General features: G+C 44.8%; 127 protein-coding genes and 1 pseudogene (2 of these 128 only partly in view). 11 read left to right on the top strand and 117 right to left on the bottom strand.

Going from position 1 to position 115,343, the window contains the following annotated elements:
• The 58 genes from nusA to AC58UX_RS19080 all read right to left on the bottom strand — a co-directional run.
• On the bottom strand, positions 1 to 125 hold the beginning of the coding sequence (gene nusA, locus AC58UX_RS19365) for a transcription termination factor NusA (protein WP_497255625.1). 973 nt of this gene lie to the left of the window's left edge; only the first 125 of its 1,098 coding nucleotides appear in the window; the start codon lies at positions 123 to 125; the stop codon falls past the left edge of the window.
• Between the two features lie 36 nt (positions 126 to 161).
• The gene (gene rimP, locus AC58UX_RS19360; protein ID WP_497255623.1) at positions 162 to 626 is read right to left on the bottom strand and encodes a ribosome maturation factor RimP; all 465 of its coding nucleotides are present in this window, start codon (positions 624 to 626) and stop codon (positions 162 to 164) included.
• Between the two features lie 194 nt (positions 627 to 820).
• The gene (locus tag AC58UX_RS19355) at positions 821 to 5,131 is read right to left on the bottom strand and encodes a PolC-type DNA polymerase III (protein WP_497255621.1); all 4,311 of its coding nucleotides are present in this window, start codon (positions 5,129 to 5,131) and stop codon (positions 821 to 823) included.
• Positions 5,132 to 5,196: 65 nt separating this feature from the next.
• Positions 5,197 to 6,645 carry a proline--tRNA ligase gene (gene proS / locus AC58UX_RS19350; RefSeq protein ID WP_497255619.1) on the bottom strand — a complete coding sequence of 483 codons (1,449 nt, stop codon included), beginning with the start codon at positions 6,643 to 6,645 and terminating at the stop codon, positions 5,197 to 5,199.
• Positions 6,646 to 6,666: 21 nt separating this feature from the next.
• Positions 6,667 to 7,926 carry an RIP metalloprotease RseP gene (gene rseP, locus AC58UX_RS19345; protein ID WP_497255617.1) on the bottom strand — a complete coding sequence of 420 codons (1,260 nt, stop codon included), beginning with the start codon at positions 7,924 to 7,926 and terminating at the stop codon, positions 6,667 to 6,669.
• A 273-nt stretch (positions 7,927 to 8,199) separates the two neighbouring features.
• Positions 8,200 to 9,345 (bottom strand): 1-deoxy-D-xylulose-5-phosphate reductoisomerase, encoded by a 1,146-nt coding sequence (locus tag AC58UX_RS19340; RefSeq protein ID WP_497255615.1) that lies wholly within the window; start codon positions 9,343 to 9,345, stop codon positions 8,200 to 8,202.
• A 24-nt stretch (positions 9,346 to 9,369) separates the two neighbouring features.
• Positions 9,370 to 10,164, bottom strand: coding sequence for a phosphatidate cytidylyltransferase (locus tag AC58UX_RS19335; protein WP_497255613.1), 795 nt, complete (start codon positions 10,162 to 10,164; stop codon positions 9,370 to 9,372).
• A 76-nt stretch (positions 10,165 to 10,240) separates the two neighbouring features.
• On the bottom strand, positions 10,241 to 11,014 hold the full coding sequence (gene uppS, locus AC58UX_RS19330; protein WP_497255611.1) for an undecaprenyl pyrophosphate synthase: 774 nt from the start codon (positions 11,012 to 11,014) through the stop codon (positions 10,241 to 10,243).
• A 68-nt stretch (positions 11,015 to 11,082) separates the two neighbouring features.
• Entirely contained in the window at positions 11,083 to 11,637 is a 555-nt protein-coding gene (gene frr / locus AC58UX_RS19325) for a ribosome recycling factor (protein ID WP_056625017.1), read from the bottom strand.
• Between the two features lie 3 nt (positions 11,638 to 11,640).
• Entirely contained in the window at positions 11,641 to 12,366 is a 726-nt protein-coding gene (pyrH, locus tag AC58UX_RS19320; protein ID WP_065853842.1) for a UMP kinase, read from the bottom strand.
• Positions 12,367 to 12,458: 92 nt separating this feature from the next.
• Positions 12,459 to 13,109, bottom strand: a complete 651-nt coding sequence (gene tsf / locus AC58UX_RS19315) for a translation elongation factor Ts (RefSeq protein ID WP_497255608.1) — start codon at positions 13,107 to 13,109, stop codon at positions 12,459 to 12,461.
• Between the two features lie 116 nt (positions 13,110 to 13,225).
• Positions 13,226 to 13,924 carry a 30S ribosomal protein S2 gene (rpsB, locus tag AC58UX_RS19310; protein WP_497255606.1) on the bottom strand — a complete coding sequence of 233 codons (699 nt, stop codon included), beginning with the start codon at positions 13,922 to 13,924 and terminating at the stop codon, positions 13,226 to 13,228.
• A gap of 245 nt (positions 13,925 to 14,169) precedes the next feature.
• A complete protein-coding gene (locus AC58UX_RS19305; RefSeq protein WP_497255604.1) occupies positions 14,170 to 14,688 on the bottom strand; it encodes a hypothetical protein in 519 nt (172 codons plus the stop codon).
• Positions 14,681 to 15,259 (bottom strand): hypothetical protein, encoded by a 579-nt coding sequence (locus tag AC58UX_RS19300; protein ID WP_497255602.1) that lies wholly within the window; start codon positions 15,257 to 15,259, stop codon positions 14,681 to 14,683. The genes AC58UX_RS19305 and AC58UX_RS19300 overlap by 8 nt, the downstream gene beginning before the upstream one ends.
• Before the next feature lie 31 nt (positions 15,260 to 15,290).
• Positions 15,291 to 15,611 carry a hypothetical protein gene (locus tag AC58UX_RS19295; protein ID WP_497255600.1) on the bottom strand — a complete coding sequence of 107 codons (321 nt, stop codon included), beginning with the start codon at positions 15,609 to 15,611 and terminating at the stop codon, positions 15,291 to 15,293.
• An 18-nt stretch (positions 15,612 to 15,629) separates the two neighbouring features.
• Positions 15,630 to 17,039: a flagellar assembly protein A gene (locus AC58UX_RS19290; RefSeq protein WP_497255598.1), complete on the bottom strand. Its 1,410-nt coding sequence runs from the start codon at positions 17,037 to 17,039 to the stop codon at positions 15,630 to 15,632.
• A gap of 35 nt (positions 17,040 to 17,074) precedes the next feature.
• The gene (locus tag AC58UX_RS19285) at positions 17,075 to 17,863 is read right to left on the bottom strand and encodes a FliA/WhiG family RNA polymerase sigma factor (RefSeq protein ID WP_497255596.1); all 789 of its coding nucleotides are present in this window, start codon (positions 17,861 to 17,863) and stop codon (positions 17,075 to 17,077) included.
• Between the two features lie 19 nt (positions 17,864 to 17,882).
• Positions 17,883 to 18,314, bottom strand: a complete 432-nt coding sequence (locus AC58UX_RS19280) for a hypothetical protein (protein WP_497255594.1) — start codon at positions 18,312 to 18,314, stop codon at positions 17,883 to 17,885.
• A complete protein-coding gene (locus AC58UX_RS19275) occupies positions 18,314 to 18,808 on the bottom strand; it encodes a chemotaxis protein CheD (RefSeq protein WP_497255592.1) in 495 nt (164 codons plus the stop codon). Before AC58UX_RS19275 ends, AC58UX_RS19280 begins: the two co-directional genes overlap by 1 nt.
• A complete protein-coding gene (locus AC58UX_RS19270) occupies positions 18,805 to 19,425 on the bottom strand; it encodes a chemotaxis protein CheC (RefSeq protein ID WP_497255590.1) in 621 nt (206 codons plus the stop codon). Before AC58UX_RS19270 ends, AC58UX_RS19275 begins: the two co-directional genes overlap by 4 nt.
• A gap of 3 nt (positions 19,426 to 19,428) precedes the next feature.
• Positions 19,429 to 19,890, bottom strand: a complete 462-nt coding sequence (locus tag AC58UX_RS19265) for a chemotaxis protein CheW (protein WP_497255588.1) — start codon at positions 19,888 to 19,890, stop codon at positions 19,429 to 19,431.
• 28 nt (positions 19,891 to 19,918) lie between these two features.
• Positions 19,919 to 21,988 (bottom strand): chemotaxis protein CheW, encoded by a 2,070-nt coding sequence (locus AC58UX_RS19260; RefSeq protein ID WP_497255586.1) that lies wholly within the window; start codon positions 21,986 to 21,988, stop codon positions 19,919 to 19,921.
• A gap of 49 nt (positions 21,989 to 22,037) precedes the next feature.
• Positions 22,038 to 23,162, bottom strand: a complete 1,125-nt coding sequence (locus AC58UX_RS19255; RefSeq protein WP_497255584.1) for a protein-glutamate methylesterase/protein-glutamine glutaminase — start codon at positions 23,160 to 23,162, stop codon at positions 22,038 to 22,040.
• Positions 23,163 to 23,209: 47 nt separating this feature from the next.
• Entirely contained in the window at positions 23,210 to 24,079 is an 870-nt protein-coding gene (locus tag AC58UX_RS19250) for a MinD/ParA family protein (protein WP_497255582.1), read from the bottom strand.
• Positions 24,076 to 25,392: a flagellar biosynthesis GTPase FlhF gene (gene flhF, locus AC58UX_RS19245; RefSeq protein WP_497255580.1), complete on the bottom strand. Its 1,317-nt coding sequence runs from the start codon at positions 25,390 to 25,392 to the stop codon at positions 24,076 to 24,078. Before flhF ends, AC58UX_RS19250 begins: the two co-directional genes overlap by 4 nt.
• On the bottom strand, positions 25,389 to 27,422 hold the full coding sequence (gene flhA, locus AC58UX_RS19240) for a flagellar biosynthesis protein FlhA (protein WP_497255578.1): 2,034 nt from the start codon (positions 27,420 to 27,422) through the stop codon (positions 25,389 to 25,391). Before flhA ends, flhF begins: the two co-directional genes overlap by 4 nt.
• Before the next feature lie 21 nt (positions 27,423 to 27,443).
• The gene (flhB, locus tag AC58UX_RS19235) at positions 27,444 to 28,538 is read right to left on the bottom strand and encodes a flagellar biosynthesis protein FlhB (protein WP_497255576.1); all 1,095 of its coding nucleotides are present in this window, start codon (positions 28,536 to 28,538) and stop codon (positions 27,444 to 27,446) included.
• Positions 28,539 to 28,548: 10 nt separating this feature from the next.
• Complete coding sequence (gene fliR / locus AC58UX_RS19230; protein ID WP_497255574.1) at positions 28,549 to 29,349, bottom strand: flagellar biosynthetic protein FliR; 801 nt, start codon at positions 29,347 to 29,349, stop codon at positions 28,549 to 28,551.
• Positions 29,350 to 29,361: 12 nt separating this feature from the next.
• Entirely contained in the window at positions 29,362 to 29,631 is a 270-nt protein-coding gene (gene fliQ, locus AC58UX_RS19225) for a flagellar biosynthesis protein FliQ (protein ID WP_028558285.1), read from the bottom strand.
• A 26-nt stretch (positions 29,632 to 29,657) separates the two neighbouring features.
• Entirely contained in the window at positions 29,658 to 30,431 is a 774-nt protein-coding gene (gene fliP / locus AC58UX_RS19220; protein WP_497255572.1) for a flagellar type III secretion system pore protein FliP, read from the bottom strand.
• Entirely contained in the window at positions 30,428 to 31,060 is a 633-nt protein-coding gene (locus AC58UX_RS19215) for a flagellar biosynthetic protein FliO (protein ID WP_497255570.1), read from the bottom strand. The genes fliP and AC58UX_RS19215 overlap by 4 nt, the downstream gene beginning before the upstream one ends.
• A 48-nt stretch (positions 31,061 to 31,108) precedes the next feature.
• Complete coding sequence (locus AC58UX_RS19210) at positions 31,109 to 31,471, bottom strand: response regulator (RefSeq protein WP_028558282.1); 363 nt, start codon at positions 31,469 to 31,471, stop codon at positions 31,109 to 31,111.
• A gap of 24 nt (positions 31,472 to 31,495) precedes the next feature.
• Positions 31,496 to 32,761, bottom strand: coding sequence for a flagellar motor switch phosphatase FliY (gene fliY / locus AC58UX_RS19205; RefSeq protein ID WP_497255952.1), 1,266 nt, complete (start codon positions 32,759 to 32,761; stop codon positions 31,496 to 31,498).
• Entirely contained in the window at positions 32,754 to 33,752 is a 999-nt protein-coding gene (gene fliM / locus AC58UX_RS19200; RefSeq protein ID WP_497255568.1) for a flagellar motor switch protein FliM, read from the bottom strand. Before fliM ends, fliY begins: the two co-directional genes overlap by 8 nt.
• Positions 33,753 to 33,788: 36 nt before the next feature.
• Entirely contained in the window at positions 33,789 to 34,274 is a 486-nt protein-coding gene (locus AC58UX_RS19195) for a flagellar basal body-associated FliL family protein (protein WP_497255566.1), read from the bottom strand.
• Positions 34,275 to 34,496: a flagellar FlbD family protein gene (locus tag AC58UX_RS19190; protein WP_057315696.1), complete on the bottom strand. Its 222-nt coding sequence runs from the start codon at positions 34,494 to 34,496 to the stop codon at positions 34,275 to 34,277. It lies immediately after the preceding gene.
• 62 nt (positions 34,497 to 34,558) lie between these two features.
• A complete protein-coding gene (gene flgG / locus AC58UX_RS19185) occupies positions 34,559 to 35,383 on the bottom strand; it encodes a flagellar basal body rod protein FlgG (protein ID WP_497255563.1) in 825 nt (274 codons plus the stop codon).
• Positions 35,384 to 35,477: 94 nt separating this feature from the next.
• Positions 35,478 to 35,864, bottom strand: coding sequence for a TIGR02530 family flagellar biosynthesis protein (locus AC58UX_RS19180; RefSeq protein ID WP_497255561.1), 387 nt, complete (start codon positions 35,862 to 35,864; stop codon positions 35,478 to 35,480).
• Entirely contained in the window at positions 35,861 to 36,304 is a 444-nt protein-coding gene (locus tag AC58UX_RS19175; RefSeq protein WP_497255559.1) for a flagellar hook capping FlgD N-terminal domain-containing protein, read from the bottom strand. The genes AC58UX_RS19180 and AC58UX_RS19175 overlap by 4 nt, the downstream gene beginning before the upstream one ends.
• Before the next feature lie 35 nt (positions 36,305 to 36,339).
• Complete coding sequence (locus AC58UX_RS19170) at positions 36,340 to 37,767, bottom strand: flagellar hook-length control protein FliK (protein ID WP_497255557.1); 1,428 nt, start codon at positions 37,765 to 37,767, stop codon at positions 36,340 to 36,342.
• A gap of 26 nt (positions 37,768 to 37,793) precedes the next feature.
• Positions 37,794 to 38,711: a MotE family protein gene (locus tag AC58UX_RS19165; protein ID WP_497255555.1), complete on the bottom strand. Its 918-nt coding sequence runs from the start codon at positions 38,709 to 38,711 to the stop codon at positions 37,794 to 37,796.
• Positions 38,712 to 38,773: 62 nt separating this feature from the next.
• Positions 38,774 to 39,217, bottom strand: a complete 444-nt coding sequence (gene fliJ, locus AC58UX_RS19160; RefSeq protein ID WP_497255553.1) for a flagellar export protein FliJ — start codon at positions 39,215 to 39,217, stop codon at positions 38,774 to 38,776.
• Between the two features lie 12 nt (positions 39,218 to 39,229).
• On the bottom strand, positions 39,230 to 40,558 hold the full coding sequence (gene fliI, locus AC58UX_RS19155; RefSeq protein ID WP_497255551.1) for a flagellar protein export ATPase FliI: 1,329 nt from the start codon (positions 40,556 to 40,558) through the stop codon (positions 39,230 to 39,232).
• Positions 40,558 to 41,388 (bottom strand): FliH/SctL family protein, encoded by an 831-nt coding sequence (locus AC58UX_RS19150; protein ID WP_497255549.1) that lies wholly within the window; start codon positions 41,386 to 41,388, stop codon positions 40,558 to 40,560. The genes fliI and AC58UX_RS19150 overlap by 1 nt, the downstream gene beginning before the upstream one ends.
• Positions 41,372 to 42,388 (bottom strand): flagellar motor switch protein FliG, encoded by a 1,017-nt coding sequence (gene fliG, locus AC58UX_RS19145; protein WP_497255547.1) that lies wholly within the window; start codon positions 42,386 to 42,388, stop codon positions 41,372 to 41,374. The genes AC58UX_RS19150 and fliG overlap by 17 nt, the downstream gene beginning before the upstream one ends.
• A 12-nt stretch (positions 42,389 to 42,400) precedes the next feature.
• Positions 42,401 to 43,981: a flagellar basal-body MS-ring/collar protein FliF gene (gene fliF, locus AC58UX_RS19140; RefSeq protein WP_497255545.1), complete on the bottom strand. Its 1,581-nt coding sequence runs from the start codon at positions 43,979 to 43,981 to the stop codon at positions 42,401 to 42,403.
• 41 nt (positions 43,982 to 44,022) lie between these two features.
• A complete protein-coding gene (fliE, locus tag AC58UX_RS19135) occupies positions 44,023 to 44,295 on the bottom strand; it encodes a flagellar hook-basal body complex protein FliE (RefSeq protein ID WP_497255543.1) in 273 nt (90 codons plus the stop codon).
• 56 nt (positions 44,296 to 44,351) lie between these two features.
• Complete coding sequence (gene flgC / locus AC58UX_RS19130) at positions 44,352 to 44,804, bottom strand: flagellar basal body rod protein FlgC (RefSeq protein ID WP_497255541.1); 453 nt, start codon at positions 44,802 to 44,804, stop codon at positions 44,352 to 44,354.
• 6 nt (positions 44,805 to 44,810) lie between these two features.
• Complete coding sequence (gene flgB / locus AC58UX_RS19125; RefSeq protein ID WP_497255539.1) at positions 44,811 to 45,218, bottom strand: flagellar basal body rod protein FlgB; 408 nt, start codon at positions 45,216 to 45,218, stop codon at positions 44,811 to 44,813.
• Between the two features lie 223 nt (positions 45,219 to 45,441).
• Entirely contained in the window at positions 45,442 to 46,227 is a 786-nt protein-coding gene (gene codY / locus AC58UX_RS19120; RefSeq protein WP_497255537.1) for a GTP-sensing pleiotropic transcriptional regulator CodY, read from the bottom strand.
• Positions 46,228 to 46,262: 35 nt separating this feature from the next.
• Positions 46,263 to 47,660 (bottom strand): ATP-dependent protease ATPase subunit HslU, encoded by a 1,398-nt coding sequence (gene hslU / locus AC58UX_RS19115; RefSeq protein ID WP_497255535.1) that lies wholly within the window; start codon positions 47,658 to 47,660, stop codon positions 46,263 to 46,265.
• A 32-nt stretch (positions 47,661 to 47,692) separates the two neighbouring features.
• Entirely contained in the window at positions 47,693 to 48,247 is a 555-nt protein-coding gene (gene hslV / locus AC58UX_RS19110; protein ID WP_436242782.1) for an ATP-dependent protease subunit HslV, read from the bottom strand.
• 197 nt (positions 48,248 to 48,444) lie between these two features.
• Positions 48,445 to 49,761 carry an FADH(2)-oxidizing methylenetetrahydrofolate--tRNA-(uracil(54)-C(5))-methyltransferase TrmFO gene (trmFO, locus tag AC58UX_RS19105; RefSeq protein ID WP_497255532.1) on the bottom strand — a complete coding sequence of 439 codons (1,317 nt, stop codon included), beginning with the start codon at positions 49,759 to 49,761 and terminating at the stop codon, positions 48,445 to 48,447.
• Between the two features lie 12 nt (positions 49,762 to 49,773).
• Positions 49,774 to 51,882, bottom strand: a complete 2,109-nt coding sequence (topA, locus tag AC58UX_RS19100; protein ID WP_497255530.1) for a type I DNA topoisomerase — start codon at positions 51,880 to 51,882, stop codon at positions 49,774 to 49,776.
• Between the two features lie 70 nt (positions 51,883 to 51,952).
• Positions 51,953 to 53,044 (bottom strand): DNA-processing protein DprA, encoded by a 1,092-nt coding sequence (dprA, locus tag AC58UX_RS19095; protein ID WP_497255528.1) that lies wholly within the window; start codon positions 53,042 to 53,044, stop codon positions 51,953 to 51,955.
• Between the two features lie 114 nt (positions 53,045 to 53,158).
• Positions 53,159 to 54,091: a succinate--CoA ligase subunit alpha gene (gene sucD, locus AC58UX_RS19090; protein ID WP_497255526.1), complete on the bottom strand. Its 933-nt coding sequence runs from the start codon at positions 54,089 to 54,091 to the stop codon at positions 53,159 to 53,161.
• A 52-nt stretch (positions 54,092 to 54,143) separates the two neighbouring features.
• Positions 54,144 to 55,304, bottom strand: a complete 1,161-nt coding sequence (sucC, locus tag AC58UX_RS19085) for an ADP-forming succinate--CoA ligase subunit beta (RefSeq protein WP_497255524.1) — start codon at positions 55,302 to 55,304, stop codon at positions 54,144 to 54,146.
• A gap of 285 nt (positions 55,305 to 55,589) precedes the next feature.
• Positions 55,590 to 55,847 carry a hypothetical protein gene (locus AC58UX_RS19080; RefSeq protein WP_497255522.1) on the bottom strand — a complete coding sequence of 86 codons (258 nt, stop codon included), beginning with the start codon at positions 55,845 to 55,847 and terminating at the stop codon, positions 55,590 to 55,592.
• Positions 55,848 to 56,041: 194 nt separating this feature from the next.
• Between AC58UX_RS19080 and AC58UX_RS19075 the strand changes: the two genes are divergently transcribed.
• Complete coding sequence (locus AC58UX_RS19075) at positions 56,042 to 57,613, top strand: YifB family Mg chelatase-like AAA ATPase (RefSeq protein WP_497255520.1); 1,572 nt, start codon at positions 56,042 to 56,044, stop codon at positions 57,611 to 57,613.
• Positions 57,614 to 57,683: 70 nt separating this feature from the next.
• On the opposite strand, the gene AC58UX_RS19070 is transcribed toward AC58UX_RS19075, so the two are convergent.
• From AC58UX_RS19070 to AC58UX_RS18945, 26 genes are all read right to left on the bottom strand, one after another.
• Positions 57,684 to 58,061: a YraN family protein gene (locus tag AC58UX_RS19070; RefSeq protein WP_497255518.1), complete on the bottom strand. Its 378-nt coding sequence runs from the start codon at positions 58,059 to 58,061 to the stop codon at positions 57,684 to 57,686.
• Positions 58,062 to 58,376, bottom strand: coding sequence for an EscU/YscU/HrcU family type III secretion system export apparatus switch protein (locus AC58UX_RS19065; RefSeq protein ID WP_497255516.1), 315 nt, complete (start codon positions 58,374 to 58,376; stop codon positions 58,062 to 58,064). It abuts the gene before it with no gap.
• Positions 58,373 to 60,214 carry a TP0910 N-terminal domain-containing protein gene (locus tag AC58UX_RS19060; protein WP_497255514.1) on the bottom strand — a complete coding sequence of 614 codons (1,842 nt, stop codon included), beginning with the start codon at positions 60,212 to 60,214 and terminating at the stop codon, positions 58,373 to 58,375. Before AC58UX_RS19060 ends, AC58UX_RS19065 begins: the two co-directional genes overlap by 4 nt.
• 74 nt (positions 60,215 to 60,288) lie before the next feature.
• On the bottom strand, positions 60,289 to 61,053 hold the full coding sequence (gene rnhB / locus AC58UX_RS19055) for a ribonuclease HII (RefSeq protein WP_497255950.1): 765 nt from the start codon (positions 61,051 to 61,053) through the stop codon (positions 60,289 to 60,291).
• Between the two features lie 20 nt (positions 61,054 to 61,073).
• Positions 61,074 to 61,937, bottom strand: a complete 864-nt coding sequence (ylqF, locus tag AC58UX_RS19050; protein ID WP_497255512.1) for a ribosome biogenesis GTPase YlqF — start codon at positions 61,935 to 61,937, stop codon at positions 61,074 to 61,076.
• An 11-nt stretch (positions 61,938 to 61,948) separates the two neighbouring features.
• Positions 61,949 to 62,560 carry a signal peptidase I gene (gene lepB / locus AC58UX_RS19045; RefSeq protein WP_497255510.1) on the bottom strand — a complete coding sequence of 204 codons (612 nt, stop codon included), beginning with the start codon at positions 62,558 to 62,560 and terminating at the stop codon, positions 61,949 to 61,951.
• Between the two features lie 102 nt (positions 62,561 to 62,662).
• Positions 62,663 to 63,004 (bottom strand): 50S ribosomal protein L19, encoded by a 342-nt coding sequence (gene rplS / locus AC58UX_RS19040; protein WP_028558249.1) that lies wholly within the window; start codon positions 63,002 to 63,004, stop codon positions 62,663 to 62,665.
• 171 nt (positions 63,005 to 63,175) lie between these two features.
• Positions 63,176 to 63,943 carry a tRNA (guanosine(37)-N1)-methyltransferase TrmD gene (gene trmD / locus AC58UX_RS19035; RefSeq protein WP_497255508.1) on the bottom strand — a complete coding sequence of 256 codons (768 nt, stop codon included), beginning with the start codon at positions 63,941 to 63,943 and terminating at the stop codon, positions 63,176 to 63,178.
• The gene (rimM, locus tag AC58UX_RS19030) at positions 63,940 to 64,455 is read right to left on the bottom strand and encodes a ribosome maturation factor RimM (protein WP_497255506.1); all 516 of its coding nucleotides are present in this window, start codon (positions 64,453 to 64,455) and stop codon (positions 63,940 to 63,942) included. Before rimM ends, trmD begins: the two co-directional genes overlap by 4 nt.
• A gap of 83 nt (positions 64,456 to 64,538) precedes the next feature.
• On the bottom strand, positions 64,539 to 64,769 hold the full coding sequence (locus AC58UX_RS19025; protein ID WP_028558246.1) for a KH domain-containing protein: 231 nt from the start codon (positions 64,767 to 64,769) through the stop codon (positions 64,539 to 64,541).
• A gap of 26 nt (positions 64,770 to 64,795) precedes the next feature.
• Entirely contained in the window at positions 64,796 to 65,068 is a 273-nt protein-coding gene (gene rpsP, locus AC58UX_RS19020) for a 30S ribosomal protein S16 (protein WP_028558245.1), read from the bottom strand.
• A gap of 36 nt (positions 65,069 to 65,104) precedes the next feature.
• Entirely contained in the window at positions 65,105 to 66,463 is a 1,359-nt protein-coding gene (ffh, locus tag AC58UX_RS19015; RefSeq protein WP_497255504.1) for a signal recognition particle protein, read from the bottom strand.
• A 30-nt stretch (positions 66,464 to 66,493) separates the two neighbouring features.
• Complete coding sequence (locus tag AC58UX_RS19010) at positions 66,494 to 66,844, bottom strand: putative DNA-binding protein (RefSeq protein ID WP_497255502.1); 351 nt, start codon at positions 66,842 to 66,844, stop codon at positions 66,494 to 66,496.
• 81 nt (positions 66,845 to 66,925) lie between these two features.
• On the bottom strand, positions 66,926 to 67,915 hold the full coding sequence (ftsY, locus tag AC58UX_RS19005; protein ID WP_497255500.1) for a signal recognition particle-docking protein FtsY: 990 nt from the start codon (positions 67,913 to 67,915) through the stop codon (positions 66,926 to 66,928).
• 33 nt (positions 67,916 to 67,948) lie between these two features.
• Positions 67,949 to 71,524, bottom strand: a complete 3,576-nt coding sequence (smc, locus tag AC58UX_RS19000; RefSeq protein WP_497255498.1) for a chromosome segregation protein SMC — start codon at positions 71,522 to 71,524, stop codon at positions 67,949 to 67,951.
• Between the two features lie 94 nt (positions 71,525 to 71,618).
• The gene (gene rnc / locus AC58UX_RS18995) at positions 71,619 to 72,320 is read right to left on the bottom strand and encodes a ribonuclease III (protein WP_497255496.1); all 702 of its coding nucleotides are present in this window, start codon (positions 72,318 to 72,320) and stop codon (positions 71,619 to 71,621) included.
• Between the two features lie 59 nt (positions 72,321 to 72,379).
• Positions 72,380 to 73,615 (bottom strand): beta-ketoacyl-ACP synthase II, encoded by a 1,236-nt coding sequence (fabF, locus tag AC58UX_RS18990; RefSeq protein ID WP_497255494.1) that lies wholly within the window; start codon positions 73,613 to 73,615, stop codon positions 72,380 to 72,382.
• 99 nt (positions 73,616 to 73,714) lie between these two features.
• Positions 73,715 to 73,948, bottom strand: a complete 234-nt coding sequence (gene acpP / locus AC58UX_RS18985) for an acyl carrier protein (protein ID WP_028558238.1) — start codon at positions 73,946 to 73,948, stop codon at positions 73,715 to 73,717.
• Between the two features lie 86 nt (positions 73,949 to 74,034).
• A complete protein-coding gene (gene fabG, locus AC58UX_RS18980; RefSeq protein WP_497255492.1) occupies positions 74,035 to 74,775 on the bottom strand; it encodes a 3-oxoacyl-[acyl-carrier-protein] reductase in 741 nt (246 codons plus the stop codon).
• Positions 74,762 to 75,712, bottom strand: a complete 951-nt coding sequence (fabD, locus tag AC58UX_RS18975) for an ACP S-malonyltransferase (RefSeq protein ID WP_497255490.1) — start codon at positions 75,710 to 75,712, stop codon at positions 74,762 to 74,764. Before fabD ends, fabG begins: the two co-directional genes overlap by 14 nt.
• A gap of 81 nt (positions 75,713 to 75,793) precedes the next feature.
• Positions 75,794 to 76,780 carry a beta-ketoacyl-ACP synthase III gene (locus AC58UX_RS18970; RefSeq protein WP_497255488.1) on the bottom strand — a complete coding sequence of 329 codons (987 nt, stop codon included), beginning with the start codon at positions 76,778 to 76,780 and terminating at the stop codon, positions 75,794 to 75,796.
• On the bottom strand, positions 76,777 to 77,781 hold the full coding sequence (plsX, locus tag AC58UX_RS18965; protein WP_497255486.1) for a phosphate acyltransferase PlsX: 1,005 nt from the start codon (positions 77,779 to 77,781) through the stop codon (positions 76,777 to 76,779). The genes AC58UX_RS18970 and plsX overlap by 4 nt, the downstream gene beginning before the upstream one ends.
• The gene (gene fapR / locus AC58UX_RS18960; RefSeq protein WP_497255484.1) at positions 77,765 to 78,379 is read right to left on the bottom strand and encodes a transcription factor FapR; all 615 of its coding nucleotides are present in this window, start codon (positions 78,377 to 78,379) and stop codon (positions 77,765 to 77,767) included. Before fapR ends, plsX begins: the two co-directional genes overlap by 17 nt.
• A 118-nt stretch (positions 78,380 to 78,497) precedes the next feature.
• Positions 78,498 to 78,671, bottom strand: coding sequence for a 50S ribosomal protein L32 (gene rpmF, locus AC58UX_RS18955; RefSeq protein ID WP_056624823.1), 174 nt, complete (start codon positions 78,669 to 78,671; stop codon positions 78,498 to 78,500).
• A 36-nt stretch (positions 78,672 to 78,707) separates the two neighbouring features.
• A complete protein-coding gene (locus AC58UX_RS18950; protein ID WP_497255482.1) occupies positions 78,708 to 79,217 on the bottom strand; it encodes a YceD family protein in 510 nt (169 codons plus the stop codon).
• An 89-nt stretch (positions 79,218 to 79,306) separates the two neighbouring features.
• Positions 79,307 to 80,425: a SepM family pheromone-processing serine protease gene (locus AC58UX_RS18945; RefSeq protein WP_497255480.1), complete on the bottom strand. Its 1,119-nt coding sequence runs from the start codon at positions 80,423 to 80,425 to the stop codon at positions 79,307 to 79,309.
• A gap of 137 nt (positions 80,426 to 80,562) precedes the next feature.
• Between AC58UX_RS18945 and AC58UX_RS18940 the strand changes: the two genes are divergently transcribed.
• A complete protein-coding gene (locus tag AC58UX_RS18940; protein WP_497255478.1) occupies positions 80,563 to 81,834 on the top strand; it encodes a nucleoside recognition domain-containing protein in 1,272 nt (423 codons plus the stop codon).
• Positions 81,835 to 81,865: 31 nt separating this feature from the next.
• Here AC58UX_RS18940 and coaD read toward each other — a convergent pair whose 3' ends face one another.
• The 6 genes and pseudogenes from coaD to AC58UX_RS18910 all read right to left on the bottom strand — a co-directional run bounded on the left by coaD (position 81,866) and on the right by AC58UX_RS18910 (position 84,396).
• The gene (gene coaD, locus AC58UX_RS18935; RefSeq protein WP_497255476.1) at positions 81,866 to 82,366 is read right to left on the bottom strand and encodes a pantetheine-phosphate adenylyltransferase; all 501 of its coding nucleotides are present in this window, start codon (positions 82,364 to 82,366) and stop codon (positions 81,866 to 81,868) included.
• 28 nt (positions 82,367 to 82,394) lie between these two features.
• A pseudogene (gene rsmD / locus AC58UX_RS18930) lies at positions 82,395 to 82,967 on the bottom strand (16S rRNA (guanine(966)-N(2))-methyltransferase RsmD); the annotation flags it as partial.
• 69 nt (positions 82,968 to 83,036) lie between these two features.
• Positions 83,037 to 83,240 carry a hypothetical protein gene (locus AC58UX_RS18925; RefSeq protein ID WP_497255474.1) on the bottom strand — a complete coding sequence of 68 codons (204 nt, stop codon included), beginning with the start codon at positions 83,238 to 83,240 and terminating at the stop codon, positions 83,037 to 83,039.
• Positions 83,241 to 83,538: 298 nt separating this feature from the next.
• A complete protein-coding gene (locus AC58UX_RS18920; protein WP_497255948.1) occupies positions 83,539 to 83,760 on the bottom strand; it encodes a hypothetical protein in 222 nt (73 codons plus the stop codon).
• Positions 83,761 to 83,813: 53 nt separating this feature from the next.
• Entirely contained in the window at positions 83,814 to 84,065 is a 252-nt protein-coding gene (locus AC58UX_RS18915) for a ParB N-terminal domain-containing protein (protein WP_497255472.1), read from the bottom strand.
• Positions 84,066 to 84,114: 49 nt separating this feature from the next.
• Complete coding sequence (locus AC58UX_RS18910) at positions 84,115 to 84,396, bottom strand: hypothetical protein (RefSeq protein WP_497255470.1); 282 nt, start codon at positions 84,394 to 84,396, stop codon at positions 84,115 to 84,117.
• A 399-nt stretch (positions 84,397 to 84,795) separates the two neighbouring features.
• On the opposite strand from AC58UX_RS18910, the gene AC58UX_RS18905 reads away from it, so the two are divergent.
• The 4 genes from AC58UX_RS18905 (at position 84,796) to AC58UX_RS18890 (ending at position 86,923) form a co-directional block, all read left to right on the top strand.
• The gene (locus AC58UX_RS18905; protein ID WP_497255468.1) at positions 84,796 to 84,963 is read left to right on the top strand and encodes a hypothetical protein; all 168 of its coding nucleotides are present in this window, start codon (positions 84,796 to 84,798) and stop codon (positions 84,961 to 84,963) included.
• A gap of 82 nt (positions 84,964 to 85,045) precedes the next feature.
• Positions 85,046 to 85,522 (top strand): hypothetical protein, encoded by a 477-nt coding sequence (locus AC58UX_RS18900; protein WP_497255466.1) that lies wholly within the window; start codon positions 85,046 to 85,048, stop codon positions 85,520 to 85,522.
• A gap of 395 nt (positions 85,523 to 85,917) precedes the next feature.
• The gene (locus AC58UX_RS18895; protein WP_497255464.1) at positions 85,918 to 86,091 is read left to right on the top strand and encodes a hypothetical protein; all 174 of its coding nucleotides are present in this window, start codon (positions 85,918 to 85,920) and stop codon (positions 86,089 to 86,091) included.
• Positions 86,092 to 86,488: 397 nt separating this feature from the next.
• Positions 86,489 to 86,923: a hypothetical protein gene (locus tag AC58UX_RS18890; RefSeq protein WP_497255462.1), complete on the top strand. Its 435-nt coding sequence runs from the start codon at positions 86,489 to 86,491 to the stop codon at positions 86,921 to 86,923.
• 257 nt (positions 86,924 to 87,180) lie between these two features.
• Here the strand turns inward: AC58UX_RS18890 and AC58UX_RS18885 are convergent, their stop codons facing one another.
• Positions 87,181 to 87,618: a ribosomal-processing cysteine protease Prp gene (locus AC58UX_RS18885; RefSeq protein WP_497255460.1), complete on the bottom strand. Its 438-nt coding sequence runs from the start codon at positions 87,616 to 87,618 to the stop codon at positions 87,181 to 87,183.
• Between the two features lie 257 nt (positions 87,619 to 87,875).
• Between AC58UX_RS18885 and AC58UX_RS18880 the strand changes: the two genes are divergently transcribed.
• Positions 87,876 to 88,046: a hypothetical protein gene (locus AC58UX_RS18880; RefSeq protein WP_497255458.1), complete on the top strand. Its 171-nt coding sequence runs from the start codon at positions 87,876 to 87,878 to the stop codon at positions 88,044 to 88,046.
• Between the two features lie 85 nt (positions 88,047 to 88,131).
• On the opposite strand, the gene AC58UX_RS18875 is transcribed toward AC58UX_RS18880, so the two are convergent.
• Positions 88,132 to 88,416, bottom strand: a complete 285-nt coding sequence (locus AC58UX_RS18875; protein ID WP_497255456.1) for a hypothetical protein — start codon at positions 88,414 to 88,416, stop codon at positions 88,132 to 88,134.
• Between the two features lie 137 nt (positions 88,417 to 88,553).
• On the opposite strand from AC58UX_RS18875, the gene AC58UX_RS18870 reads away from it, so the two are divergent.
• The 3 genes from AC58UX_RS18870 (at position 88,554) to AC58UX_RS18860 (ending at position 91,675) form a co-directional block, all read left to right on the top strand.
• Positions 88,554 to 89,051, top strand: coding sequence for a GNAT family N-acetyltransferase (locus AC58UX_RS18870; RefSeq protein WP_497255454.1), 498 nt, complete (start codon positions 88,554 to 88,556; stop codon positions 89,049 to 89,051).
• Positions 89,052 to 89,166: 115 nt separating this feature from the next.
• Positions 89,167 to 90,234, top strand: coding sequence for a polysaccharide deacetylase family protein (locus AC58UX_RS18865; RefSeq protein ID WP_497255452.1), 1,068 nt, complete (start codon positions 89,167 to 89,169; stop codon positions 90,232 to 90,234).
• A gap of 80 nt (positions 90,235 to 90,314) precedes the next feature.
• Positions 90,315 to 91,675, top strand: a protein-coding gene (locus AC58UX_RS18860) for an IS3 family transposase (protein WP_497255451.1) whose coding sequence is annotated in 2 segments (ribosomal slippage) — positions 90,315 to 90,771 and positions 90,771 to 91,675 — 1,362 coding nt in all. Because the reading frame shifts where the segments join, the coding sequence is not laid out codon by codon here.
• Between the two features lie 89 nt (positions 91,676 to 91,764).
• On the opposite strand, the gene AC58UX_RS18855 is transcribed toward AC58UX_RS18860, so the two are convergent.
• From AC58UX_RS18855 to AC58UX_RS18790, 14 genes are all read right to left on the bottom strand, one after another.
• Positions 91,765 to 92,187 carry a Fur family transcriptional regulator gene (locus AC58UX_RS18855; RefSeq protein WP_497255946.1) on the bottom strand — a complete coding sequence of 141 codons (423 nt, stop codon included), beginning with the start codon at positions 92,185 to 92,187 and terminating at the stop codon, positions 91,765 to 91,767.
• Positions 92,188 to 92,330: 143 nt separating this feature from the next.
• Positions 92,331 to 93,350: a CobW family GTP-binding protein gene (locus tag AC58UX_RS18850; RefSeq protein ID WP_497255449.1), complete on the bottom strand. Its 1,020-nt coding sequence runs from the start codon at positions 93,348 to 93,350 to the stop codon at positions 92,331 to 92,333.
• 45 nt (positions 93,351 to 93,395) lie between these two features.
• On the bottom strand, positions 93,396 to 93,944 hold the full coding sequence (locus AC58UX_RS18845) for a hypothetical protein (protein WP_497255447.1): 549 nt from the start codon (positions 93,942 to 93,944) through the stop codon (positions 93,396 to 93,398).
• Between the two features lie 5 nt (positions 93,945 to 93,949).
• Positions 93,950 to 95,113, bottom strand: coding sequence for a metallophosphoesterase (locus tag AC58UX_RS18840; protein WP_497255445.1), 1,164 nt, complete (start codon positions 95,111 to 95,113; stop codon positions 93,950 to 93,952).
• 34 nt (positions 95,114 to 95,147) lie between these two features.
• Positions 95,148 to 95,828, bottom strand: a complete 681-nt coding sequence (locus AC58UX_RS18835; protein WP_497255443.1) for an SOS response-associated peptidase — start codon at positions 95,826 to 95,828, stop codon at positions 95,148 to 95,150.
• A gap of 152 nt (positions 95,829 to 95,980) precedes the next feature.
• Entirely contained in the window at positions 95,981 to 96,505 is a 525-nt protein-coding gene (locus AC58UX_RS18830; protein ID WP_497255441.1) for a YhjD family protein, read from the bottom strand.
• The gene (locus tag AC58UX_RS18825) at positions 96,502 to 97,782 is read right to left on the bottom strand and encodes a DNA polymerase IV (RefSeq protein WP_497255439.1); all 1,281 of its coding nucleotides are present in this window, start codon (positions 97,780 to 97,782) and stop codon (positions 96,502 to 96,504) included. The genes AC58UX_RS18830 and AC58UX_RS18825 overlap by 4 nt, the downstream gene beginning before the upstream one ends.
• Positions 97,779 to 98,147 (bottom strand): YhjD family protein, encoded by a 369-nt coding sequence (locus tag AC58UX_RS18820; protein WP_497255437.1) that lies wholly within the window; start codon positions 98,145 to 98,147, stop codon positions 97,779 to 97,781. The genes AC58UX_RS18825 and AC58UX_RS18820 overlap by 4 nt, the downstream gene beginning before the upstream one ends.
• 281 nt (positions 98,148 to 98,428) lie before the next feature.
• Entirely contained in the window at positions 98,429 to 98,716 is a 288-nt protein-coding gene (locus AC58UX_RS18815; RefSeq protein ID WP_497255435.1) for a stage VI sporulation protein F, read from the bottom strand.
• A gap of 438 nt (positions 98,717 to 99,154) precedes the next feature.
• On the bottom strand, positions 99,155 to 99,505 hold the full coding sequence (locus AC58UX_RS18810; protein WP_497255433.1) for a DUF1294 domain-containing protein: 351 nt from the start codon (positions 99,503 to 99,505) through the stop codon (positions 99,155 to 99,157).
• 8 nt (positions 99,506 to 99,513) lie between these two features.
• Complete coding sequence (recG, locus tag AC58UX_RS18805) at positions 99,514 to 101,559, bottom strand: ATP-dependent DNA helicase RecG (protein WP_497255431.1); 2,046 nt, start codon at positions 101,557 to 101,559, stop codon at positions 99,514 to 99,516.
• A gap of 3 nt (positions 101,560 to 101,562) precedes the next feature.
• Positions 101,563 to 102,423: a DegV family protein gene (locus AC58UX_RS18800; protein WP_497255429.1), complete on the bottom strand. Its 861-nt coding sequence runs from the start codon at positions 102,421 to 102,423 to the stop codon at positions 101,563 to 101,565.
• A gap of 45 nt (positions 102,424 to 102,468) precedes the next feature.
• Positions 102,469 to 104,211 (bottom strand): DAK2 domain-containing protein, encoded by a 1,743-nt coding sequence (locus AC58UX_RS18795; protein WP_497255427.1) that lies wholly within the window; start codon positions 104,209 to 104,211, stop codon positions 102,469 to 102,471.
• 29 nt (positions 104,212 to 104,240) lie between these two features.
• The gene (locus tag AC58UX_RS18790) at positions 104,241 to 104,600 is read right to left on the bottom strand and encodes an Asp23/Gls24 family envelope stress response protein (protein ID WP_028558212.1); all 360 of its coding nucleotides are present in this window, start codon (positions 104,598 to 104,600) and stop codon (positions 104,241 to 104,243) included.
• 253 nt (positions 104,601 to 104,853) lie between these two features.
• Between AC58UX_RS18790 and rpmB the strand changes: the two genes are divergently transcribed.
• Positions 104,854 to 105,042, top strand: a complete 189-nt coding sequence (gene rpmB / locus AC58UX_RS18785; RefSeq protein WP_028558211.1) for a 50S ribosomal protein L28 — start codon at positions 104,854 to 104,856, stop codon at positions 105,040 to 105,042.
• Positions 105,043 to 105,146: 104 nt separating this feature from the next.
• On the opposite strand, the gene spoVM is transcribed toward rpmB, so the two are convergent.
• From spoVM to priA, 11 genes are all read right to left on the bottom strand, one after another.
• The gene (gene spoVM, locus AC58UX_RS18780; RefSeq protein ID WP_036634233.1) at positions 105,147 to 105,227 is read right to left on the bottom strand and encodes a stage V sporulation protein SpoVM; all 81 of its coding nucleotides are present in this window, start codon (positions 105,225 to 105,227) and stop codon (positions 105,147 to 105,149) included.
• Positions 105,228 to 105,501: 274 nt separating this feature from the next.
• On the bottom strand, positions 105,502 to 105,747 hold the full coding sequence (locus tag AC58UX_RS18775) for a hypothetical protein (protein WP_497255425.1): 246 nt from the start codon (positions 105,745 to 105,747) through the stop codon (positions 105,502 to 105,504).
• Between the two features lie 16 nt (positions 105,748 to 105,763).
• Positions 105,764 to 106,414, bottom strand: coding sequence for a ribulose-phosphate 3-epimerase (gene rpe / locus AC58UX_RS18770; RefSeq protein ID WP_497255423.1), 651 nt, complete (start codon positions 106,412 to 106,414; stop codon positions 105,764 to 105,766).
• Between the two features lie 5 nt (positions 106,415 to 106,419).
• Complete coding sequence (rsgA, locus tag AC58UX_RS18765; protein WP_497255421.1) at positions 106,420 to 107,352, bottom strand: ribosome small subunit-dependent GTPase A; 933 nt, start codon at positions 107,350 to 107,352, stop codon at positions 106,420 to 106,422.
• Positions 107,352 to 109,469: a Stk1 family PASTA domain-containing Ser/Thr kinase gene (gene pknB, locus AC58UX_RS18760; RefSeq protein ID WP_497255420.1), complete on the bottom strand. Its 2,118-nt coding sequence runs from the start codon at positions 109,467 to 109,469 to the stop codon at positions 107,352 to 107,354. Before pknB ends, rsgA begins: the two co-directional genes overlap by 1 nt.
• Positions 109,466 to 110,230 carry a Stp1/IreP family PP2C-type Ser/Thr phosphatase gene (locus AC58UX_RS18755; RefSeq protein WP_497255418.1) on the bottom strand — a complete coding sequence of 255 codons (765 nt, stop codon included), beginning with the start codon at positions 110,228 to 110,230 and terminating at the stop codon, positions 109,466 to 109,468. The genes pknB and AC58UX_RS18755 overlap by 4 nt, the downstream gene beginning before the upstream one ends.
• Positions 110,231 to 110,242: 12 nt before the next feature.
• Positions 110,243 to 111,295 carry a dual-specificity RNA methyltransferase RlmN gene (rlmN, locus tag AC58UX_RS18750; protein WP_497255416.1) on the bottom strand — a complete coding sequence of 351 codons (1,053 nt, stop codon included), beginning with the start codon at positions 111,293 to 111,295 and terminating at the stop codon, positions 110,243 to 110,245.
• 96 nt (positions 111,296 to 111,391) lie between these two features.
• A complete protein-coding gene (gene rsmB / locus AC58UX_RS18745; RefSeq protein ID WP_497255414.1) occupies positions 111,392 to 112,852 on the bottom strand; it encodes a 16S rRNA (cytosine(967)-C(5))-methyltransferase RsmB in 1,461 nt (486 codons plus the stop codon).
• A gap of 72 nt (positions 112,853 to 112,924) precedes the next feature.
• A complete protein-coding gene (fmt, locus tag AC58UX_RS18740; protein ID WP_497255412.1) occupies positions 112,925 to 113,878 on the bottom strand; it encodes a methionyl-tRNA formyltransferase in 954 nt (317 codons plus the stop codon).
• Positions 113,875 to 114,360 (bottom strand): peptide deformylase, encoded by a 486-nt coding sequence (def, locus tag AC58UX_RS18735; protein WP_497255410.1) that lies wholly within the window; start codon positions 114,358 to 114,360, stop codon positions 113,875 to 113,877. Before def ends, fmt begins: the two co-directional genes overlap by 4 nt.
• A gap of 40 nt (positions 114,361 to 114,400) precedes the next feature.
• Positions 114,401 to 115,343, bottom strand: partial view of a primosomal protein N' gene (gene priA / locus AC58UX_RS18730; RefSeq protein WP_497255409.1) — the 3' end only. Its footprint extends 1,571 nt past the window's final position; the window shows 943 of its 2,514 coding nt (coding positions 1,572-2,514); its start codon lies beyond the right edge, outside the window; it ends in the stop codon at positions 114,401 to 114,403.

Genomic DNA, 115,343 nt, shown 5'->3' with positions numbered 1-115,343 from the left:
GCCGTGTTGAAATTACGTTTATAACTTGAAATCATCGCCGCTTCAATAGCATCAATGAGTAGCTCCTTGGAGATACCCTTCTCTCGTTCAATTTCCGACAGCGCTTCAATAAAATCCGTGTTCATTTGAACTGAGTCCCCCCTTTCAATAAGTAACGATGACTAAAATACGATAGCGAGACGAGCGCTAGCTAATTTAGCAACCGGAATGCTAATTTTCTTTTTACCAATCTCAATCACGAGAACTTCCTCATCATAAGACTGCAACAATCCTTCAAATTCCTTTGAACCGTCAATCGTCTCATACGTGGTAACAAATACGTGACTATTCACGGCTTTATAATAATCTTGAGGCTTCTTAAGCGGGCGTTCTGCCCCTGGTGAAGAAACTTCCAAGAAATAAGCATCAGAGATCGGATCTTTCTCATCCAATTGAACACTTAGGTATTCACTGATGCGGCCGCAATCATCTATATCAATTCCGCCTTCTTTGTCCGCATAGACACGAAGGAACCAATTGCTGCCCTCTTTGACATACTCAATATCAACGATTTCAAAGCCGTTTTGTTCTACAAAATCCTTCAGCATGTCCGCTATGATGGATTTGATTTGCTCTTGTGTAACCACAGATACGTGTACCTCCTAAATTGACTTCTTCTTGTCGTATCCGAAAAAGTCCTATATCAAAATGCAAAGAGTGGGTTTCCCCACTCTCTAATCACAAGATGATATCCTCATTATTACCAATAAAAATTATACCATAACCAATCTTTGCATTACAATAGCAAACTTGTTAATCATTTTCACTTGACAGCTGTTTGTTAGAACAAAGAAAGCTGATTAGACTCAGGCATACCACGGAAACAACCCATGGAAGTCAGCAGCTCTATGACGGTTTTAGAAGCCTTAGATTTATTCTGGAAATCCTCAATTGAGAGGAAATCGCCTTCTTCTTTGGCAGCAGCAATATTTTTGGCAGCATTTTCACCAATCCCAGACATAGCCGCAAATGGTGGAATTAAAGATGTGCCATCAATGATGAATTTTGTCGCATCGGAACGATAAATATCAATAGGCTTGAAGCTAAAGCCACGTGATGTCATTTCTAACGACATTTCAAGAATGGAGACCATGGCTTTCTCTTTTGGTAGCGCTTGGAAACCCTTCGCTTCAATCTCTATAAGTTGTTTGAGAATCGCATCATAGCCTTGGCAAAGCAGTTCAAGATCAAAGTCCGCTGCACGTACACTAAAATAAGTAGCGTAGTAAGCAATCGGATGATATACCTTGAAGTAAGCAGTACGAACAGCGGAGATAACGTAAGCAGCAGCATGCGCTTTTGGAAACATATATTCAATCCGTTCGCAGGATTCAATATACCAAGCGGGTACATTACAGCGCTTCATCTCCTCTTTCCATTCGTCGGTTAGACCCTTCCCTTTACGAACGCTCTCTGTAATTTTAAAAGCAAGACCTGCATCCATTCCCGCTTTATAGATCAAGAAGAGCATGATATCATCCCGACAACCAATAACCGTCTTAATGTTACAGATACCTTTTTTGATTAGTTCCTGCGCGTTCCCTAACCAAACACCCGTTCCATGGGACAACCCTGAAATTTGCAATAAATCGGCAAAAGAGGATGGTTGCGTTTCCTGAAGCATCTGTCTAACGAACTTCGTACCCATCTCGGGAACACCATACGTCGCTACTGGAGATCGAATCTGATCAGGTCTTACGCCCAAGGCTTCCGTTGAATTGAAAATACTCATCGCTTTCTCATCATTCATGGGAATCGTTGTTGGATCAATACCTGTCAAATCTTGAAGCATCCGCATCATCGTCGGATCGTCGTGTCCGAGAATATCTAGTTTTAGCAAGTTCGCATCGAAGGCATGATAGTCAAAATGGGTCGTCATCCATTCCGAGTTTTTGTCATCAGCAGGATATTGAACCGGCGTAATATCATCGACTTCAATATAATCCGGAACTACGACAATACCGCCGGGATGCTGCCCCGTACTTCTTTTAACCCCAGTACATCCTGAAGCTAATCGAGCAAGCTCTGCTCCGCGCCACTTCTGACCCTGTTCTTCTTCGTACTTCTTCACAAATCCGAAAGCTGTTTTCTCCGCAACCGTCCCGATCGTCCCTGCACGAAATACATTCTTAGGTCCAAAGATCTCCTTCGTGAAATTATGGGCAACGGGCTGATAAACACCAGAGAAGTTCAAATCGATATCGGGAACCTTGTCCCCTTTAAAGCCTAGGAACGTTTCGAAAGGAATGTCATGCCCATCCCCTTTCAAATTCCCGCCGCAGGAAGGACATACTTTATTCGGTAAGTCGAAACCACTCGGTACGCTTCCATCAAGGAACCACTCACTGTGCCTGCACGTTAGACATATATAGTGAGGAGGCAACGGATTAACCTCAGATATCCCTAACATCATCGCAACGACAGAAGATCCAACAGATCCCCGAGAACCTACGAGGTATCCGTCCGCATTTGATTTTTTCACAAGTCGTTCAGAAATCAAATAATTGGCAGAGAAACCGAATTTAATGATAGGAACAAGCTCTTTCTCTAACCGAGCAATAATAACTTCTGGCAGCTCATCACCATAAATGCTTTTCGCAGTGTCATAGCAGGTTGTCCGAATCTCTTCGTCGGCACCTTCGATAATTGGTGTAAACAGCTTGTCCGGGAAAAGCTCAATGGATTCAAATCGATCAGCAAGATCATTCGTACTGCGTACAACAACCTCAAACGCCTTCTCGGCACCCAAAAACTTAAACTCTTCCAACATCTCTTTCGTTGTACGGAAATGTGCATCCGGCTTCTTCATTGCTTTCAATGGACTAAAGCCTGTTATCCCATTGATCGTAATGTCGCGGCATACTTTTTCCCGTGGGTTAAGGTAATGGGCATTTCCCGTCGCAATGACAGGTTTCCCCGTTTTATAACCGATTTCGCATACGCGACGAACGGCATTTTCGAGATCTTGGGCAGATCCGACAAGTCCTTTTTCCACGAGATGCATGTTATAGCTAACGGGCTGAATTTCGAGGATGTCATAAAACTCAGCAACTTGCTCGGCCTCTTCGATTGATTTATTAAGAACAGCTTCGAAAAACTCGCCTTTTTCACAGCCAGAGGTAATTAAAAGGCCCTCTCTATGCTCCACTAACACGCTTTTGGGAATCGTTGCTTGTCGCTGCAGGTACGTCGTATGTGACATTGAGATCAGCTTAAAGAGATTTTTCTTCCCAACAGGGTTAAGCGCATAAATACAGGAATGAAATGGACGTTGATTGGATAAATCTTTCCCGACATAATCATTCAATTTCGCGAGACTCGTAATCTGACGATCATTAGCCTCATTAATTAAATGGTAAAGTACATAACCAAGCGCAATCGAGTCATCAATCGCTCGGTGATGGTTATCGAGACTTACTTTAAATTTATCGGACAACGTATTGAGACGATGATTCTTCATAGACGGGAAGAGAAATCTGGCAAGCTCCAGCGTATCTAACACGGAATTTGTAACTTCAGGCAAGTTCATACGCTTTAGATTCGCTTGAAGAAAGCCCATATCGAACCGAGCGTTATGCGCAACAAGCACGCAATCTCCAATGAATTCAACAAACTTCGGAAGCTCGTCCTCAATGTCCGGAGCATCCTTCACCATATCATCATTAATATTCGTTAATTGCTGAATATTGTAAGGGATCTTCTCATGTGGATTAATGAACGTGGCGAAACGATCAATTTCTTTGCCATCCTGCATTTTCACACCAGCAAGCTCGATGATGCGATTATTGGTGACCGATAGCCCCGTTGTCTCCACGTCGAAAATAACATAGGTCGCTTGTTTCAGATCCATATCTCGACCATTCATAACGATGGGAACCGAATCATTAACAACGTTCGCTTCAACACCATAAATCACTTTAATCCCATGCTTCTTAGCTGCTTTACCGGCATCAGGAAAACATTGAATATTGCTATGATCTGTAACCGCAATGGCTTTATGTCCCCATTTGGCGGCCATTTTCACGTACTGATCAATAGGCGTCAAGGCGTCCATCGTACTCATCGTTGTGTGCAAATGGAACTCTACACGCTTCTCCGCTGCATCATCCATCCGGTCCCTCGGCGCCATCACTTCGTACAGATCATTCGGAATCATCACAAGCTCAGGAATTTGCATGAACCGATCATACTCGACTTTCCCTCTAGCTCGAATCCAAGTACCGTTAGCAAGAAGACTCATGATCTTCACGTCATCTTTGGTCTTAGCAAACACCTTCATCGCAAGTGAATCGGAGAAATCTGTGATGTTAAACGTAAACAGGGTGTTCCCGTTTCTTAATTCTTTAACATCCAGTCCAAATACGGTGCCTTGTACCGTGATCTTCTTCTCTTCTTCTTGAATATCCTTCAGTGGTGTTGGAACTTCCTTTATATCAATACCCATGACCAGCTTCAATTCACCCTCTGGCAACGAGGACTCTTCTTCCTCCATGTCAATGGACATCATGATTTCTTGGGTGAATGTTTTCTCACCTTGCTCACGCTGCTTAGCAAACTTCTCATACTCTGCAACGATTTCAGTCGTATCACTCATAGCATATTTAATGGATAATTCCGTTTGAAAAAAGTTATGAAAAAAGTTTCGAATAAACATATCGATATTTTTCTTCTTCGCTAACTCAAGACCAATCGCATCCAACATAACTAGCGAAAGTGCATGCCCTTGTACCTCGAACCTGGCCTTCGACATCCAGCCATTCACAGAAGGAACTTCCCGCTGCAGCCATTCCATAAATAGACTCCAGTACTCCTCAACTAGAGCAGCTGGCTCTGCTTGCTCATACTTCCAAATAAACCGAATTTTCGCGATTTGCGCAAATTTCTCTTGAATCATTTTACAAAATGAACGATAAATGTTCAGAGGCACAAGGTCATTTTTAACCAAATAGAATGTCCAATCGCGGTTTTTTCGACTGATTTCTACTTGATCAATGTAACCTTCTGCAAAATATGACCGTACAACATCGGCTGGAATCTCGGCTTGCTGCATCAAAAGCTCAAAGCGATTCCGTTTATCAGCCAAATTACTCATGAACAGCCTCCCCATAAACATACCAAGGGCAATGGAGTAAGACCTCCATATGCCCTTGATTGCAATTAATAGCTTCTTCCAAAGACAACTGTATGCTTAGCAGCATCGCCGCAAACAAGACAAGTTGATTTCGTTTCAGATGGTGTGAACGGGATATTACGACTTGTTGCTCCTGTTTCTTCCTTCACTTGCGATTCACAAGCGTCAGATCCACACCAGCCAGCCAAGGCAAATCCGCGTTTCGTCTCCAAGAATGTTTTAAACTCATCGATCGTATCTACCGCAATATAGTGCTCGTCACGGAATTGCTTCGCTTTATCATACATCTGCTGATGAATCTCAGCAAGTAAATTTTGAACTTCTTGCACAAAATCAGCTTGTTGCACGATTTTCTTTTCACCGCTAACGCGAGAAACGAGTACAACAACGCCATTTTCCATGTCACGAGGACCAAGCTCTACACGGATTGGAACGCCGCGCATTTCATACTCGTTGAATTTCCAACCAGGACTTTGATCAGCACGATCATCCACTTTAACGCGAACGCCTGCCTTTTTCAGCTCTGCGTACAGCTCATCAACGCGTCCGATGACTTGTTCACGTGTTTTTGGAGGTCCGATTGGAATCATGATGACTTGTGTAGGTGCAACCTTTGGAGGTAGCACTAGACCACGATCATCACCGTGAACCATGATAAGAGCACCGATTAATCGAGTACTAACTCCCCATGATGTCGTGTGCGCAAATTGATGCTGATTCTCGCGATCAAGGAATTTGATATCAAAGGCAACAGCGAAATTCGTTCCTAGGTAATGAGACGTACCCGCTTGCACTGCTTTGCCATCTTTCATCATCGCTTCGATGGAGAATGTATCGATCGCACCCGCAAATTTCTCGGATGGCGTCTTCTGACCTACGATTACCGGAATTGCTAGGAAATCCTCTGCAAATTGGCGATATACATCCAGCATCTGCATCGTTTCGCGGCGAGCATCTTGTTCGTCTTCATGTGCGGTATGACCTTCTTGCCACAAAAACTCCGTTGTGCGAAGGAAAGGCAGTGTTCGCTTCTCCCAACGAACGACGTTCGCCCATTGATTGATGAGCAAAGGAAGATCGCGGTAGGAATTAATCCACTCGGCGTACATGTGACCGATCATTGTTTCCGAAGTTGGGCGAATAGCCAAACGCTCTTCTAACTTCTCTCCACCAGCTTCTGTTACCCATGGAAGTTCAGGATTAAAGCCCTCAACATGCTCTTTTTCCTTTTGGAAAAAGCTTTCCGGGATAAACAATGGGAAATACGCATTGCGGTGGCCTGTTTCTTTGAATTTGCTATCCAGCTCACGCTGAATATTTTCCCAAATCTCATAACCATCCGGTTTAAATACGATACAACCACGTACCGGAGAATAGCTCATCAAATCCGCTTTCTTAATAACATCTATGTACCAGCGAGAGAAATCTTCTCCTTGTGGTGTAATTTCTTTAACAAATTGCTTATCGTTTGACATAAACCCTCCCACAGATTAGGACTAGCCCTTAATCAATCGTAAAATATCATTGTACGTAACAGCTACCATCAGCAGCATGAGCAATGCAAAACCGACAAAATGAACCATACTCTCGCGATTCGGATCTATCGGTTTTCCTCTCAATGCTTCTAAGCCCATAAAGAGCAGACGGCTTCCGTCTAGAGCTGGAATTGGCAATAGGTTGAAAATACCAAGATATAGACTTAATGTAGCTGCCCAAGAAATTAAGTAAGTCAGTCCCATTTTAGCAAATTCAGCAGATACCTGAGCCGTTCTAACTGGACCGCCAAGATCATCAAGTTTGAATTGCAGCATGACAAGCTTTTGCAAGCCTGTTACGATGCCAATGGTTGTACCAACAACCTGATCATACGTCCCCGTGAATATTTCACCAATGCTAGCGCTTCTACGGTCGCCGCTAATCACAACACCAAGCTTGCCTGCACCGTCTTCCATTTCAGGTGTCACTTGTAGCGTAAGCGGATTGCCAGCGCGGTCAATGACCCATGTCATCGGCTTTCCAGCTGACGCTTGGATGGCAGTAACGAGTTTCTCGCGATCGTCACCGATAGGCTGCTTATCAATGGACATGATAATGTCACCTTTGTGCAAGCCAGCTTTCTCACCTGCTTTGCCTGCAATAACGGTATCCAGCTTCACATTTGTGAATACTCCCGACATTGCAACAACAATGAAGAACAAGACTATTGCCAAAATGAAATTCATAACTGGCCCCATCACGATCGCGAGGGCACGTTTCCCAACAGATTTGGATCCGAATTGACGGTCGTAAGGCGCGATTTGCGTTTCCGTCCCTTTGGTAACCATCATCGCTTGCGGATCAATCGGATAAGTCACCTTCTCACCATCGACATCAAGTGAAACGCGAAGCGCTCTCTCCAAATCAATGTGTTCCACGACACCAATGACGACATTGGAACGTCGATCTAATTGGTCCAAATATAAGAACGTTACTTGATTTTGTTTGTTTAATTTAATGGCAACCGTTTGTCCAGGATTTACTTGAACAATCTCCGGGTCTTCCCCAGCCATACGAACAAATCCACCAATCGGCAAAATTCGCAGCGTATATCGGGTCTCCCCCTTTTTATATGAAAAAATTTTAGGACCGAAACCAATTGCAAATTCACGAACTAAAATACCTGCACGTTTTGCAAAGTAAAAATGGCCCCATTCATGAATCGTAACAAGAACGAAAAACAACAAAATAACCTTTAACCCAACTTCAATGGCCGACAAGTCGTATTTCCTCCTTCGGGTTTTCTTCAGAAAACGATCCTATGTACGAATGACCAGATGCTTTCAGTTAAAAACCTACCTTCTAAGCATCAACTTAAGATCAGCTGTTCTGTTCTTAGATTACCACTATTGAACCGCTGAATACAAGCTATGCCCGCTCAGGTCAGTATACGAACTCCGAGAAATATTTAGACTTCTCTTCAACAGCCTAGACCTACGAAATTGAAAAAAGAGCTGAGCCCGCCTAAACTGACCTTTGCTCTTCCTAAATGGTTAGAAACGAATAGAAGCGGCGAATGATCTAGCCCATTGATCTTGCTCATGAATGTGCTCAATTGTCGGGTTCGCATACAACTCGTGTTTGTGCAACACAGCTTCAATAACGTCTTCAATTTGTAGAAATGAAATGTCTCCTTTAAGAAAACGAGCGACCGCAATCTCATTGGCAGCGTTATACACGGTAGGCGTAATGCCACCTTGTTTACCGCTTTCGAACGCCATTCGCAACAATGGGAAACGTGAGTAATCCATTTCTCGGAAATGCAGCTTACCAATCGCGGCAAGATCCAATCGCGTTGTTGGCGTCGGATATCGATCAGGGTACGTTAAAGCATACTGAATCGGAACCCGCATATCCGGATTGCCTAACTGTGCAATGACACTGTTATCCACGAATTCTACGTAGGAATGAATGACGCTTTCTGGATGAAGAATGACATTGATCTCCTCATAGGTCAAACCGAAAAGCCAATGCGCTTCAATCACTTCAAGCCCTTTATTCACCATCGTCGCAGAATCAATCGTAATTTTAGCTCCCATGGACCAGTTCGGATGTTTGAGTGCATCCTCCACCGTTACACCAACTAGTTGCTCCCGCGTACGATCACGAAAAGAACCACCAGATGCTGTAATCGTTATCTGTGCGACTTGAGGACGATTTTCACCATTTAAGCATTGAAAAATAGCCGAATGCTCACTGTCAATTGGAAGCAACGCAACACCTTTACGAGCCACCGCTTCCGTTACGATATGCCCAGCACTTACTAATGTCTCTTTGTTGGCAAGTCCAATGTCTTTGCCAGCTTCAATCGCTGCTAACGTAGGCTTCAAACCTTGACTACCTACAAGCGCACTCACGAGCAAATCAGCGTCGGTTGAAGCAGCAACTTCTAACAGTCCTTCTTCGCCATAAAGCACTTTGATATCTGAAGGCAGTTGACTTGCAACCTCTTCCGCCAATTCCTTTGTGGCAACCGACACAAGCTTGGGACGAAACTGTTTCGCCTGCTTGATGACGAGGTCACGGTTATATCCAGCAGATATCGCTTCTACTTGAAATTTTTCAGGCGAATGTTGAACGATATCCAAGGTTTGAGTCCCTATGGATCCTGTCGATCCCAAGATGGCAATTTTCTTCATATGTTTCAACCTCGCTCATGCATATTAGTTAGGAATCAAGTCGAGCAGATAAATGAATGGGAAAACGATTAACCAGCTATCCATCCGGTCAAGTACACCGCCGTGTCCAGGCAGCAGAGTTCCCGTGTCTTTAATTCCTTTTACTCGCTTATAAGCAGATTGAATTAAATCACCAACTTGTCCTACAACCGCAATGACAAATCCTAACAAAAGTGCTTTACCCACACTTAAAAGCTCTGGCGAGTACCATGCGAATGCTAACGCTAAAATCATCGCAATAACAACACCGCCTATGGCGCCTTCAATGGACTTCTTCGGGCTAATTTGCGGCCACAACGGCGTCTTACCTAGCTTGGAACCGACAAAATACGCGCCTGCATCAGATGCCCATATACATACGAAAACCATGATTGTCCAAAATAAGCCATTTTCCGCCAAACGCGCCTCAATCATATAGTTAAAACCAAAACCAATGTAAAGTACGCCTAGTAAAATGACAGACACTTGGTCAATTGTGATCTTGTTTTTGGAGGAAACTGTAATGAAGAGCAGTAAAAACATGAGTATCCACATGACTGCGGAAAACGAGAGTGTAAAGGTTACGCCTAACAGTCCCCATGGCATCGTTAAACATAAAAGCGCGATGAGTCCAACTGCAGCTGTTCCTTTATAAGCCATATACCCATTCATTTGTAAATACTCGCGATAACCAATAATCGAAACGAGTACAATCAAACCTGCATACCACAAATCACCGAGTACGAGAAGTGTAATAAATGCGAGACCGGCAATAACGCCTGTGATAATCCTTTGCTTCAAGTTGAATCCCCCTAGATGAACAACGTTTATCTCTAAGCCATCCATGTGTAGTGACAAAAAGATACACAATCAAATGTTAAATACCACCGTATCTTCTACCGCGGCGCTGATATTCAGCAATGGCTTGCATAAATAAGTCCTCTGTGAATTCTGGCCAATAGGCATCTGTGAACCAAAATTCCGAATAAGCTAATTGCCACAGCAGAAAATTACTTAATCGCAGCTCCCCGCTCGTTCGAATTAACAAATCGGGATCAGGCAAATCCGACGTTAACATGTAAGAAGAAAAGAGTGATTCATCCAGTTCATCCGGCTTCAAGTTACCGTTTTGCACATCTTTCATCATATCCTGAACGCCTGCAATGATTTCCTTACGACCGCCATAATTTAAGGCAAAATTCAGAATGAGACCCGTATTATCCTTCGTCCGCTCGATCGCACCTTCGATTGCTTTCAGCGTGTGCTCAGGTAAGCCTTCTTTCCAACCGGTCATGCGAATACGCACATTGTTTTGAATCAATTCTTCAATTTCCAAAGGAAAAAATTCTTGTGGAAGCTTCATTAAGAATTCCACTTCATCTTTCGGTCGCTTCCAGTTTTCCGTGGAGAAAGCATACATCGTCAAGACTTTGACACCAATATCATTGGCTGCCATCGTAATCTTCTTGACATTTTTCATGCCCGAATGATGACCGGCAACACGAGGCAAGCCTCTTTTCTTGGCCCATCGACCATTGCCATCCATAATAATCGCAACATGTGCCGGGACTTTGTCCAACTCTATCTCAGGGGTCGCAACAGACACATTCTTACTCGTTTGGGTTAACCACTTCTTAAATAGTTTGAGCACAGTTGTTCCTCCCAACTAGGGAAAGATGAAAAACCCCCAGCGAATGGTTACCCGGGGGCATATCTATCTTATACTTCCATGATTTCTTTTTCTTTAGCAGCCAAAACTTTCTCAACTTCAGCTACGAATTTATCAGTGAATTTCTGAATATCCTCTTGATGCTTACGGGATTCATCTTCAGAAATACCTGCTTTTTCAAGCTTTTTAATTTCGTCGTTCGCATCGCGGCGAATGTTACGAATGGCAATTTTGGCTTCTTCGCCAAATTTCTTCGTCATTTTCACCAAGTCACTACGACGTTCTTCTGTTAGGGCAGGGATAACAATACGGATGACGATACCGTCATTCGATGGTGTTAAGCCAAGGTCGGACTTCATAATTGCCTTCTCAATGGAAGACATAGAGCTTTTATCCCATGGTTGAATGAGAAGTGTACGTGAATCAGGTGTAGTCAAATTTGCCAATTGATTAACTGGCGTCATCGCACCATAGTATTCCACTTGAATGCGATCCAATAATGATGGAGTAGCACGTCCCGCACGAAGAGAAGTCAAATCTCTTCTTAGCGCGCCAATCGCTTTATCCATCCGATCTTCTGCGTTCTTCTTCACTGACTGCGGCATGGTTTATACACTCCCTTTAACTGTAGTCCCAATTTTCTCGCCAAGGACCACTCGTTTGATATTCCCTTTTTCCGTGATGTTGAACACAACCAACGGAATGTTGTTATCCATACAAAGGGAAGATGCAGTAGAGTCCATGACACCAAGGTTGTTGCTAATAACTTCCATATAGGTTAACGTTTCGAACTTCTTAGCTGTTGGATCTTTGAATGGATCAGCCGAGTACACGCCATCCACTTTGTTTTTAGCCATAAGAATGACTTCTGCTTCAATCTCTGCAGCTCTTAAGGCAGCTGTTGTATCTGTCGAGAAATAAGGGTTACCTGTTCCCGCGGCAAAAATAACAACTCTACCCTTTTCAAGATGACGCATAGCTCTTCTACGTATGTAAGGCTCAGCGACTTGTTGCATAGTAATGGAGGACTGGACTCTTGTGGGTACCTCAATGTTTTCCAATGCATCCTGCAAGGCCAGTGAATTCATGACAGTAGCAAGCATTCCCATGTAATCCGCTGTTGCGCGATCCATGCCCTTCTCACTACCAGCGATTCCGCGCCAAATATTCCCGCCGCCAACAACGATAGCAACCTCAACATTTAATTCTACTACATCTTTTACTTGTTGAGCAATGGAGGTGATGACTTCTGAATCAATGCCATATCCCTGCTGTCCTGCTAAAGCTTCGCCGCTCAATTTAAGCACTATTCTTTTATAAAAAGGTTGACCCAACTTGTATGACCTCCGTTTCCATGCATACCAATCTCTTTAAGGGCTAAAAAAGAAGGAACACCAAGTGTTCCAACTTTTTTAACATATTAGAATTATAGTTTAACTTGGGACATAACTTCTTCCGCAAAGTTTTCTTGTTTTTTCTCAAGACCTTCACCAAGACCGAAACGTACGAAACGACGGATGGAGATGTTCTCGCCGATAGCTGCGATTTTCTCATTCAACAATTGGTCGATTGTTTTGTCTGGATCTTTAACGAATTGTTGCTCCATCAAGCAGAACTCTTCGTAGTATTTACCAATGCGGCCTTCAACCATTTTGTCGATGATTTTCTCTGGTTTACCTTCATTCAAAGCTTGGTTGCGAAGAATTTCTTTTTCTTTTTCCAAAGCTTCTGTTGGTACTTCTTCACGACGAACATAAGTTGGGTTTGCAGCTGCAATGTGCATTGCGATGTCTTTACAGAACGTTCTGAATTGCTCTGTTTTACCAACGAAGTCTGTTTCACAGTTAATTTCAACTAGAACGCCAACTTTACCGCCAGCGTGGATGTAAGATTCTACAGCGCCTTCTGTAGCGATACGTCCAGCTTTGTTAGCTGCTGCAGAAAGACCTTTCTCACGAAGAATCTCACCAGCTTTCGTGATATCACCGTTTGCTTCTTCAAGTGCTTTCTTGCAATCTAACATTCCTGCACCTGTTTTTTCACGTAATTCTTTTACTTGTGCTGCTGTAACTGCCATGTAAGAAACCTCCTGAGAATAGTTATTGTCTATATGTAACACCAGTGTATTCTTTAAAAAAAGGGTGGTGACAGGCTGTTACACCTTCCAACCACCCTTTTCACAATGCTATAATTTTAAGCTGTTGTTTGCTCGCCTTGGTGTGCTTCGATAACTGCATCAGCAATTTTCGCTGTTAGCAATTTAACCGCGCGAATCGCGTCATCGTTACCTGGAATCACGTAATCGATTTCGTCTGGATCACAGTTTGTATCTACGATACCAACGATTGGGATACCCAATTTACGAGCTTCTGCTACAGCAATACGCTCTTTACGAGGATCGATAATGAAAAGTGCGCTTGGCAGACCTTTCATGTTCTTGATTCCGCCTAGGAATTTCTCAAGACGCTCTTTCTCTTTGCGAAGAATGATAACTTCTTTCTTAGGAAGAACTTCGAAAGTGCCATCCTCTTCCCATCTTTCAAGAGTTTTCAAGCGATCGATACGTTTTTGAATTGTTGAGAAGTTTGTAAGTGTACCACCCAACCAACGTTGGTTGATGAAGTACATGCCACAACGTTCTGCTTCTTCAGCAACTGAATCTTGAGCTTGTTTCTTAGTTCCTACGAAAAGAAGTGTACCGTTCTCTTCTGCAACAGATTTAACAAAGTTGTAAGCTTCTTCAACTTTTTTAACCGTTTTTTGAAGATCGATGATGTAAATACCGTTTCTTTCAGTAAAAATGTACTTGTCCATTTTCGGATTCCAACGACGTGTTTGGTGACCGAAATGTACGCCAGCTTCTAAAAGCTGTTTCATGGAGATAACTGCCATCCCCAATCCCTCCTCTAAGTGGTTTATTTGGTATCCGCCGCCTGTCGCATCTTTGCATAAAACCTACCGAAGTAAGCACCGTTATGCAAATTGACTGGCGTGAGTTTTTAACACCGTGAATAAATATACCACAACTGAAAACAAGGTGCAACCATTAATCATGAATGTCATTCTGCCCTTGAAATGGCATGATTATGTATATATAAACAAAAAAAGATCTCTATAAGAAGATCCTTTTGAAAGACTTATGATTGTTTGGTAATTAGATTCGTAACAATAGCTTGCACATCAAGAACACCTACAAACTCATGATAACCTACTTGAATTTTGGTGTTTCCTCCATGTTTGTCAAGCTCCGTAACAAATGCTTTACGATCAGTGATCACACCTGAATTAACTAGAAGATCCGCAACAGCAGTTGCATCAAGATTAGGCTGCACATAAATAACGACCTTTGAAGGAGCCGCGGGCGAAGTCGCTTTCGGTTGATCTTGTGGTTTTGCCGCAGCTAGCTTATCCGCTTCCTCTTTAAGCTTCTTCTGAATAGCAGCATCCAATTCCGGCTGGGTATACACTTTTACATTCTTCTCTAAAACTTGATAGTATTTAGAAGCTTCTTCTTTTAGCTTTTGTGGATCCATTTCATCTAATGCGATACCTGACTGACTTGGTGCAGTCGGCCGAATGAGCATCACTTGAAGAAGGATAGCACCTAAAATAATACCGATACCGATTCCTGACATTAAAGCTCTATTTTTAAACACGTGTCCGTTCCTCCTGTCTCGAAAGCTGAAGGATCAAACTGACCTCGCCTTTATTCATACTGAGCTTTTTAGCAATAGCCTCGACGCTTTTCCCTTGATCATGTAAAGCAAACAATTCAGCATATCGACTTTTCATGCTTAAACCTACATAAGCAGGCTCTTCCACGACAGGTTCAGGAACAGTCAGATCAACTTGAACAGTTGTATGAATCTCAGGTTGATTCGGCTTTTGCAAAGCACTAACGACCTCACTTGGGTTAGGCAATGGCTGCTGGTTAACATGAAGAGTCGTAAGTTCTTTCGAGAGCTCGTGCTTTTGTCTCTCCAAGGTTTCCAGACGCCCAGCTAATTTGGCAAGCTCCACTTCATAATCTTTCTTCGTTTTTGAGAATAGATCAAGCATTGCTTGATTTTGTTCATCCATTTCAGCGGCGAAGTGTTCAATCGTGTCTTCGATTTCTTGCACAACCGTTGCTTTTGCGGATGAAGCCGTCGCTTCCTCTTTCGGGATAAATCTTGCATAAACAATCATCACAAGACCCAGAAGGATGACGTATAGCACCGGCTGCATTACCATGGAGTTCACCTTTTTCTATAGCAAGTTAGAGAGATAAATCAATATGATGACCTTTATAGGGATGTTCGGGTTGATGTTCCGTGTCCGTTGAAGCACTCTCAACTGCTCCCTTGGTCTTCCCCTTACCCGATTGTGATTTTCTCTGATCACGACGATCCAGAATATCTGAACGTCCACTCTCTTCGAGTTTACTGGTTCGTTGTCTATCGTGTTCAGTTGTTTGTGTGGCTTGATTTTCTAAAATAATGCCATCCTGCCGCGGTTTCTGCATCAATTGATTTTGCTTAATACCCGCCTCATCGTTCTTGTGTACAGCGAATTGTAAATCGATGGCTTTAAAACTCATCGTTTACTCCCTCCCTTTTTACACGTTTGCACTCATTGAAATATCGCCATCGCTTAATCGGAAAGTCATTCGGTTCGTTGGATCCTTAATGAATTTCGTGTAACGCCCGATAACAATTTTCGTGCCACCATAAACAGTTGATATTACTTGAACTTTGGCATTCTCAGAATCCTCAAGCGATTTCTCAATCTCCAAAATACGTTCCTTGATCGAAGTTTGCTCGTCAAAGGATTGCTTTTTGGTATTATTGAGCTTAATACGCATGGCTAATTTATCAGGACTTAGCTGACCGGCTGCGGCCAATTGATCCAGTAAAGAAAGCGCTTTACTCGTCTTATCCATATTCTCAGCCAAAGATTTCAGTTGGCTCCGAAGGTGAATCATTTCATTACGAAGCTCTGGCAAGACACCAACTTCAATCACGGTTGTCGTTGACATTGAATTGCCGATCGTTCTAGCAGTAACACGTTCTCCCGCTTGAATCGTTCCGCCAACAATTAAACCTTTTGCCCCAACACAATTCACATTCTTGCCTGCTCGCACGGTTGAATGCATGATACTTTGAGAAACAGTAAGCTCACCTGCGGCTTCGATCGTTGCGTCTTGGATGAATGCACTTTTTACATTTTTACCTGCTTTGATCAATGCTTTGTTCTGACCAACAATTCCAGCTGATATTTCAATGGAACCTTCTGCTTCAAGCTCCGCGGCTTCTACACCGCCTGTTACACGAATATCTCCAGCTGCACGAATTTTGAACCCAGGAAGCACGTTGCCTCTAACGACAACCGTCCCGATAAAATCAATATTCCCTACATTATAATCAACATTCCCATTGATCTCATAAACGGGGAACACATTAATTTTATCTCGATCCGTACGTACTACCATGCCATCAATGGTTGCATAAAGTCCCATTTGCTCAGCGTCCATCACGACATTTTTACCTACTTTGAATCTTGCTTCTTTGCCCGCTTTTGTAAATAGCGTCTCTCCTGTAACTGCACGGCCTGGAGAGCCCGTCGTAGCTAAGAAACGTTGGCCGATTAATTGCCCTTTTCTTACATTATGAAGTGATACAACTTCTTTATAGTTGACCCGGCCGTCATCCAGCTCCAAAGGTTTTTTGTCATTGTCATCAAAATCAAAAGATAATTTAATATAGCCATTCTGACCTTCGATCGGCTTAGTTCCTGATGCGATTAATGTCTTTGTATGAGTATACGCTCTAGGATTTGCTGAAATTTCAGCAAGTACAACTTGGTTAACACCATGTATAATGCGGTTTTTTTGAACCAAATCCATTAATTGCCCAATAGACACTTTAAACGTATCATCTGTATTACTGATCAGCATATGCGCAAATAATTTGTCATCAGATACAGTAATACTAATGTAGTAATCCAAAGGCATGTTCCCTTCAGTCACGGACATACCACCCTTTCCATACTTTCAGAATAAGATTAATTATCTTGAAAAAGTTGATTTTTAAATCGTCCGAGTACACCTTTGAGTCTTAAAATTGCTTTAGAATGTAGCTGGGAAATACGTGATGGAGATAAACACATAACCTCAGCAATTTCACTTAAGGATAATTCTTCGAAATAAAATAGAGAAACAACCGTTCTCTCTTTCTCCGTCAATCGATCAATCGCTTTCGCCAACGATTCCTTGAGATAAAACTCGTTTACTTGAGATTCTGGGTTTTTCGCTTTCTCGTCAACAATTAGGGAAAGTCTAGTTTCCGTTTCTTCTTCACGGATGGGATCATCAATCGAACAAATCGTAGTAATGGATATATCCTGAAGCATCTGTTGAAAATCCTGTTCACTGATTTGCAGATAGGAGCTAATCTCAGTATCTGTAACAGATCGAAGATGCTGCTGCTCCAACTTTTGATACGCTTCTTCTACTTTCTTAGCTTTTTCCCTAACAGACCTTGGCACCCAATCCCCTTGACGTAGACCATCAATGATAGATCCACGAATTCTCCAAGAAGCATAGGTTTCAAATTGCAAACCTCGCGCATAATCAAACTTCTCAATGGCATCGATTAAGCCCATCACACCGAAGCTGGACAAGTCGTCTTTGGAGACACTTTTAGGAAGACCTATAGCTAATCTACCTGAAACATACTCCACTAAAGGTAAATAATTTTCAATGAGAGCTTGTCTCGCCGCAATTAAGCCATGTTCCTTCCATTGCTTCCACAATTCAATATTCGCTAGCTGAACTTGCTTTTGATCAATCATGAGTTAAGATTCACCATCCTTAATCTTCAGACATTCGCCTCAAGGCACCCGCCAGTTGTTCAGGGTCCAAATTATTCTTGGTGACTAGCTTAGGTGGATTCAATGGTGAAAATTGCGTTTCATTAGAATGTGCATCTTTGGTCGTGTTCCCATGGATCGCTTTCATCATTTCCCGAGTTTCCTCATCTTCATCAGGTGTGCTCAAATCTAGGTTTTGACCAATAGCGGCTGAAGAATCTCCATGTGTCGAATCCCCTATAGAAGAAACCGGTCCAATCAACAACCCTAACACCCATCTAAAACCAAATGTGATTACGAATAAAATAAGGAAGCTGTATCCACTTTTGATGCAGGAGGAAATAAATAAGTTATTGCCTATCGATAAGGCAAATGTAAAAATTCCTGCTAACAAGGCGACGATGAAATTTATTCGTATAGTTCCAATCATCATTAAATTTCCTTTACTCCCAATTGAACACTACGGATCAGTAAAATGCCTGTCGCACTAAAAAACTCAATCGTACGACCATAATTTGCTCCTGTATCCTCAGCTAGGATTGGAATCTTGTATCGATTCAACATTTCTTTACAAGATTCTACATTCCTCGGTCCGATTCTCATCGTATCATTATTTCCTGCAAATGCAAACATCTGAGCACCGCCAGCAAGCTTGGCTTCAAGTTTGCTAATATTGGCCCCTGCCTTTTCCATTCTAGAAATAAGTTCAGGGATTGCCGTATCCGCATACTTAGCAATGTTCACCGAGCCTTCACGTGCGATTTCAGATGAAGGCAGCATCACATGAGCCATTCCAGCTACTTTGGATCGGCTATCATAGAGGGTAAGCCCTACACATGAGCCCAATCCTGTTGTCTTCAATACACCAAGTTGTTGAGCAACATTTAAGTCAGCCATACCAACTTTAATTAAGTTATCTTGCGTCATGGAGAGACTACCCCTAATGCCGAAAAGATTTTACCAAACGATTCCGGATCAGGGATTAAGAAAAAGTGCCCTTGCACTTCATTGTCCCCTTCCAAAAATTTAGTATCAATGAGAAGAGCCTGGTCTCCCATTTGACCAAATTGCAATAAACCATAGCTTAAAATTGCACCAGCCATGTCAATCGCCAGCGCTGGAACTGTCGGCTGCATATTTAAATTCGTAAAATCAGCAAGTGACGATAAATAAGACCCGGCAAGGATATTGCCAATTTCATTCAGCGCAGATAATTCAAGTTCGGAGTATTCTTCTTGATCCTGAAGCGATAGACCAACCAAGTCTCTAAGCATATTTTTGGCAGCATCCAAGTCTAATATGAAGAACATATTGCCTGGTGCATCCCCTTCTACTCTTAGAAAGATAGCCAGAACCACCGTCTCGGCGCCGCCAACACTTTCGCAAATTTCTTCGAAAGGCAGCATTCTTACTTTAGGAACAAGCATATCAATTGGCTTATCTAAGAGGGTTGAAAGCGCAGTAGCAGCATGCCCCGCGCCTATGTTACCTACTTCTTTAAGCACATCTAATTGAAAATCCTCTAGCTGGCTTAGAACGTCCACAAGCTATTCCTCGAATCTTTCAAGTTGTTGAATTTCACTACGATTTAAGACTTGCTCAAGGTTAAGAAGCACCAATAGACGATTCTCTCCAACACGTGCAATACCATCCAAGTATTTCGCTTTAATGCCACCAACGACTTCTGGCGGTGTATTAATATTGTCGGTATCGACATCAATAACGTCATTAGCTGAATCAACAATCAGTCCTACTTCAAATTCTGCAGCAGAAACGATAATAATACGCGTTGCATCCGTAGTGGATACTTCTTCAAGTCCAAATCTAGCACGCAGATCAATAATTGGAATGACAACACCACGTAAATTAATTACACCTTTAATAAATTCCGGTGCTTTCGGCACACGTGTCATTGGTTGCATTCTTTCAATCGTTCTAACCTTTTCTACCTCAACACCATACTCTTCCGATCCAAGTGCGAAGACAATTACTTTTTTTTCTTCTCCCATTTTGAAATCCTCCTTATTGAATATGGTTCTATTTAATTAATGCATTAGGATCAATGATTAAGGCAACTTGCCCATCCCCAAGAATGGTTGCTCCTGAAATTGCGAAAATGCCAGTTAAATATTTGCCTAAAGTTTTTAACACGATCTCTTGTTGTCCGATAAATTCATCCACCATGAGGGCAACTTGTTTGTCACCTTTGCGAACAACAACGATTTCTGTTTCTTCTTCCAAATCCTCATTGAAATCTGGAACTTGGAATAAGGAGCTCAGGGATACTAATGGAATGACGGATTTACGATAATCAATCATTTTAGTTCCTTGGATATTGCGAATTTGGGACTTCTGAATAGCAGAAGTTTCTACGATAGAAGACAATGGAATCGCATATTTCTCGCTGCCCAAGCGAACTAGCATTGCGGAAATAATAGATAGCGTCAACGGCAGCTGCACAGAAAATTTGCTTCCGAAGCCAGGCTTGGAATCAACCTGAACATGTCCACCCAACATTTGAATCTTCGTCTTCACTACGTCTAAACCAACGCCGCGACCAGAAATGTCGGAAATTTTCTCAGCCGTACTAAAGCCAGACGCGAAAAGTAGGTTATACACTTCATGATCCGTTAATTTTGCTGCTTGTTCAGGAGTTACGAGACCATTTTTCAGCGCAGTTTTCAATACTTTCTCACGGTAAATCCCTTTGCCATCTTCCTCGATCTCAATAAAGACGTGATTTCCACTGTGGAAGGCGCGAAGCTGTATCGTTCCTTGCTCAGGTTTACCAGCTGCCACGCGATCACTGATCGACTCGATTCCGTGATCGACTGCATTTCGCAATAAGTGGACTAGCGGATCGCCAATCTCATCTATAACTGTACGATCTAATTCTGTATCCGCGCCTGTGATAACAAGGTCAACCTTCTTATCCAAAGATTTGGCCAAGTCTCTGATCATACGCGGGAATCTATTAAATACAGAATCTACTGGAACCATGCGAAGCTTCAAAACGATATTTTGCAAATCGCTGCTAACGCGCGACATGTGTTCTACCGTTTCCGTCAAATCATTACGTTTCACTTCGCTCGCTAATTGCTCTAGACGCACTCGGTCAATTAATAGCTCGCTGAATAAATTCATTAGTGTGTCTAAACGCTCTATATCAACACGAATCGTACGGCTTGCAACTGGCGCTCCCCCCGCAGCTGGTTTAGTAGCAGCTGTAACAGCTGGTTCGGCCGCTTTTGGTGCAGGTGCTTCAGGCGCAGGTACGGTTTCCGCAACAGCCGCAGCGATTTCTTGACGTGCTGTTTCGATCTCAGTAGCCGGTCGTGATAGTTCAGCAAGTGACTCTGTGTCTACTGTAATAATAACGGCAGACGCAATCTCAGAAACATTTAAAATCTCTTTCTCTAGCGTCGCTTGATCTACTTTTGAAATAAAGTAGAGTGAGAACGAGCGGTCAAACTTCTCTTGCTCAATTTCTTGCACAGTAGGCGTTGATTTAATAATTTCGCCCATTCTTTCCATTGCATCGAACACCATGTAAGCGCGCGCTGCTTTTAATACACAGTTTTCGTTGACACTAACTTCGATATAGAATACTAGAAATCCAGAATCGATAGACTGTTGAAGAATTGAATATTGAAACTCATCTACTTCAATGCCTTTCGCTGGTTCTTTGACAGCAACAGCAGTTGCAGGAGCTTGTGCTTTATTGTAGTCACCTGTCACGATGGATCTCAAAGAAGATACAATTGGACTTACGTCTGCTTTACCTGTACCGCCTTGAATGATATCTTCCACCATGGATTCCAAGGAATCCAAGCTTTTAAAAATACAATCGAATATGTAGGGGTCCATCTCAATTTTGCTATTACGTACAAGGTCTAGCACATTTTCCATATCATGTGTAAGTGCCGCGATGTCTTCAAATCCCATCGTTGCGGACATCCCTTTTAACGTATGAGCTGAACGAAAAATGTTATGTACAATACTTATGTCTTTTGGACTACTTTCTAGATTAAGAAGATTTTCATTCAATGATTGCAAATGCTCTTTAGATTCATCGATAAACATCGACAGATATTGACTAAGTTCCACTACCACACACCTCCAATAGAATCATTCAGTACCCTATGTTTGCATCAGTTCAGTTCATTTCATTCATTACACATCTAGATAAACGAACTGCTATATCCTGTTGAGGTAAAACATGCATTGCAGAATGGTTTTCAACAGCAGCTCTTGGCATCCCATAAACGACACAGGTTTCCTCTGCTTCAGCGATCGTTGTTGTTACACCTGATTGTCGCAGCGAAAGCATCCCTTTGGCTCCGTCACTTCCCATTCCTGTCATTAAAACGACATGTCGCTTTAATTCCTGCATGGAGAGTAAGGATTCAAACATCACATCTACAGATGGTCGGTGACCTGAAACCGGTTCATCTTTGGTTAATCGAATTTTGTACGTTCGGTTCGCATCTTTGTAGACAACCATATGCCATCCCCCAGGAGCTACGTAGGCTGTTGCGGTCTGAAGAACTTCACCATCCGACGCTTCAACAACCCGGATGTGAGAAATATCATTCAGCCGTTGGGCAAGCGATTTGGTGAAATTAGGCGGCATATGCTGAACGATTAAAATGGGAGCTGGGAACCCTGCAGGAATATTAGAAATAACCTGATGTAAAGCTCTCGGTCCCCCCGTAGATGTGCCTATGGCCACGATGTGGTTAAAATGTGTTGTAGCTGGAGTAACTGGAACATTCACTTCTGATTGCTTAAGACTCTCTTTAATCATTTTAGATCTAATTGATAATGGATTTACCTTAGTAGGCGGTGATTGCACACGAGAAGATTGAATCACGTTCATTTTGGAACGAACTGCCATTAACAATTTCTCATGCAATAATAGCTTTACTTTAAACAAATCCAGAGAGATGGATCCAGATGGCTTTCGAATAAAGTCTACTGCACCCAACTCTAAAGCTTTAATCGTCTCAGCGGCTCCCTCTTGTGTTAAGGAACTCAACATGATTGTAGGCGTCGGCTGCTCTTCCATGATGTGTTTAAGGGCATCCAAGCCATTCATCACAGGCATTTCAATATCCATCGTCACAGCATCTGGACGAAGCAGCTTAACCTGTTCAATGGCTTCTTGGCCATGTTTGGCTGTGCCTACAACCTTAAACTGTGGATTTTCAGAAATTAAATCACTAACGATCTTACGCATAAAGACGGAGTCATCTACGACAAGAATGTTATATATTGCCAAGCTGCTTCCCCCCTCTATCTGCTTATTCGACACGATTTTCAAAAATCCTATTTCAAAAGCTTCAACATTTTATTTAAAAAGCTCTTGACACCGGTAGAAGGCGCTTCAATCACTCGATATCCTTTTATATAATTATCCGTAAGAGTTTTGAGGCTTTTCGTCGCAGTTGAATTTGGGTATGCAATGGAGAAAGGAACTTGCCTCTTCACTGCTTTCGAAACAACCGGATCGTCATCAACAAAACCTAATGTCGGGATTTGAATATTCAAGAATTGTTGGGCAACTAACGAAATTTTGTCAGCAGTCTGCTTGCCTTCTTTCATATCGGATACACGGTTAATGACTAGTTTAAAAAATACATTGTGTCCCATGGAATTCACCATTTTGATAATGGCATACGCATCGGTTATCGATGTCGGTTCAGGCGTCGTAACCACAATGGCCTCTTCAGCTGCTAAAATGAATTTCAGTGTTTCCTTGGATAGGCCTGCTCCTGTATCGAAAATGATAAAATCCACATATCCGTTCAGCTGCATAACCTGCTCTGCAAAATAATCCAGCTCTTCTTCACTTAACCGCAGCAGGTCATTAAAACCAGAACCACCCGCGATAAATTCTAAATCATTGGAACCCTTTTGGATGATTTCCCAGATCGTTTTATCCTTTTTTAACAAGTGATAAAGACTGTATTTCGAGGATACCCCCATGAGAACATCGATGTTCGCAAGTCCGATATCTGCATCAAAGACAAGCACCTTATAACCCAGAGACTGCAAAGTTAAAGCGAAGTTTAGCGTAAAATTGGATTTACCTACCCCACCTTTTCCACTTGTCACGGTAATGATTCTGGTTGTTCTTGTGCCCTTATCTCCTTGTGTCTGAACCAGATTCCGCAACCCTTCTGCTTGATCCTTCATGTTCTAGGCTCCTCCAATAACAAATCAATGATTTGCCACTCGTTCATTTCCGCAATATCATCGGGTACACTTTGCCCAGTTGTCACATACGAAAGCTTGAGAGAAAACTCATGAACAACATTCACGATGGCTCCGTACGAATCGGTTTCGTCCATTTTGGTAAAGAGCACTTTATCCAGCTTGAACTTACTGAAGTTATTCGTAATTGCCCTTAAATCACGATATTTGGTCGTTAAGCTTAGCACGAGAATGGTTTCACTATTTCCTTGCGTTTTAAGCAATGAGTTCAATTCGGAAACATACATTTCGTTTCGGAAATTTCGCCCAGCTGTGTCCATAAAAATGATGTCACATTCTGCTAAGTTATGAAATGCTTTCGTCAAATCCTGCGGGGAAAACACGACTTCAAGTGGTACGTTTAAAATGGTAGCATACGTTTTTAACTGCTCAATTGCAGCGATTCTATACGTGTCAGAGGTAATAAAACCAACTTTACGGTGATATTTCAACACTTGTTCTGCAGCTAATTTGGCAATTGTCGTCGTTTTACCAACACCGGTTGGACCTACAAAATGAACGACACGAGTTTGCGGAGATATATGCTTACTATGATCAGTTTGAAAAATTTGTCCAAGTTTCGCACGAACAAGTTGCAAAGCAGATTCTTCCGTAATCGGTTCATCCGCAAGCCCAAAATCCGCCATAACTTCATCCATGATTTGTTTAACAAGGGTCGGACTCACTTCTTGATCGTACAATCTCTGTTCGAGCGTTAACAACGCATCTGGAAGCTTGCCTTCATCTGAACTTCCTTGCGTAAGCTTCTTCATCATTTCTTTCATCTGCTTCAGTTCATCCATCAATTGTTCATCTTTAACTGATGATTTAGCTGAAGTCTGAACGGACGTTGGTGAGTAAGCTTGATGCTGCACGGGATTCATGATCGGCTTCTCAGGTACGGGTACCGAACTTACCATTACTGGCTCGCTTTTCATGACCACAGGTGCTAAAACATCTGGAACATCTGGAAAATCAGATTGGTGCACATTATTTTTGAATTGAGCTACCGGATTATTTACTTTAGGCTGCTGTGCCATTTGTGGAGCTACCCTTTGTGGCGCAGGCGGCGTTGATTTTGCATTTGCTCCATCAATTGCTGCGATGACTTCAATCTTTTTCTTACCAAACATACCTAGAAAGCCGCCAGTGCGAATTTCTTTCGTATTCAAGATTACAGCATCCTTGCCCAGGTCCGTGCGAATTTTCTGCAATGCGTCAGGCATGGAATCAACAACATATCTTTTTACTCTCATAAATTGACTACCCCCATGCTTTGAATTTCAACGCTTGGCTCTAATTCACTGTAAGAAAGGACAGGTATATCTTGAAGCGTTCTCTCTAAAAGTTGTCTCACATACATCCGAATCGTAGGTGATGTTAAAATGACAGGCTGCTGTCCGGATTGGATTAACTTCGTAACTTGCTCAGTCACTCGATGATAAATGATTTGAGAAGAAGAAGGATCTAAGGCTAAATAGCTTCCTTGATCTGATTGTTGGACGGAATCCGCAATTTTCTTTTCTACAGACGGACCTACGGTTATGACTTTGAGCGAATCACCTTGAGACGTAAACTGTTGAGTGATTTGTCGAGACAAAGACTGCCTCACATATTCAGTTAAAATCTCAGGATCCTTCGTGTAGGTGCCATAATCGGCAAGTGTTTCTAAAATCGTGACCAGGTCACGGACGGAAATTTTTTCACGCAGAAGTTTCGACAGTACTTTTTGAATATCCCCAACCGCTAATACAGATGGAATCAAATCATCGACAAGTGCAGGGTAAGATTCTCTGACGTTTTCGATAAGTGCTTTCGTTTCCTGACGACCCAGCAGCTCATGAATATGTTTCTTAATAATTTCAGTTAAATGAGTAGCAACAACAGAAGGAGGGTCAACGACTGTATAGCCAGATAACTCCGCTCTCTCTTTGTTCATTTCATCGATCCAAATCGCAGGCAACCCAAAAGCAGGCTCTGTCGTTTCAATACCTGAAATGGAATCATCATCAATCCCTGGACTCATAGCTAGATAATGATTTAAAAGTAGTTCGCCGCGTGCAACTGTATTGCCTTTAATTTTGATGATATACTCGTTTGGCCTTAATTGGATATTGTCTCGAATACGAATGACTGGTACAACAACACCAAGCTCTAACGCACACTGACGACGAATTAAGATAATCCGGTCTAACAAATCTCCGCCCTGCTGTGTATCCGCAAGTGGGATCAGACCATAACCAAATTCAAATTCAATCGGATCTACTTGCAGCAATGAAATAACACTTTCAGGACTACGCACTTCCTCGATTTGTTTCTCTTCAACCAATTGCTCTTCTTTAATAGCTTCGCGGTCCAAATTCTTTTGCATTTTGAAAGCAGCATAGACTAAAAGACCAGCAATCGGATAAGTTGTAAACCAGTGAATCGGTGTAAACGTACCTAAAACAACTAAAGTACCTGCAACGATATATAAGAGCTTAGGTTGTGCCGTTAATTGTTTGGTTACATCATGACCTAAATTACCTTCTGATGAAGCCCGAGTCACGATAATACCCGCGGCAGTTGAAATTAATAAGGCAGGGATTTGGCTGACCAATCCGTCACCGATGGTTAGGATCGAGAACGTTTGAAGCGCGTCTTGAAAATCCATCCCTTTCATCGTCATCCCGATGATAAATCCACCAATGAGGTTAATGACGAGGATAATGATCCCGGCGATCGCATCACCTTTTACAAATTTACTGGCACCATCCATGGCACCATAGAAATCGGCTTCACGCTCAATCTTCTGTCTTCGTTCTCTAGCTTGAACCTCATTGATTAAGCCAGCATTCAAATCAGCGTCAATACTCATTTGCTTACCTGGCATCGCATCCAACGTAAATCTTGCTGCAACCTCGGCCACGCGCTCAGAACCTTTGGTAATAACAATAAATTGGACCAAGACAAGGATGAGAAACACGACGAATCCCACAACGATATTGCCTTGCGCAACGAATGAACCAAAAGTTCTGACCACGTCGCCTGCTTCAGCATGCGCCAAGATATTACGAGTCGTTGAAACGTTTAGAGCTAATCGAAAGAGTGTTGTAATCAATAGTAATGAAGGAAAAATAGAAAATTGCAGCGCTTCTTGCGTATTCATAGCAACCAAAATAATCATTAATGCTATGGAAATGTTGATAATTAGTAAAAAGTCCAGCAAAGGGATAGGAACAGGTACAATCATCATCAACACGATGCCAATAATACCGATTAGAACAAATAAATCCTTGATTTTCATCAGATTGCACCTCCCTCTACATTAATTCGTCTTACCCTTCATCTTATATACATACGCTAGTACTTCTGCCACAGCCTGGAATAGGTCCGCTGGTATCGCATCACCAATTTCCACCTGTGCAAAAATCGCTCGAGCAAGCGGCTTATTTTCCATTGTCATAACGCCATTTTGTTTGGCGACTTCTTTAATTTTTAAGGCAACATAATCTGCCCCTTTGGCAATTACGGTTGGAGCCTGCATATTTTTCGAATCATACTTCAGTGCTACTGCAAAGTGAGTTGGGTTAGTAATAATAACATCGGCCTTAGGAACTTCCTGCATCATTCGCTGCATGGCCATTTGACGTTGTTTCGCACGGATCTTCCCTTTAATGAGAGGGTCTCCCTCACTCTTCTTATACTCATCTTTAATGTCCTGTTTAGACATTTTAAGACTTTTCTCATGCTCATACTTTTGATAAATATAATCAAAGATAGCTAGAACAATTAAAATTGCACCGATTTTAACCCCTAAACTTAACGTAACCGAAGCAATAAAGGTAAACGTACTCTCCAAAGGCGTATGACCTAAGCCAAGGAGTCTGTCCTTTTGCCCGATCAGCGTTGTATAAACGGCATAACCGATAATCAACATTTTTAGCGTTGACTTTAAAAAGTCCATCACGGTCCGCAAGGAGAAAATCTTTTTAAAACCAGAGATCGGATTAATCTTATCAAACTTCATCATCAAGGGTTCGCCGATAAACATAAAACCAATTTGTGCATAATTCGCAACAAAGGCGATTATGACCACTAATAGAAATATAGGCGCTACAATGATAAGTCCTTGTTGGGTTAAATCCATAAACAAAACTTGCACATTACTTGCAGTAATATCCATGCTCAGCTGATTCTCATAGACATTGCGAAAAATTTGAATGAGTCTTCCTTTCATAAAGGAACCAAACATCAGAAATGCCACGAATGAAAAAAGTAAAATGGCTGCCGCGGGTAAATCCATACTTTTGGCAACTTGACCTTTTTTTCTGGCATCCTGTCTCTTCTTGGGCGTAGCAGTCTCCGTCTTTTCCCCAGCAAACCATTGTAAATCTAGCTGTATACGAAGTTGTTGGGACACGGTTCTCCTCCTACTTTGGTGATGTCTGCGTGGTTCCACCAATGATTTGAAGCATTTTCTCCATGTAGTCAAAAATGATCCCAAATAATTGCTGAAATTGTGAAATCAATTCTGGGAATACGATAACGAGTAGAAAAAATCCAAGAATCATTTTCAATGGTGCACCAATGACGAAAATATTGAATTGCGGCGCGACCCTTGTCAGTAGGCCAAGCCCTAAATCCGTTAAGAATAAAGCGGCAACAATGGGCGCTGCCAATTGAAAGGATAGATAAAACATTTTGGAAAGCGAGTGAAATAAAAAGTCTGATATTTGCCCATCATAGATGCGGCTAAATAAATCGTTATTGATCGGCACCCATTTGTAGCTTTCGATAATAGCCCTGAGCAAGTAATGATGCCCGTCGAAAGATAAAAACAGTAACACAGCAATCATATATTTCAGATTTCCCAGCATCGGCGTTGAAGCACCTGTTAAGGGATCAATCACGCTAGCCATACTAAATCCAATTTGCATATCCATAAATGCACCAGCGGTTTGCACGACTGTGAAAAACAGATAAGCCAGAAAGCCTAACAATACACCGATTAGCATCTCTCGAATGATCAAAAGCACATAAACGCTATCAATCGGCATGGTCTTATCCATCCCCATCGTTGCCAAAATGATCAATGATATAAAGACCGAAAGTCCAACCTTGAACATCATGGGAATATTTCTGGAGGAAAGGATAGGCACCACGACAAAAAATGATGTAATTCGACAAAAAATAAGCAGAAAGATAGGGATCACTTGAATAAATGTTGGCATTTCACTCACTACCTAACCAACGAATTTGTAAAGATTGTTGAGTAGATTAAAGGTAAAATCGACCAACGTATTCATAATCCATGAACCGAAAATAAGGATGGACAGAAGTACTGCTACAATTTTCGGAACAAAAGCCAAGGTTTGCTCTTGAATTTGAGTCGTTGCTTGAAAAATACTAATGGCCAGACCCACGATTAACCCGATAAGTAGCATTGGCGCACTAGCTTTAAGCACGGTGTATACAGCTTCGCCAGCAATTCGTATTACAAATTCCGAACCCATCTAGATTCCCTCCGATATCTTGATCATTAACCGTAGCTTAAGAGTAACGATCTCACCACAAGATACCAACCATCTACTAGAATAAAAAGAAGGATTTTAAATGGGAGTGAAATCATTACAGGCGGGAGCATCATCATCCCCATGGCCATCAATGTACTGGATACAACCATATCTATTACCAGAAAAGGAATAAATATCATGAATCCCATTTGGAACGCTGATTTCAATTCACTTATCGCATAAGCGGGTACTAAAGAAGTGAGTGGTATGTCTTCTACCCCTGTAGGCGCTTTAGCTTTGGAATAATCCAGAAATAACTTCAGGTCCTTTTGGCGTGTATGCTTAAACATAAACTTCTTCATGGGTAGTGACGCAGTCTGAAAAGCCTGCGTTTGATTGATTTCACCCTTCAAGTAAGGCTGAAGCGCTGTTTGATTAACTTCCCCTAAAGTTGGAGACATAATAAAAAAGGTTAAAAACAGAGCGAGTCCGATTAAAACCTGGTTAGGTGGCATTTGTTGAGTTCCTAAAGACGTTCGAACAAAACCCAGCACAATCACAATTCTTGTAAAGCTCGTCATTAAAATAAGGAATGATGGAGCTAAACTTAACACGGTTAGCAAAAGAAGGAGAGTTACGGTATTCGATGATCCTCCAGTTGCGGTACTCGTTCCGATATTGACATTCAATCCTGGAATCGGATTCGTAACATCCGTTTCAGCCGCAGAAGCCGATAAAGATACAAGGAAGATGGATATCACGACAAGCAGCAGTACACCAACAAATTTATTTCTTTTCATTCGTCATTCAACCGATCTGTTTGTTTTTGATCAGACAACCATTCTTCAACATTCTTATTGCGATTCGTTACACGGCGAATTTTATCTTGGAAAACTTGCTGAAATGAAGTTGTAAGCTCCACTTCCTCTTCTACGTCATTCTTTTTCAGAGGCAGTTTGCTGAGCCATTTGCTAAGCGAGCTAAAACCTATGCGATCGTCTTGCGACGTTTCGAGCAATTCCGAGATATACGCTACTTCATCGGCGTCAATGATTTTATCCAATAACTGAATGTTCTCACCAACGCCAACTACGAAGAGCGAATGACCAATTTCAACAATCTGGATCGATTTGTTCTGACCAAGGGGAACTCCACCTAAAGAGCGAATCGAGTTCCCAAACAGATTTCCTTTATTTTTCTTAGCCACAAACCTCATCAGTACATAAAAAAGAATGATCATGAATATAAGGACTAAAATAACCTTCGCTACCATAAACAATGAATCCGTTGATCCCATTGAACCCGGGTAATCAGAGATGGGCAGTTCTTGATTAGGTTCTGTTTCTGCATGTACACCTTGGTTTGTCCAGAGCAAAGCGATCATACTAAGTATGCTTAAGTAAACTTTATTCGATTGATGTCTTTTCATAATAACAACCCTTTCGGTTTATGTAAGACTCAACCGAATTCAGACGGTTTAACCTAGAGTCTTCTTGATTGCTTCGATAACGCGGTCAGCTTGGAATGGTTTAACAATGAAGTCTTTTGCTCCTGCTTGAATCGCGTCAATTACCATCGCTTGTTGCCCCATCGCTGAACACATAATAACTTTTGCGTTTGGTTCAATCTTTTTGATTTCTTTTAATGCTTGAATACCATCCATTTCTGGCATCGTGATATCCATCGTGATCAAATCTGGTTTAAGCTCTTTATATTTTTCGATAGCTTGTGCTCCATCATTCGCCTCGCCACAAACTTCATACCCATTTTTAGATAAAATATCACGAATCATCATTCTCATAAAAGCTGCATCATCCACAATTAGAATACGGTTAGCCATTGAAAATATCCCCCTAAAATTAAATTATTGTAATTTTTGAATTCGTTCCCATTGATTAACAATGTCAGTTACACGAACCCCAAAATTCTCATCGATGACGACGACTTCACCCTTGGCAATCAACTTATTATTCACCAAAATGTCTACGGGTTCACCAGCAAGCTTGTCCAATTCAATGATCGAACCTTGGGACAGCTCTAAGATGTCTTTAATCACCTTGTTTGTTCTGCCCAACTCTACGGTTACCTTCAGAGGTATATCGAGAAGTAAGTTCAGGTTCGTATCATCTGCTTGCGCATATGAGCCTGATTGTAAATTACCAAACTGAACAGGTTGAACATTCACATTACGATTTGGCATGCCACCAAATGCAGCTGGTGGTTGTTGATACATCGGCTGCTGCGGTGGATACATCGGTTGCTGTGGCGGATACATCGGCTGACCCATTGGAGGTTGCTGATACATCGGCTGTTCATACATCGGTTGTTGGTATACAGGTTGCTCATACACGGGTGCTGGCTGTGATTTAGGTGCTTCTTGCACAGGCGCAGAAACGACTGGCGGTGCTTGCGCAGCCGGTGCAGCTTCCATTTCTGATTGAGAATCACCACCACCCATTAGAATCGATACCATTTCTTTGGCGAAAGGAACAGGCAATAACTGCATAATATTGGAATCAATAAGATCGCCAATGGCAAGTCGGAACGATATCTTTATAAATACGTCCTCATCAGGCAGTTTTCCTTCTCCTTTCGACAAATTTAATATGTCGATTCCTGGTGGAGAGATATTGACAAATCGATTAAAGATGGTAGACATGGATGTAGCCGATGAACCCATCATTTGATTCATTGCTTCCTGCACCGCGCTGATATGTATTTCACTTAGATTTTCATCGCCGCCCGTGCCATCACCGCCCATCATCAGATCAGCGATAACTTGTGCATCACGAGTTTTAATAACTAGCAAGTTAATACCATCAAAACCATCAACATAGTTGACATGTACGGCTACATGGGGTTTTGGAAACTGTTCTTCCAATTCCTCTTTGCCAATGACGGACACCTTTGGTGTCGTAATATCAACTTTCTTGCCCAGTAACGTCGAAAGCGCTGTCGCCGCGCTACCGAACGTTATGTTACCAATTTCCCCAAGTGCATCCTGTTCAAGAGGGGATAAAAAATTTTCAACTTGCGGAGGCCCATGAAAAGAAGACACAGAGCTTTCTTCAGATGATTGTCTCAATAAAGCATCGATCTCTTCCTGCGACAAATAATCTCTGTTATTCATCATATTCTTCTTCTCCTTCATTAACGATATCTGTAATTTGTACAGCCATCTTCCCTTTTACGGTACCAGGGCTTCCGAGATATTTCAGCTTCTCGCCCACTTTGACTTGAAGCGAATCTTCGACGGATTTATGCAGCGGGATTACATCGCCTATGGTTAAACCTAAGAAATCTCGAACAGAAATTTCAGACGATCCCAGCTCTGCAATGAGAGGTAGCTTGGTTTTCTCCAAGCGCGATTGAAGTGCTTCCACTTCTTCAGGAGCTCTCGTCTTCTTCTGGGAAACAAACCAGTGATGCACAGAAAGTCGAGGCATGATTGGTTCAATAACGACGTGAGGAATACATAAGTTGATCATCCCTGTTGTATCCCCAATTTTGGTGCTCAGCGATATTAATGCAATCGTTTCATTGGGAGAAACAATTTGCATAAACTGCGGATTCGTTTCTAGTGCCTCCAAGCGAGGTTGAATATCAATAACGGTTTTCCAAGCTTCCTGTAAGCTATCGAATGCTCTACTGAAAATTCGTTCCATGACAATCGTTTCAATCTCAGTCAATGCATTAATTTTGGTTGGCGTTGTACCAGCTCCGCCTAATAATCGATCCAACATAGCAAAAGCAACATTGGGATGAACCTCAAGCACCATTCGACCCTCTAAAGGTTCTGCTTCAAAGATGTTCAAAATGGTCATTTTCGGGATGGAACGAATAAATTCATCATAAGGCAATTGTTCAACCTGGACTACACTAATTTGAACGAATGTACGCAGCTGTGCTGAGAAATATGTCGTTAAAAATCGCGCAAAATTTTCATGAATCCGGGTTAAGCTACGAATATGATCTTTAGAGAAGCGCACTGCTCTCTTAAAATCATAAGCTCTTACCTTCTTCTGAGTATCCTCCTTCTTAAGCTCATCTGCATCCATTTCGCCTGAAGATAAAGCGGCTAATAAGGCATCGATCTCATTTTGCGATAAAACATCAACCATTCGAGTCACCTCCTTTAAGCAAAATCATTAACGAGTTTATTGCAGTACTTTATCAGTTATCCAAATTTGTTTGATTTTACCTTCGTGTAGCACTGGGTTTAGTTTGTTCATAATAGTCGAAGTTAAACTGTCAGATCCCTTGCTGCCTTCAATCTGCTCTTTCGTCATATCACCTAGAATTTGAACGATCGTTCCTTTAACAGCTGAATCAAGCAAGCTATCAAACTCAGCTTTTGCTTTTGAATTTTCCATCTCAAAGGCAAAACTAATTTTAATAAAATTTTGACTGCCGGATAAATTTGTTAAGATGTCCTTGATGATCGACGTGTTTGCCTTAACAGTCTCTGCTGAAGGTGCTTTTGTTGGCTTCACACTTGCAACAGCATCCTGAGCCTTTACAGCTGGATCCGTGGATTGATTGTTTTTCTCCATAAAATTCCACAACACAAACGCTGCAGTGAGAATGAGTGTGATTGCAATAAGTATGGAAACAATAAGAATGAATATTTTGTTCTTAAACACTTACGAACCCTCCGTATCCCTGGACTGTATTGTCGCTCGAACGGATCCAATGTCTTGCATGTAGGTCCGCACTAAGCTTACCACAACCTCTGCCTTTTCGAGAACTGTGATTTTCTTGCCTGTCGTCAATGTAATCATGGTATCCGGAGTTTCTTCGATAAGCTCGATCAAAATTGCATTCAAGATAATCGGTCTACCATTCAAACGAGTGAGAGAAATCATCTTTCTCCTCCTGAATCAGGGTAAGGGGAGCTCCGCTCCCCTTCTATTCATTCATTTACTCATTATTGCTTAAGATTTACAACCTCTTGAAGGATTTGGTCAGAAGTCGTAATGATTCTGGAGTTTGCTTGGAAACCACGCTGCGCGATAATCATTTCCGTAAATTCCCCAGTTAAGTCGACATTAGACATTTCCAATTGGCCGGAGATTATCGTTCCAGTTCCTGCCTCTGGATCACCAGCGGAGCCGACTTCAATTTCTTCTCCAGCTGGAAGAGCATTGGCAGTCATTTGATACAAATTACCACCGATTTTCTCAAGACCAGCAGGGTTTGTCACTTTCACAACACCAACTCGTTGTCCAGTGTTGATCGTCTCTCCATCGGCATTGACGCCAATGATATCACCATTTTGAGCGATGGAAAAAGAAACAATATCATCTGGAATCAATATTGGACCTGCTCCCTCAGCGCCCATGACATGAAGCCCTTCGGAGTTCACAAGATTACGATTTGCGTCCACGGTGAAGTTACCTGCTCTTGTCAAATAAGGCGCATCTACTTGCTCAAGTGTTCCAACTGCGAAAAAACCATCACCGTTCACACGCAAATCGGTAACAACATTCGTAGTCATTGCACTACCTGCTGTATGAACCGTATCAATCGCAGCAATACTAACTCCCAAACCGACTTGCTGTGCATTCACACCACCGCGGTTTTCGTCTGCAGCACTCACGCCGGAAACCGTTTGACTGAGAATGTCTTTAAACATAACACGACCACCTTTAAAGCCAATCGTATTAACATTTGCTATGTTATTACCAATGACATCTAACTTCGTTTGAAAGCCACGCATACCTGAAACGCCTGAGTATAAAGATCTTAACATGAATTGGCCTCCTAAATCGGATGTAAGTAAGTTATAGAGTGAGTTGCTTCATTCGTTCCACAACTCCAGGCTTCCTTATCGGTCGAGCCTGATCTTAAGAAATTATCATTGCACTATCGATTTGTGTAAACACATGCTCATTCATAGACTGGCCATCTAGCGCTGTTACAACGGTTCGGTTAGGTACATTCACGATATACCCATTCCCAGCTAAAATCAGTAATGCATCCTTGGCACCTTTAGAAGCTGCCTTATCAATGGCTTTATTCATTTTCTCGATTTGTTCGGGTTTGAGTTGAATGCCGCGTTCTTTTAACCTGACTTCCGCATGATGACTAAACCGAACAAATTGATCTTGAAAAATTTTCTGAAACGTCGGATTTCCTGGAGACGGAATCTGCTGTTGAGATGGTGTGCGTCTTGCTGAACTAGGAGATACCGCATTAGGATAAAGTTGACCTATCGATATTCTCTCTGTCATTGTGATTCTCCAACATTCTCAATTTTCTTTAACTTATCTAGCGCAACTTCGACACCATTGACACTAGCGAATTGATTGCCATCTTTAAATGTGATGGAATCTACGACACCAGACATTTCAGAAGGAACTCCTGCGGCATCTGTCGTTGTCCACGAGATCGACTTGCCAATTAATCCTGACACGAAACCAATTGACTGCCTCATAAGCTTCATTTCACTTGCCATATTCGTTAATTGCTCAACGGATGTAAATTGGGCCATCTGCGCGATAAACTCTTTATCTTGCAAAGGTTGCGTTGGATCTTGATTTTGAAGCTGCGTAATCAGGATTTTGAGGAAATCATCCTTGCCTAAGGTTGTACTATTCTTCTCCTTGGACTTCGCGTTATTCGCTGTATTAATCAGATCAGCAACATTACCTACAATCGGGTTAGTAGCCATACGTTCACCTCCAACAACTTCTTTCATCTAACAGTTTAAGCTGTTACATCGAAGGAATTACCATTTGTATTGTTGCGTAACTGTGCCATCTGATCCATGTCTTCTTTAAAATCAAGCGCATCCATTTCAATCTCATTTGATTGATTTTTGGATTGACGATTGGATTGATTAAAGCTTTGAGGTTGACGTTGTTCCTGGAACATGTTCGATGACATCGTTTGACTTTGTGTAACCTCTAGTTTCTCAACCTGCAAGCCTTGCAATAGTAAAGCTTGACGCAATTGAGGAAGTTGACTTTCTAGCATTGTCTTTCCTGCTAACGAATCCGCCGCAAACTGTGCGAACAGTTGTCCTTCGTGCATCGAAATTTTCACATCTACGTGTCCTAAGTTTTTAGGAAACAATGAAAGTTTAGCTTCGGAGAATCCTTCAGATAGCGTAATTTTCATGTTTTTCAAAACATGTGTAGTCATTTCTTCTGTGAAATTTTCTGCTGTTATAACTGGTGTTTTCTCAGCAGGAACAGATACTTGCTGTGCCTTTTGCAAATCGCCAATAGTAACAATCGAGTTAGAAGTTACATTAGCTTCCATAGGTAGATCAACAAGCGGTCCAGGTTGTGTTTCAGTTACAATAGTAGGTTGTTCAAATACCACTGAAGGAATATGTTTAATTGCAAATTTCTCTTGCTTTGGCTGAAACGATTGTAAATTCGCAGCAAGACTGCTATCTACGGATGGTTCAGTTTCGCCATTGTTTATGTACTTGTTTGCTTGAGTTCTCCCAAGTGTCGTATGATCCTTGGCCCCAATAACAGGCACATTTGAACTAGTAGGCACAATTCCAGAAGCTGCTTTACGAGCATTACCTAATCCTTCTAAAATCTCAGGTAGAATGGGTTGGATTGTATTCGAAAGTTCTGCATTTAGATGGTTTAGAATGGGATTGTCTGGTTGCTGCTTCGTTAATGCTGACAGCGTTAACAACGTATTCTGTGCTTTAAGAGTTAGTGAATCACTTGTTGATTGTGTCCAAGCTGATTGTGCGAAGGAACTACTTGTCGTGCCGTTTATAGCAGCAAGCATAGCATCAGCATTTTCGAACCAGTTTTTCACAGTTGGATCTTGCAATAACTGCTCCGCAAGTGAAGGATTCGAATTCATCGCTTCTAAGAGTAAGTCTGGAAGTTTAGAATCTTCTGAACTCACATTAGTATCTTGATTAACTGAACTCTGAATCGGCATAATCAAGCTTTGCAACATTTGCAGCATCATGCTCATTGAAAGGTCAGTCTCAGATGGTTGACCATCAACTGTTGAAGAGTTCTCTTGAGTGTTTTGTCCTGAGAGAAGCGCTGAGAAGTTATCCGTTGACGCATTCCCTCTAGAAGTCCCTTTACCTGATGTCGTTGAATTTACGGCTCCTGTTTGTGTTACAGGTACTGAAGTCATTTGTACGTCCATTTTTTTCACCTCCCTTCATATGTAAGTTATGGACCAAGTTTCAAAGTAATGGCAGCGGCTGTTTCTTTATTGGCATCTGATAAGGCCGTCATTACCTTAGAGCGTGAAGCATTATCCATGCCACTTAAAATCGCTAAAACCTTTTGCTGATTTGTTTTATTCATCTCAAGCAAGACGTTTGCAGCGCTTTTTGGTGTCATATTCGCAAAAGTTTGACCAAGATCCGAGGATGTGACAGTACTTGTCGCCGCCTTAGTATCCTTCGTGTTATTCGTTGCTAGTCTTTCTTGCAAAGCAGCAATTTCTTTGTCTCGTACAGGGACAAGATCTTTCAAGCCCATCGAGGCAACGGCAGCTTTAGCTGCGTCCATCTTTTCAAGTATGGCTCCACGGCTATCCGCTTTCATCTTAGAAAAGACTAGAACCATTTCATTCGGCGTCAAAGCTTCAATAATAGGAGCAGCTTTACTTGGTGTCATTTTGGCATACATATTGGCAAGCTGCGTGATTTGATTCGCGTATTCTTCTTCGGATTGCGTTTTATCTTTTAACTTCTCCTCAAGCTCGGCAACCTTCGCTACCGCATCCTTCAAAGATTGATCTTTTTGTTCAGTCGTCGAGTCCGCCTTTTGCAGCGCAGTTGTTAGCTCGTTTACTCTGGCATTCAACTTTGAAATCTCATCTTCTTTCAGTTTTACACTTTGTTCGGAAGAAGTTGCTTTTCCTTCGGCTGTTACCGGAGCAGTTTCTTTTGGGGCTGGAACAATTAATCCAACGACTGGCGTATTGTGCAATGCTTTTTGAATACTACTTTTGATATCATAATCAAAAATCGAAAGCAGCACGAAGAGTAGAACCGCCGTAAACACAAAGGGGATGACAAACCATATCAAAAACCGCTCCAGTGCACTATAAGACGCACCCTCTACGTTTGTATCGGCCATCTCTTCGTCCCTCCTTTTCTACTTTATAGCCTCTATCCATTCTCACTGCCGAAAGGCAATCATTAATACGAAAGCCGTTTGAAACGATTTGTCGCCATTTCATCAAGAGCATCCTGCTCTTTTTTCGCAACCATGAGTCGGAATTGATGATGTGCTTTCTCTCTAGCCTTCGTCCAAACCTTTTCATCAATCATTTTCTCTGATAAATGCTCCTGCTTTTCACTTACGATATGTTTAGCCTGGTTCACATCTTGGTGTTTACGAGCGATTTGCTTATCCACATGATTCATATAGCTTTGCATCATCATCATGTTTGAAATCGAAACGGAGTTGCTGCTCGCTTGTGCCATTTCATGATGTAAGCTTTCCTTTTTCTCAAACAATCCGTTTAGGCTCGTTTCTTCGTTTCTCAATTGACCTATTGCCTCAGATAAAATCCATTCTGCCTGTGTCCGTTCATTGTTTTTCAAATCGACAATTTGCTGGAATGAATAACGAAAACTCATCTAGGTGGCCCCTCATCCCTTATAAAATTCTTGGATTAAACGTGCTTGAGCTTCTTCATATGTCAGTTTTTCAGTCGTCTTTTGTTTCGTAAAATCCCAAATAGCTTCAATATTATCCATCGCAATATCAATATTTGGATTCGAACCTTTTTGATACGCCCCAATATTAATAAGATCTTCCGAATCTTTATATATAGAGAGAAGACGCTTAAGTTGATCGGCAGCTTCCATATGTTCTGAAGGAACAATTTCTTTCATTACACGACTTACACTAGACAACACATCGATTGCAGGATAGTGACCTCTGTTCGCAATATTACGATTAAGAACAATATGACCATCTAAGATACCCCTAACGGCATCAGCGATAGGCTCATTCATATCATCACCGTCAACTAACACCGTGTAAAAGGCAGTAATTGAGCCTTTTGCTCCAGTACCTGAGCGTTCTAAAAGCCTTGGCAGCATGGCAAATACGGATGGCGTGTAACCACGCGTAGCTGGCGGCTCACCTACAGCTAGTCCAACCTCACGTTGTGCCATAGCAAATCGCGTGACGGAATCCATCATCATCATGACATTTAGGCCGCGATCTCGAAAATATTCAGCTATACTTGTCGCGATCATCGCACCTTTAATCCGAATTAACGCTGGCTGGTCAGATGTAGCGACAATAACTACGGATCTTGCTAAGCCCTCTGGACCCAAATCTCGCTCAATAAAATCCAGAACCTCTCTGCCCCGCTCACCAATGAGTGCAATGACGTTGACATCTGCAGAGGTATTTCTAGCAATCATACCCATTAGCGTACTTTTACCAACACCAGAACCCGCGAAAATACCAACGCGCTGTCCTTTGCCAATTGTCAACAATCCATCAATGCAACGAACGCCAACAGAGATGGGATTGAGAACACGCGGGCGTGTTAAAGGGTTACTAGGCGCATTGTTAGTTGAATACTGTGCCATCCTAGATGGTAAAAATGAGCCATCCAAGGGCTGACCTAGCCCATCAAGAACTTTGCCTAGTAACTCATGCCCCACTTGAACCGTTAACGGTTTACCGGTGCCAACAACATCACAGCCAGGGCCAATCGCGTCAAGATCACCTAAGGGCATCAAAATAACTTTGTTGCTACGGAACCCAACCACTTCAGCTTTTAACGGCTTGTTTGATTTGTGTGGATAGATGTAACAAAGATCGCCAATACTGACATCGGGGCCTTCTGACTCCACAGTAAGTCCGATAACTTGTGTTACTTTGCCATTCACCCTGATCGGATCAATCGTCTGTAAAACTTCTTTGTACTTATCCGCCTGAGGTATGGATGTCCGTTTCATTAAGATTCCTCACTTTGTAAGGCCAAGTGTAGCGCTGATTTGATTTCTTTCAGCTGTGTATCAATTCTGGCATCAATGCTACCGTATGAGGATCGAATTACGCAGCCTTGATCCTGTACAGATGAGTCAGGAATAATTTCAAGCTCAGCTTGCGAATCTATTGAAGTGATTAATTCTTCTCGCGCATCCTGGATATACGCAAATTGCGAAGGAGCCACACATAATGTGATAATTCCTTTTTCCCTTCTGCGTGCGAGAACTTTTTGAATAAGCTCAACGACCCATCCTGGTTCTAAAGATAATTGACGAACGATTATTTTTTCAGCGATGGAAGTGCTCAAATCAATAAGAAACGGTTCTGCTTCCTGAATGATTTGCTGCTTCAATTGGTACGACTGCTCAAGAATGGAACTAGCCTCGGCAAGCATATCGCTATATTCTTTTCTCAATGCTTCTTCCGCTTGGGCAACTCCTTGTTGATAGCCTTCTTCAAAGCCTGCTGACTTAGATAGGCTGACAAGCTCTTCATCTTCAGCTCGCCTGCTCTGCCACCAGTTCGCAATATCTGATTCCGTTTGTTGGCGGATTGCAGCACTTTCCTGCATCGCTTGATTGATTTGCTCACTCGCAAATGTTTCTGCATCCTCGATAATCTGATTCTTCAACAAAGTCGCATCATTGATCTCATTCTGCATTTCCTCTGTCAGACCATTATCATCGGTATGCACTTCCGCTTCTTTTTCTAAAAAAGGAGAAAACGATTCAACGACCTTCTTATCTTCTAAGGGGTAGTACGCAAATGATTTAATGACATTAGACAATAATATCATCTCCTCCGCCACGTGCGATGATGATTTCACCCGACTCTTCTAAACGACGTATTGTAGCAACGATGCGAGTTTGAGCTTCTTCTACATCTCGTAAACGAACCGGTCCCATAAATTCCATTTCTTCTTTGAACGTCTCCGCCATACGTTTGGACATATTTTTGAACAACACATCGCGGACTTCTTCACTTGCAACTTTGAGTGCCAGTTGTAAATCAGCATTTTCAATGTCACGTATAATACGTTGAATGGAACGATTATCAATATTAACAATATCCTCGAATACGAACATCCGTTTCTTGATTTCTTCGGCAAGTTCTGGATCTTGGATTTCTAATGAATCGAGAATCGTACGTTCCGTACCGCGGTCAACACCATTCAAGATCTGAACAATGGATGCGATACCACCAGCATTTGTATAATCCTGCGTAACCGTTGATGAAAGCTTTTGCTCTAGCACGCGTTCAACTTGAGAAATAACTTCAGGCGATGTACTATCCATAAGTGCAATCCGCTTCGCAACATCTGCTTGCTTCTCTTGTGGAAGCGAAGACAAGATGATCGAGGCTTGTTCTGCTTGCAAATAAGACAACACGAGCGCAATCGTCTGTGAATTCTCATTTTGAATAAAGTTGAGAATTTGTGCTGGATCTGCTTTTCTAGCAAAATCGAAAGGTCTAACTTGAAGTGTAGCGGTTAAGCGATTAATAATATCAAGTGCTTTCTGAGAACCAAGTGCCTTCTCCAATATATCTTTGGCGTAAGCAATACCACCTTGTGATATAAACTCCTGTGCCAAACAAATTTGGTGAAATTCAGCTAAAATTGAATCCTTTTCCAACGTATCAACTTTGCGCACATTCGCAATCTCAAGCGTTAATTGTTCAATTTCTTCCTCACGCAAATGTTTGAAAATTTGTGCAGAAACCTCAGGGCCTAAACTGATCAAAAGAATAGCTGCCTTCTGTCGTCCGGTCAACCCTTGTAGAGTGGCTCTGGCCATACAAGTGCACCTCTATTCATCTACTAACCAAGTACGCAGCAGGTTGACGAATTCTTCTGGCCGCTTTTTCGCAAGCGTTTCAAGCTGCTTACGTACTTGATTGTCATTCGTTACATTTTCGATATCGATAGTTGGAAGCTCAGCTTTTTGTGATGCAAGGTTCATTTCCTGATCCAGTTGTTGCTGTTGAAGTTCAGCTGCTCTCTTACGTTTACGAATTGCAAAGCCAATAAATGCTCCGATCGCTAGTGCCGCAAGAGCTAATGCGCCGTACGTCAGGTAAGTCTGTGTCTTCGCTGCATTTGCATCGGCTGTTCTAGCAAAAGAATGGGCAAAAACTGTAACCTTTTTCTGTAGTTCCTCGTCTGAATAAGTAGTCTTATTATCAGCAAGTGCAGTTCTAACGATATTAACGAGTGCTGCTTGAATCGCTGTTTTCGTTTCTGCTGTTAATGAGTTTGGATCATCTCTAACTGGTGGCTCGATGCCAACGTTAATGCTAACATCTTTCACGACGTAAGGTGTTGCAACGATGTCATTTGTAATACGATCCACTTCGTAATTGACGGTCTTACTGTTTTCCTCAGAGGTGGACTTCCCTGAAGTTGATGATCCAGGGTAGCCAGGAACATCCGTTTCGCCTGTCCCAGGCACACCGCCTGTATCCGTTCCATTATTTGTATATGACTTGCTAGCTTCTTGCAAAGAAATTTCGATCCCTTTTTGATCAGCTTGATTTGGTGCTCTGACAAGCTGTTCCTTGGTTTTCTTTTGATCAAAATTCATTGTTGTAAAAACGCTAACACTAACTTTATCGCGTCCAAACATCGTGCCCAGCATGGAGTTGATATTCTTCTGCAAATCATTACGGAACTTAGTATTGATATCGTCATTTCCCAGGCGTGCGTTTGCAGACCCGTCATTAAACTTATACGACACTAAGTTTTGATCCGAAATGGTGATATTCTCAATTGGTAGATTCTTTATACTGTGTGAAACTAAATTATAAATCGTATCGACTTTAGGTTGATCTAATGTATAACCCTGCTTAATTTGCAGAACAACGGATGCCGTAGCTTTCTCTGCCTGTTGCTGTAAGAAAGGCCCTTCCTCTGGAAGAGAAATGTTAACCTTAGAGCTTGAAATCGCTTGGTTTGAATTAATAAGCTGTTGAAGCTCCCCTTGAATGGCACTCAAGTACTTCACTTTAAACTCATTATCTGTAATCCCGAATGAACTGGTGCCGCTAAACGCTTCAAAACCCAAGGAACCGTTCTTATTCAATCCTTGTGACTCTACAGCAAGCTTTACATTAGCGACTTCAGTTGTAGGCACTTCTATACTTCTGCCGTCCGCACTTAAATGATAAGGAATTTTCGCTGTATCGAGATAGGATTTAATATTTGCAGCATCACTTGGCTGTAGTTCTGTATATGCCAACGAATAATCCGTCTTAGATAAATTAACACTAATAATTGCGGCAGTTAGAACTAATAAGAACACAGTTGATATAAAAATAATTTTCGTCGTCCGATTATAACGATTCCAGTATTGCTTCACCTTTTCCCAGTACTGGAGCAGGTTCTCGTTCACTCTGTCACCTCATTGACCCAAATTTAGCAGCATTTCTATAATTACAGCTGCATTCTCATAACTTCTTGATAAGCTTCGATCACTTTATTCCTGACTTGAACGGTAAGTTGAAGTCCAAGTGAAGCTTTCTCAGAAGCAATTGTCAATTGATGCACATCAGAAAGTTCCCCTTTAATGAAGCTTTCGTTCAAATAATCGACTTGCTTTTGCTGCGCGTTCAAATTATTCATTGCATTATTCAGAAAAGAACCGAATTGCTTGCCAAGATCATCCGCTCCCTCGCCCGAATTTTCTTTCGGCCCAATGGAACTCATTATATTTATAGGACTGTAACTAATTTTGTCAATCATTCCGTAACCTCCCCCATTAATTATCTAACACCGATCTCCAATGCTTTTGAAATCATCGATTTACTTGCATTCAAAGCCGTCACGTTCGCTTCATAAGATCTTGTCGCCGAAATCATATCTACCATTTCTTTGGTAATATCAACGTTCGGCATGTAAACGAACCCATTCGTATCCGCGTCTGGATGTGAAGGATTATATACTTGCTTTAATGGCGATTTATCTTCAAAAATTTTGTTTACGCGAACGCCTTCACCAGTTCCATCAGCCATCGCTGAGTTCAGCGATTGTGCGAAGCTCGGTTGTGACTTCGGTTCGAATGCCACTAGCTTTCTCGTGTATGGCATCCATTTTCCATCAACAAACTTTGCTCTCGTCGTATCCGCATTGGCTATATTGGAGGAAACAACATCCATACGCAACCGTTGAGCAGTTAAGGCAGAAGCACTGATGTCAAATCCATTCGTTAGTCTCATCGTTGATTACCTACCCTCTATGACAGTTCGCATTTTTTTGAAATCGCTGTTCATTTGTTGAATCATCGTATTGTATTTAAGCTGGTTCTTAGCCATTAATGACATCTCGTAGTCTATATCTACATTGTTCAAGTTATTGTTAATTGCTGTCGAATTGTCGGTTCTAACTTCTGAATTTGGCAATTTCGTAGGTTTACCAATTACAAAATGCCTCGGGTCAGTTCGAAAGCCATCTATCGAAGGTGTATTCGCATTCATTTGACCTTGTAAAAGCTCTTCAAAAGCAACATCGGAACGTTTAAAGTTAGGAGTATCCACATTGGCAATGTTATTCGCTACCACCTTCTGCCTTTGCGTCGATGCATCCAGCGATCGCTCCATTATATTCCAACTAGGCTTGTCTATTAAAGACATAAACGATTCCCCTTCACTCTAAAAAATAGTCATCTACTACTTCAACATCGCGACAATTGATTCCTTCTTGTTTCGACATTATTCTCATTTCATGCTACAAAATAGTTCTATATGTAGAATTATGTAAACCTTTGACTTATACTCTTTATCATCTAAGATATTACGATAAGTTACAATAAGAAAAAAGCCCTATCTTTTTACCAGATAGGGCTTCACTAATCATTTACAATTTTGACTTCATTTGCTCAATGCTTTGCATTAATTGTTCATTTAGAATACGGATATAAGTGCCTTTCATACCTAGTGAGCGCGTTTCAATTACGCCAGCACTTTCCAGTTTACGTAGGGCATTTACAATAACTGAACGCGTGATGCCAACGCGATCTGCAATTTTACTCGCTACCAGCAAACCTTCTTTGCCATCCAGTTCCTCAAATATATGTTCAACTGCCTCCATCTCGCTGAAAGACAATGAACCAATTGCAACTTGAACAACTGCTTTGCTGCGAGCCTCTTCCTCAATTTCTTCCGCACGTTCTCTTAAAATTTCCATGGCAATTACTGTCGAACCATACTCTGCGAGAACCAAATCATCATCGATAAAATGACCTTCACTTCGACTAAGAATCAAAGTACCCAAGCGATCCCCACCGCCAATAATTGGCACTAAGGTTGTATGTGTCGCCGGAAACATGTCTTTCATCTGATCCGTGTAATAGAAATACGGGCTGTCTGGCTCAGATGTTGAAGAAGTCTCTTCAATTTTTAACAATAAATTATTGGATTCTGCTGGGAACCTGCGTTCAATGAGAATCGTTTGGTTCATTTCAGGTGATACTGGATCATTCGTAACCGCGTAGCCTAAGATTTTACCTTTACGGCTTACGACATAAATATTCGCGATGACGACATCTCTCAGTACCTCTGCCATATCCATAAAGCTAACCGCATTCCCCGCTTCTTTTTGGAGCAATCGATTTAGCCTTCTCGTTTTGTTCAATAAACTCATGTAACTGCCTCCTACTACTGCAACCTGCATATTTCTTATAAAATGTACTGACTTAAATCTCGATTTTGAACAATGCTGCTGAGCTTCTCACGAACATAAGCCGGGTTAATCACAAAAGACTCTAACGTGATATCTGGCGCTTCGTAAGACAAATCCTCTAACAATTTTTCTAAAATTGTATGTAAACGACGCGCTCCGATATTTTCGGTCTGTTGATTGACTTCAACGGCAATACGAGCAATTTCATGAATAGCTTCCTCCGCAAACTCAACAGTTATACCTTCTGTTTGTAATAAGGCGGTGTATTGTTTCGTTAAAGCATTCTTAGGCTCTGTTAATATGGATACAAAATCCTCTAACGATAAATCGCTGAGCTCGACACGAATCGGGAACCGACCCTGCAGCTCTGGAATGAGATCCGATGGCTTGGCAATATGGAATGCCCCTGCCCCAATAAATAATACGTAGTCTGTTTTAACCGGTCCGTATTTGGTCACAACTGTCGAACCTTCCACAATCGGAAGAATATCTCTTTGGACACCTTCACGTGAGATATCAGGTCCGCTGCCGCCGCGGCTGCTGCTTGCTATTTTATCAATTTCATCAATAAAAATAATGCCGCTTTGCTCCGCACGATGAATGGATTCCTGGATCACATCATCCATATCAATAAGTTTCTGTGCTTCTTCCTGTGTCAAAACTTTTCTAGCTTCTTTCACAAGCAGCTTCCGTCTTTTCGTCTTTTTCGGCAGGAGACTTCCGAACATTTCTTGCATATTCATTCCGGCTTGTTCATTACCTTGCCCGCCAAGCATATCCAGCATAGATGGCGATGTGTCTTCTACCTCAATTTCAACGTGATCATTCTCTAATTTACCATTGGCTAATTGTTCTGCGACTTGAACTCTTCTAGAGGCCAGATTAGGATCAGGTGTAGATTCCTCTTGCTCCTCTTTGTTTTGTCCGCCAAACAACATCTCAAGCGGGTTACGCTGCGTTTTGGTACGTGTTGGACTTGGAGCCAACAAAGACACTAATCGTTCGTTAGCAAGCTTCTCAGCACGATCCTTCACCTTCTCCATGCGCTCCGCTTTTACCATACGTACGGATGTCTCAACTAAGTCGCGTACCATAGATTCTACATCACGGCCAACATATCCGACTTCTGTGAATTTGGTAGCTTCTACTTTAATAAAAGGAGCGCCAACCAGTTTCGCTAGTCTACGCGCGATTTCTGTTTTCCCAACGCCTGTAGGTCCAATCATGAGAATATTCTTCGGAACAATTTCATCTCTCATGCTTTCATCGACAAGATTTCTCCGATACCGATTTCGCAATGCGATCGCAACTGATTTCTTCGCTTTTTTCTGCCCCACAATGTATCGATCTAGTTCATGAACAATTTGTTTAGGTGTTAGAGCGCTGTTTGCCATGTGTGTTACCCTCCTTAAAATTTAGGCTAAAGTTATTCAATCTCTTCAACAATAATATTATGGTTGGTAAACACACAAATTTCAGCAGCCGTTGTCAACGACGCGTGAGCGATTTCCTTCGCACTTAGCTGTGGCGCATGTCGGTGCAAAGCTCTCCCCGCTGCTAGTGCAAAGCTTCCGCCAGAACCAATTGCTAATATGCCATCATCCGGCTCAATGACTTCGCCATTACCTGAGAGCAGCAATAGACCTGAAGCATCCATAACGATCATCATGGCTTCCAGCCTGCGGAGCACACGATCTTGGCGCCAATCCTTCGTTAGTTCAACCGCGGCACGCTGAAGATTACCATGGTGCTCTTCCAGCTTCCCTTCGAACTTCTCAAAAAGTGTAATCGCATCTGCAACGGAACCGGCGAAACCAGCAATGACTTTTCCTCTATGTAAACGCCGTACTTTTTTGGCCGTGCTTTTCATGATCATAGAATTGCCAAATGTCACTTGACCGTCGCCAGCTATAGCTCCCTTGCCTTGATGACGGATCGCAAAAATCGTTGTCGCATGAAACGTAGCTTGATTGGGTTCCATTTCGATTCACCCCTCTATAAGAATCAATTCCGTTAAGAGATCTCACCTTGCAGATGAGTCGCAAAAATGAGAGAAACCTCTAGCGAGGTCCATAAAGGTTAAGAAGACCGCATCTAGAGGTAAATGTATGATCAAACGAATGAAAAATGCAATAAAACATTAATTTATAGTAACACAGTGAAATAGCTCATGACAACTTATTCGGCAACTGTTTTCACAAAATTCTGAATACTTTCAATCGCACGGTTAGCCAGCTTTTCGTATTTTTCCTTTTTATTGCGAATACGCTCAGGCAGCGCTGGAAGAAGACCAAAATTTGCATTCATCGGTTGGAAGTGTTTGAAGTCTGCCGTTGTAATGTATTGGGCCATGCTGCCCAACGTCGTTTCTGCCGGTAACACCAAGCAATCTTGACCTTTCGCCATACGGCCTGCATTTAATCCAGCGATCAAGCCTGATGCTGCCGATTCAACGTACCCCTCAACGCCTGTCATTTGACCTGCGAAAAATAAATTCTCACGGCGTTTATATTGGTAGGTTGGCTCAAGCAATCTCGGCGAGTTGATAAACGTATTGCGGTGCATGACGCCATAACGCACAAACTCAGCTTGCTCTAGACCTGGGATCAGCTGCAGCACTCGCTTTTGCTCTCCCCATTTCAAATGGGTTTGGAAACCTACTAAGTTATACAAGGTGCCTGCGGCATTATCTTGACGAAGCTGTACGACGGCATGTGGCAATTTGCCAGTATGTGGATTAACTAAGCCAACAGGCTTCATTGGTCCGAATAACACGGTTTGTTTACCACGCTTAGCCATAACCTCTAGAGGCATACAGCCTTCGAAATAAATTTCCTTCTCAAATTCCTTCAGTTCGGCAACCTCAGCTGTAATAAGAGCCTCATAGAAAACGTTAAACTCTTCTTCTGTCATCGGACAATTCAGGTAAGCAGCCTCACCTTTATCATACCGTGAAGCCAGATATACCTTATTCATATCGATGGAATCTTTCTCTACAATCGGTGCAGCTGCATCATAGAAATACAAGTATTCCTCGCCCATCAAAGCTTTAAGCTCAGAAGCAAGATCCGGAGAAGTTAATGGACCTGTTGCAACGACAACGATTCCCTCTGGAAGCTTTTGAATTTCTTCATTACGAACCTCGATTAACGGATGATTTCGCAATGTATTCGTCACCGCTTGTGAGAATCCATCACGATCTACCGCCAATGCGCCTCCCGCAGGTACAGCATGCTCGTCGGCACATGAGAGAATAAGCGAATCCATCCGTCTCATTTCTTCTTTTAAAACACCAACTGCATTCGTGAGACCATTGGATCTCAACGAGTTGCTGCACACAAGCTCAGCGAACTGATCTGTAATGTGTGCAGGAGTTTTTCTTACATTACGCATTTCATATAAAGTAACAGGCACGCCTTGGCGGGCGATTTGCCACGCCGCTTCACTACCAGCTAATCCTGCGCCGATGACTGTTACTCTTTGATTTTCTGGCAAAATCAGACACCTCTAATCTTTCATATCATCTGAGTGATCGGAATCATCACTCGCTTCTTCTTTATGATCACATTGCGTACACTGAATCGCAACGCCAGCCTTACTGCGCTTCTCGATCATTAACGAGCTGCACACAGGACACGGCTTACTAACCGGCTTATCCCAGGATACAAAATCACACGTTGGGTATTGATCACAGCCGTAGAATATGCGTCCTTTTTTACTCCGGCGTTCAACAATTTTACCAGTATGGCATGTTGGGCAAGTTACGCCGACATCTTTAATAATTGGCTTTGTATTGCGGCAATCCGGGAAACCTGAGCAAGCAAGGAATTTACCAAATCGCCCCATTTTATACACAAGGTGCTTGCCGCATTTCTCACAGATCTCATCGGATACTTCATCCGCAATTTCGATTTCCTTCATTTCTTCCTCGGCGAACTCAAGACGTTTCTTAAATGATTTGTAGAACGTATCGAGCACTCGCACCCAATCCTCTTTGCCCTCTTCGACAAAGTCTAACTCTTCTTCCATATGCGCAGTAAACTCGATATCCAGAATTTCCGGGAAAAATTCCTGCATTAACTGAATAACGAGCTCGCCTAGCTCCGTTGGCACGAACTTCTTCTCTTCGATCGCGACATAGCCGCGCTTCTGAATCGTTTCTAGCGTAGGCGCATAAGTACTTGGACGTCCAATGCCCATTTCCTCTAAGGCACGTACTAATCGAGCTTCTGTATAGCGTGGAGGCGGTTGAGTAAAGTGCTGCTTAGGCTCTACACTCTGTTTTTGCAACGAATCGCCCTTTGACAGCGGAGGAAGTAGTTTATCCTCTTCTGTCGTACCGTCGTCATTGCTCTCCACGTACACTTTCATAAAACCTGCAAACTTCATTTTAGAACCATTCGCTCTAAAAATAGTTTCTCCAGCTGCTAAGTCAATCGTCATTGTGTCCAATACGGCAGATGCCATCTGACTAGCAATAAAGCGATCCCAAATCAGCTTGTACAAGCGGAACTGATCTTTACTCAGGAATTCCTTCATTTGATCCGGTTCACGCAGGGCAGATGTTGGTCTGATCCCTTCATGCGCATCTTGAGCATTGGCATTTTTCTTGAGATACTGACGCGGCGTCTCTGGATAGAAGGTCGGGCCGTACTTCGATATAATAAGCTCTCTGGCTTCTTCTTGGGCAATAGGAGAAATCCGTGTGGAATCTGTACGCATATACGTAATTAAACCAACGGTACCTTCTTTGCCTAAATCGATACCTTCGTATAATTGCTGCGCCACAGACATCGTTTTGGATGCACGGAAATTAAGCTTTCGCGCCGCCTCTTGTTGCAAGGAGCTTGTAATGAATGGAGGGGAAGGATTACGTTGACGCTCTTTCTCTTTCACTTCTTTTACAGTAAACGCATCTTTACCCATCGCAGCAAGAATCACATCGACATCTTCTTGAGAATGCAGTTCTTTCTTCTCACCATTGTGGCTATGATATTTAGCTTCGAAAACGGTTTTGCCTGCATCAAGAACAGCTGTAATTGACCAGTACTCTTCCGGTTCAAACGCTTTAATCTCATTCTCACGGTCTTGAATTAATTTAACTGCGACCGATTGTACACGGCCTGCTGACAGCCCTTTTTTTACTTTTTTCCAAAGCAAAGGACTAATTTTATAGCCAACAAGTCGATCCAAAATGCGGCGCGCCTGTTGTGCATTCACTAAATCTTGATTAATACGTCGAGGCGTCTTAAATGCATCCTTAACCGCTTCCTTCGTAATCTCATTAAAGACGACACGACAAAGCTCTTCAGGACCAACATCCAGATAGTGGGCTAAATGCCAAGCAATCGCTTCACCTTCGCGATCCGGATCCGCCGCCAGATATATTTTTTTTACTTTTTTGCTCGCATCTTTAAGTTCTTTTAGGATAGAACCTTTTCCACGTATCGTTATGTATTTAGGCTCAAAGTTATTATCGACTTCTACGCCAGTTTGGCTTTTCGGAAGGTCGCGAATATGACCCATCGAGGCTTTTACGATGTATTTACTGCCTAAATATTTGCCGATGGTTTTGGCTTTTGCTGGTGACTCAACAATGACTAAAGAATCTGCCATGGTTCGTCCTTCCTCCCCTCTTGGTTTCAAGGTAAAGTTTCTTGGCGAGAAGCAAAACTTCGTGATTAGCCTAAGCTCGAATGTAAGTTGAACCCGGAAGCTGTTTAATCGCCTTTTTCAATACCAAAGATAACAGAACTGCATGCAAATGTCCAAACGTAAATTGAGTCTCTTCTAATATAGTGTCTATCGAGACTGGCGTTTCTGACATCATTCGAACAATTTCGACCTCATCTGCGGTCAGTATATTTGTTAATTCTGGCTTAAATGCAAGCTGAATGTCATTCATATTTATCATGTGTTTATAATCGTCGACAATTTCTTTGACGTCAGTGACTAATTTTGCGCCATCCTTCAAAAGCTTATGAACACCGCTGCTTTGGCGAGAATGGATGGGACCGGGAACAGCGAAAACGTCACGCGAAGCATCTTCTGCAAATGCAACTGTAATTAATGATCCACTATCCTCCGCTGCTTCTACCACCATGATACCCAGCGACAAACCAGCTATGATTCGATTGCGCTGTGGAAACATGCCAGGATGCATGCCAGTGCCAATCGGATATTCCGAAATAATGACGCCTTCCTGCTCAATGTTGCGATATAACAGGGCATTCTCTCGAGGATAAATCGAATTGATCGCGCATCCAAGCACGGCCACCGTTTTCCCCTTCCCTTGCAGTGCGCCTATATGTGCTTTACTGTCTATTCCCCTTGCAAGCCCGCTAACAATCCCAAAACCCACTCTAGAAAGCGCTGCCGCCCATTCTTCGGCGATTTTCTTCCCGTAAAGGGTGGGTGTTCGTGTGCCTACAATGCCTAGTAAATGCCCCTTTAACAACATGGGATCACCTTTTACATACAAAACCCAAGGCGGCTGTGCAATTTCCTTTAGAATATCAGGATATCCCTCATCGAACCGCGTTATAATGCGGATAGCTTGACTATGATATAACTGCAGCTTCTGTTCTATAAATGTTGGCGTCAGTCTTGTTGAAACTTGCTGTGCGACAGAAGTGCGAATCCCATGAGAAGCGATTTCTGCTGCTGATAATCCTAGTAATACGCTAGGTTCAGGAAAGCGTCTCAACAACTGGTCGATCGTTTTCCAACCGATGCCCTCCAGTTCATGAAGCCCAATTAAACATTGACGATTATCCATTAGTATATACACTCCTTTCACGAATGACAAATTTATGCATCAAATGAAAATAAAAAAACCTTCCACATCCCAATAAAGGGAGATGGAAGGTTGCTTACCTTCGTTAAACGAAGCTTATTTTTTTGTGATGACTTTATCTAGCATACCTTTTTCTTCAAGCACGCTTACAAGTGTTGAACCCATTTCGGATGGTGTAGCCGCTACGCGGATACCGCATCTTTCCATTGTTGCAACTTTCTCAGCAGCTGTACCTTTACCACCGGAAATGATGGCACCAGCATGGCCCATACGTTTTCCTGGAGGCGCTGTTTTACCACCGATGAAGCCAACAACTGGTTTCGTCATGTTTGCCGCAACCCACTCTGCTGCTTCTTCTTCAGCCGTTCCACCGATTTCACCAATCATGATAACAGCGTACGTATCTGGATCTTCGTTGAAACGTTTAAGGATGTCGATGAACTCGGATCCTTTAACTGGATCTCCACCGATACCAACTGCAGAGGATTGTCCGATTCCGCGAGTTGTCAATTGGTGAACAGCCTCGTAAGTTAATGTTCCGGAACGCGAAACAACACCTACGTGACCTGGAGTATGGATGTAACCTGGCATAATACCGATTTTGCACTCGCCTGGTGTAATAACACCTGGACAGTTTGGTCCGATAAGAACGGTATTTTTACCTTCTAGGTAACGTTTTACACGTACCATGTCTAGTACTGGAATACCTTCTGTGATACAGATAACCAATTCAAGCTCAGCTTCAATCGCTTCGATGATGGATTCTGCTGCAAATGCTGGTGGTACATAAATAACCGATGCTGTAGCACCTGTTGCATTTTTAGCTTCTACAACTGTGTTGAAAACTGGCAACTTAACAAGCTCACCATTTTCTAAAGTAATATCTACTGTCGTGCCGCCTTTACCAGGAGTTACGCCACCCACCATTTGTGTGCCGTAATCCAGACCGCCTTTGGTATGAAACAAACCCGTAGCGCCGGTAATCCCTTGAGTAATGACTTTTGTATTTTTATTGACCAAAATACTCATGATCGATTGTTCACATCCCTTATCTATTTTTCAAACCTCATCAGGTTTAACTTTATTTCACAAGTGCAACGATTTTTTGCGCGCCGTCAGCCATGGAATCAGCAGCAACGATGTTCAAGCCGGATTCGTTAAGAATCTTTTTACCAAGCTCAACGTTAGTACCTTCAAGACGAACAACAAGCGGACGGGAAAGTCCTAGCTCTCTAGCAGCAGCTACAACACCTTCAGCGATTACGTCACAACGCATGATTCCACCGAAAATGTTAACGAAAATCCCTTTAACTTGCTCATCGGAAAGGATGATTTTGAAGGCTTCAGTAACTTTCTCTTTCGTAGCACCGCCCCCTACGTCTAGGAAGTTAGCAGGGTCTCCGCCGTAGTGCTTGATAATGTCCATAGTGGCCATAGCAAGTCCAGCGCCGTTAACCATACAACCGATGTTACCATCAAGTGCGATGTAGCTAAGGTCATATTTGGAAGCTTGGATTTCTTTCGCATCTTCTTCTTCAAGGTCACGAAGATCAACGATGTCTTTGTGACGGAAAAGAGCGTTAGAATCAAAGTTTAATTTCGCATCAAGAGCCATAACGTCGCCAGAGCCCGTTACAACCAATGGGTTGATTTCAGCAATGGAAGCGTCTTTTTCAACGAATGCTTTGTAAAGAGCAAGCATGAACTTAACTGCTTTGTTAACAAGCTCATTCGGGATGTTGATGGAATAAGCAAGTCTGCGTGCTTGGAAGGATTGAAGACCGATTGCTGGGTCAACAACTTCTTTGAAAATTTTCTCAGGAGAGTGCTCAGCTACTTCTTCAATCTCCGTACCGCCTTCTTCAGAAGCCATCAAAACAACGCTTCCTGTCGCACGGTCAACAACAACACCTACGTAATATTCTTTCTTAATGTCACAACCTTCTTCGATCAAAAGGCGTTTAACTTCTTTACCTTCTGGACCTGTTTGGTGTGTAACAAGCACTTTACCTAGAATTTCGCTAGCATATGTACGAACTTCATCGAGGTTTTTAGCTACCTTAACGCCGCCTGCTTTACCGCGACCACCGGCATGAATTTGTGCCTTTACTACGACAACGGATGTTCCAAGTTCTTTTGCTGCTTCAACTGCCTCATCAACAGTAAAAGCAACCTTTCCGTTAGGAACGCTGACTCCGTACTGTCTCAGGACTTCTTTGCCTTGATACTCATGGATATTCATTTCCTAAATCCTCCTATCAGTATGGACTTTCTATACGTGCTATACAGGGAAAAGTGTAATTTCCAATTGACGTTGTGCACGAGAAACTATCTTGCTACCGGAATTAGTATCACACTTCTTCGCAAGCCCTAACCATTGTATCACATTATTTTCGACAGTTTCTTTATTTTTTTCGTGAATCCCTTCAAATTTATCTTTCACAGTGAAAAACTTTAGCTATCACTTCACAAAAATGAAAAAAACGTATTTCTCATGGGCTGAAAAATACGTCGTACTTCAACTTGGTTAATAGAAGGAATTTGGTGTTGTATTAACCCGAGGTTCACGCTCTGCTTGCTTAATAAAACGCATTTCATTCGCTGAAAAGTTACAGATTAAGCACTGAATCGTGGGTTCAGGCTCAGGAATGACGCCAGGATCATGGAATTCGGTAATATTCCCGGATAGTGCATCCTTCAGAAAAGACTGCGAATAGCTCGTGATTACATTAAATTTTATCCGATTTGAACGGCAATTGGGACAAAAATATGGTTTTTCCTGCATTTCATCACCTCATCTTCCAGTATGTGCATGTCTCTCATTTTTAAAACGTGACAACATATCGACAATATTTGCGTATTTTTACCAATTACGTTTATAATATAAGAAAATAGTCGGATCAATAAGGAAGCACCTTTTATCCATCTCGAACGCAGCGTTAATCGCTGTGAATTCCGTGGAGAAGAAGGTGTTTTTTTATGTATGGTAAAGTCATGAGCGCTTGTTTACAAGGCATTGAAGGACGACCGATTGAAGTCGAGGTCGATATTTCAAGCGGTTTGCCTCAAATAAATCTAGTCGGACTCCCCGACTCAGCGATACGAGAATCTGTTGAACGCGTGCGTTCCTCGATAAAAAATGGCGGTTTCACTTTTCCTATGGACCGCATTACGGTTAATCTGGCTCCAGCAGATTTGCGCAAGGAAGGCTCGTCTTTCGATCTTGCTATTGCAGTTGGCATTCTCATTACCACAGGACAAGTGCATGCTGAAGGGTATGCAAGTACATTATTCCTAGGTGAGCTTGCTTTAGACGGGTCTCTACGTCCTATTCCTGGCGTTCTATCAATGGTACATGCTGCCAAAAAGATGGGGATTCATCGTGTATGCTTATCAACTGCTAATGCTTCTGAAGCCGCTTTAATTGAAGGTGTTGAAGTATATGTTATTTCAAATCTTTCCGATTTCAAAAAATGGAACAAAAGTTCCCATCACGAGTTTATTTATCAAAGTGCTGAACTGGAACGCAACGAGCTTTCTACCGCTGTCAATCAACAAGCTAGTTATGTCGAAGACTATGCGGATGTTAATGGGCAGCATCAGGTTAAACGAGCGATGATGATCGCTGCCGCTGGCATGCATAATCTGATCCTTCTCGGCCCTCCAGGAACTGGAAAAACGATGCTCATTAAGCGCCTGCCTTCCATCCTCCCTCCATTGACAGACAGGGAATCGTTAGAGGTTACGAAGATATACAGTGCTTCGGGCAAACTGACAGACAGATCCACACTCATGCGCGCAAGATCGTTCCGTGCCCCGCACCACTCCATTTCGGCCGCTGGCCTCGTCGGCGGAGGAACAATCCCCAAACCTGGGGAAGTAAGCCTCTCCCATCGGGGTATTCTTTTTCTAGACGAGCTTCCAGAGTTTACACGCAATGCGCTCGAAGTTCTCAGGCAGCCGCTTGAGGATCGCCATGTGATGATTGCTAGAGCCAGAGCTGTGTACACATTCCCTTCTCATTTTATTTTAGCTGCGGCTATGAATCCTTGTCCTTGTGGCTATTATGGCGCTGAAACAGAGACGAATGCTTGCATTTGCTCTCCTGCTAAGATCGTTCAATATCGTTCCAAAATATCTGGTCCGCTGCTCGACCGCATCGATCTTCATGTTGAAGTTCCTAAACCGAGTTATGCCCAACTAAAAGATAACGTATCTAATTTATCCTCAGACGAAATGAGAGCCAAAGTGATGCAGGCCCATTTACGTCAGCAGCAGCGCTATGCAAGAACAGACATTCAGCATAATAATGAATTAAGCGGTAGATTACTGCGAGAAATATGCCAGTTAACGCCGGAAGGTGATCAACTTTTGCGGATTTCGTTCGAGGCATTGGGATTAAGTGCACGAGCGCATGACCGGATCTTGCGGCTCGCGCGTACAATCGCGGATTTAGACGAGCATGATTCGATTCTCCCAGCACATCTAGCGGAAGCCATTCAATATCGGAAGCTGGATAAAAACCAACGCATTGAAGAAATTGAGATCTAACCAGCTGTAGCTATATGGAGTAAAACGAAAAAATAAAAGCCCATTGACTCGTCATCATCGTTCATGACGTTCAAAAGGCTCCTTGTATATGTACAATCTTCGGTTCTGCAGGTAGGTCTGACATTTCAACTGTAATAACGTCGAATTGTAGGGATTGTTCGTATTTTTGATACCGATGCAAATAAAATTGCGCAATCTCTCGGACCTTCGCCTGCTTGCGATAATCGACCGACTCTTTGGCCGTGCCAAATCGACTAGAAGGACGTCTCGTTCGAACCTCAACGAAAATAAGTTTATTGGCTTTCTCGGCTATGATATCGATTTCACCGGAACGACAGCGCCAATTACGCTCAACAATGAGATATTCTAGGTTAAGAAGATAAGCTGTGGCTAATTCCTCACCTTGTCTACCTAACATTTTGCGATTATCTTTAGGTGGGATATTCATCTAATCATGCCTCGACTGTCTCATTCGCCCATCAGACCGATAAATAAAACTAAGGACCTCGGCAACTAATTGGTACAGCTCTGGCGGGATTTCTTGATCCAAATCAAGTTTAGATAACACCTCAACTAGTGACTTATCTTCTTGAATGGGAATGCCATTTTCCTTCGCTTTTTGTAAAATCGCTTCAGCCATGTGCCCTTTCCCTTTGGCTATGAGGGTTGGGGCTTTTTGCGCTTCAGGTGAGTAGCGAAGAGCTACTGCCTTCTTGATTGGGGTTAATTGTGACTCCTCGGGAGCTTGTTTGGGAGGACTCATGCGCGAACATCAACCCCTTTATAGGTTTTTGGGCGATACAGCTCACTCAAATCTACCCTTCCATCCAAGGATCCTATTTTACCAGCCTCTTCCTTCCCTTCTTGAACTTCAAGGGGCTTAGGATACGGGGAACATTTTAAGGAAATGAACTGATAACCAACACTGTTCATGGCTGCGGCTATTTCATCTTTTGATGATTCCATCAAACCCGCTAAGGCTGGATGATCATTATGAATGGTCAACGAAACGATTTTGTTGACGACTTGAACATCGAGCAACGTATTTCCCATGACCTTCATTTGAAGGTCAAACAAAAGCCGACAGTTGCTGGAATCTACTTCGCCACGGCTTCCTTTGCGGGATTGTATATGAATAGCTGCTGTTTGCTGACCTGTACTGTCCAAGAAAGGAACAAACATGGTCATCTGCGTAAACATCGCATTCTTGTCATTCGTTAACATCAGCTGCTGCCCCGTAATTTGGCTGACGGCTTGCTGCGCAGCTTCTTTAAGCGGTGCAGGGAGATCTTCCGATGCTGATAGCTGAAGCAATAGGCTTTTCAGCGATTCCGAAGTCGGCTTACTAGCATCACTTTGCTGATCGGGTCCAGCTGGGTTCAAAAGCGAAAATGATTGATCTGCGGCTTGTTGACGCGCCAGCATCGGATTACCGCGCTCGTCCAGCTTCCCGGCAACATTAGCTGCAACATGGGATTCATGCTCAACGCCGACGGCTTTGAGCATTTTGCTGATCCAGTTGGTCTCTGGAGGTTCTGGAGGCGCGGCGCTCGCTCGCGCCTCTCGTGAGGCCAGCCCCCCCTCCTGCTTCGCAGGGGCGGGTTGTGTTAGTGCTGGCGAACCCGCTTGCAGCGGTTCGCCTTGCCTTACAGGCTCAGCGCTTCGCGGCTGAGCTTGTGAGGCCGCCGGCTTCGCCCCGGCGGCTAGAGAACCATCCGCGCCGTCAGTGACCGGCGCGGGTACCGTTTCGCCCGCTGCAATCGCGGCGGGCGGGGCTGTACCGGCAGCGGCCGTAGGCACGCTGCCACGCGGCGCAGCCGCGTCACTGCCACCAGCCTGCGCAGCAGGTGGTACAGATGACCCTGCCTGCGGCGGCGCAGCCGCAGGCTCGTCCGTGACGGAGCCCGGCGCAGCCGGCTCCGCAGGACGCACAGCTGCGGCCGTCGCGCGCAGCTCCTTCAAAAGCGACACAACCTGCTTGGCGGTATCCGCCGCAGGGTGTGTCGGGTCTTGCTCAAGCAGCGCGGTCGCCTGCTGCTCGAGCTGCTCGAACACCTGGCCCGCCGAAGGTCCGGAGGTCACCTGCTTTATCGCATCCACGGTAGTAGGCGTAAGTGGCAGCCCCTTCTTCGAGGCGAGCACAGCCGCTTGCAGCCATTCCTCTTTATTAGCTCCCTGTGGCATCTCTCGCATGACAGACTCGAATGCCTTCACATTTTCCTTGGACACAGGTACGCCTTGTTGCTGTAATTGCTGAACCATTTGACGATTGCCAGCCGAATCCTTGACCTCAAAAGCTTTGAGAAGCTCACCGAGCGAATCATCCGCAATCTGCACATCCGAAGCGACAAGCGGCTTTAATAGAATTTGACCGCCCTTGGATTCTGGTTGCACCTGCAGCATGGTCACATCACCTTGCTTTAGAGGCGTTTCAAGCTTTGCACGAACTAATGTTCCACCTATATTCACTAGTGCTTCCTGTTCACTTAGGAGTTGAAGCACAACGCCTTTGACAATTTGTCCAACTTTTAATTCGAGCGTCTTCGGATCAGCCGCTGTTAAATCCCCAACTAGGTTACGAATTAAACTACTAATATTCAAAAAGCTCACCTCGAATCAGATTCCACGTATGTATATTATCGGCGTTAACTGCCATTTTCGTTATATGATAATAGTTAAATGAAGTCCAACATGAGTTGTTCCACTTGAAAATCCTTTTCTTGCTCATCAAGCTGCGCCATAATTTTACGAATAAATAATTTCCGATGTAACGGTGTCGGTCCATATTTCAAAAGCATCTCTCGATGGTGCTTCGTTGCATAACCTTTATGTACTGCAATTCCGTACTCTGGATAGTGCTCGTCCCATTCTGCACACATGCGGTCTCTCGTCACTTTGGCAATAATGGAGGCTGCAGCAATCGATTGACTTAAGGCATCCCCGTGGATAATCGCTGATTGCGGTAGCTCGATGTCAACGTTCTCTGCATCAACAAGCAAATAATCCGGAACCTTGTGCAGCTTCTTTACAGCTTGTTTCATAGCTAATCTCGATGCTTGCTTGATATTTAAAGTTTCGATGCCATCCACATCAACAATCCCAATGCCAACCGCAATGGCCTCATCCATAATCTGTTCAAAAAGCAGTTCACGTTTCTTTTCCGAAAGCTTCTTGGAATCGTTAATCCCCTCAAGTACATATCCTGTAGGCAGAATAACAGCAGCAGCCACGACATCTCCAAAGAGACAACCGCGCCCAACTTCATCAATTCCTGCAATCGCTGTGAAACCTTCTTGCCATAATTCTTTTTCATGTTCTAGCACGGTAACGCCCCTTTCCCATTGCTTCATTATATAGGATCGGCGCTTCGTCAAGCCATACCCATTTTTTTCTACAGTTACTAAGTTAAAAAAAAGAAAAACCCAAGGCTTTCGCCCCAGGTTCCTCCTGCTTTGTATCCTTACAATGGTCTTTCCAAGGAAATACGGCCCATTTTCCCTGCTCTCAGATCACGAATAATGATGAGGGAGGTTTTGTCCAAATCAACCTTGCCTCCGCTCACAATGGCGCCGCGCTTACGCCCGATCGCCTCCATGACCTTCACCATCTCTTGAATATTATCCATATCGTCTGGCAGCTCCGAAACACCGAAGCGTTCTTGGATGCCAGCACCATAATGCTGAACCATGTATTTAATCGTAAACAGAGCTACTTCATCCAAATGCAGAAGCTCTTCCTTAATGGCCCCCGTTGCAGCCAAACGCATGCCAACCATCTGATCCTCGAATTTAGGCCACAAAATCCCCGGCGTATCCAACAGATCCATCTCGGTACCAACCTTAATCCATTGCTGGCCTTTGGTTACACCTGGTTTATCTCCGGTTGCAGCAATTTTTTTGCCTGCCAACTGATTAATCAGTGTGGACTTCCCGACATTCGGAATCCCAACAATGAGCGCTCTAATCGCGCGGGGATTAATCCCTTTGCGCAGCATGGTCTCAATTTTATGGGCCCAAAGCTGTTTAACTCTAGGCAAAATCTCTTTGACATGCGTTCCGTTCGCAGCGTCAATCGGCAAGGCTGGCAGGCCTTGATCCGCAAAATATTTTACCCATTCCGCCGTCACTTGCGGGTCTGCAAGGTCATTCTTGTTTAACAATACGAGACGTGGCTTGCCTTTTAAAATCTCATCAACCATCGGGTTCCGGCTGGAAAGCGGGATGCGGGCATCCAAGAGCTCAATCACGACGTCAATCAGTTTAAGCTTTTCCTCGATCTGTCTGCGAGCCTTGGTCATGTGACCGGGAAACCATTGAATGGTCATTTCTCTTCACCTCAAAAATGTATGAAACTAATTTTCTTCACCGGCCAGAAAATAACGTCTGCACGGCCTACGATTTTATTGAAAGGCACAAAGCCAACACTTTTCGTTCGACTATCTTTGGAATTTGGTCGATTGTCACCCATTGCGAAGATCTCGCCTTCAGGAACTTTCGTTTCAGGGAAATCCAGTAACGTGTTATACGGATGTCCTTCTTTTACCGCTTGATCAATGGCTTCCTGAATGTATGTCTCGTTCAACTGCTCGCCGTTCACATACACCTTGTCCCCAGTTACCTTAACGGTTTCTCCAGGAAGAGCGATGACACGCTTAATATAATCCTTGCCTTCAGGTGCGTGGAAAACGATGACTTCGCCTCGCTTCGGATCACGAATATCGTACACAATTTTATTGACGATCAATCGCTCACCTGTAAAGAAATTCGGATGCATCGAATCTCCATCAACAATAAAGGGGGAGAAGAGGAACCAACGTATAATAATGACAAGTACTCCTGCGATTACTAGCGCTTTAATCCATTCCCACGTTTCACTTTTTGTTTGCACGGTCTTTGCTGGTGGTGCACTGATCGGCTGATTAGGTTGCATTTGATCGTTATGTTCCATCACTGACGGCCTCTCTTCCAGTTTTGGTATGATCTCTATTATGTCCTATTATGTACAGAAAAAATGAAAAGGAGACTTGACTGAACAAGCCCCCCATTTTTACTATCGAATTTCTTTAATTCTTGCTGCTTTACCGCGAAGACCACGCAGATAATAAAGTTTCGCACGACGAACTTTACCACGGCGAGCCACTTCAATCTTGTCAATCTTCGGAGAATGGAATGGGAAAGTTCTTTCCACACCCACACCGTAAGAAATTTTACGAACTGTAAACGTTTCGCTGATTCCACCGCCGTGGCGTTTAATAACAACACCTTCGAACAGCTGAATACGCTCACGTGTACCCTCGATAACTTTTACGTGTACTTTAAGTGTGTCTCCTGGACGGAAATTAGGAATATCCGTACGGAGTTGCTCTTTCGTAATCTCTTGAATAAGATTCATAGTTGACTCCCTCCTTCCACACAGGTGTTCATTCCGCTAATAGTTAGTATTTCTAAGTTGTTATGCGTAGAGGACCACCAGACTCGAACTGTTGAAAAAATCACAACAGAATATATAATATCATAGTCCAAGGATTAATTCAATAGAGAAGTTTCCGAGGATTTAAATATCTTATACTTGGTTTTGCTCCTGCTTTTGCTTTTTCCATTCAGCCACCCAGATTTTCTCTTCTTTGGATAAAACTCGACCCTCAAGTAAATCAGGTCGACGTTCCAAGGTCCGGATAAGTGATTCTTTAAAACGCCATTTTTTCACATTGGCATGATGTCCTGAGAGAAGCATTTCGGGAACTTCCCAATCCCTGAACTTTGCGGGTCTCGTATAATGCGGGTACTCCAGCAGCCCCGTTGAGAACGAATCAGTCACAGCAGACATCTCATTCCCGAGCACACCCGGCAAGAGCCTCACTACACTGTCTATAATGACCATAGCGGGGATTTCACCGCCAGTTAGGACATAATCACCGACTGACAGCTCGTCCGTCACTAGATGCTGTCTAATGCGTTCGTCATAGCCCTCATAGTGGCCGCAAATAAAAACAAGATGTTGCTCGCCTGCGAGTTCTTCCGCTTTCTTCTGCGTGAAGGTCTCACCTTGCGGACACAGAAGAATTACTCGCGGCTTCACGGTTTCACCTTCACTCGTCTGAAGCGGCGGCAAGTCTTCAACAGCGCCAAAGATCGGCTCTGGCTTTAACACCATACCGCCTCCGCCGCCGTACGGATAATCATCCACGGTATTATGTTTGTTCGTCGAGTAATCCCGAAAATTGACCGTGCCCAGCGAAACGATTCCCTTATCACGTGCTTTCCCTAGAATGCTGGATGAAAACACGCCATCAAACATTTCGGGGAACAAGGTTAACACATCAATTCTCATTCCATTAACCCTTCCATCAGATGGATCCGAATCGTTTTGTTAGGAATATCTACATTGAGAATCACATCATCGATAACTGGCAGCAATAGCTGCTTACCTTTGGGCAAGGAAACGACCCAGACGTCATTCGCTCCTGGAGTAAGCACTTCTGAGATCAAACCCAGCTCCTGCTCATCTTCTGTCACGACTTTACAGCCGATAATTTCGTGATAATAATATTCTCCCTCTTCAAGCGGCTGTTGATGCTTCGCTTCAATCTTGATCAGGGAGCCTTTGTATTTCTCTACATCGTTGATGTTCGTGAATTGATCAAATTGGATGACAAACACGTTTTTATGTAAGCGGGACGATTTCACTGTCACCGGCGTTTGCTTATTTTGAGAATCTACAATAATTAAAGAACTTCCTTTATCAAACCGTTCTGGAAAATCTGTTTCTGGCACAATTTTCAGCTCTCCACGGATGCCGTGGCTATTTACGACTTTACCAACCGTCACTAATTTCTCCGTCATATGCGCTTGCCCAACCTCCACTTTAAATTACCATCTTCTCTATATGCGAAAAAAGGCTAGGAATTGAATCCTAACCTCATTTCTTATGAAACGATTTCTACGGCTACCCGCTTCGTTTCTTTCACAGCTGCCGACGTGACAACTGTACGGAGCGATTTCGCAATCTTGCCTTGCTTGCCAATCACTTTACCGACATCGTCGGGATGAACAGAAAGCCTGTACTCGATCTTGTCCTCTTTCTCCACCACAGCGACACGTACCTCTTCCGGATGATCGACAAGAGCCTTAGCAATTACGGTGATAAGATCCTTCATGAACCCACCCTCCGAAAGATAACAGATTACTTCTGTAATTTCAGCTCGTGAAACTTAGTCATCAAACCTGCTTTTGAGAACAGGCTGCGAACTGTATCGGACGGTTGAGCGCCAGTTTGAAGCCATTTAAGCGCTTTTTCCTCATCAAGAACCACAGCTGCTGGTTCAGCAATTGGATTATAAGTACCGATTTCTTCGATAAAACGACCATCACGCGGGGAACGGGAATCCGAAACCACCACACGGTAGAAAGGAGCTTTATGAGCGCCTACACGTTTAAGACGAATACGTACTGCCATTGAAAAATCACCTCCTACTTAGAATAAACAGCCTATTTAAAAGGGAAATTTGAATCCCTTGCCTAACTTTTTCATACCTTTAGCGCCTTTCGGCCCCATCATGCCTGAGAACTGCTTCATCATCTTGCGCATGTCATCGAACTGTTTGATAAAACGATTGACTTCCTGTACCGTATTTCCGCTACCTGCGGCAATCCGTTTACGACGATTCGCATTTAGAAGCTCAGGTTTACGCTTCTCTTCTTTCGTCATGGACTTCACGATCGCTTCTACACGAGCCATTTGTTTCTCGTCAACCTTCATATCTTTCATACCTTTAATCTTGTTCGCACCAGGAAGCATCTCAAGAATTTGGTCAAGTGGCCCCATCTTCTTCACTTGCTCCATCTGTTCAATGAAATCCTCGAAGGTGAATTCGGCGTTGCGCATTTTGCGCTCCATCTCTTTCGCCTTGTCCATATCGATACCGGCTTGCGCCTTCTCAATTAAGGAGAGCATATCGCCCATGCCGAGAATTCTTGATGCCATACGGTCAGGGTAAAACGGCTCTAACGCATCCATTTTCTCACCGCTGGCTACGAACTTGATCGGACAACCTGTCACCGCTTTGACGGACAACGCAGCACCACCGCGCGTATCTCCATCTAGTTTGGTTAACACGACGCCTGATAATTCAAGCTGTTGATGGAAGCTTTCTGCCACGTTGACAGCATCCTGCCCCGTCATCGCATCGACGACTAGCAAAATCTCATCAGGACTCGTTGCTTCACGAACGTTTTTGAGCTCGTCCATGAGATTCTCATCAATGTGCAAGCGACCTGCTGTATCGATAATCACGTAGTCATTGCCGTTATCCTTTGCGTGTTGAAGCCCTGCCTTCGCAATCTCAACAGGATTCACTTTATCACCTAAGGAGAAAACCGGCACCTTCAACTGCTCGCCTAGCACTTCCAACTGCTTAATCGCCGCGGGACGATAAATGTCACACGCAACAAGAAGCGGTCTATGATTCTGTTTCATCAACATTTTAGCTAGTTTACCGGAGGTCGTTGTTTTACCTGCCCCTTGCAAACCTGCCATCATAATGACCGTTGGCGGTCGATTCGAGCGGGCTAGCTTACTTTGTGTGCCACCCATCAGAGCGGTAAGCTCTTTATTTACAATATCGATAACGACCATGCCGGGTGTAAAAGATTTCAGTACTTCTTGTCCGATCGCTTGCTCTTTGACTTTCGCAATAAAATCTTTGACGACTTTAAAGTTAACGTCCGCTTCAAGCAGTGCTAATCGTACCTCGCGAAGCGCTTCGCCTACATCTTCTTCCGTCAGCTTACCTTTGCTTCTCAGCTTGCCGAACACATTCTGCAATCGGTTTGCTAATCCTTCAAATGCCATGCGCTTCACCTCCTGCTTCTACCAATGGTTTTAACCCATACCTACTATTGTATCAAAAAGCTCTGTCACTTTCCTCTTTAGCGCCGGATCACAGTCTGTCAATCCAACATCCAAGTCTTGACGCAGCTTCATGCGTTGTTCATGTTTATGTACCAGCTGCAACTTACTCTCATATTCTTGAAGTGTCAATTCGGCACGTTTAATATGCTCATACACCGCTTGGCGGCTAATGGTGAAGTTCTCAGCAATCTCCCCGAGGGAGTAATCATCATGGAAGTACAGCTCAAGGAATGTACGCTGCTTATCGGTCAACAATGGTTCATAGAAATCAAACAGCAGGTTAATGCGATTCGTTTTCTCCAACATAGGATCGACAGTCATAATCTACCTCCGTAAAGGTTGCACACTTGACAGCAGCACAACAGAACCTATCATACTGAATTCCAAGATGATTGTCAAGCATTATACCTTGTCAGTATTATCGCCCATCCATTTGCCAAAAAGCGCATGTACAAACTGCTCGGAATCGAACTGTTGCAGATCATCCATTTTCTCACCAAGGCCTACAAATTTAACCGGTAGAGAGAGCTCTTGACGGATCGCCACGACGATTCCACCTTTAGCTGTACCATCCAATTTGGATAAGACCAAACCTGTCAGACCTGCTTTTTCCCCGAAAAGTTTCGCTTGGCTAAGCGCGTTTTGTCCGGTTGTTGCATCTAAAACGAGAATAACCTCATGGGGAGCATCGGGAACTTCACGTTGAATAACGCGATAGATTTTGTTCAGCTCCTCCATCAAGTTCACTTTATTTTGCAAACGACCCGCTGTATCGCATAAAAGGATATCAACGTTACGCGTTTTGGCGGCTTGCACAGCATCGTACATAACCGCGGCGGGATCTGCGCCGGATTGTTGTTTAATGACATCGACACCAACGCGCTCTCCCCAAGTTTCGAGCTGTTCAATGGCGCCAGCACGGAACGTATCGCCAGCTGCCATCAACACTTTTTTACCTTGCGATTTAAACATGTGCGCCATTTTTCCGATTGTCGTTGTTTTACCCACGCCGTTTACGCCAACGAACAAGATAACCGTTAAACCATTTGGGTTCATGTTCAATCCCGCGTCTGCATCACCTTTCAACAAATCAATCAGTTTCTCGGAAAGGATCGGCTGAAGCTCGCTTGGGTCTTCGATTTTGCGTTTCTTAACCTCGGAACGGAGCTCATCAATCAACTTCAGCACTGTATTCACGCCTACATCGGCGCCAATTAAAATTTCTTCCAGCTCTTCATAAAAATCTTCATCTATTTTCTTACGACGGCTAAATAAATCATCGACACGGTTCACGAACGCATCTCTCGTCTTCGTTAAACCCTCTTTGAATTTATTCGTTACCGCTTCTGCCTTGCCTGAAATGCTTTCTTTCAATCGCTTAAAAAAACTCATAGTTCCTCCTAGATACTTCCTTTAATTTCAACTTTATGATGCTGTCATCGTCGCTTCTTCATCCTCTAAACGGACGGATACTAGCTTGGATACGCCGCCTTCTTGCATCGTAACTCCATACAACACGTCGGCTTCTTCCATCGTTCCTTTACGATGTGTAACGACAATAAATTGCGTCATCTCAGAAAACTCACGCAAATACTCGGCAAAGCGAGATACGTTCGCCTCATCCAGCGCGGCTTCTACCTCATCCAGTACGCAGAACGGCACTGGTTTTACACGAATAATCGAGAACAGGAGCGCAATAGCCGTCAGCGCACGTTCTCCACCGGATAACAGTTGAAGATTTTGCAGCTTTTTGCCTGGCGGTTGAGCCACAATCTCAATGCCGGTATCCAGCATATTCTCAGGCTCAGAAAGAATCAAATCTGCGCGACCGCCGCCGAACAATTTAGCAAAGACAACGCCAAAGTGGGAGCGAATCGCATCGAAGGTCGTTTTAAAACGTTTGGACATTTCTTGATCCATCTCACGAATAACCTGATAGAGGGTTGTTTTCGCTTCGATTAGATCATCTTTTTGGGAATTCAAGAACTCAAACCGTTCCGATACGCGAGCATACTCCTCAATCGCTCCTAGATTCACATCGCCTAGCGAAGCAATCTCACGTTTCAGCTCACGCACTTTAGTCTGTGTACCTTGAATATCTTCTGGCACAGGATAACGCATTTTGGCCAGCTCATAGCTAAGCTCATATTCCTCAGCCAGCTTTTTGAGCAGATTTTCCAGCTCCACATCAAGGCGCGTCACCCGAACCTCGGTTTGATGGAGATTTTCTTCCACCTGTTTCAGCTGAATACGCTGCGTACGTGTCTCATTTTCGCCGTGTTCGAGCTTTTGTAACCAGTCTGCACGCTCTGCACGTTTGAACTCTATACTTTCGGAGCATTGCTGCTTCTTAAGCTTCAAATCGTTTAATAGCTCGATCTGCTGAACTGTTTCTAGCTCGAGCGTTGCCATATCGCCTTCCAACTGCGTTAGCAGGCTGCGATTGACTTCCATCTCGCGTTCCGCTTCGCTTAGATCCTGCTGTAACCGTCTTTGTTGATCTTGAAGGGATTGCTTTTCCTGTGATGTGGATGCCACCTTCACCTTCAAATCTGTCAATTGGCTTTGCAGCTCTTCTTTTTCGGATTCGCTTGCTTTACGAGAGCTCTCTGCATCACGAATCGCTTGTTGAAGCGAAGCTTCCTCTTCTTGGAGCTGCGCGAGCGCGGCTTCGCTTTCGACTTTTTTACGACTAAATTCCGTACGTTCCTCCAGCAAAGCGCCTCTATCTTGACTATCCAGCGTAAGCTGCTCTTCTACTGTACGACTTTCGGATTCTAACGGATTCAGCTCCGCGCGAATTTGCTGCTCCGTAATGCGTTGCTGCTCACCTAATTGTCGAAGCTGTTCAACCTTCAACATTTCATCCGTGATCTCCCGCTTCAACGAACTGGATTGGCTGCGCAAGCCACTAAGCTGCCCCTCCGAAGTCGCAATCTCGGCATCCAACTCTTCGATTTGACGTTGGCGGCCCAATAAATTCGTCGACTTCTTCTGCAAGCTTCCGCCCGTCATAGATCCGCCTGGATTGACAACGTCACCTTCCAGCGTCACAACGCGATAGCGATATTGCGCTTTGGCTGCGATATGATTGGCATCCTCTAGACTCTCTGCGATCACGACGTTCCCCAATAAACTGGAGAAAATATTATTATACGTAGATTCAAAGGAGACAAGATCGACGGCAATCCCAACAAAGCCCTTCGCGTTTTTCAACGTCTGTATCTCATGATCAGAAATCGAACGTCCGCGAATGACGTTCATTGGCAGGAACGTAGCTCGTCCCATCTGGCGACGCTTCAAGAAAGCGATCGCTTCCCGGCCATCGGCCTCGGTCTCAACGACGATATTTTGCAAGGCTCCGCCTAGAGCTGTTTCAATGGCAACTTCCACATTCGCAGGAACTTTGACAAGCTCTGCAACCGCTCCGCGAATACCGCGTAAATCTTTGCGCGTTTTCGCTTTCAGCACTTCTTTAACACCTTGCTGGAAGCCATCGTAATCGTTGGCCATTTCCTTCATGGTGTCACGGCGGGAAATTAACGCATCGAGCTTCTGCTCCCATTTCCGCACCATAGCCTGTGCTTCATCTAGAAGTCCTTGTTTGCTCTTCAGGGCTTGCGTTAATTGGACATATTCTTGTCGTGCGCGCTCAATGTCTGCAACTGTTGCTTCCAATTTGGTTGAAAGCTCTTGCTTACGGCGCGTAATACTTTCGCGTTGATCTGCCCATTTCTGGCGCTCTTCATCAAGCCTGTCCAACCGGCGTCCAATGCTTTCGATTTGCTGCTCGGCGTACCGAATTTCATTACGAGACTGCGCCATACGATTGAGCGTTTCCAGCAATTCACCCTTCAACTGCTCCTCAGGCGATGAACTGATTCCCCCGCTTACCCCTTGTAAGCGCTGCTCTTCTGCCGTCAGCTTCGCCTGGAACTCGAATAACTGCGCACCAATTTGAATGATTTTTTCCCGCTGCTCGCTCAAATCCGCTTCTTTATCTAATTTACGCTGCTCCTGCATCGCGATTGTTGTACTGAGCTGCTGATGATTCGTCACATAGTTCTTTTTCCGTTCTTTCAGAACCTCACCGTGACCCTCGCATTTCTCAAACTCTTCGCTCAAACCTAGCAGATTTTCTTGCAGCGTTTCTAGTTCTTCTTCGAGTCTACGTGTTTCCCAACGATGCTTCTCCAAATGTGCATCATGCTGGTTCACAATTGTAGACAGCTCTGTTTGCTCTTTCGTCAACTTTGCTAACAGCTGCGTAGCGTCATTCCAAGCCACATAGATCTGATCGATCTGATGCACATACATGGAAATCTCGCTGCTCTTGAGCGTTTCCTTCAACTCTTTAAACCGGATCGCTTTCTCTGACTGTTCACGCAGTGGTTCGACTTGATCCTCAAGCTCAGAAACTAAATCATGAATCCGCAGCAAATTTTGCTCGGTATCGTTTAACTTTTTCTCCGCCTCACGCTTACGTGCTTTATATTTAACAATCCCCGAAGCTTCTTCAAAGATACCTCGACGATCTTCTGATTTCGTACTCAAAATTTCTTCAATTCGACCTTGTCCAATAATGGAATACGCTTCTTTCCCGATACCAGTATCCATAAACAGCTCTGTGATATCTTTTAAGCGACAAGGTTGTTTGTTAATTAAATATTCACTATCCCCGTTACGATGCACTCTACGCGTCACTGTAACTTCATTAAAATCAAGCGGGAGGGACTGTGAGGTATTATCTAGCGTCAACGACACTTCCCCATAATTCACTGCACGACGTGCATCGCTGCCAGCGAAAATGACATCCTCCATCTTACCGCCACGCAACGATTTCGCGCTTTGTTCCCCTAACACCCAACGAATTCCGTCCGAGATATTACTCTTTCCACTCCCGTTAGGACCTACAACCGCGGTAATGCCTCGCACAAATTCGAGTTCCGTTCGGTCCGCGAATGATTTAAACCCGGATAATTCGATCCGTTTCAAAAACATGGTCTCACCTCAAAAAGTATTGTACCATATCACATGTCAAAATAAGAGAAAAATACAAAAAAGGCAGCAGCTGCCGCCTCTTCTGTTTGTTTCACTATCGTTGTACTGTTACGTTTAATTTGGACAGCGCGCCTGCAGCAGCCTGCTGTTCCGCCTCTTTCTTAGAACGACCTGCACCGGTACCCAACAGCTCGTTATCCATATGTACTTCAGCAACGAACTCCCGTTCGTGCGCAGGCCCCCGTTCATTCACAATCCGATACTCCAATGAGCCTAAATTGTGATGCTGGGTATGCTCTTGTAATTGCGTCTTGTAATCAATCACAAGCAGCTTGCCTTCGCTGGAAATTTTGGCGAATACATGTTTTTGTAGAAAAGCTTTAACGGTATCTAAACCTTGGTCTAAATACAAAGCGCCAACAAAGGATTCGAACACATCGGCCAACAATGCTGGCCGTGAGCGTCCGCCTGTCAACTCTTCCCCTTTTCCAAGCAATACAAAGGCACCGAAATCCAAATCTTCGGCAAATGTCACTAGAGAGGGTTCACAGACAATGGATGCCCTCAACTTCGTTAATTCACCTTCTGAACGTCCAGGATAAGATTCATATAAAAATTCCGAAACCGTCAATTCAAGTACGGCATCTCCAAGAAACTCAAGCCGTTCGTTATCTTTATGTCCAGCAATGCGGTGTTCATTCACATAGGACGAATGTGTAAAAGCTTGCTTCAACAGCTCCGTCTTGCGAAACGAGATACCGATCTGTTTCTGTAAGTCCTTAATATCACGATTCACGTCTTACTTCACCACCCGAGAGAATGATATTCCGTTATCTTTCGTCGCAGGCATGGGAATTATGCTTCAAACTTTTTCATGATGATCGTTGCATTATGACCGCCAAAGCCGAAAGAGTTCGACATTGCAATCCCTACGTTCGCTTCACGCGCTTTATTTGGCACATAATCCAAGTCGCACTCAGGATCTTGATTATCCAAGTTGATGGTTGGTGCAATCAAGCTGTTTGCAATCGTTAATCCGCAAATAACAGCTTCCACACCGCCAGCAGCGCCAAGTAAATGCCCTGTCATGGATTTGGTCGAGCTAACAGCAACCTTGTAAGCATGCTCGCCGAGCGCTTTCTTGATCGCGATCGTCTCAGACTTGTCTCCTACAGGAGTCGAAGTACCGTGAGCGTTGATGTAGGAAATCGCCTCAGGCTCAATCTTCGCATCCTTAATCGCTTTCACCATACAACGCGCTGCGCCATCTGGATCTGGATCTGTCATATGGTAAGCGTCTCCGCTCATGCCATATCCGATAACTTCAGCATAGATACGTGCGCCACGCTTCTGAGCATGCTCTAGGGACTCCAGAATGAGTACACCAGCGCCTTCCCCCATAACAAAGCCATCACGACCTGTATCAAATGGACGACTTGCCAAATGAGGCTCTTCATTGCGAGTTGACATCGCGCGCAGTGCGCAGAATCCCGCTACACCAATTGGTGTAATTGTCGCCTCAGCACCACCACAGATCATCACGTCTGCATCGCCGCGTTGAATCATTTTGAAAGAGTCGCCGATGGAATGCGTACCTGTTGCACAAGCTGTAACAGCTGTGGAGTTTGGCCCTTTCGCGCCCGTAACCATCGATACATGACCAGAAGCCATATTCGCGATCATCATCGGGATGAAGAAAGGTGAAACCCGTTTAGGTCCTTTTTCCAACAAAATGCGATGCTGCTCTTCCCAAGTGTTCAAACCGCCGATACCTGATCCTACGGAAACACCTACGCGCTCCGGATCCGTATCTTCGTTCACGTTCAAATTTGCGTCCTTCAGCGCATTAATTGCGCCTGCAACTGCGAATTGAACGAAACGGTCCATCCGACGAGATTCTTTGCGATCTACATAGTTCTCAATGTTGAAATCTTTGATTTCAGCCGCAATCCGTGTCGGGTATTCGCTTACATCAAAATTCTCGATCATCCCTACGCCGGATTTACCTGCAGTCAGGTTACCCCAGAACGTTTCCAAATCTTGACCAAGGGCAGTAACTACGCCCATACCTGTAATTACAACTCTGTTCATTTGTACCACCTTCTATATAGTGATTCCATATTTTTTGATTTTAATTGTCTGGAATGGAGAGAAGTCCCGTCTTTATTAGAAACGGGACTCTGTAGACTATTACGTATGAGATTTTATGTAATTCGTAACTTCTCCTACAGTCGTAATCTTCTCAGCATCTTCATCTGAAATTTCCAAATCAAACTCATCTTCTAATTCCATTACTAATTCAACTACATCGAGAGAATCAGCACCAAGATCTTCTTTGAAAGATGCTTCGAGGGTGACTTCAGCTTCATCAACCCCTAGACGATCGACTACAATTCGTTTAACACGATCCAATACGTCGGACATCCGGTTCACCTCCTCATTTGGTATTATACGAGAATCTTTGACAGATTGCCAGTAGGCAATTTTGAGATTCTCTTTTTTCCAGAAACTTACATGTACATTCCGCCGTCTACATGGAGCGTCTGCCCTGTCATGTAGGAGGCATCGTCAGAAGCCAAGAACCGAACTACCTTCGCAATCTCTTCTGGCTGCCCAAGGCGTTCCAGCGGGATTTGCTTCAGCATTTGTTCACGCATCTCAGCAGACAATTTGTCTGTCATATCGGTTTCAATAAAGCCTGGCGCAACAGCATTCACGGTAATGCCACGCGAGGAAAGCTCTCTCGCAGTCGCCTTCGTTAAGCCGATTACACCCGCTTTTGCTGCTACATAGTTAGCTTGCCCTGGGTTACCAAGTACGCCAACTACAGAAGATATATTGATAATTCGACCGAATCGCTGCTTCATCATTGGGCGCGTCACGGCTTTGACACAGTTGAACACACCTTTAAGATTCGTCGCGATAACTTGATCGAATTCTTCTTCTTTCATTCGCATGATTAAATTGTCTCTTGTTATGCCCGCATTATTCACGAGAATATCAATTTTACCAAAAACTTCTATCGTTTGCTTGACCAAATCCTCAGATTCCTGATAGCTGCTTACGTCCGCACGCAATTTAATCGCTTTGCGGCCCATCGCTTCAATCGCAGCTACAACTTCACCAGCAGCGGCTTCACTGCCCGCGTAGTTCACGACAACATCAGCACCGTGCTCAGCCAAATGCAACGCAATCGCACGTCCAATGCCTCTTGAAGCTCCTGTGACTAGCGCCACTTTACCCGTTAACATGGCCTAGCACCTCCTGCGTATACTTGTCCAACGCTTCCAGGCTGCCAATCGACACGGTTTTCACCGTTTTGTCGACTTTTTTAATCAAGCCGGCAAGCACCGTTCCCGAGCCTAGCTCGATGAACGTATCTACGCCTTGGCTGATCAGGTACGTAATCGTGTCTTCCCAAAGCACAGGGGAATACACCTGCTCCACCAGCAAGCCGCGAATATCGCTCGGCTGGGTCACAGGACGAGCCGTTACGTTGGCGACAACGGGTACGGCTGCATCCTTCATCTCGATGGACGCGAGCACCTCTGCGAGGCGCTCCGAGGCTGGCTTCATGAGGGAAGAGTGAAACGGCCCGCTCACCTCGAGCGGGATGGCACGCTTCGCGCCAGCTTCCTTGCAGCGTTCAACAACCGCTGCAACGCCTTCCTTACTGCCCGAGACGACGATCTGTCCCGGGCAGTTCACATTGGCGAGCTCCACGACGGAGCCGCCGCTGGTGATTGCCGTGCAAAGCTCCGCCAGCGCTCCGCGCTCGGCTCCCAGCACGGCTGCCATGGCACCCAGGCCGCCTGGGACGGCCTGCTCCATGAACTCGCCGCGGGCGCGCACGGTGCGCACCGCGTCTTCAAACGCGAGCACGCCGGCTGCGACGAGCGCGCTGTACTCGCCTAGACTATGTCCTGCGACATAGTCCGGCGTAATGCCCGCAGCCTTGAACGCTTCTAGACAAGCGATGCTTGTCGTCAGCAGCGCAGGCTGCGTGTGGTACGTGATCTTCAATTGGTCCTCTGGACCCTGGAAGATCAGATCAGACAAGGAAAAGCCCAGCGCAGCGTCTGCACGGTCGAAATACGCTTTAGCAGCTGGCTGCGATGCATATAGGTCTTGTCCCATGCCTACGGACTGTGAACCTTGTCCAGGAAATACAAATGCTATTTTACCCATACGAGAAAAGGATCCCCTTCCACGGTTTATTCAGTCATTTTTAGCTTTTTAACTAGAAAATAAGTTCATCTGCTGCTCATCTTACCAAACGAGTGCTGTCGCGCCCCAAGTCAATCCGCCGCCAAAGCCAACTAAGATAAGGCGATCACCTTCGTTTAATCTGCCTTGTTCGGATGCTTCTGCTAGTGCTACTGGGATGGAGGCCGCCGACATATTGCCGTACTTGTCCAAGTTAATCATGCACTTGTCTTCCGACAATTCCAAGCGATTCAATGAGGATTGAATAATGCGCATATTGGCTTGGTGTGGGACAAGCAGATCGATGTCTGTTTTTTCCCAGCCTGCTTTACGCAATGCTTCATCTGCTGCATTCCCCATGATCCGCACGGCAAATTTGAACACTTCTGCGCCAGCCATGTAGATGTAGTGCAGACGTTGGTCTAGCGAGTTCTGTGAAGCTGGATTACGAGAGCCGCCGCCTTCAATTTTCAGAAGAGGACCTCCCGTACCATCCGCTCCTAATTCAAAGGATTTAAAGCCTCGTTCTTCTGGCACTTCGCCAATTACAACAGCGCCTGCTCCATCACCGAACAGAATGCATGTGTTGCGATCTGTGTAATCGGTAATTTTGGACAAACAATCTGCGCCAATCACGAGTGCATATTTATATGTACCTGTCGCAATAAAGTTGGCTGCATTCGCTAGTCCATACACGAAGCCTGAGCAAGCTGCTGATAAGTCGAATGCTGCAGCTTTTTTCGCACCCAATTTTTCTTGAAGAATACAGGCTGTCGATGGAAATGACATATCCGGCGTAATCGTCGCGACGATAATGAGATCAATTTGATCCGCTGTTATGCCAGCATTCGACATCGCAACCAAGGAAGCTTCATAGCATAGGTCGGAGGTAGCTTGTCCTGCTGCTGCGATTCTTCTTTCGCGTATCCCAGTTCGAGTTACGATCCACTCATCGTTTGTTTCGACCATGGTTTCTAATTCTTGATTCGTTAAAATACGTTCTGGTACATATTTACCCGTTCCGAGTACCCCAACTGGTATTAAGTTCATGTTGTTATATCTCGCTTCCCGCGGCTAATTTCGGCAGATATGGTGCCAACCAAATCATTTTGCAAGGCAATTCTTGCTTGTCGAACGGCATTCTTAATGGCATTTGCATCGGAGGAGCCATGGCTTTTGAGTACTAATCCATCGATACCCAAGAAAGGGGCTGCCCCATGTTCATTATAATCTAATTTCTTGCGGAATTGTGTCAACCCTGGCTTCAGCACCGCTGCTGCAAGCTTCGAGAAGATCGTTTTCGTGAATTCTTGCTTTAATGCTGAGAAAATGGCCGACGCTGCGCCTTCCAATGATTTCAACATGATATTTCCAGCAAAGCCGTCGCAGACGATCACATCGCATTTCGCGCGAAGCACCTGTGAAGACTCCACATTTCCTATGAAATGAATCGGAGCTTGTTCCATTAAAGGATATGCTGTTTTGGTTAATTCATTCCCTTTGGTCGACTCGGTCCCTACATTCAACAGACCTACGCGAGGCTTGTCAATACCATGCACTTTGGAACGATATATGCTGCCCATAATCGCGTATTGGATCAATTGTTCTGGGGTTGCATCCATGTTCGCACCTAAATCTAATGCAAGCACACCATGACCATCCATAGTAGGGATCATTGGCGCTAATGCCGGACGTTCAATTCCGGGAATTCTTCCTACGATTAGCAATCCAGTTGTCATTAAGGCTCCTGTGTTGCCTGCAGAAATCATGGCTTCTGCCTCTTTCTCGCGCACCAGTCTTCCTGCTACGACCATAGAAGCGTCTTTCTTGCGACGAACTGCTTTGACAGGCTCATCTTCGGCTTCAATGACTTCTTCCGCATGACGGATCGTTAGGTTATCCGGCCTCTCTGTAAGATGTGCTTCAATCGCCACGCTGTTACCGACTAGAATGATTTGTACGTCCTTCCACTCTTTGGCCGCGGCGAGAGCACCCTCAACTACGATCTTAGGCGCATGATCTCCGCCCATTGCATCAATCGCGATCCGCATGGAGCTTGTCCTCCCTATCTAGATGTTGCTCTTTCTTCGAATGAAAGATGACAAAGTTGCCTCGAAACACCGTTTCTTCGCCCACATATGTGAACACCTCTACACGTGCTTTTCCTTTGGAAACAGATCGCACATAGGCTTTGGCGACACATTTCTCTCCCAGCTTGACTGATCGCACAAATTTAATATCGGCCGAAGCTGTTAAAGCGATCGGATCGTCGATGACAGCAACTGCCAACGAGTTGGCCTGTGAGAAAATATGATGTCCTCTGGCAATTTTGGTTCTGGAAAAAATATGGTCTTCTTTAATTTCAAAAATCGAAATACCGCTCTGATCCAACTGTAAGTCAATGACTTCCCCAATGACTTCATCCAGCGGAAGCGAACGCACAGGGTCATAGGTCTTGACAGCCATATGCTTCATACGTTCCCGCAATTCAGGAATACCGAGCTCTAATCGATCTAAGCGGACAGTTTGGATACTAACCCCAAACGTTCGCATCAATTCCTCATCGGTCATAAAAGGGTTCGCTTCAATGGCTTGCAGCAGCTGCTGCTGCCTTTGTCGTTTAGGAAGGCGTTCGATGGTAAGCACCACCTTATCTCGTGAGATCTCATCTTATTACCAGATACTAAACTGTAGTATATTAAATTTACAACCAAAAAGAAAGCAAAAAAAATAGCACCTCACCTAGGATGAAGTACTATGTCGATTCTTATGCTTTTACGATCTCTCTGCTTTTGTATGTTCCGCAAGATTTACAAACGTGATGCGCAAGCTTAAGCTCAGCACATTGTTCACATTTCACCATGCCTGGAACTTCCAATTTGAAGTGAGTACGACGCTTGTCACGACGAGTTTTGGACGTTCTTCGTTGAGGTACTGCCATTTCAAAACACCTCCTTATTCGAATTTCAGCGTTGCCTTATTCTTTGTTAAAAAAGTCCGCGAGACCTGCAAGTCTAGGATCGATCTTCTCCTGCTTACAGCCGCAATCTTGTTCATTACGGTTCTCTCCACACACCGGACAGAGACCTTTGCACGCTTCGTCACAAAGTGGTATGTACGGTAAACCGACCACTACATTTTCTACAACGTAAGGCTCTAAATCGACTTTATCCCCAACCACCAGATGAATATCCTCGTCTAGCTCTGGATCTTCTTCTTCCGGCTTTTGCATAAAAACTTCCTTGAATGGAAGCTTAATTGTTTGGTTCGTGTGCGTTAAGCATCGGGAACAACTTAACTCCAAGTCTAGCGTTAATTTACCGTTAACTTTGACTAGTCCCTCTTCATATTTCGCATGAAGATCAACATGGACTGGTCCATGGCCAAGAATGTCTTGACGACCTTCGAAAGGCTCCGTCAAATTCATAACTTCACTCATGTGTACAGACTGCGATTGTAGAGATAGCTCTCTAAAACGAATTTGCATGATATATCACCCCAAACAAACAAAAATTATTATATCCATTTTGCATACCTGTTGTCAATTCAAAATAATTTACTATTGCTAGATATCGCTTATTTCGCAGGCAAATCTGCTAGATATTTCAAGGCATCTGCCATCGTGCCAATTTCTACGATTTTCATCTTCGTATTGATTTGTTTCGCTCGTTTGACGGCATCGGAATAATTCTCGATTTTCGTCCCATCTATGGAAATATTTTTGGGAGCAAAGAAAATGTCAGCTTTTTCCCGATCAGCAGCAATAATTTTGTGTTCAATACCGCCAATTGGGCCTACCGTGCCATCTGCTTCGATCGTTCCTGTGCCCGCAATTCGATAGCCCTTCGTTATATCTTCAGGTACAAGTTGATTAAAAATCTCCAAAGAGAACATCAATCCTGCTGAAGGCCCCCCAATATCACCAGCCTTAATCGACACCTGCTGATCTTCCTGATCGGCTTTGACCGATTGCATCCCTGCTGGCACTACACCAATCCCTGCCCGCGGCGTAGTTTCTCCTGCTTGAAGCGGCAGCGCCCCGAGCGTCAGCGTCGTCTGCATTTCCGTTTTCTTGCGTGAATACGTAATAGATACGGTGTCTCCTGCTTTTTTGCCTTTTAGTGAGTCTAGTAAGTCTTGCGCGACTTTAATTTCTTTGTCTCCAGCTTTCAAGAGCACATCACCCGGTTTAAGCACCTTCTCACCTGACGAACCTGGTACAGTTTGAAGGACCATCACACCCTCATGCTCGATATGAAAAGGAACCTTGGCCGCGGTATAGGCGGCTTGAATCGCGCTGGCTTGTGAGGTTAACATGACATATTCCTGGCGCTGTGTATACTCTTGTTCGGACTCCCCTTGCTTGAGAACAGCTTTTTTGGGCTGGATTTCTTCATATGGATGAACGAGTCCTACCAGATAATTCACCACATTCGCATCCGCCACGCGCACGGTTGTTAGCATGAGCGTTCCTTTTTCAGGGCCAGTGCTTTTGGAAATCGACACCATTGGCTTGATTTCCTCGGCGGTACCTGGCATAAATACGAAAAATGGCAGTCGCACAAAAAACAGCAAATATACAATGATAATACCTACTAATGCAGATAATAGGTAGCGTCTCGTCGCTGAGCTTCTTGGATAACGATAGGAATCATTCGACCACGTACGTATCGTGCTCTCTTCTTCCCGATCCATACAGGCTCCCCCTTTCCTGTTGTTTCTCTTGATGTTTTTGACTAACCAGTCTCGATGAAAGCTTGGTCTAATCGCCTTCCTTCCAGCGTACAATGAAGCATGTTCGAAGGACGAGGTGATGCTAAGCTATGCAGCCTATGAAAATAAGAACCAGTTCAAAAACCACAACACTCGTGCTGGGAGCTTTGGCTGGACTAGTTGTTATATCTGTCATTCTATTTCCTGATAAAGCTTTTCAGTCCTCTCTCGAGGGCTTGACCGTTTGGTGGAAGCTCGTCTTCCCAGCATTAATGCCTTTCCTCATTATGACCGAGCTCCTGATCGGGTTCGGTGTCATTCAAGGGACAGGCGTGCTCTTGGAGCCGCTGATGCGCATTATTTTCCGACTCCCCGGTGTGAGCGGTTGGGCATTGGCTTCTGGCTTTGTTGTAGGATTTCCTGCTGGAGCTAAAATTACATCATCCCTGCGTGAAAAAAACCTACTTACACGCACAGAAACAGAGCGTCTAACAGCCCTCTCCCATTTGTGCAGCCCGATATTCCTTATTATGGTTATCGGTATCGGATTCCTGCACAACGCTAAGCTAGGGATTTTACTTGCCATTATTCATTATATTTCGGCTATTGCTACTGGATTCTTGATGCGGCATAGCAAGCAAGCTGTAGTGTCTCTTGAAGCGAAACCTATAGTTGCTAGTAAGCCATTAGAAACGGCTTCTATCTGGAAATCAGCGATAATGACCATGCGTCAAGCCTATTGGGAGGATGGACGTGCTTTCGGCAAGCTGCTCGGCGATGCAGTTAGCTCGTCTGTGCAAACGCTGATGTTGATTGGCGGATACATGATGATCTTTTCCGTGTTAATCAACGTCATCACCATCACTCATTTTACCGACTTGCTCCGCCCTATCATTCAATTCTTACTTGGCTTTATGGGCGTTTTCACAGATACAACACCACAATGGATAAAAGGATTAATGGAGATTCACCTCGGCGCCTATGCGCTTAGTCAAATTAAGGATCTCCCGCTTCTGCCCCAAATGGCGCTGCTTAGCGCCTTCCTCGGCTGGGGAGGCTTGTCTGCCCATGCACAGGTCGCTGGCTTCCATCAGAAAACCGATGCGCGGTACACCTTCTTCTTGCAATCCCGTGCTCTGCATGCCGTACTTGCCTTATTCACAACCATTTTGTTGTGGAAACCATTGCAAATGCTTCTGTTAGATGCAGAGCCCAGCTTCCTGCGGTTAGATCTCGCTGCTAACAAGGCCGCCACGGTACCGTTTCCCTTGAACGGCGAATCGGCATGGGGCCTGTGGGGACCAATGCTGACGCAATTCATTTTTATTTTTACCTTGATGCTACTGGTTTCGGTCGGTCTACGCCTTTTTCTTAGAAAAACAGTCGATTAACTTTTTATTATTCCTTTGGATCTAGCTGTTGCTAGGTCTGAGGGAATTTTTTGCGCAATTCCTCTTCCACTTCCGCTGGTACAAGATCCTCCACAGGTCCGTGGAATTTGGCGATCTCTTTTACAATGCTTGAGCTCAAATACGAAAATTGCGGCTTCGACGTCATAAAGAACGTTTCCACATCTGGATTCAACTTATGATTCGTCGATGCCATTTGCAATTCATATTCAAAATCAGAAACCGCCCGAAGTCCACGAACGATAAGTCTGACATTACGTGCTTTCATGTAATTGACCATCAAGTCCCGAAAACCGTCAATCTCTACATTTGGAAGATCTGCAGTTACTCTACGAAGCAGCTCCATCCGTTCTTCCAGTGTGAATAGCGCGTTTTTGGACGTGTTGTTCAGCACCGCCACAATTAGCTTATCGAATACCTTTGCTGCTCTATGTATGATATCAAGATGCCCATATGTAACTGGGTCAAAGCTACCTGGATATACCGCGACTGTAATTCCGTGTTCTTGCTTCATCGTGCTGTTCATCTCCTCTTGTGCTGTCTTAAGTGGACGCTATTTCGCGTTTAAATATGGTAACAGCCGTATCTCCGTAGTCCGCTCTGCGTAGCTGCTTAAATCCGCCTATCGTTTCAAGCAGTACATCCTTGGCGTCGTGCTCCACCACAATCGTGGCATCCGCCTCCACAATGGCTTGTTCCTCCATCGTCATCATTAGCTCTGCGATCCCTTTCATCCGATAGGGAGGATCCAGAAATACCAGTTGGAATTTTTCGGCTCGCTTCGCCAACACCTTCAACGCCCTTGCCGCATCCGTCCGGTAAATTTCTACCTGATCCTTCAACTTTGCTACTTCCACATTGTGCCCAATCGTGTCGATGCTTTTCTTCTCGATATCAATAAATACCGCCTTATCCATACCGCGGCTCAGCGCTTCAATCCCCAGCCCGCCCGTGCCGGCGAACAAATCAAGCACCTGTCCTCCGTCGAAATAAGGTCCGATCATACTGAAGATCGCTTCCTTCACTTTATCTGTTGTTGGCCGTGTGCTCGTACCGGGTACAGCCTTTAACGACCGGCCTTTGGCCGTGCCTGAAATCACTCTCATCTGTGCGTTTCCCTTCCATGCTGGTTCATTCTTTTGCTATCGTACCACAAGCACTAATCTGACACAAAAATTTTATCCCTACGATGTATAAATTTTCCGTAAAACGGTCATGCTTGAACTATCGACATCAGAGAATGTCGTAGACAACCGCGGAGAAGGCTTACGTTTCCCCATAAGCTCTTCATCCGGTTTCTCCTCTCCCATGAGGCGGCTGCGCAAGCAGCCGCCGTAATTATTTTGTGGGGCAGTTTCAAAAAACGTTGATATATCAAGGGTTTCCATATATAACAGTTTATAAATAGTGAGTAGTACAGGCCTCTTTAAATCGACTAGGGTACCATTGGGGTACCAAATAAAAAAGCTTAATCCTAATACAACTTAAATTAACGCAAAATAAGCCCACGGGAACTTACCCTTGGGCTATTTATTTTTATTAGGTGTTTTTAGTTTTTGAAGATTTAGAGTTTAATACTTACCTAGTTAATGAATTGTTTAATCAAATGAGACGCCAGAGCCTTTTCGAATCTGCTTCATTGCATAACAAAGTGAATCCATTGCATGGTTTAATTCATCAATCGGTCTATTTAGAAAACGCCTTGTCTTGTCCTGATCCCACACGTAGCTCGAAAGCTCCATGCTGACATTTGGACAGCGAAAACTTGTGCACGATGAGTTCATACTGCTGCAGATACTGGATGCCGTTTATCACGCTATCCTGCCCCTTCTGTGCAGCACGTATCCGATTTATTCTAGAACACCGGATCTCATCAATGGACTTAGGCTCCGAAGAATCTGCAATAATTTTTTCCTTCGCATAGCTCTTCTTCTTAATGATCTCAGCAATTTTGTCATTGGTTAGAGCCCCTCGTAGTGTTCGTCAGTCGACTCTACGATCACGCTAATAAATTCGGTAAGACCTGCCTCTTGGGCTGCTCTCCAACGCTTCCCCCCTTTAACGATAGTCATATCGCTTCGGAGCAGTATCGGCTGCAGCATGCCGTGTTTCCGGATGCTCTCCACCAAAGATTGATAAATATGCTCGTCCATTTTATTAGGATTACCGCCGTTTGGTTTTAGTTGATCTATTTTTACAGTTTCGATTCTCATATAGTCACCCTTATGTAATGTCAGGTTTAGACAAAAGAAAAAGCACTGGTTAAAGTGCTTTATAATTAATTTCACTAATACTTTTCTCAAACCGTTCAACATCTCTTAATTTAGAATATGTTGCTTTTACGATTGGTTTAGAATTTTCATAAGATTTGAGTAAGATCGCTTTCTTGTTATGATTAACTTCTTCTTTTAGTCTGTTCAAAACATATTGTACCTGGTCATTATCACCAATTTCGTGTGCTCCAAAGAATGACGTATAATCAACAGTAAATAGAACTTCGCCATTAATTTCTTTATATCCATACTCTATTACAATACTATCCATAGTATCACCTCCCATCTCACATTTCGACAAAAGGTAACATTTATCTATTCAATTAATGGTGGCATCTGCATGACAAAAAACTGACTGTTCTACTTGGGTAAACTCATAGAGAATAATTTGTTTAAGCAGCAAATATTAGCTTTTTCAATTGCACTTTTGGGCACAGTACGACCTCTCTGTTTTATTTGTAAAGTTTAACCCACCTTCTAATTTATGGTGGGTTTTTAATATTGATTCTCATCATTAGAAAAACATTCTCCAAGTCTATCTGTTTCGTCCATGTGCTGAAATTTTGTAATCATATAATACACGGTACTAGAAAAAGTTTTCATTTGACAACAAGTTGTTGTATATCGTTTTCAAGCGCTGAGATTTTAAAAATAAGGAGGTGTGAGTCTTATGAGTAAACTAGCTCAGTTAATGAATCTAATTGGAATCGTTGGTATTACTAATATCAAGAAAATTGAATTTGAGTATTTTAATGAAACTGAATACAAATTGAAATTCGATATAAACGAAGGCCCCATTCAAAGAATGTCTGAACTTAATTTTTTTAGCACTTATTGATTGGGAGCATGTCAAGGAAATTGAAGTTGAACTCTACAATGGTGAAGAAATAGAAATCGAATTTCCTGAAAGTCCGACAGGTGTGACTGGTGCAAGAGGCGCTACCGGTTTACAAGGACCAACAGGACCTACCGAACCGGAATCTGCCTTCCGAGCCGTAAAAAGTGTTAGTAATCAAACAATACCTTCTTTTGCTCAAGTTACATTCGAAACTGAACAATTCGATTTAATCCCTTCAGAATATGACCCCTTATCATCGCGGTTTACTAAGACTAGTGGTGGTGTTAACAACTTTTCAACTTCGGTCTTTGGAAACAAGAATACTTCTACAGATTCTGTAGTTGTTACACTTGTAATTAATGGTGGTACTGCTCAGGACGCACAAGTTCAAGATTTCACAACACTATCATTTTTTTCTATTAATCTTAGTACTATTTTCAGACTTCCCCGGGTGGTTTTGTTAGGGTATTTATTAGTATTACAAATGGAGGTACGGTCTCTGCATTTACTAGTGGAACTCATTGTTAAGGTGCTTGATTTCCCTCATAACACAAATTAGATCTAGAAAAGCCGTGCGATTATTGCGTCGGCTTTTTGTGTCTACATTATGAAGAAATAAAATTAAGCCTATCCCACAAGGAATAAGCTACTCTGCAAATCATCTGATATTTTCTTTAATGATCCGCCGATCTGCCTGCAGTATTGAGAGTTCATCGTGTTTACCAAGAATGCTCAATGCCACGCCTTGTTCGTTTCGCTTAACTTAAAATAGCTCTTGTCTCCATTTCATATACAATTCCTCCGTATTTTAACGGCTTCGTTCTCCTCGTCTTCTATTTCAGCGTATTCTTCCAATACAATGAATCCAGCATAAATTTAGTTATTCAATGCCCATACCCAGAATGAACGCGCTGCATAAATTATTTGCAAGTACTTGTACAGGGATGTGGTCATTTGCAACTATACTATTTAGTATCTAAGCAAGACATTATTGAACTCATCCGCGAATTCATTGATCAGGCAAACTATAGTGCTGCCATTTATTTGCTCGAGGTTATTCAACAGATGGAGGATGAAAATCGAGCCTCAGTACTCATTACTGTAAAACCGCCTGACTCCTCGAAGTGAGTATTTATGTGGATCGTCTTTTTCGTCTTCTATTAGACTTGTCCAACGTTATCGAAGGGTCGATACCACATAACGTTCCATGTATCTTACTGCCTTCCTTGCAACTTTATCACGAATACCTCTCCAAGTACTTTCTTACTTTCCAGGATTACAACGCGATTTTTTATTTCAAAAAGTGGATCTCGCATTGATAAACGCTTTGGCGAGTTCATTTACAAAAAGAAGACATCTTCCAAATGGTCGACGTCTTCTTTTTTGCTGTATTTTGGCAATAAGCCTGTACTGAGCGGTTCTACCTTTTTTCCAAAAATATACTAATACTATCAGTCACTTAATAGATTCGTAGATTATCAAAATTGAATACGATGTAATAATTCAAGTCAAGGAGGTGAAATTCATGTCCCATGAACTCAAAAAATTAAAGTATGATGTCTTGACACCAAATACAAGTGGTAGTGTTAATATTTCACTATTATTTGATGACCCTGTTACTTTAGCTACGGTTTCTGTTAAAGGTGATGCAACTGTATGGTTAACTGCCAATGTAGGTTGGAATGTAGCTACCAATGGAACAGGATTCGATCATGTTGACGTATTATTCCGTATTTGGAGAGGGAACCAACTGACTGGAACAACTATCTACAGTGCAGCTGACTCGGCTCAGGCATACCCTGATGATCACTATGCAGTGACACATCTCGCTCATGTAGATAGCCCCGACGACGATGATAAAATTGTATACACTCTTACGGGTGAGCTACTTTATAATGGACAATCATCAGCAAGTGTCATAGGACCTATTACGTTTACTGCGGCAGTTATAGATAAATGATTATCCAATAACATCTAATGGGAAATGATTCTGCACTTAACCGCCTCACCATGAGGCGGTTTTCATTGTTTTTAGCTTGCATATTCCAAGAACTGGCTCAATTTCTTTCCACTCATAAAATTGCTTCTTAAGCACATCACAGAAAACCGGATCCAACTCCAAAGTCCGGCACGTCCTATCTATCTACACACATGTCATAAGAGACAGCGTTGGCTTGAAGGAGCGTCCTCTAAGCAATACCTCTAAATATGCCATAGTTATTTAACAAATAGTCTCTTTAAAAAAGTTTTCTTTTCCTCTCTTATTTCTTCAATTGTTATATATTTTTCTCCATAAGTGTTTTGTATACTATGTATCCCTATCTTTAGCGACTGCAATAATACAATTGCCTCTCGACTTCCATTATTATCTTGAAGCTTAGGTAGAATGCATCTAGTGAAATTACGTTTCACCTCTGAATCAACTTGATCGTTGGTTAGGTGTTGAACGGAGTGTACAGTGTTTATTATTAGGGCGGAAACTCCAGCTGCGATTATATCGAGACCATATAGAGTAAAACCAGTCTCACCTCTTGCTACAAAACCATACATAATGTTTTTACTACTGTAGTAAAATGTCACCACAAAAGGATTATATTCGTCAGTCTCATCATCAATTATTGATTTTTGAATTTCTATCTCGTTAGAAAACTCCATTCTTCCATCTCTCTTCATAGTGTTATATAACTCAGTGTCTTTCTCATATTTTTTTATCGTACCATATTAGGGTAATGGGTTTGATTAAATTTTACACAACAACCTATCCACAAGAGATAGGCTGCTCTGTAAATCCTTCGATATTGACTATACTAATCCAGCCCAACCTTTACCCTCCTTCCATTTTATGCTATAATAAAAACAAGAACATACATTCTATATTACATTCATCCTACAGTCAGAAAAGAAGGTCAGCTATGAACGATCAACCTGTATTTGAGAACCTGCGTGACAAGTATGCTGATGAGGATCGCGCCAAGCTTGTGATGCTGCAGCTACGAACATTAATGGGACAGAAGCAGAAGAAGAAATGGTATCAGAAGTGGAAAAAGGCAACCAAGACGCAGCCGACGAATTGGAACGACTAGAACCTTTAACTTAGCCGAGTGTGTACCTAAAAATGAAATAAAGGCCCCCCTTCGTAGATAATCTACGAGGAGAGCCTCTTCACTTTTATCGGTTTCTTTTACGAGAATAATATAATACCCCTAAATAATGCGCCCCTGTAAACAAGGTCAGGAACCCGAAGAACAATAAGAATCCGCCGTTGCGATCACGGAAAAGCAATTGCACTACGAACAATGCCAGGGAGATTTCGCTCCAGAGAAGCGTTCTTTTCTTGAGCTGCGTCAAGTCAGCTGTGGATTTGCTTATTTTACGAAGATTCATGTAGGTCAGACCAGCGAGTAAGATAACACCAATAATAATCACGAGAATATAATTTAAATTGCCTGACATTTGGATCCCCCTAATTTAGTAGATATTATATCTAAAGATACATGGATTAGGACCGATTGTCTATTTGAAATGTCGTTAGCGCAGGGATCTAGCTGCTGCCGTGGAACATTTACTAATCTCATCGAGGTGCCCACATCATGTCTACCTTAACCTTCAAACCATTAGAGTCGCCCGACATCCCGTTTCTGATGGATATTTACAATCATTTCGTTATGCATACGACCTATTCTTTTCATACGGAGCCTGTTTCATTATCCGAGTTTACGGAAAGTGTCGTGCATCCTAATCCGCGGTATCAGACCTATGTGATTCTGCTAGATGAGAAGCTGCAAGGCTATGTTCAAGTAATGCCTCATAAGAAAAAACAAGCCTACGATACGACCGGTGAGGTCACGATTTATCTTTCTCCAGCATGCGTAGGCAAAGGCATTGGCTCAGCCTCTATTCAATATATAGAAGCGATCGCCAAAGAACGCGGATTCCACTCCTTAATCGCCACGGTTTGTGCGGATAATTCAGCTAGCATTCACATGTTCACACGGAACGATTACCAGCAATGTGCCCACTATCGCGAGGTCGGCTTCAAATGGGGCCAATTTCTAGACATTGTTACGTTCCAAAAAATTATTTCATAAATAATTGTTACAAACTGGTTGTAACGAACACATTTGTTTCCGCTATTTACACTGGATAAGATCCCCCTCCCTAGCAAAACCTACAGCATAGTCATAATGCTCGGAGGGGATTGTCATGACCAAGCGGCTTTGGTCCTTTAGCATCGTTTGTCTGCTCGTAACCAGCTGCGGTGCGCCTTTTTCAAAGCCTTTTCAAGATCAGAGCTCAGCCCAACATACCCAGCCTGATGTCACCCAGACATCTACGGAGGCTAGTAAGGACTTTGTTGAGTCCCGGCTTGTTACAGATGATGCAGGTTCAAAAAAACAAATTCGTATGGTGTTACCTACGAGCACACCCTCATCTTCCGCGCAGCCAACAGCCACACGAGCACCAAGTCCCGCATTAACATCAAGCCCTACGGTGACGCCTAGTGCGAAGCCTAAGATTGCCCCTAAAAAAACAGCCATTCAGCCGGAAGCTTCCAAACGGCCATCCTTGCCCGTTCAAAAAAATCAAGGACAAGCCCGAATTTCTCAGAAAAAGCTCACGCTCTCACAACTGGTCGTCAAGTACCCAGATACCTTTAAGCTCCGCGGCTCCAGTCAAGAGAAGAAAGTCGCGTTAACTTTTGACGACGGACCTGATACACGATTTACGCCAAAAGTACTTGATGCCTTGAAAGCGAGTCAAGTGAAGGCGACCTTTTTTGTTCTTGGCACTATGGCGAACACGCATCCCGACATTATCAGGCGGATCGTGAATGAGGGTCATGTGATCGGCAATCACTCATACAGTCATGAGAATCTACCCAAGCTCTCTGTGGATAAATTTCAAAATCAAATTGAGAGTACCGAAAGTGTGCTGAAAGGTCTCATCGGTTACGCCCCTAGGCTGATCCGCCCTCCTTATGGCGCAATTAATGAAGAGCAAGTCAAATGGATTGCTCAGCATCACTATTTGATTGTGAACTGGAATGTCGATTCCCTCGATTGGAAATCACTGAGTTCCGATCAAGTCCTTCACAACATTATGCAGCAGACGAAGCCTGGCTCCATTATTCTCCAACACTCGGGAGGTGCGGACAGCCAAGATTTATCCGGAACCGTACAAGCCATTGGACCGCTTATTAGTAAGCTCAAGGCAGCTGGCTATACATTTGTCACAGTTCCTGAGCTGCTGCACGTAACCAAAAGCAAATAACACGACGACGCAAAAAAGCAGCCTCGCCTGAACTGCACCCCAATTGTTAGACACCATCTAACAATTGGAGGTGCAGTTTTTTGTCTAAATTTAGTTTAAATGAGAAGTTGAAGGCCATACTTAGGTATCAGAATGGTACGGAAGGATTGAAAAACATTGCAAAAACATTAGGGATAAATCATGAAGTCTTGCGTATGTGGATTAAGCAATACGAATATCACGGTGCGAAAGCCTTTGAAAAAAGCTATACAGCTTACACCATCCCATTTAAAATAGACATACTCAACTATATGATCGAGAATGGGACGTCTCCAAATGAAGCTGCTGTCATTTTCAATATTTCCTCTCCCGGGTTAATTCGAAAATGGCGCAGTCAATTCAATGTACATGGAATTGACGCCCTCAAACCAATGAAAAAGGGGCGTCACAGCATTATGGATAAAGATAAAAAAGGCTTCAAGAAGCAAGAACCTGCTGAGGGATCAGTTGAGGCCTTACAGGCCGAATTAGAACGTCTGCGTATGGAAAACGCCTACTTAAAAAAGTTGAATGCCTTAGTTCAAAACAAGGAAAAATCACCAAACAAGACAAATCGCAAGTAGTCTATGAATTAAGGCTTAAATTTCCGGTGATCGCATTATTAAAGCTTGCTGACATTCCTCGTAGTACCTTTTATTACTGGGTGAAGCAGCTTGGCAAGCCCGATACAGACGCAGAACTGAAGCTCCTTATTCAATCCATTTACGATGAGCACAAAGGCCGCTATGGCTATCGACGTATCCGTGACGAAGTGTGTAATCAGGGCTATCAAGTTAATCATAAAAAAGTGCAGCGCATCATGAAGGAATTAGGGTTGAAATCAGTGGTTCGTATGAAGAAATATCGTTCCCATAAAGGAACTGTAGGTAAAATTGCTCCTAATATTCTTGAACGTAACTTTCAAGCGGAGAAACCAAATACGAAGTGGGTTACCGATATTACGGAATTTAAGTTGTTTGGTGAAAAGCTGTATTTATCACCTGTGCTAGACTTGTTTAACGGTGAAATTATCACTTACACTATAGGTTCTCGTCCTACGTACTCCTTAGTCTCTGATATGCTTAATCAGGCATTTATACGCTTATCTAAGAAGGATGAACTCCTCCTACATTCGGATCAAGGCTGGCACTACCAGATGAAGCCCTATCAACATGCTTTGAAGAAACAAGGAATTACCCAGAGCATGTCACGCAAAGGAAATTGTTACGATAACGCGGTAATGGAGAACTTCTTTGGCATTATGAAGTCGGAGTTTCTTTATCTAAATGAGTTTGAAAGTGTAGATCACTTCAAGCAAGAACTAGCACAATACATGGATTACTACAACCACAAACGCATCAAGTCAAAATTAAAAGGCATGAGCCCGGTACAGTACCGGGCTCATGCCCAAAAGATCGCATAAAATATTTGTCTAACTTTAAGGGGTCAGTTCAGCCGGTGTTTCCCAGCAGACTGCTTTTTTAAAATGCGTGACTGTAACGATAAGACAAACTACTCGCTGACCTGAGAGGTCGGCATAGCTGTTTTACAATCTGCACAATAGCCAAATATTTCAAACCGATGGCTTTGAATCTCAAAGCTTTCTGGCAAATCCTCCACTAGCTTCATCGGACAAAACTCGAACGTCACGGTTTTCTCGCAGCTAACGCAGATCATGTGATGATGATGGTGTGACAGGCAGCTTGCTTTGAACTTCAGACCATCCGCCAAATGAAATTGCTCCAGAACACCCATTTCACTCAACAATCGGAGATTACGATACACAGTTTCGAAGCTCACGCCCGGATATTGCATTTTCATATGCTCATAAACATCCTTTGGCGATAAATAACTGCCCGACTCTGCAAATAAGGTCGCCAAGCTTCTACGCTGCTCTGTAATTCTCCAGCCTTGCTTCGACATCGCTTTTAGCATCTCATCGATCGTATCCGTATGCGTACTCACTTACATTACCCCTCTGTGTTGAAATCTTCTCCTATTATAGTGCAGCAAATGGCCCTCTTGCGTCAAGTAAGAACGCTGACCGGGGCCCTCCTATCACGTACAGAGGAGAATCTTTATTCGGCAGCTATATGATGGGCCGCTTTGTCCGACAAGGCTTCCAGCTTCAGTAATTCCGCACGAATAACGTCCTTAGCGAAGTTCTCACCGATGAAGACGGCTACGTCTGGTACATTGCCTTTGGGGGTGATTTTCACGAAATCCATTTCCCTGTATGCATATTGGAATAAGAAGCGACTTGATGTGTCCGAGAAGCTAAGAATCCCTTTGGCCCGATACACTTCCTGAGGCAGCTTGCTGACGAATTCTTCAAATGCCTGACTATCCACAGCGCGTTCAAAAAAGTGCGTATACGCCATCACATGTCGGTGTGTGTGGTGATGATGCTCATCCTCATGCTCGTGGCTGTGCGGCTGCGCCTCGCCGTTCGCTTCGACTTGCCCAGACGCCGCGACTGAAACCTCAGTATGCATATCTTCAATCAGTTTAATATCCAGTTGACTAAACACGGTATAATGCAACTCCGCATAGGGATTCCATTCACGAACGAGATCATGCACTTCTTGAAGCGCCGATTCCTGCAGTAGGTCAGTCTTATTGAGCAGCAGCAAGTTAGCACAACGAATTTGATCGCGCATAAGCCGGTACGTTTTCCCGCGGCTGGTTCGATTTAATTCTAGCAGCTGAGGTGCATCCACAACCGTGATGATCCCTGAAAGCTCAATCGGAAGTACGAGCGAAGCGTCCGTTACCTCATCAATAACCTCCATCGGATTCGCAATCCCGGTCGATTCAACGAAAATCAAATCGGGCTGCTGCTCTGTCACTAATTCATTCAACGCTGTGGCAAGATCGCCACGACTAGAACAGCAAATACATCCGCCGAGCAGTTCAGACATCGGGACTTCATTTGCGATTAACTGCCCGTCCAAATTCACTTCGCCAATTTCGTTCATAATAACAGCCGGCTTGCGCCCCGCTTCGGTAAAATAGTCGATAGCTTTCGTGAGCAAGGTCGTCTTGCCACTGCCGAGAAATCCAGATAGAACATATACATGAACTCGTTTTTGTATCATTTTAGTACTTACCTCCGTCCTCAATACGCAATACGCCAATTGCTTTTACTCAAGCTCAGGCTTAACCTCAAACTTCGTAGCCAAGATGGGCCATTTCCCAACGATTCCAGCTAAAAATGGGAACAGCCTTGCCCATAATAAACTAGTGCCTGGCTCAACTGGCTTCAAGGGAAGCTCGATGCGCTCGTAGAGGATTTTCGCTGCTTCTCTAACAAGCTCAAGGGCCAAATCTGCAGGCTCCGTCTCAGCTACAGCGGACAATCTTGGAAGGTAGTGCTGTGTAATCGATTCCGATAAACGATGCTCCGCTAAATTATCGGAAGCCATCACTTTACCCATTCCTATGCTAACTAGACGTGCTGTTTCTTCGTCAAACGCATGAGGAATGCAGTAGATTTCCAGCGCCAACGCTGCTAGATAAGCCTCTCTGACCAACTCATCCTCCTTCGCCATCGTTAAAACCGGAGTAGACAAGTAAGCTAATACCGCTGGTTGCAGCGTGTCCCAGCTATTTTCTATGCTTTTCATCGTCAGTTGCATCATAGCTGCAGCCAACTCTACAGGCGTAATCTGTTTCTTCTCTAACTCTTGCATATGAATTAATCCTCTTCTCTATCGTTACTTGTAAAATGAATAGTCAGCTCAATGATTTCGGATTGACTGCCTAAACGCATCGGCGGGCCCCATGTGCCGAAGCCTGAGGACACAATCGCGTGTAGATTGCCTTTTCGCAGATAGCCCCAATCCAGTTCAAAAATCCGCCTCGTGATGAGATGATACGGCGCCATTTGACCACGGTGCGTGTGACCCGACAGCATCACATCGGCGCCTGCGGCTTCCGCTACGTTTAGCTGATACGGTTGATGATCCATGACAATAATCGGCTGTGCAGCGTCTGCTTTCTCCATTAAAGCCGCTAGCGGTTTACGTCCTTCAGCAGAGTGCTCCGCTGTTTTATCTTTGCGTCCCACGAGATACAGGCGGTCTTGAATATGAACGACTTCATCCATCAGCACACGAATGCCGATTTGTTCCATTTGTTCCACGAACGCTGGAATATGCCCGCCAAAGTATTCGTGGTTGCCCAGCACAGCATAAATGCCTAGAGGAGCTTGCAGTTCTCGCATCGTTTTTCCCATCTGATACCGAATAAAAGGTTTAATATCATCGTCAATCACATCACCAGGCAGCAAAATCAGATCAGGCTTCATCACATTCACATGCTTAACCAGCTTACGTAGATGACGGTTGCCGACGATCGCCCCTAAATGAATATCCGAGGCGACTGCGACCCGAAGCTGTTCCCAGTCTCCCGCTCGTTTAGGAATCGTAATTTCATACTTGCGAACGACCGGTGTTCGTGCCAAATAAGAGCTGAATGCGAGTAGAATAAGTACAATGGCAACGACGATCCACCCTAGAATAGGCACATAGGTAGCTGGCGAAACAGATGTTGCATACAACACTCCGATGGCTAGATCCGTGACTGGCAAAAGAAGCAGACCAAATTGGATAAAAGCCAACCAGTAAGAACCGACGATGCTAAGTAGCCGTGACAGCATTGGAGGCATCACCCGTGCTCCAAAGCGACCTATGACATAGGAGAATGCAACGATCCAAAACACAGGCCAATACCACCCTGGATGATAGGAATCACCGAGTAGATGCGCTAGAAACACCTTCAAATGCCAACCTATATAACCGTTGATCGCCGCTACAATAGCGAGTATAAGCGTGATCCTAAGTACCATACCATTTCTCATTCCATGACGCTCCTATTCTCTATTCCCCTATCTTTTATAGCAAAAGACTTATCGGCTCTATACATAGCTCATCGTCATTCCGCACATTGCCCACCCGACTCGACACAGGGTACGCCATCATAAGCTGTGAAGGATAAGGCTGCAGCAATGGCCGCAGTTGGTTAACATCCTTCGTTTCCCGATTAAGCCAAACAGCTTCCTTATCACGCGGTAAAATAACCGGCATGCGATCATGAATGTCCTTCATCATTTCGTTCGATTCCGTCGTAATGATCGTACATGTCGATATGCGTACGCCTTCGGGGGACGTCCATGTGTCGTACAGCCCAGCCATGCTGAAAAGTTCCTTACTGCGCAGCATGATGCGCATCGGCTGTTTATGCTTGCCCGTTCCTTTCCAATCATAGAAAGAGTCTGCCGGGATCAGACAGCGTTTACGTTCAAAGGGTTTGCGAAAAGCAGGCTTGTCCGCCAAGGTCTCGGATCGCGCGTTGAGCATTTGGTACCCGATTTTCTCCTCTTTGGCCCATTCTGGAATGAGTCCCCAGCGCAGCTCGCCCAGCTTATTACGCTGCCCGTCATGCACGATCGCCATAACCTGCTGTCCTGGCGCTACATTATATTTGGGACTGTATCTCGGCATATAGGTATCATACATATCGTAACGCAGCATCAATTCCTCTAACGTTACGGTAATCGTGTAGCGTCCGCACATTGGTAGGTATCCTTCTCCTTCATACGTTATCCTATTTCCTCTCTCCATTATGAAAAAAAGAAAGCCTCACGTCAATTCGTACAGCCCGAAGAACCGTTCTTCTTCAGGCTTCAGGCTGTACCGATTGACACTAGGACCGTATACGGGCAGATTTACGATTTCTTTTTCGTTTCCGTTTCTAATACACTGACACGCGGATCTGTCCCATAAATCGTTGTGACGAGACTATCCGCATACCGACCGATCCTTGCGCCAATTTCAGCACGCATGTAGTCCCTCGTCATCGTAAATCGATCTTCGTGCTCTCGGCACCGATAGCGGTAGCGGATCATCTGATCATCCTTCTCCTCTTCCGCAACGTGCATACCGTTCTCCAGCATGTGCCGCTTTACTTTCGCTAAGTCGGCTTGCATGTTTTTGGCTAGCACCTGGGCCACCTTCGAATACAGTGTTCTTAACATCTCGGAGGAACGCTCCACCTCGCGCGCCCTTCGCAAAATAATCGTGTGCATGTACGGCAGCAGAACAGATTCTCTTATAATGCTAATGTCATCCGCTGTCGGGCGCTTCGTAGCCGTAGGAGTGTCATGTCTTTCGCGCTGAGCTGCTTCTCGGTGCTGGGGCAGCATCATGCGGCTAGACTCCCACAAACCGTTATTCTGCAGTTTTTTGCTCATTTATAATGACCTCCGATTTTGAGCGAACGAACCTGCGCTTGACCGGCTGTCGTCAGGGAGGACGCACGAACAATCGCCGCATTGCCGAATCGATCCTTAATGCTGTCCGTCACCTTCTCCAGCTCTCGTGCCTTCACTTGATCTTCAAAAAGAGTGAGCTGATACGTCGCATCGTCCACAAACTGGCTCAGCATCACGCCGGCACGGCGAACAGGCATCGTATCCCAAAATTTATAAAAAAGCTGCTTCACAGCTTGAAAAACAGTCCCCGTATGATTCGTTGGATCCGGCATTTTCATCTGACGCGAGAAGCCTGTCGGCGCATCGAATGGACTGCACATGCAGCTGACGGTCACAATCGAGGCCATATAGCCTTTGCGCCGGCAGTCCCTACACACTTCCTCCGTCAGCTCCATGAGAATCGTATTCACTTCCCACGAATCCGCATAATCCCTCGGCAGCGTCATCATATGGCCGATGGACTTTGGCGGCGTATCAAATGTGCCCGGCGTGACCGGGCTGTCATCCAGCCCATTCGCTGTTCGCCACATGACCTCTGCATGAATATCCGACTGCTTGCCGAAGCGCGCGCGAAATTTCTGCTTGAGCTGCGGCAGCGGTGTTCGTGCCACATCACCAATGCTATACATGCCCAACTTGGCAAAATGGGCCGTCATCCGCGAACCAACACCGAACATTTTACTAACTGGCTCCTTCCAAAGGTGTTCCTCAACAGCAGAGGGAGGCAGCGTGAAAATGCCGCTTTCATTCTTTTTGGCCCATATATCTGTGGCGATTTTCGCTAGTATTTTATTCGAACTAATGCCTACACGAATTCTAACCCCTGTTTGCTTTAGCACCTTATACTGCAGAGTCATCGCCAGCTTCTCAGCATCTCCTCCGAAAAACGACAGACTCCCCGTGACGTCCATGAACTGCTCATCAATACTAAAAATTTCAACGAGATCCGTAAACTCCTGATAAATCCTGGTAATCATCAGCGATATATCAATATAATGCTGCATCCGCGGCCGCATAACGATCAGCTCGGGGCACTTCTTGAGCGCTTCACCCAAGCGTTCGGCTGTCGTTACACCGAATCCTTTGGCAACAGGGCAGGCAGCTAAAATAATACCCGACCTTAACGCAGGATCTCCCGCAACAGCAACCGGCTTATTCTCTAGTCCTGGATGATCGGCTTTCTCGATACTGGCATAAAAACTTTGACAATCCGCCAGGAAAATCGTTCGCACCTCGCCCCTGTTTCCTTTGTTCATCGCAATTCCCCCCGCATATTCATCAGCGTAGTCATAAGCTCAGCCTTGACCAAGCTGCGAAGCATCGTGAAATGATGGATGTAGCCTCGAACTTTGTACTCGACATTAATCCCTAAAGCATTGGTTTCGGTATGAATCACCCTAATGTCACGCTGTTTCATCTTGCTTTTCAATCGTTGTATTTCGGGATAAATAGCCATCTCAACCTCTCTGAGATAAAAAAGAATGTGATTGTATACGATCTTATCCTTATAAACTTTAAGCTCCTCCATATCTCTTGCCAGCATATCAAGCAAAATCGGCAGCAGCGTGAAATCCTTAATCATTTGGACATCCTCTTCTGTCTCGACTCTTGAATCGTTCATGTTCTCACCACCATATGCGAACATATATTCGTTTTTCCATATTATATACCGAACACGTATTCGTTATGCAAGTGAATTTTTTGGAATTTTATTTTTATGAGAAAACCTCTATCGAGGCCATTCAAGGATGAGCGACCACGTTTAGAGGAAGGTTTTATCGCCAAGCAGAAAGATGTTTTCGTGATCCGAAAACTTAAACTTTCTACTGTGGTAAATAACAACAGCAAAAACGCCACTCCCAGAGCATCCTCAGCTCTACAAGTGGCGCTTTCATCGTCCAGCTATCGAAACATGGACCACAGCTTAATTAAATGAAACGTGTTATTGGGATCGATTTTTTGCGCGATGATGAACGTTAAAATCTGGTTCGTCTGACTTCCGGTCAGCTTTTCACCGAAAATGGCAGCAGCAAGACCGATTAAACGCGTGACCTTCGCCGTGTTTTGCAAATCTGCTTTCGTAACGCCTTGGAGCAGCATTTTGATGCGTTCCTTGACCTCAGGGTTTTTCATCTTGAACTTTACACGCTCCACGAGCGCAGGATCGATGCCATATTGCTGATAACTCATGCCCGCACCTCCGATACCCGTCATGCTCCTATCTTATGAGTGAAAGCAGGCAAACTTGACAGAGGCCGCGTATATATGCAAAACCGATGTTAACCACCTGCCCAACGATCCGCCGTAGGCCGATCCTTTAAATGGAAAATGTACAGTTAAATTCGCTCATTTTCTCAATAAAAATCAACTAACTGGATTTCATGCATGTATTTGGCCCGCAAATGCCAAGAACCTCTTAAAACAGCGATTTAGCTACATATTTTCCATTTATCGCTTAATTTCCGGGGGATTACGGGGAATTAGCTGGAGTTTTTCCAGTTAGCTGCTTTAGGGGAACGTGTAGATGGCGGGGTTCGGGTCAAGTGTGGGATCATCAGGTTAGGTTGGCGGCACGCCAAGACAAGACACAAAAAAACAGCCACCGTTCCCGGCAGCTGTCTCTCCATTTTACATATAAATGGCTATTAAAATGACGCAGATACAATTGAGCGCAATCAGCAGCGGAAAGCCGACAACAAAGGAAGTATGCTTCGTCTTATGCCGCCACATCCGCATGCCCAGCCAACCACCGATCCCGCCCCCAATCGCAGCGAGTAAAAAAAGTCGTTTTTCCGGCACACGGCGCCCGCCTTTTTTGGCTTGTCCTTTATCGTGTCCCATCTCAATAAACGTAATGATATTCATGATCAATAAATAAACGAGTAAATAAGTCACTGGCGGCACACCTTCGTTTCCATAAAATAGCGCTGCTACTCCTATCTTAAAAGGGAACACGCCATGGGTCAACTTGTCTCGCAAGCCGCCTACTAATCTAGCACTTCGCTGTCAAAAATATGAGCCCGCTCCAAATACGCCCTCAGCGGCATAAAAGAAGCCCCCGTCCAGAAGGACGAGTCGCCGACAAGCTCGGCCGCATCATCTCGCGCCTGCTCCATGATTTCGAAATCCGCCATCATGTCGGCGATGCGGAACTCCGGCAGCCCGCTCTGCTTCGTGCCGAAGAAATCCCCCGGCCCGCGCAGCTCGAGATCGCGCCGGGCAATCTCGAAGCCGTCGGTGGTCTCCGTCATCGCCTTCATGCGCTCCTTGCCGACCTCTGTCTTCGGATCGGCGATGAGCACACAGAAAGACTGGTGCTCGCCCCGCCCGACCCGGCCGCGCAGCTGGTGCAGCTGCGACAGGCCGAAGCGGTCGGCGTCGTAGATCACCATCAGCGTGGCGTTCGGCACGTCCACGCCGACCTCGATCACCGTGGTCGACACGAGCGCCTCCACGGTGCCTTCCTTGAAAGCGCGCATGATCGCTTCCTTCTCCTGCGCGCTCATACGACCGTGCAGCAGGCCGATCCGCATCTGCGGAAAATGCTGCTGCAGCTGAATGTGGACGTCGATCGCATTCTGCACGTCCAGCTTGTCCGACTCCTCGATGAGCGGACAAATCACATACGCCTGCCGGCCTGCGGCCACCTCGCGCTGAATAAAGCCCAGCACGCGCTCCAGCATCGCATGCTGCACCGCGTAGGTCTTGATCGGCTTCCGCCCCTTCGGCAGCTCACGCAGCGTCGACACGTCCATGTCGCCGAACGCTGTAATGGCCAGCGTGCGCGGGATCGGCGTCGCCGTCATCGTCAGCACGTCGGGATTCATCCCCTTGCGCCGCAGGATGCTGCGCTGGTTCACCCCGAAGCGATGCTGCTCATCCGTTACCACCAGACCCAGCTGGCGGAAATACACATCCTCTTGAATGAGCGCATGCGTCCCGACCAGTACATGGATCAACCCCATCTGCAAAGAGGCCAGCAGATCGCGCCGCTGGCGCTCTGTGGAGCTTCCGGTCAGCAAAGCGACCTGCAACCCGTAAGGCTCAAACAAACTGCTGAGCGAGCGATTGTGCTGCTCAGCAAGGATCTCCGTCGGCACCATCAGCGCGCCTTGGTAGCCAGCCGTAACCGTCGCGTAGAGGCCTATAGCCGCGACGATCGTCTTCCCCGCACCGACATCGCCCTGCAGCAGCCGGTTCATCGCGTAGGGCTCCTGCATGTCGTGCAGGAGCTCACCAACGACCTTCTTCTGCGACTCCGTCAGCTGGAAGGGGAGCGCGCGCACGAATGCGCGGACAGCAGGCAGATCGACCTGCTGCTTCAATCCATCCGTGCGGCTGCGCGTCACAGCCCGGTAAGCCTGGAGCTTGAGCTGGAATAGGAACAGCTCCTCATACACCATGCGCCTGCGCGCCTGCTTGCCCTCCTCCACGCCGCTCGGCGTGTGGATGACAGCCAGCGCCTTGCTGCGCGGCATAAACCCGTACCTGCCGGTAATGCCCGCCGGCAGCACTTCACTGATCAAAGCGCTGTACTGCGTCAGCGCCTGCTGAATAACCTTACGCATCCACTTCTGCGTAATCGAGCCCGCAACCGAATACACCGGCTGAATCGTGCCGGTGTTCGAATCTCCCTGTCCGGGAAACTCCGAATCGGACACACTCATTTGGCGCCGCTTGGCGTCCCATTTGCCAGTAAGAATAATCTCCTGCTGCGGCCGCAAGCGATCCTTCAGGAAATGGCGGTTAAACCACACCGCCGTCAGCAGAAAATCATCCACCATCACCTTGCAGGATAGGCGGGATTTGCCACTGTAGCGCTGCAAGACCGGTTCGCCGATGATGTAGCCCTTCACGGTGACACGGTCCCCATCTTTTACACTGGCTAGATCGCGAACGGTATAATCCTCATACCGGAACGGGATGTACTCCAGTAAATCCATAACCGTAAAAACGCCCATGGCGTTTAGCTCAAGTGCTTTTTGAGCGCCAACTCCATGGACTTCACGTACTGTGCATTGATTTAAATCCATCTCTTATACCGTACTCACGAAGGCTGCGATCGTGCCTGGTCCCGCATGTGCCCCAATAACTGGCCCCAGCGTAATGTAATCCGCGTTATCTACAGAAAACCGCTGCACGATGGCCTCCCGCAGCTGCTCCGCGCCTTCCAAATTATTCGCATGAGCGATGTGCAGCGTGCGTACCGTCTTGTCAGACACGTCCGCCGCTAGCAGTTCAAGAATGCGTGCAATGGCTTTTTTGTTACCGCGAACCTTATCCACAACGGTCACTTCGCCCGCACTATCTAAAGTAAGAATAGGCTTAATGTTTAATAGGGAACCGAGCAGCGCTGACGCCTTGCCGATTCTACCGCCCTTTTGAAGAAACTCCAGTGTATCTACAAGGAAATAAATATAAAAGTTCGCTCTCATCGTCTGAACAAGCGCTACGATTTCATCGACGCTTTTACCCGCCTGAGCAGCCTCAGCAGCAGCCACAACGAGCGCCCCGATGCCATAAGAAGCCGAACAGGAATCAACAAGGTGAACCTTGCCAACCTGATCGCCCTCTAACAGCGTAGAAGCCAGCTCAGCCGTCCTGTACGTTCCACTCAACACAGAAGACAGGTGAATAGAGATAACCTCCGTACCGGGCTCCTCCAGCAATCCCTGGTATACTTCCAGAAACTCACCTGGTGACGGCGTTGACGTTGTTGGGAAATAGGTAGATGACGTCAGCTTCCGGTAAAACTCCTCCGACTGAAGCGTCACCGTATCCAGATACTGTTCTTCGCCAAAATTAATTTTGAGCGGCACCATTTCAATGTTCAACGCTTCTCTGACAGCCAAAGGAATATCAGCCGTACTATCCGTTACAATACGAATATTTGTCACAGTGCTCACTCCCATCACGAATTTGCAATACCTGCTTGTACGCTCTTATTCAACCGAGAAGAGGTACGCATACAAGGGTTGTCCACCAGGGTGAAGCTCAACTTCCATATCCGGATACAACGTCTGAATAAAAGCTTCCAGCTCGTCCGTTCCTTCCTCTGTCGCATCTTCACCCGTCAAGATCGTCACAATCTCGCTGCTTTCATCGATCATTTCCTCAAGCAGCTTCTTGCACGCGTCCATCAAGCTTGGCTGTGAAGAGACAATGCGGCCATCTTGAATTCCGATAAAATGACCCTGCTTAATATCCATACCATCCATGTTCGTATCGCGTACCGCATACGTAACTTGTCCGGATTTAACACGACGAAGCGATTCACTCATCGCGTCTGTATTCGTCTGTGCATCCGCCTTCTCTTGGAAAGCCAGAATGGCTGCAAGTCCCTGCGGGATGGATTTCGATGGGATCACGATCAGCTTTTTGTTATCGACCAGATCAACCGCTTGCTGCGCGGCCAAAATAATGTTCGAATTATTCGGAAGCACATAAATCGTGTCCGCGTCAATGCTGTTCACGGCATTCACGATATCCTCTGTGCTTGGGTTCATCGTTTGTCCACCGGACAACACCACATCAACGCCAACACTGGATAAAATGTCGGTAATCCCGTCACCTAGAGCAACCGCAACGAAGCCATATGGCTTCTTAGGTGCTGCAACTGCGGTAGCGCTATGAATAACGGCAGGAGCCTCATACCCATGCGTTACATCTTCTAAAATATGTGAATGCTGATCACGCATATTTTCGATTTTGATACGGCTAAGTGCACCATAATTCATCGCTTGGTTCATAACCTCGCCCGGGTATTCCGCGTGAATATGCACTTTCACAAGCTCGTCATCAGCAACAACAAGGAGCGAATCCCCTAGCTTGCTCAGCTGATCACGGAACGTGCTTTCATCGAATGTGAAGCCCTTCACCTTGCCAGGCGCAATCGTCAGCATGAATTCAGTACAGTAGCCAAACTCGATATCTTCTGTCGCTAAATGGGCTTGTGCAGGCAGATGCGCGTGCACTTCCTTCGCCAAATTCATGCCAGGAAGCAGCGAAACCTCACCTGCAAGGTTCGTATCCATCGTAGCAAAGTCTTCGTCCACTTGAACCAAGCCGCCGCTTAACGCCGCTACAAAGCCCTCATAGACGCATACAAGCCCTTGGCCTCCCGCATCAACAACGCCAACTTGTTTAAGAACAGCCAGTTGATCTGGGGTTTTTGCCAGTGCTTCCTTTGCTTTGCCTAGAACCTCGTTCATCAAATCCAATAGATCGCTGCTGCGGCGATACTGCACGGCATGCTTAGCGGCTTCCTTGGATACGGTTAAAATGGTGCCCTCCACGGGTTTCACAACAGCCTTATAGGCTGTTTCGACCCCTTGCTGCAAAGCAGCCGCGAATTGCTGGCCATTCACATTTTCTAAATCGTGTACATGCTTCGCGAATCCGCGGAACAATTGCGATAAAATCACACCAGAATTGCCTCTTGCACCCATCAGTAGCCCTTTGGACAATGCATCAGCTGCTTTTCCAATATGAGAAGATGGCTTCTTCTTCAGTTCCTCACAGCCTGCCGTGAGTGTTAAATTCATGTTGGTGCCAGTATCTCCATCGGGTACAGGGAAAACGTTCAATCCATTAACCTTATCTACATTCCTGCGAAGGTTATCCGCACCCGCCAAGACCATGGCAGTGAAGTCATTTCCATTTATTGAAATAAAGCGCTTACTCAAAGTGATTCCCCTTCCTGATTTTCGGGCTATTATTTGGCTACTCGAACGCCTTGAACAAAGATGTTCACATCGTCCACCTGCAACCCTACAACTTCATTTAAGATATATTTGACTTTCGTTTGGACATTCCCTGCCACTACGGATATTTTGGTTCCATAGCTGACAATAATATAAAGATCAATTTCAAGTCGCCCGTTCTCTCTACGAACTTCGACACCGCGGCTCAAATTATCTCGACCTAGCAGTTCAGCTATACCATCCTTCAATTGCTTTCTTGTTGCCATGCCCACAAGTCCATAGCAATCTAATGCAGCAGATCCGGCCAGAGTTGAAATCACTTCATTGGTAATATACACTTTTCCATACTCGGTTGTGAGTTCAATCGGCATTATGTAACAACTCCTTCAAGTTTCGCTTTAGCAAGACTAATCTTCATTGTACTATAACATACTTCATAAATAAACGGCAAAAATGCGGTTAATTCGTTGACTCTGCTCCTTTTGCTATGCTATTATGTTTAAGTGTGTTTTTGCTGGATGCATCACGTATCGCAAGAAAGTTGTTAATTTGAGGAATACTGTCATGTCAAGCTTAGGCTTGCCACCCAGGCTTCTTTGTATACTGCCGAAGGAGGTGTCAAACATGTCCCGCAAATGTTTCATTACAGGTAAAAGTCCTAAATCAGGAAATCACGTGTCCCACGCTAACAATAAAAACAAGCGTACTTGGGGAGTAAACGTTCAAAAGGTTCGCATCCTCGTTGATGGTAAACCGAAACGGGTTTACGTAAGTACTCGTGCGTTGAAATCCGGAAAAGTGGCTCGCGTTTAATTCGCAGCTTCGGATACTTAACTTACTTATGTGAATGACAAAAAGCACCTTAATCGGTGCTTTTTTTGCATTCCTGGGGAGAATGACGTAAGTATGGGCCAAACTTAGTTTTTACTAAACGTATTAAGTACGGCTTTCACGAATCCTCCCAAAAATCTCGGCAGTTTGATTGTGTAGAATTTCATTCTCTACCCCTCCTTAGAGTTTCGCCAGAAAACTGGCTTCGTAAGCATCCACTTAAAGTTTTCTCCTGAAAACGGACCTCGCCTCGCCAGCTCTCTGACTTCTTGAGCAAACGCTTCACATCGTGCATGACTGCTCCTTAACATCATTACAACAGTGTATGCCCAGAGCGGAGAAAAAGTGACATCTATTTTTACTTCCTCCCACAATTCAGTTGCATCCAGAAAGCAAAAAAAGCTACAAGAGCGTATCACTCTTGTAACTATATGTATGCGGCTATGGAGCCGTTATGCCCACCTCATTGTACAGTGCAACAATTAAACTGAAAATGAAATAGAAAAATACCGAAATCACGATAAACCATACACGGAAGCTAATTCGTTCAAATCGACGGAAGAACCGCATCCCCACATAGAGCGCGCCAAGCGAGAAAATGTACTTCTCGAAACCTGGAAGCGTTGAAAAGCACGTCAATAATGCCGCGCAAAGCAGACTGTACATCAGTAGCCAGAGAAATCTCATTGTCCTTTGTCCCCTTTTAGCCGCGTATTCGCCTAATAGCCTCAGGACGGTCCTGTTGCCCGAATACGGCATTGCCGGCTACCAAGACATCAGCCCCCGCCTCTATGACCTGACGAGCTGTTACCTCGTTTATACCGCCGTCTACTTCGATATGAAGCCCCGTGAGCCCCTTCGCATTCGCCTGCTCACGCAGCGCGCGAATTTTACTCAGCATCCCAGGGATGAATGCCTGCCCACCGAAGCCTGGATTCACCGTCATAATCAGAACGAGATCCAGATGCTCGCCCAGCACATGCTCAATGAGCGAAATCGGTGTAGCAGGATTCAACACAACGCCAGCTTTGATGCCGCTTTGCTTAATCAGGTCGAGCGTCCGATGCAGATGCGTACAGGCTTCTACATGCACCGAAATCAGATCGGCGCCCGCCTTCACAAAATCAGGGATATAACGATCTGGCTGCTCAATCATCAAATGAACATCCAGCGGCAGCTTGGTGACTGGACGAATCGCGTCAACGACAAGGGGGCCAATTGTAATATTCGGTACAAAATGGCCATCCATTACGTCGACATGAATCCAGTCCGCTCCGCCCTGCTCCACTGCCCTAATCTCATCGCCAAGCTTGGCAAAATCGGCAGATAAAATAGAAGGTGCTACATATACCATTACGCCTAATACCTCCGCTTTCGCTCCTTGATTTCAGTTAAAAATAGCAAGTAATGATCATAACGAGAAGCTGCTATTGTGCCTTCCGCAACACCATCCCGCACTTTGCAGTCCGGTTCGTGCAGATGCAAGCAGCCTCTGAAGCGACAGCCCTCGGCCACAGCCGCGAACTCTCTGAAGCAGGAGCTAAGACCTTCCGCATCGACTTCCATGAAGTCCAGTTGACTGAAGCCCGGCGTATCGGCAACAAGGCCCCCGTTAGCCAGCGGCAGCAGCTCCACATGACGAGTCGTATGCTTGCCTCTTCCTAATCGTTGCGAGATCGCATTCGTCTCTAGATCAAGACCGCTAATCATTTTATTCAATAAAGAGGACTTGCCAACACCGGATTGACCAGCAAACACACTCACTTTGCCATCCAAATGCTGTAGAATCGCCTCTACGCCCTCTTCTAGTCGAGAACTGGTTGTAACGAATGGATAACCGATTCCCTCATAAAGGGTCGTTATCCGTTCAAATTCCGATGCTGTCATTTCTTTGGCATGAGCGAGACTGTCATCCGTCTCCGTCAGCAGATCGCTTTTGGTGAAGCATAACAGCACATCAATACCCGTATTTTCGATATGTACTAGAAACTTGTCCAACAGCTGCGTGTTCAGAACAGGCTCTGTCACCGAAAATACAAGCACAACCACGTCAACATTTGCAATCGGCGGACGAATAAGCTCCGAAGAGCGAGGAAGGATTTCCGTGACGGTTCCTTCCCCATTCTCCGTGTTTTCGTACACGACACGATCTCCAACAAGCGGCGTAATATTTTTGTTTTTGAACACGCCTCTTCCACGACAAGTGACCGTATTGCCCTCTTGAAGAGCCAGCCCTTCAGGCAATACATAATAATAACCGCTAAGCGCTTTGACGATGAGTCCTTGCGGCATTAATTAGCCCCTCCAGCAGGTGGTTTGGAAGCTGTTCCACCGGTTTGCCCTTGGCCGCCATTACCGCCAACAGGGATTGCAGGTCCGGTATTTTGTTGCTTCGGCGTTGGGGAAGGACTCGGAGAAACGGTTTTCCCATTTTTCTGATCCAAATAATCCTGATAGGTACGTGTGATTGAATTAACCAAGCTGTCTCCCTCTTTGATCAAGATTACGGCTTTTTTGTCCGGTGAAACAATAACTTTAACATCCAAATTTTGCGGCTTCGAAACTTTTTCCGTCAAATATTCGAAGTTCTCGTATTGAGCGTCACTCACGATAATTTTGAACACAGAGTCCTTGCCTTCTGCTGTCGGCTTCACAGGTACGCTAACCGTGAGCTGCCCAGCATCCTCTGGCAATCCATCGCTAATGACCAACGAAATCTCAGAGCCAACGGAAACTTCCTGATTTTTGTCAAAAGGAAACTGACCAATAACCTTCCCTTTGGCTACTTTATAGCTCTTCTCACGTGTAATCCCATTGACCGGCAGCTTCAAGCTCAGCTTCGTGATTTGTGCCTTCGCCTCCGCCTCCGTTAAACCAACAAGATCCGGCATTTTGAACGTTTCTTTCGCTTTACTAACTGTAAAGGCGATCGCAGCTTTACTCAGCTCAAACTCTTCGCCAGCCGGCGGTGATTGCTTCAGAATCAGATCCGGCGCATTGTCCGAAGTCTCTTGCGTAATCGTGATCTGTTCATCTTTGATGCCAAGCGCCTGCAGCCTTAATTTAACGTCCTTCAAGCTTTGCCCCGCGAAGTTGTCCATTTTGATTTTCGGAACACCCTGGCTCACATAAAGCGTTACTTTCGTACCGACGTTTAAACGCATGCCGCTCGGATCTTGACTAATTACGGTATCTTTGGGAAGCTTGCTATCTTTGTCATATTCAACGGTTGAGCCTAAGCGCGCCGCAGTTAATTCGGCCTGTGCTTGCGTCAGCGTCTTGTTCACCACATTCGGGACCTCAACGGTCTCAATGGCGAACATTCCTTTCACATAGCCAACCAAGTACCACATACCGCCGAGCACGATTAATAAAACAGCTATCCAGATCAACGGCTTGATCCAACCTTTTCCTTTGGAAGGAGCAGGCTCGTCTCGCCAAGCAGGCTTATCTGGTTTGTTGGGTTCATCATCGTCATCATCAGCTTCGAATTGTGCAAGCTGATCCGCACGAATGGCTGGCATAACGAGCGTGCGCTCCTCATCCATGCCATACGCGTCCCAGAAAGCAACCTTCGCTTCATTGCGGCGATCTGGAGCCAAGCATGTGTCGAGATCCGCCATCATCAGCTTCGCTGATTGATAGCGCTCCTCTGGCTTTTTACGCATCGCCTTGAGAATAATGTTCTCCACGCTCTGGGGAATCAACGGATTCACCTTGCGCGGCTCTTCAACATCCTCCTGCAAATGCTTTAACGCCACAGAAATTGGACTCTCCCCCAGAAAAGGAAGTCGAGCTGTCAGCATCTGATACATCACAATACCGAGCGAATACAAGTCCGATTTTTCCCCTGTATTTGTACCTTTGGCATGCTCAGGAGAGAAATAATGAACGGAACCGACAACAGAGCCGGTTTGTGTAATCGTGGATGAGGTAGCAGCTCTTGCGATACCGAAATCGGTCACCTTCACACGGCCGTTTTTGCCGATGAGAATATTGTGCGGTTTAATATCGCGATGAATAATCTCGTTATGATGAGCGTGATCCAGTGCATCTGCGATTTGACTCGCATAATGAACAGCATCTTCCACCTGAAGCGGCGCCTTTTCCTTGATTAAATCGTTCAGCGTCTTGCCTTCGATATATTCCATCACGATGTAATGGACATCTTCTTCTTGCCCCACGTCATAAATACTGACAACGTTAGGGTGTGATAGGGATGCGGCTGCTTGAGCTTCTCTGCGGAAACGACGAATGAATTCTTCATCGTGAACGTACTGCGAACGCAGCACTTTGACAGCCACTTTTCGATTTAAAAGTAAATCATGCCCTTTGTAGACTAAAGCCATGCCGCCCCCGCCAATGCGCTCTAAGATTTCATAGCGGCCACCAAGCTTTCTACCGATCAATTCCCATCACCCCTTTTTTCGTCCGAATCCTGATCATGTGCAATTAAAAGGACCGTTACATTATCATCTCCGCCTTCGCGAAGCGCGCTCTGAATCAGTTCCTCTGCCGCATCTTCCAGACGTTCGCTCGCACGAACAATTCGCAAGATGTCAGCATCGTCAACCAACCCGCTCAAACCATCCGAACAAATGAGAATAACATCGTCTGGACGCCAGCTGTACTCATAGAGATCCACTTCCACACTAGGCTCTGTGCCCAATGCACGTGTAATCCAGTTACGTCTTGGATGATGATCAGCTTCTTCCATCGTCAGCTGCCCATTCTTAACAAGCTCATAGACTAACGAGTGATCCTCCGTCAATTGTTGGATGGTTTCCCCAGTCAGCTTATACGCACGGCTATCCCCAATATGTCCGATAATCAGAAGCTCCTGTGAAGCAATGATGGCAACGACTGTCGTTCCCATCCCATGGTACTTCTCTTGACCCGACGCAAAAGCATAAATCTCCTCATTCGCCTTCTCAATCGCTTCCCTCAGTAATTGCTTACAGGCTTCCACCGACATTCCCCAATGGATGGATTGCAATTGCGCTCCAATCGTGTCAATCGCCATTTGACTAGCAATATCGCCAGCCTGATGCCCCCCCATCCCATCTGCAACAATAGCCAAAGATAGACCATTAAGCTGATGGTGGATGGCGGCACGGTCCTCATTGACTTGACGGACTTTACCTATATCGGTACGACTTACCATCTTCATCCGGCTCTCACCTCATTTACTGCTCTCCATATGCTTCGCTCGCAATTGTCCGCAGGCAGCAGCAATATCACTACCTTGTTCACGGCGTATGGTGGCATTAATTTTGCCCTTCTCCAGAATACGTTGGAAGGTAAAAATATCATCTCTGGGTGTACGCTTGAAATCACGTTCAGCAACAAAGTTAACAGGAATCAGATTCACATGGCTAAGCGGCATATCTTTCAGGATAAGCGCCAGCTCCTCAGCGTGCTCTGGCTGGTCGTTCACTTCCCCCATAAGGGCGTATTCAAACGTAATCCGTCTGCCTGTTTTCGCTATGTAATACTTACAAGCTTCAACGAGATCCACGAAAGGAAATCTACGGTTAACCGGCATCAGCTTCGATCGCAGTTCATCGTTCGGTGCGTGAATCGAAATGGCCAAGTTCACCTGCAAATTCTCGTCAGCGAACCTGTAAATATTCGGTACGATCCCGCTTGTGGACACCGTGATATGACGCTGCCCGATGTTCAAACCTTTCGGATGAATCATCACGCGCAGGAAATTCATCGTAGCTTCATAGTTCTCAAATGGCTCGCCGATACCCATGATGACGATGGAGGATACCCGCTCCCCCGTTTCATCGAGCAATTTCTGAGCTTTGACAACTTGAGCCACAATCTCGCCTGGTCGCAAATCACGCTTCAGTCCGCCTAGGGTAGAAGCACAGAACGTACAACCTACGCGACAACCGACTTGTGTCGTTACGCAGATGCTGTTGCCATAGTTATGCTTCATGACAACCGTTTCAATCGCGTTCTTATCCTCAAGCTCAAATAAGAACTTGACCGTGCCGTCTTGGGATTGATATTTCGTAATCTCCGATAGGGTCACGAAGTCAAAATTTGCTTTCAGCTTGTCGCGAAGTGCCTTCGGCAAATTCGACATCTCATCGAAGCTAAACACGCGCTTCACATAAAGCCAATCGAAAATTTGCCCAGCACGAAACGAGGACTCCCCGTTTTCTTTGACCCAGCTTTGCCACTCGTCCCAATTCAAATCATATACAAATGGTTTCTCTTTCATGTACGGCTTTAAATTCACATTTATCACAACCTGTTGTTATTTCGTCTATTTTAAGTATTTTAACACAAAGCAGAAACGAACACACGTCCCTGTCCGTTACACGTCACGTTTACGCAGTCGAGCGATAAAAAAACCGTCCGAATGATACTGCTGCGGCAGGATTTGTACCATGCCAGATGCAGCAGCTTCCGGGTCAATCTCCGTGAAAACATCCGCTGGCAGCGGAGCGAGTTCAAAGTCCTTATGCTCCGCCAGAAAGCGCGCAACCATGCCTTCATTCTCCGCCTGTTCAATCGTGCACGTGCTGTAGACCAGCACGCCGCCCGGCTTGAGCAGTCGGTGGACACGACTCAGAATCGCATGCTGCGTTTCGCTGATCGCTTCGATCTCCGCCTCCTGCTTCGCCCACTTGAGGTCAGGCTTGCGTCGAATAACGCCGAGGCCTGAGCAAGGAGCATCCAGGAGAATACGGTCGAAGGACTCCGCCGCAAAATGCTCATCCAGCTTCGCAGCATCCATCACAAGCGTCTGGATTGACGATAGTCCCAGACGCTCCGCTTGGTCTGCAATCAGCTTCTGCTTGTGCTCGTGCAAATCACAAGCCCAGATCTGACCCACATCGTCCATCTTCTCTGCGATGTGAGCGGTCTTGCCGCCAGGGGCGGCGCAGCAGTCCAGCACCTTCATGCCTGGACGCGGATCAAGAGCCTCGGCGACGAGCATCGAGCTCTCGTCTTGAATCGAGAAGTCCCCTTGCTGGAAGCCGGGGACTAACGCCATGTTCCCGGCCCCCTGCACAAGGATGCCGGCCGGGGCCAGCTCTGACGCTTCCGCGCTGAGGCCGCTAGCTTGGAGCTGCTCCAGCAGCTCCAAGCGGCTGCGCCGCCTCGCGTTCGCGCGAATGCTCACGTGCGGCGGCTCGTTGTTCGCCGCACAGATCTGTTCCGTCAGCTCCGGTCCGAGCTGACGGATCCACCGGCGCACGAGCCATTCCGGATGGGAATGGCTCAGTGCGATGCGCTTGACGTCGCCGAGCGCCGCCGGCAGCGTGAGCTCGTCCTTGCTGCGGATGATCGCGCGCAGCACGCCGTTGACCATGCCCGAGATGCCTTGGTGGCCTCGGCGCTTCGCGATATTGACCGCTTCGCTCACGACCGCATGGTCAGGGATGCGGTCCAAATAATGCAGCTGATAGAAGCTCAGCCGCAACAGGCACCGCACCCAGGGCTCCAGCTTCGCAAGCCCTTTGCTGACGAAGCGCTCAAGGAAGAAGTCGATCGTATTTTGACGTCCGATCGTGCCATACACGAGCTCAGTGGCCAGACCGGCGTCAGCCCGCTCGAGCGCATGCTTCTGCAGCACTTGATTCAGCAGCAGGTTGCTATAAGACTGATTCTCTTCCACGCGAACCAGCACATCCAGCGCCGCATCCCGGGCAGAACGCTTAACAGCGCTGCTTTTCGCAGCGCCCGAGGATGATTTTGGCGCAGAGGGCTTGCCGCCTCTCTGCGAATTCGTTTGTGCGTTTTGTGGACGACTTGGTTTGTTTGTAGACAAAATCAAATACCTCATTTTTTTCGTGGCATTGTTAAACATTTAATCGAACTATAACCCATTAAGCTAATCTCATTACGCGTTCGCGTTCCCCAGTACTGTGCCCACAGGAATTTGCACCCCGCGAATAAACTCCGCGACAGGCATCGCCTTCTTACCAGCGGGTTGAATCTCCGTAAGCCACAACGTACCGGCTCCCGTCATCACTTCAATCCCCTGCTCATTGCAGCTAAGCACAGTACCAGGAGCAGCAGCTTGCCGACTTTGCTCAGCGTTCTGCGGCTTCAAGCTCGCCCATACCTTCATGACTTCCCCATTCCAGAACGTGTAAGCGCCAGGAAAAGCATTTAAGCCCCGAATGTGATTCCACAGCTCGATCGCTGGACGCGACCAGTCCAGCAGCTCATCTTCCCGACGAATATTAGGTGAATAGATCGCCTCCGCCTCGTTCTGAGGAACAGCCTCAATCCGGCCTGCCAATAAATCGGGTAACGTCCGCTTCAACAGTTCAGCACCAGCGATACTCAACTTATCAAACAGTATTCCCGTTGTATCCGTATCCTCAATCGGCAGTTCCACACGCGAGATCATATCGCCCGTATCCAATCCAACCGCCATATACATGATGGTAACGCCTGTTTCGGCCTCACCGCGCATAACTGCGTGATGAATCGGCGCTCCCCCCCGATATTTCGGAAGCAGCGATGCGTGAATGTTAATACAGCCATGCTTCGGCAAATCTAACACTGATTTCGGTAAAATTTGCCCATAAGCTGCTGTTACGATTAAATCTGGCGCAAGCTGGCGGATCTGCTCAACCGAATCTGCTTCACGCAGCTTCACAGGTTGAAGCACCGGAATGCCATGCTTCTCCGCCTCAACCTTCACCGGCGTCGGCGTAAGGACGCGTTTGCGTCCCTTCGGCCGATCCGGCTGCGTGACAACGGTTGTCACGTTGTAGCCTTCCTCCAGGAGTGCTTGCAAGGAGGGTACTGCAAAATCGGGTGTACCCATGAAAATGATATTCACGCTTCTTCTTCCTCTTCTTCATCGGCTGTATACGTTTTGACCGCAAGATCCGTAAACAATACCCCGTTCAAGTGATCAATCTCATGGAAAAGGCAGCGAGCCAGCAGTTCTGTACCGGTAACTTCAATCGGGTTCCCATCACGATCTTGACCTTTTGCCGTTACGTTCAACGCACGAAGCACGTCACCGCGAAGACCAGGAATACTCAAACAGCCTTCTGGCCCCATTTGCTCACCGCTGGAAGTCACAATCTCCGGGTTTACCATTTCGATCAACCCGCCATGCTCTTCACCGCAATCCATTACGATTACACGCTTCAGAATACCGATTTGAGGAGCAGCAAGACCAACGCCTTCCGCTTCATACATCGTATCTGCCATATCATCAAGCAATTTATGCAGATTGGAATTAAACTTTGTAACTGTGATCGCTTTCTCGCGCAGCACAGGATCTGGATCTTTAACAATAATACGAATAGCCATGAATGTGCACCTACCTTTGAGTCTTCTTAATTAGGGATTCTTACATCAAATATTGCGGGTCAACATCCACGCTTATAAGCAGCTTTTCTTTGGCTGAGCGTTCCTCAAACCAAGCTACTGTCTTCCCAACGATCTCTGCAGCTCTATCTTCCCCACGATATTTTACCACGCATTGGAATCGATATCTATCTTTGATTCGGGATATGGGCGATGCAACAGGTCCTAACACGTCAAAATGAAAGGATGAATCCATCGGTACGGCTTCCGAAAATAAATCTACCTGCTGCCGCGTGTAAGGCAGGGCGATCTCTTTTAGCCTAGTCACAAAGGCTTCCGCCATCCTCACCAGGAGTGGTACTTGTTCGTGTGAAAACGTAATTAACATTAATCGTTGATACGGAGGATAACCTAAATTAGCCCGAATATCCATCTCATGGTTGGCAAAAGAGATATAATCATGATGACTCGCATACTGCACACTGTAATGCTCAGGTGTGTAGGTCTGAACAAACACTTCCCCTTGTTTCTCATGCCGTCCTGCTCTACCCGCAACTTGCGTTAGCAACTGAAACGTCCGCTCTGCAGACCGGAAATCAGGTATATTGAGCACGGTATCCGCTGCTATCACCCCAACAAGAGTAACATCAGGAAAATCAAGCCCCTTGGCCACCATTTGGGTGCCCAGCAAGACGTCTGCCTGCTTCTCGCGAAACATCGTCAGCCATTTTTCATGAGAACCCTTTTCCGTCGTTGTATCTACATCCATGCGAATGACCCGTATACCGGGGAAAATCTTACCAAGCTCTTCCTCCACCCGCTGCGTTCCCGTCCCAAAATGACGAATATGCTCCGACTGACAGCTCGGACACGTTGTGACCTCCCGCTCCGCATAGCCGCAATAATGACAGCGCAGCATGCGCGAGCTTTGATGATAAGTAAGCGAAATATCGCAATGCGGACACTGTGAAACGAAACCGCACGTA

Source organism: Paenibacillus sp. J22P90, assembly GCF_059692195.1.
The sequence above is the reverse complement of the archived record's forward strand: the minus strand, read 5'-3'. Positions and strand labels throughout refer to the sequence as shown.

Coding starts and splice junctions, on each gene's coding strand:
- AC58UX_RS19355 (WP_497255621.1), bottom strand. CDS start 5,131: ATGAGTAATTTGGCTGATAAACGGAATCGCTTTGAGCTTTTGATGCAG.
- proS (WP_497255619.1), bottom strand. CDS start 6,645: ATGTCAAACGATAAGCAATTTGTTAAAGAAATTACACCACAAGGAGAA.
- AC58UX_RS19340 (WP_497255615.1), bottom strand. CDS start 9,345: ATGAAGAAAATTGCCATCTTGGGATCGACAGGATCCATAGGGACTCAA.
- frr (WP_056625017.1), bottom strand. CDS start 11,637: ATGCCGCAGTCAGTGAAGAAGAACGCAGAAGATCGGATGGATAAAGCG.
- tsf (WP_497255608.1), bottom strand. CDS start 13,109: ATGGCAGTTACAGCAGCACAAGTAAAAGAATTACGTGAAAAAACAGGT.
- rpsB (WP_497255606.1), bottom strand. CDS start 13,924: ATGGCAGTTATCTCCATGAAACAGCTTTTAGAAGCTGGCGTACATTTC.
- AC58UX_RS19300 (WP_497255602.1), bottom strand. CDS start 15,259: ATGCAGCCGGTGCTATACGTCATCCTTCTGGGTCTTGTGATGATTGTT.
- AC58UX_RS19295 (WP_497255600.1), bottom strand. CDS start 15,611: ATGAGTTTTAAAGCCATCGATTTACAATTCGCTGTACACAAGAACGAT.
- AC58UX_RS19285 (WP_497255596.1), bottom strand. CDS start 17,863: ATGATTGATCAAAAGCAAGTTCAGCTAGCGAATATTGAATTGTGGAAG.
- AC58UX_RS19280 (WP_497255594.1), bottom strand. CDS start 18,314: ATGATGATTGGAACTATACGAATAAATTTCATCGTCGCCTTGTTAGCA.
- AC58UX_RS19275 (WP_497255592.1), bottom strand. CDS start 18,808: ATGACGCAAGATAACTTAATTAAAGTTGGTATGGCTGACTTAAATGTT.
- AC58UX_RS19265 (WP_497255588.1), bottom strand. CDS start 19,890: ATGGGAGAAGAAAAAAAAGTAATTGTCTTCGCACTTGGATCGGAAGAG.
- AC58UX_RS19250 (WP_497255582.1), bottom strand. CDS start 24,079: ATGAAGGATCAAGCAGAAGGGTTGCGGAATCTGGTTCAGACACAAGGA.
- flhF (WP_497255580.1), bottom strand. CDS start 25,392: ATGAGAGTAAAAAGATATGTTGTTGATTCCATGCCTGACGCATTGCAG.
- flhA (WP_497255578.1), bottom strand. CDS start 27,422: ATGAAAATCAAGGATTTATTTGTTCTAATCGGTATTATTGGCATCGTG.
- fliR (WP_497255574.1), bottom strand. CDS start 29,349: ATGCCAACATTTATTCAAGTGATCCCTATCTTTCTGCTTATTTTTTGT.
- fliQ (WP_028558285.1), bottom strand. CDS start 29,631: ATGGGTTCGGAATTTGTAATACGAATTGCTGGCGAAGCTGTATACACC.
- fliP (WP_497255572.1), bottom strand. CDS start 30,431: ATGAAAAGAAATAAATTTGTTGGTGTACTGCTGCTTGTCGTGATATCC.
- AC58UX_RS19215 (WP_497255570.1), bottom strand. CDS start 31,060: ATGAAAAGACATCAATCGAATAAAGTTTACTTAAGCATACTTAGTATG.
- AC58UX_RS19210 (WP_028558282.1), bottom strand. CDS start 31,471: ATGGCTAACCGTATTCTAATTGTGGATGATGCAGCTTTTATGAGAATG.
- fliY (WP_497255952.1), bottom strand. CDS start 32,761: ATGAATAACAGAGATTATTTGTCGCAGGAAGAGATCGATGCTTTATTG.
- fliM (WP_497255568.1), bottom strand. CDS start 33,752: ATGGTTGATGTTTTATCGCAAAATGAGATCGATGCCTTATTAGCCGCT.
- AC58UX_RS19190 (WP_057315696.1), bottom strand. CDS start 34,496: ATGATTTCTCTCACTCGTTTGAATGGTAGACCGATTATCTTGAATGCA.
- flgG (WP_497255563.1), bottom strand. CDS start 35,383: ATGTTAAGATCTTTATACTCAGGCGTTTCAGGTATGCGTGGCTTTCAA.
- AC58UX_RS19180 (WP_497255561.1), bottom strand. CDS start 35,864: ATGACAGAGAGAATATCGATAGGTCAACTTTATCCTAATGCGGTATCT.
- AC58UX_RS19175 (WP_497255559.1), bottom strand. CDS start 36,304: ATGGCTACTAACCCGATTGTAGGTAATGTTGCTGATCTGATTAATACA.
- AC58UX_RS19170 (WP_497255557.1), bottom strand. CDS start 37,767: ATGGACGTACAAATGACTTCAGTACCTGTAACACAAACAGGAGCCGTA.
- AC58UX_RS19165 (WP_497255555.1), bottom strand. CDS start 38,711: ATGGCCGATACAAACGTAGAGGGTGCGTCTTATAGTGCACTGGAGCGG.
- fliJ (WP_497255553.1), bottom strand. CDS start 39,217: ATGAGTTTTCGTTATTCATTCCAGCAAATTGTCGATTTGAAAAACAAT.
- fliI (WP_497255551.1), bottom strand. CDS start 40,558: ATGAAACGGACATCCATACCTCAGGCGGATAAGTACAAAGAAGTTTTA.
- AC58UX_RS19150 (WP_497255549.1), bottom strand. CDS start 41,388: ATGATATTATTGTCTAATGTCATTAAATCATTTGCGTACTACCCCTTA.
- fliG (WP_497255547.1), bottom strand. CDS start 42,388: ATGGCCAGAGCCACTCTACAAGGGTTGACCGGACGACAGAAGGCAGCT.
- fliE (WP_497255543.1), bottom strand. CDS start 44,295: ATGAGTTCCATTGGGCCGAAAGAAAATTCGGGCGAGGGAGCGGATGAT.
- flgC (WP_497255541.1), bottom strand. CDS start 44,804: ATGAGACTAACGAATGGATTTGACATCAGTGCTTCTGCCTTAACTGCT.
- flgB (WP_497255539.1), bottom strand. CDS start 45,218: ATGTCTTTAATAGACAAGCCTAGTTGGAATATAATGGAGCGATCGCTG.
- codY (WP_497255537.1), bottom strand. CDS start 46,227: ATGAGTTTATTGAACAAAACGAGAAGGCTAAATCGATTGCTCCAAAAA.
- hslU (WP_497255535.1), bottom strand. CDS start 47,660: ATGGCAAACAGCGCTCTAACACCTAAACAAATTGTTCATGAACTAGAT.
- hslV (WP_436242782.1), bottom strand. CDS start 48,247: ATGGAACCCAATCAAGCTACGTTTCATGCGACAACGATTTTTGCGATC.
- topA (WP_497255530.1), bottom strand. CDS start 51,882: ATGGCAGATTCTTTAGTCATTGTTGAGTCACCAGCAAAAGCCAAAACC.
- dprA (WP_497255528.1), bottom strand. CDS start 53,044: ATGGATAATCGTCAATGTTTAATTGGGCTTCATGAACTGGAGGGCATC.
- sucD (WP_497255526.1), bottom strand. CDS start 54,091: ATGAGTATTTTGGTCAATAAAAATACAAAAGTCATTACTCAAGGGATT.
- sucC (WP_497255524.1), bottom strand. CDS start 55,304: ATGAATATCCATGAGTATCAAGGCAAAGAAGTCCTGAGACAGTACGGA.
- AC58UX_RS19080 (WP_497255522.1), bottom strand. CDS start 55,847: ATGCAGGAAAAACCATATTTTTGTCCCAATTGCCGTTCAAATCGGATA.
- AC58UX_RS19075 (WP_497255520.1), top strand. CDS start 56,042: ATGTATGGTAAAGTCATGAGCGCTTGTTTACAAGGCATTGAAGGACGA.
- AC58UX_RS19070 (WP_497255518.1), bottom strand. CDS start 58,061: ATGAATATCCCACCTAAAGATAATCGCAAAATGTTAGGTAGACAAGGT.
- AC58UX_RS19065 (WP_497255516.1), bottom strand. CDS start 58,376: ATGAGTCCTCCCAAACAAGCTCCCGAGGAGTCACAATTAACCCCAATC.
- ylqF (WP_497255512.1), bottom strand. CDS start 61,937: ATGACCATTCAATGGTTTCCCGGTCACATGACCAAGGCTCGCAGACAG.
- lepB (WP_497255510.1), bottom strand. CDS start 62,560: ATGGAACATAACGATCAAATGCAACCTAATCAGCCGATCAGTGCACCA.
- rplS (WP_028558249.1), bottom strand. CDS start 63,004: ATGAATCTTATTCAAGAGATTACGAAAGAGCAACTCCGTACGGATATT.
- trmD (WP_497255508.1), bottom strand. CDS start 63,943: ATGAGAATTGATGTGTTAACCTTGTTCCCCGAAATGTTTGATGGCGTG.
- rimM (WP_497255506.1), bottom strand. CDS start 64,455: ATGACGGAGAAATTAGTGACGGTTGGTAAAGTCGTAAATAGCCACGGC.
- AC58UX_RS19025 (WP_028558246.1), bottom strand. CDS start 64,769: ATGAAGGATCTTATCACCGTAATTGCTAAGGCTCTTGTCGATCATCCG.
- rpsP (WP_028558245.1), bottom strand. CDS start 65,068: ATGGCAGTACGTATTCGTCTTAAACGTGTAGGCGCTCATAAAGCTCCT.
- ffh (WP_497255504.1), bottom strand. CDS start 66,463: ATGGCATTTGAAGGATTAGCAAACCGATTGCAGAATGTGTTCGGCAAG.
- AC58UX_RS19010 (WP_497255502.1), bottom strand. CDS start 66,844: ATGACTGTCGATCCTATGTTGGAGAAAACGAATCGCATTAACCTGCTG.
- ftsY (WP_497255500.1), bottom strand. CDS start 67,915: ATGAGTTTTTTTAAGCGATTGAAAGAAAGCATTTCAGGCAAGGCAGAA.
- smc (WP_497255498.1), bottom strand. CDS start 71,524: ATGTTTTTGAAACGGATCGAATTATCCGGGTTTAAATCATTCGCGGAC.
- fabF (WP_497255494.1), bottom strand. CDS start 73,615: ATGAACAGAGTTGTAATTACAGGTATGGGCGTAGTTACTGCCCTTGGT.
- acpP (WP_028558238.1), bottom strand. CDS start 73,948: ATGTCCGACGTATTGGATCGTGTTAAACGAATTGTAGTCGATCGTCTA.
- fabG (WP_497255492.1), bottom strand. CDS start 74,775: ATGTTAACGGGTAAAGTGGCGCTAGTCACAGGAGCTTCAAGAGGCATT.
- fabD (WP_497255490.1), bottom strand. CDS start 75,712: ATGGGTAAAATAGCATTTGTATTTCCTGGACAAGGTTCACAGTCCGTA.
- AC58UX_RS18970 (WP_497255488.1), bottom strand. CDS start 76,780: ATGAACTTAATACCAGTTGGGGTACTCGGAACGGGTAAATATGTACCA.
- plsX (WP_497255486.1), bottom strand. CDS start 77,781: ATGCGGATCGCGATTGATGCAATGGGCGGAGATCATGCGCCTAAGATC.
- rpmF (WP_056624823.1), bottom strand. CDS start 78,671: ATGGCAGTACCTCAACGAAGAACGTCCAAAACTCGTCGTGACAAGCGT.
- AC58UX_RS18950 (WP_497255482.1), bottom strand. CDS start 79,217: ATGCAAATTCGTTTTAGAGAGCTATCTCTACAATCGCAGTCTGTACAC.
- AC58UX_RS18945 (WP_497255480.1), bottom strand. CDS start 80,425: ATGGATCGGGAAGAAGAGAGCACGATACGTACGTGGTCGAATGATTCC.
- AC58UX_RS18940 (WP_497255478.1), top strand. CDS start 80,563: ATGAAAATAAGAACCAGTTCAAAAACCACAACACTCGTGCTGGGAGCT.
- coaD (WP_497255476.1), bottom strand. CDS start 82,366: ATGAAGCAAGAACACGGAATTACAGTCGCGGTATATCCAGGTAGCTTT.
- AC58UX_RS18925 (WP_497255474.1), bottom strand. CDS start 83,240: ATGGAAACCCTTGATATATCAACGTTTTTTGAAACTGCCCCACAAAAT.
- AC58UX_RS18915 (WP_497255472.1), bottom strand. CDS start 84,065: ATGAGAATCGAAACTGTAAAAATAGATCAACTAAAACCAAACGGCGGT.
- AC58UX_RS18910 (WP_497255470.1), bottom strand. CDS start 84,396: ATGGATAGTATTGTAATAGAGTATGGATATAAAGAAATTAATGGCGAA.
- AC58UX_RS18905 (WP_497255468.1), top strand. CDS start 84,796: ATGAGTAAACTAGCTCAGTTAATGAATCTAATTGGAATCGTTGGTATT.
- AC58UX_RS18890 (WP_497255462.1), top strand. CDS start 86,489: ATGTCCCATGAACTCAAAAAATTAAAGTATGATGTCTTGACACCAAAT.
- AC58UX_RS18885 (WP_497255460.1), bottom strand. CDS start 87,618: ATGGAGTTTTCTAACGAGATAGAAATTCAAAAATCAATAATTGATGAT.
- AC58UX_RS18880 (WP_497255458.1), top strand. CDS start 87,876: ATGAACGATCAACCTGTATTTGAGAACCTGCGTGACAAGTATGCTGAT.
- AC58UX_RS18875 (WP_497255456.1), bottom strand. CDS start 88,416: ATGTCAGGCAATTTAAATTATATTCTCGTGATTATTATTGGTGTTATC.
- AC58UX_RS18870 (WP_497255454.1), top strand. CDS start 88,554: ATGTCTACCTTAACCTTCAAACCATTAGAGTCGCCCGACATCCCGTTT.
- AC58UX_RS18865 (WP_497255452.1), top strand. CDS start 89,167: ATGACCAAGCGGCTTTGGTCCTTTAGCATCGTTTGTCTGCTCGTAACC.
- AC58UX_RS18855 (WP_497255946.1), bottom strand. CDS start 92,187: ATGCTAAAAGCGATGTCGAAGCAAGGCTGGAGAATTACAGAGCAGCGT.
- AC58UX_RS18850 (WP_497255449.1), bottom strand. CDS start 93,350: ATGATACAAAAACGAGTTCATGTATATGTTCTATCTGGATTTCTCGGC.
- AC58UX_RS18845 (WP_497255447.1), bottom strand. CDS start 93,944: ATGCAAGAGTTAGAGAAGAAACAGATTACGCCTGTAGAGTTGGCTGCA.
- AC58UX_RS18840 (WP_497255445.1), bottom strand. CDS start 95,113: ATGAGAAATGGTATGGTACTTAGGATCACGCTTATACTCGCTATTGTA.
- AC58UX_RS18835 (WP_497255443.1), bottom strand. CDS start 95,828: ATGTGCGGACGCTACACGATTACCGTAACGTTAGAGGAATTGATGCTG.
- AC58UX_RS18830 (WP_497255441.1), bottom strand. CDS start 96,505: ATGAGCAAAAAACTGCAGAATAACGGTTTGTGGGAGTCTAGCCGCATG.
- AC58UX_RS18825 (WP_497255439.1), bottom strand. CDS start 97,782: ATGAACAAAGGAAACAGGGGCGAGGTGCGAACGATTTTCCTGGCGGAT.
- AC58UX_RS18820 (WP_497255437.1), bottom strand. CDS start 98,147: ATGAACGATTCAAGAGTCGAGACAGAAGAGGATGTCCAAATGATTAAG.
- AC58UX_RS18815 (WP_497255435.1), bottom strand. CDS start 98,716: ATGAGTTATCAGCAATATGGCATCGATCCTGCGCTCGTGGAGCGTGTA.
- recG (WP_497255431.1), bottom strand. CDS start 101,559: ATGGATTTAAATCAATGCACAGTACGTGAAGTCCATGGAGTTGGCGCT.
- AC58UX_RS18790 (WP_028558212.1), bottom strand. CDS start 104,600: ATGCCGATTGAACTCACAACCGAGTATGGAAAAGTGTATATTACCAAT.
- rpmB (WP_028558211.1), top strand. CDS start 104,854: ATGTCCCGCAAATGTTTCATTACAGGTAAAAGTCCTAAATCAGGAAAT.
- spoVM (WP_036634233.1), bottom strand. CDS start 105,227: ATGAAATTCTACACAATCAAACTGCCGAGATTTTTGGGAGGATTCGTG.
- AC58UX_RS18775 (WP_497255425.1), bottom strand. CDS start 105,747: ATGAGATTTCTCTGGCTACTGATGTACAGTCTGCTTTGCGCGGCATTA.
- rpe (WP_497255423.1), bottom strand. CDS start 106,414: ATGGTATATGTAGCACCTTCTATTTTATCTGCCGATTTTGCCAAGCTT.
- rsgA (WP_497255421.1), bottom strand. CDS start 107,352: ATGCCGCAAGGACTCATCGTCAAAGCGCTTAGCGGTTATTATTATGTA.
- AC58UX_RS18755 (WP_497255418.1), bottom strand. CDS start 110,230: ATGAAGATGGTAAGTCGTACCGATATAGGTAAAGTCCGTCAAGTCAAT.
- rlmN (WP_497255416.1), bottom strand. CDS start 111,295: ATGAAAGAGAAACCATTTGTATATGATTTGAATTGGGACGAGTGGCAA.
- def (WP_497255410.1), bottom strand. CDS start 114,360: ATGGCTATTCGTATTATTGTTAAAGATCCAGATCCTGTGCTGCGCGAG.